At 40.8% G+C, this 115343-nt stretch carries 106 protein-coding genes, 2 tRNA genes and 1 riboswitch (2 of these 109 running past the window's edge); of the genes, 60 read left to right on the top strand and 48 right to left on the bottom strand.

Annotated elements, in window-relative coordinates; all coding sequences use genetic code 11:
* Positions 1–1069: the end of an amidohydrolase family protein gene (locus B0O44_RS01400; protein ID WP_110826911.1), read on the top strand. 2198 nt of this gene lie to the left of the window's left edge; the window shows 1069 of its 3267 coding nt (coding positions 2199–3267); the start codon falls outside the window, past its left edge; it ends in the stop codon at positions 1067–1069.
* 17 nt (positions 1070–1086) lie between these two features.
* On the opposite strand, the gene B0O44_RS01395 is transcribed toward B0O44_RS01400, so the two are convergent.
* Positions 1087–2277, bottom strand: a complete 1191-nt coding sequence (locus B0O44_RS01395) for a BaiN/RdsA family NAD(P)/FAD-dependent oxidoreductase (RefSeq protein ID WP_110827506.1) — start codon at positions 2275–2277, stop codon at positions 1087–1089.
* Between the two features lie 56 nt (positions 2278–2333).
* On the opposite strand from B0O44_RS01395, the gene B0O44_RS01390 reads away from it, so the two are divergent.
* Together B0O44_RS01390 and purE are read left to right on the top strand one after the other, a co-directional pair.
* Positions 2334–3473: a 5-(carboxyamino)imidazole ribonucleotide synthase gene (locus B0O44_RS01390; protein ID WP_110826910.1), complete on the top strand. Its 1140-nt coding sequence runs from the start codon at positions 2334–2336 to the stop codon at positions 3471–3473.
* Between the two features lies 1 nt (position 3474).
* The gene (purE, locus tag B0O44_RS01385; protein WP_110826909.1) at positions 3475–3966 is read left to right on the top strand and encodes a 5-(carboxyamino)imidazole ribonucleotide mutase; all 492 of its coding nucleotides are present in this window, start codon (positions 3475–3477) and stop codon (positions 3964–3966) included.
* A 59-nt stretch (positions 3967–4025) separates the two neighbouring features.
* Here purE and B0O44_RS01380 read toward each other — a convergent pair whose 3' ends face one another.
* A complete protein-coding gene (locus B0O44_RS01380; RefSeq protein WP_110826908.1) occupies positions 4026–4589 on the bottom strand; it encodes a YqgE/AlgH family protein in 564 nt (187 codons plus the stop codon).
* A 49-nt stretch (positions 4590–4638) separates the two neighbouring features.
* On the opposite strand from B0O44_RS01380, the gene pdxH reads away from it, so the two are divergent.
* From pdxH to B0O44_RS01360, 4 genes are read left to right on the top strand one after another with little or no spacing between them, the layout of a single operon-like run.
* Positions 4639–5289 carry a pyridoxamine 5'-phosphate oxidase gene (gene pdxH / locus B0O44_RS01375; protein ID WP_110826907.1) on the top strand — a complete coding sequence of 217 codons (651 nt, stop codon included), beginning with the start codon at positions 4639–4641 and terminating at the stop codon, positions 5287–5289.
* 19 nt (positions 5290–5308) lie between these two features.
* Positions 5309–6199, top strand: a complete 891-nt coding sequence (locus tag B0O44_RS01370) for a 3-hydroxybutyryl-CoA dehydrogenase (protein WP_110826906.1) — start codon at positions 5309–5311, stop codon at positions 6197–6199.
* Positions 6200–6225: 26 nt separating this feature from the next.
* A complete protein-coding gene (ruvB, locus tag B0O44_RS01365) occupies positions 6226–7248 on the top strand; it encodes a Holliday junction branch migration DNA helicase RuvB (RefSeq protein ID WP_110826905.1) in 1023 nt (340 codons plus the stop codon).
* 46 nt (positions 7249–7294) lie between these two features.
* Positions 7295–8803, top strand: a complete 1509-nt coding sequence (locus B0O44_RS01360; protein ID WP_110826904.1) for a carbon-nitrogen hydrolase family protein — start codon at positions 7295–7297, stop codon at positions 8801–8803.
* A gap of 3 nt (positions 8804–8806) precedes the next feature.
* Here B0O44_RS01360 and B0O44_RS01355 read toward each other — a convergent pair whose 3' ends face one another.
* Positions 8807–9010 carry a hypothetical protein gene (locus B0O44_RS01355; RefSeq protein WP_110826903.1) on the bottom strand — a complete coding sequence of 68 codons (204 nt, stop codon included), beginning with the start codon at positions 9008–9010 and terminating at the stop codon, positions 8807–8809.
* A 76-nt stretch (positions 9011–9086) separates the two neighbouring features.
* On the opposite strand from B0O44_RS01355, the gene queG reads away from it, so the two are divergent.
* Positions 9087–10025 carry a tRNA epoxyqueuosine(34) reductase QueG gene (gene queG / locus B0O44_RS01350; protein ID WP_110826902.1) on the top strand — a complete coding sequence of 313 codons (939 nt, stop codon included), beginning with the start codon at positions 9087–9089 and terminating at the stop codon, positions 10023–10025.
* A gap of 13 nt (positions 10026–10038) precedes the next feature.
* Here the strand turns inward: queG and B0O44_RS01345 are convergent, their stop codons facing one another.
* Positions 10039–11907, bottom strand: a complete 1869-nt coding sequence (locus tag B0O44_RS01345; RefSeq protein WP_110826901.1) for a M1 family metallopeptidase — start codon at positions 11905–11907, stop codon at positions 10039–10041.
* Positions 11908–11910: 3 nt separating this feature from the next.
* The gene (locus B0O44_RS01340) at positions 11911–12876 is read right to left on the bottom strand and encodes a 3'-5' exonuclease (RefSeq protein ID WP_110826900.1); all 966 of its coding nucleotides are present in this window, start codon (positions 12874–12876) and stop codon (positions 11911–11913) included.
* Positions 12877–13068: 192 nt separating this feature from the next.
* Here B0O44_RS01340 and B0O44_RS01335 point away from each other — a divergent pair, with 192 nt between their 5' ends.
* On the top strand, positions 13069–15045 hold the full coding sequence (locus B0O44_RS01335; protein ID WP_110826899.1) for a DUF3857 domain-containing protein: 1977 nt from the start codon (positions 13069–13071) through the stop codon (positions 15043–15045).
* The gene (locus tag B0O44_RS01330) at positions 15042–16949 is read left to right on the top strand and encodes a DUF3857 domain-containing protein (RefSeq protein ID WP_110826898.1); all 1908 of its coding nucleotides are present in this window, start codon (positions 15042–15044) and stop codon (positions 16947–16949) included. The genes B0O44_RS01335 and B0O44_RS01330 overlap by 4 nt, the downstream gene beginning before the upstream one ends.
* Positions 16950–17079: 130 nt before the next feature.
* Here B0O44_RS01330 and B0O44_RS01325 read toward each other — a convergent pair whose 3' ends face one another.
* The 6 genes from B0O44_RS01325 to B0O44_RS01300 all read right to left on the bottom strand — a co-directional run bounded on the left by B0O44_RS01325 (position 17080) and on the right by B0O44_RS01300 (position 23548).
* Entirely contained in the window at positions 17080–17607 is a 528-nt protein-coding gene (locus B0O44_RS01325) for a C40 family peptidase (protein ID WP_110826897.1), read from the bottom strand.
* A gap of 4 nt (positions 17608–17611) precedes the next feature.
* Positions 17612–20221: a DNA mismatch repair protein MutS gene (gene mutS, locus B0O44_RS01320; RefSeq protein ID WP_110826896.1), complete on the bottom strand. Its 2610-nt coding sequence runs from the start codon at positions 20219–20221 to the stop codon at positions 17612–17614.
* 92 nt (positions 20222–20313) lie between these two features.
* Entirely contained in the window at positions 20314–21042 is a 729-nt protein-coding gene (locus B0O44_RS01315; RefSeq protein ID WP_110826895.1) for a menaquinone biosynthetic enzyme MqnA/MqnD family protein, read from the bottom strand.
* Positions 21029–21664, bottom strand: a complete 636-nt coding sequence (locus B0O44_RS01310) for a histidine phosphatase family protein (protein WP_110826894.1) — start codon at positions 21662–21664, stop codon at positions 21029–21031. The genes B0O44_RS01315 and B0O44_RS01310 overlap by 14 nt, the downstream gene beginning before the upstream one ends.
* Entirely contained in the window at positions 21664–22857 is a 1194-nt protein-coding gene (gene mqnE, locus B0O44_RS01305) for an aminofutalosine synthase MqnE (protein ID WP_110826893.1), read from the bottom strand. Before mqnE ends, B0O44_RS01310 begins: the two co-directional genes overlap by 1 nt.
* Before the next feature lie 103 nt (positions 22858–22960).
* Positions 22961–23548 (bottom strand): hypothetical protein, encoded by a 588-nt coding sequence (locus tag B0O44_RS01300; protein ID WP_110826892.1) that lies wholly within the window; start codon positions 23546–23548, stop codon positions 22961–22963.
* 133 nt (positions 23549–23681) lie between these two features.
* On the opposite strand from B0O44_RS01300, the gene purL reads away from it, so the two are divergent.
* The gene (purL, locus tag B0O44_RS01295) at positions 23682–27344 is read left to right on the top strand and encodes a phosphoribosylformylglycinamidine synthase (protein ID WP_110826891.1); all 3663 of its coding nucleotides are present in this window, start codon (positions 23682–23684) and stop codon (positions 27342–27344) included.
* Positions 27345–27418: 74 nt separating this feature from the next.
* Here the strand turns inward: purL and B0O44_RS01290 are convergent, their stop codons facing one another.
* Positions 27419–27919, bottom strand: a complete 501-nt coding sequence (locus B0O44_RS01290) for a lipocalin family protein (protein ID WP_110826890.1) — start codon at positions 27917–27919, stop codon at positions 27419–27421.
* Between the two features lie 111 nt (positions 27920–28030).
* Between B0O44_RS01290 and B0O44_RS01285 the strand changes: the two genes are divergently transcribed.
* The 4 genes from B0O44_RS01285 to B0O44_RS01270 all read left to right on the top strand — a co-directional run bounded on the left by B0O44_RS01285 (position 28031) and on the right by B0O44_RS01270 (position 33348).
* The gene (locus tag B0O44_RS01285; protein WP_110826889.1) at positions 28031–29146 is read left to right on the top strand and encodes a trans-sulfuration enzyme family protein; all 1116 of its coding nucleotides are present in this window, start codon (positions 28031–28033) and stop codon (positions 29144–29146) included.
* A gap of 169 nt (positions 29147–29315) precedes the next feature.
* Positions 29316–29428, top strand: a riboswitch (SAM riboswitch).
* 280 nt (positions 29429–29708) lie between these two features.
* Positions 29709–31025 carry an O-acetylhomoserine aminocarboxypropyltransferase/cysteine synthase family protein gene (locus B0O44_RS01280; RefSeq protein ID WP_211321286.1) on the top strand — a complete coding sequence of 439 codons (1317 nt, stop codon included), beginning with the start codon at positions 29709–29711 and terminating at the stop codon, positions 31023–31025.
* 19 nt (positions 31026–31044) lie between these two features.
* Positions 31045–32103, top strand: a complete 1059-nt coding sequence (locus tag B0O44_RS01275; RefSeq protein ID WP_110827505.1) for a homoserine O-acetyltransferase family protein — start codon at positions 31045–31047, stop codon at positions 32101–32103.
* Positions 32104–33348, top strand: a complete 1245-nt coding sequence (locus B0O44_RS01270) for a homoserine dehydrogenase (protein WP_110826887.1) — start codon at positions 32104–32106, stop codon at positions 33346–33348.
* 50 nt (positions 33349–33398) lie between these two features.
* On the opposite strand, the gene B0O44_RS01265 is transcribed toward B0O44_RS01270, so the two are convergent.
* The 3 genes from B0O44_RS01265 to B0O44_RS01255 all read right to left on the bottom strand — a co-directional run bounded on the left by B0O44_RS01265 (position 33399) and on the right by B0O44_RS01255 (position 38774).
* Positions 33399–34730, bottom strand: coding sequence for a dihydrolipoamide acetyltransferase family protein (locus tag B0O44_RS01265; RefSeq protein WP_110826886.1), 1332 nt, complete (start codon positions 34728–34730; stop codon positions 33399–33401).
* 122 nt (positions 34731–34852) lie between these two features.
* Positions 34853–36103: a CinA family nicotinamide mononucleotide deamidase-related protein gene (locus B0O44_RS01260; protein WP_110826885.1), complete on the bottom strand. Its 1251-nt coding sequence runs from the start codon at positions 36101–36103 to the stop codon at positions 34853–34855.
* Between the two features lie 10 nt (positions 36104–36113).
* Entirely contained in the window at positions 36114–38774 is a 2661-nt protein-coding gene (locus B0O44_RS01255) for a putative LPS assembly protein LptD (RefSeq protein WP_110826884.1), read from the bottom strand.
* Between the two features lie 56 nt (positions 38775–38830).
* On the opposite strand from B0O44_RS01255, the gene B0O44_RS01250 reads away from it, so the two are divergent.
* Genes B0O44_RS01250 through B0O44_RS01240 form a run of 3 tightly spaced genes read left to right on the top strand, consistent with a single transcriptional unit; the run spans position 38831 to position 41593 of the window.
* Positions 38831–39712, top strand: a complete 882-nt coding sequence (locus B0O44_RS01250) for an N-acetylmuramoyl-L-alanine amidase family protein (protein WP_245943508.1) — start codon at positions 38831–38833, stop codon at positions 39710–39712.
* A 42-nt stretch (positions 39713–39754) separates the two neighbouring features.
* Complete coding sequence (locus B0O44_RS01245; RefSeq protein ID WP_110826882.1) at positions 39755–40600, top strand: N-acetylmuramoyl-L-alanine amidase family protein; 846 nt, start codon at positions 39755–39757, stop codon at positions 40598–40600.
* Between the two features lie 39 nt (positions 40601–40639).
* Complete coding sequence (locus tag B0O44_RS01240) at positions 40640–41593, top strand: MlaD family protein (protein WP_110826881.1); 954 nt, start codon at positions 40640–40642, stop codon at positions 41591–41593.
* A gap of 55 nt (positions 41594–41648) precedes the next feature.
* Here the strand turns inward: B0O44_RS01240 and B0O44_RS01235 are convergent, their stop codons facing one another.
* The 4 genes from B0O44_RS01235 to B0O44_RS01220 all read right to left on the bottom strand — a co-directional run bounded on the left by B0O44_RS01235 (position 41649) and on the right by B0O44_RS01220 (position 44973).
* Complete coding sequence (locus B0O44_RS01235) at positions 41649–42560, bottom strand: ribonuclease Z (protein ID WP_110826880.1); 912 nt, start codon at positions 42558–42560, stop codon at positions 41649–41651.
* The gene (locus B0O44_RS01230; RefSeq protein WP_110826879.1) at positions 42560–42949 is read right to left on the bottom strand and encodes an STAS domain-containing protein; all 390 of its coding nucleotides are present in this window, start codon (positions 42947–42949) and stop codon (positions 42560–42562) included. Before B0O44_RS01230 ends, B0O44_RS01235 begins: the two co-directional genes overlap by 1 nt.
* 79 nt (positions 42950–43028) lie before the next feature.
* Entirely contained in the window at positions 43029–43982 is a 954-nt protein-coding gene (locus tag B0O44_RS01225; RefSeq protein WP_110827504.1) for a phosphoribosylaminoimidazolesuccinocarboxamide synthase, read from the bottom strand.
* Between the two features lie 28 nt (positions 43983–44010).
* Entirely contained in the window at positions 44011–44973 is a 963-nt protein-coding gene (locus B0O44_RS01220; protein WP_110826878.1) for a PhoH family protein, read from the bottom strand.
* 102 nt (positions 44974–45075) lie between these two features.
* Here B0O44_RS01220 and B0O44_RS01215 point away from each other — a divergent pair, with 102 nt between their 5' ends.
* Together B0O44_RS01215 and B0O44_RS01210 are read left to right on the top strand one after the other, a co-directional pair.
* Positions 45076–45855 (top strand): SAM hydrolase/SAM-dependent halogenase family protein, encoded by a 780-nt coding sequence (locus tag B0O44_RS01215; protein ID WP_110826877.1) that lies wholly within the window; start codon positions 45076–45078, stop codon positions 45853–45855.
* Between the two features lie 59 nt (positions 45856–45914).
* Positions 45915–46436: a hypothetical protein gene (locus B0O44_RS01210; protein ID WP_110826876.1), complete on the top strand. Its 522-nt coding sequence runs from the start codon at positions 45915–45917 to the stop codon at positions 46434–46436.
* A gap of 151 nt (positions 46437–46587) precedes the next feature.
* Here B0O44_RS01210 and B0O44_RS01205 read toward each other — a convergent pair whose 3' ends face one another.
* The 6 genes from B0O44_RS01205 to rpsO all read right to left on the bottom strand — a co-directional run bounded on the left by B0O44_RS01205 (position 46588) and on the right by rpsO (position 53434).
* A complete protein-coding gene (locus tag B0O44_RS01205; protein WP_110826875.1) occupies positions 46588–47832 on the bottom strand; it encodes a DUF1015 domain-containing protein in 1245 nt (414 codons plus the stop codon).
* Positions 47833–47883: 51 nt separating this feature from the next.
* On the bottom strand, positions 47884–48834 hold the full coding sequence (locus B0O44_RS01200) for a D-2-hydroxyacid dehydrogenase (RefSeq protein ID WP_211321285.1): 951 nt from the start codon (positions 48832–48834) through the stop codon (positions 47884–47886).
* Positions 48835–48843: 9 nt separating this feature from the next.
* Positions 48844–49908, bottom strand: coding sequence for a 3-phosphoserine/phosphohydroxythreonine transaminase (gene serC / locus B0O44_RS01195; RefSeq protein WP_110826874.1), 1065 nt, complete (start codon positions 49906–49908; stop codon positions 48844–48846).
* A gap of 177 nt (positions 49909–50085) precedes the next feature.
* A complete protein-coding gene (gene rpe, locus B0O44_RS01190) occupies positions 50086–50757 on the bottom strand; it encodes a ribulose-phosphate 3-epimerase (protein WP_110826873.1) in 672 nt (223 codons plus the stop codon).
* A 134-nt stretch (positions 50758–50891) separates the two neighbouring features.
* A complete protein-coding gene (gene pnp / locus B0O44_RS01185; protein ID WP_110826872.1) occupies positions 50892–53039 on the bottom strand; it encodes a polyribonucleotide nucleotidyltransferase in 2148 nt (715 codons plus the stop codon).
* A gap of 116 nt (positions 53040–53155) precedes the next feature.
* Positions 53156–53434: a 30S ribosomal protein S15 gene (gene rpsO / locus B0O44_RS01180; protein WP_110826871.1), complete on the bottom strand. Its 279-nt coding sequence runs from the start codon at positions 53432–53434 to the stop codon at positions 53156–53158.
* Between the two features lie 119 nt (positions 53435–53553).
* On the opposite strand from rpsO, the gene B0O44_RS01175 reads away from it, so the two are divergent.
* A complete protein-coding gene (locus B0O44_RS01175) occupies positions 53554–53973 on the top strand; it encodes an acyl-CoA thioesterase (RefSeq protein ID WP_110826870.1) in 420 nt (139 codons plus the stop codon).
* A gap of 222 nt (positions 53974–54195) precedes the next feature.
* On the top strand, positions 54196–55623 hold the full coding sequence (locus tag B0O44_RS01170; protein ID WP_110826869.1) for an MATE family efflux transporter: 1428 nt from the start codon (positions 54196–54198) through the stop codon (positions 55621–55623).
* A gap of 48 nt (positions 55624–55671) precedes the next feature.
* Here B0O44_RS01170 and B0O44_RS01165 read toward each other — a convergent pair whose 3' ends face one another.
* Positions 55672–56658, bottom strand: coding sequence for a D-alanine--D-alanine ligase (locus B0O44_RS01165; RefSeq protein WP_110826868.1), 987 nt, complete (start codon positions 56656–56658; stop codon positions 55672–55674).
* Between the two features lie 182 nt (positions 56659–56840).
* Between B0O44_RS01165 and B0O44_RS01160 the strand changes: the two genes are divergently transcribed.
* From B0O44_RS01160 to B0O44_RS01140, 5 genes are all read left to right on the top strand, one after another.
* Complete coding sequence (locus B0O44_RS01160; RefSeq protein ID WP_110826867.1) at positions 56841–57623, top strand: PASTA domain-containing protein; 783 nt, start codon at positions 56841–56843, stop codon at positions 57621–57623.
* Positions 57624–57634: 11 nt separating this feature from the next.
* Positions 57635–58690: an endolytic transglycosylase MltG gene (mltG, locus tag B0O44_RS01155; protein ID WP_110826866.1), complete on the top strand. Its 1056-nt coding sequence runs from the start codon at positions 57635–57637 to the stop codon at positions 58688–58690.
* Positions 58691–58692: 2 nt separating this feature from the next.
* Positions 58693–59097 carry an acyl-CoA thioesterase gene (locus tag B0O44_RS01150; RefSeq protein WP_110826865.1) on the top strand — a complete coding sequence of 135 codons (405 nt, stop codon included), beginning with the start codon at positions 58693–58695 and terminating at the stop codon, positions 59095–59097.
* 56 nt (positions 59098–59153) lie between these two features.
* On the top strand, positions 59154–60110 hold the full coding sequence (locus B0O44_RS01145) for a YihY/virulence factor BrkB family protein (RefSeq protein WP_110826864.1): 957 nt from the start codon (positions 59154–59156) through the stop codon (positions 60108–60110).
* Between the two features lie 110 nt (positions 60111–60220).
* Positions 60221–60308: transfer RNA gene (locus tag B0O44_RS01140), tRNA-Ser, on the top strand.
* 407 nt (positions 60309–60715) lie between these two features.
* Here B0O44_RS01140 and B0O44_RS01135 read toward each other — a convergent pair.
* Entirely contained in the window at positions 60716–62062 is a 1347-nt protein-coding gene (locus B0O44_RS01135; protein WP_110826863.1) for an amidohydrolase, read from the bottom strand.
* 234 nt (positions 62063–62296) lie between these two features.
* On the opposite strand from B0O44_RS01135, the gene B0O44_RS01130 reads away from it, so the two are divergent.
* Together B0O44_RS01130 and B0O44_RS01125 are read left to right on the top strand one after the other, a co-directional pair.
* On the top strand, positions 62297–63499 hold the full coding sequence (locus B0O44_RS01130; protein ID WP_110826862.1) for a LamG domain-containing protein: 1203 nt from the start codon (positions 62297–62299) through the stop codon (positions 63497–63499).
* A gap of 162 nt (positions 63500–63661) precedes the next feature.
* Complete coding sequence (locus B0O44_RS01125) at positions 63662–64525, top strand: AraC family transcriptional regulator (protein ID WP_110826861.1); 864 nt, start codon at positions 63662–63664, stop codon at positions 64523–64525.
* A gap of 9 nt (positions 64526–64534) precedes the next feature.
* Here the strand turns inward: B0O44_RS01125 and B0O44_RS01120 are convergent, their stop codons facing one another.
* The gene (locus tag B0O44_RS01120; RefSeq protein WP_110826860.1) at positions 64535–64984 is read right to left on the bottom strand and encodes a DUF2141 domain-containing protein; all 450 of its coding nucleotides are present in this window, start codon (positions 64982–64984) and stop codon (positions 64535–64537) included.
* A 65-nt stretch (positions 64985–65049) separates the two neighbouring features.
* Here B0O44_RS01120 and B0O44_RS24905 point away from each other — a divergent pair, with 65 nt between their 5' ends.
* Genes B0O44_RS24905 through B0O44_RS01105 form a run of 4 tightly spaced genes read left to right on the top strand, consistent with a single transcriptional unit; the run spans position 65050 to position 67669 of the window.
* Positions 65050–65214, top strand: a complete 165-nt coding sequence (locus B0O44_RS24905) for a hypothetical protein (protein ID WP_170123247.1) — start codon at positions 65050–65052, stop codon at positions 65212–65214.
* Between the two features lie 16 nt (positions 65215–65230).
* Entirely contained in the window at positions 65231–65902 is a 672-nt protein-coding gene (locus tag B0O44_RS01115; protein WP_146229752.1) for a DUF2306 domain-containing protein, read from the top strand.
* A 2-nt stretch (positions 65903–65904) separates the two neighbouring features.
* Entirely contained in the window at positions 65905–66927 is a 1023-nt protein-coding gene (locus B0O44_RS01110) for a sensor histidine kinase (RefSeq protein ID WP_110826858.1), read from the top strand.
* Positions 66896–67669 (top strand): LytR/AlgR family response regulator transcription factor, encoded by a 774-nt coding sequence (locus B0O44_RS01105; RefSeq protein WP_110826857.1) that lies wholly within the window; start codon positions 66896–66898, stop codon positions 67667–67669. The genes B0O44_RS01110 and B0O44_RS01105 overlap by 32 nt, the downstream gene beginning before the upstream one ends.
* 57 nt (positions 67670–67726) lie before the next feature.
* On the opposite strand, the gene B0O44_RS01100 is transcribed toward B0O44_RS01105, so the two are convergent.
* Positions 67727–68344 (bottom strand): FMN-dependent NADH-azoreductase, encoded by a 618-nt coding sequence (locus B0O44_RS01100; protein ID WP_110826856.1) that lies wholly within the window; start codon positions 68342–68344, stop codon positions 67727–67729.
* Between the two features lie 386 nt (positions 68345–68730).
* Between B0O44_RS01100 and B0O44_RS01090 the strand changes: the two genes are divergently transcribed.
* Both B0O44_RS01090 and B0O44_RS01085 read left to right on the top strand, forming a co-directional pair.
* The gene (locus tag B0O44_RS01090) at positions 68731–69135 is read left to right on the top strand and encodes a hypothetical protein (RefSeq protein ID WP_146229751.1); all 405 of its coding nucleotides are present in this window, start codon (positions 68731–68733) and stop codon (positions 69133–69135) included.
* Positions 69136–69410: 275 nt separating this feature from the next.
* Positions 69411–70514, top strand: a complete 1104-nt coding sequence (locus tag B0O44_RS01085) for a fatty acid desaturase (RefSeq protein ID WP_110826853.1) — start codon at positions 69411–69413, stop codon at positions 70512–70514.
* Here the strand turns inward: B0O44_RS01085 and B0O44_RS01080 are convergent.
* Together B0O44_RS01080 and B0O44_RS01075 are read right to left on the bottom strand one after the other, a co-directional pair.
* Positions 70480–71100: a hypothetical protein gene (locus B0O44_RS01080; RefSeq protein WP_110826852.1), complete on the bottom strand. Its 621-nt coding sequence runs from the start codon at positions 71098–71100 to the stop codon at positions 70480–70482. The two genes, B0O44_RS01085 and B0O44_RS01080, sit on opposite strands and share 35 nt — an antisense overlap.
* Positions 71090–71593, bottom strand: coding sequence for an RNA polymerase sigma factor (locus B0O44_RS01075; protein ID WP_110826851.1), 504 nt, complete (start codon positions 71591–71593; stop codon positions 71090–71092). Before B0O44_RS01075 ends, B0O44_RS01080 begins: the two co-directional genes overlap by 11 nt.
* 353 nt (positions 71594–71946) lie before the next feature.
* Between B0O44_RS01075 and B0O44_RS01070 the strand changes: the two genes are divergently transcribed.
* A tRNA-Ser gene (locus tag B0O44_RS01070) sits at positions 71947–72034 on the top strand.
* A gap of 409 nt (positions 72035–72443) precedes the next feature.
* Here the strand turns inward: B0O44_RS01070 and B0O44_RS01065 are convergent.
* Genes B0O44_RS01065 through B0O44_RS01055 form a run of 3 tightly spaced genes read right to left on the bottom strand, consistent with a single transcriptional unit; the run spans position 72444 to position 75932 of the window.
* On the bottom strand, positions 72444–73196 hold the full coding sequence (locus B0O44_RS01065; protein ID WP_110826850.1) for a LytR/AlgR family response regulator transcription factor: 753 nt from the start codon (positions 73194–73196) through the stop codon (positions 72444–72446).
* A gap of 12 nt (positions 73197–73208) precedes the next feature.
* Positions 73209–74600, bottom strand: a complete 1392-nt coding sequence (locus tag B0O44_RS01060; RefSeq protein ID WP_110826849.1) for a sensor histidine kinase — start codon at positions 74598–74600, stop codon at positions 73209–73211.
* 51 nt (positions 74601–74651) lie between these two features.
* Positions 74652–75932, bottom strand: a complete 1281-nt coding sequence (locus B0O44_RS01055) for a TlpA family protein disulfide reductase (RefSeq protein WP_110826848.1) — start codon at positions 75930–75932, stop codon at positions 74652–74654.
* 356 nt (positions 75933–76288) lie between these two features.
* Between B0O44_RS01055 and B0O44_RS01050 the strand changes: the two genes are divergently transcribed.
* The 6 genes from B0O44_RS01050 to B0O44_RS01025 all read left to right on the top strand — a co-directional run bounded on the left by B0O44_RS01050 (position 76289) and on the right by B0O44_RS01025 (position 82099).
* Complete coding sequence (locus tag B0O44_RS01050) at positions 76289–77128, top strand: helix-turn-helix transcriptional regulator (protein ID WP_110826847.1); 840 nt, start codon at positions 76289–76291, stop codon at positions 77126–77128.
* A gap of 135 nt (positions 77129–77263) precedes the next feature.
* On the top strand, positions 77264–78070 hold the full coding sequence (locus B0O44_RS01045) for an MBL fold metallo-hydrolase (RefSeq protein WP_110826846.1): 807 nt from the start codon (positions 77264–77266) through the stop codon (positions 78068–78070).
* A gap of 8 nt (positions 78071–78078) precedes the next feature.
* Positions 78079–79290 (top strand): MFS transporter, encoded by a 1212-nt coding sequence (locus B0O44_RS01040; protein ID WP_110826845.1) that lies wholly within the window; start codon positions 78079–78081, stop codon positions 79288–79290.
* Positions 79287–79985, top strand: a complete 699-nt coding sequence (locus tag B0O44_RS01035; RefSeq protein WP_110826844.1) for an alpha/beta hydrolase — start codon at positions 79287–79289, stop codon at positions 79983–79985. The genes B0O44_RS01040 and B0O44_RS01035 overlap by 4 nt, the downstream gene beginning before the upstream one ends.
* 164 nt (positions 79986–80149) lie before the next feature.
* A complete protein-coding gene (locus B0O44_RS01030; protein WP_110826843.1) occupies positions 80150–81289 on the top strand; it encodes an epoxide hydrolase family protein in 1140 nt (379 codons plus the stop codon).
* A gap of 180 nt (positions 81290–81469) precedes the next feature.
* Complete coding sequence (locus B0O44_RS01025; protein WP_110826842.1) at positions 81470–82099, top strand: DUF1963 domain-containing protein; 630 nt, start codon at positions 81470–81472, stop codon at positions 82097–82099.
* Positions 82100–82173: 74 nt separating this feature from the next.
* Here B0O44_RS01025 and B0O44_RS01020 read toward each other — a convergent pair whose 3' ends face one another.
* From B0O44_RS01020 to B0O44_RS01005, 4 genes are all read right to left on the bottom strand, one after another.
* A complete protein-coding gene (locus B0O44_RS01020; RefSeq protein ID WP_110826841.1) occupies positions 82174–83046 on the bottom strand; it encodes an alpha/beta fold hydrolase in 873 nt (290 codons plus the stop codon).
* Positions 83047–83143: 97 nt separating this feature from the next.
* On the bottom strand, positions 83144–84130 hold the full coding sequence (locus tag B0O44_RS01015) for an amidohydrolase family protein (protein WP_110826840.1): 987 nt from the start codon (positions 84128–84130) through the stop codon (positions 83144–83146).
* A 67-nt stretch (positions 84131–84197) separates the two neighbouring features.
* The gene (locus B0O44_RS01010) at positions 84198–84926 is read right to left on the bottom strand and encodes a siderophore-interacting protein (protein WP_110826839.1); all 729 of its coding nucleotides are present in this window, start codon (positions 84924–84926) and stop codon (positions 84198–84200) included.
* Positions 84927–85066: 140 nt separating this feature from the next.
* Positions 85067–85921: a helix-turn-helix domain-containing protein gene (locus B0O44_RS01005; protein WP_110826838.1), complete on the bottom strand. Its 855-nt coding sequence runs from the start codon at positions 85919–85921 to the stop codon at positions 85067–85069.
* A gap of 319 nt (positions 85922–86240) precedes the next feature.
* Here B0O44_RS01005 and B0O44_RS01000 point away from each other — a divergent pair, with 319 nt between their 5' ends.
* Complete coding sequence (locus tag B0O44_RS01000) at positions 86241–87386, top strand: acyltransferase family protein (protein ID WP_110826837.1); 1146 nt, start codon at positions 86241–86243, stop codon at positions 87384–87386.
* Here the strand turns inward: B0O44_RS01000 and B0O44_RS00995 are convergent.
* The gene (locus B0O44_RS00995; protein ID WP_110826836.1) at positions 87383–88186 is read right to left on the bottom strand and encodes an AraC family transcriptional regulator; all 804 of its coding nucleotides are present in this window, start codon (positions 88184–88186) and stop codon (positions 87383–87385) included. The two genes, B0O44_RS01000 and B0O44_RS00995, sit on opposite strands and share 4 nt — an antisense overlap.
* Before the next feature lie 68 nt (positions 88187–88254).
* On the opposite strand from B0O44_RS00995, the gene B0O44_RS25265 reads away from it, so the two are divergent.
* Positions 88255–88380, top strand: coding sequence for a hypothetical protein (locus B0O44_RS25265; protein ID WP_262512040.1), 126 nt, complete (start codon positions 88255–88257; stop codon positions 88378–88380).
* Between the two features lie 27 nt (positions 88381–88407).
* On the opposite strand, the gene B0O44_RS00990 is transcribed toward B0O44_RS25265, so the two are convergent.
* From B0O44_RS00990 to B0O44_RS00980, 3 genes are all read right to left on the bottom strand, one after another.
* Positions 88408–90642: an ATP-binding protein gene (locus B0O44_RS00990; RefSeq protein WP_110826835.1), complete on the bottom strand. Its 2235-nt coding sequence runs from the start codon at positions 90640–90642 to the stop codon at positions 88408–88410.
* Positions 90626–91000, bottom strand: a complete 375-nt coding sequence (locus tag B0O44_RS00985; protein ID WP_110826834.1) for a response regulator — start codon at positions 90998–91000, stop codon at positions 90626–90628. The genes B0O44_RS00990 and B0O44_RS00985 overlap by 17 nt, the downstream gene beginning before the upstream one ends.
* Positions 91001–91101: 101 nt before the next feature.
* Positions 91102–91851, bottom strand: a complete 750-nt coding sequence (locus B0O44_RS00980) for a DeoR/GlpR family DNA-binding transcription regulator (protein ID WP_110826833.1) — start codon at positions 91849–91851, stop codon at positions 91102–91104.
* Between the two features lie 126 nt (positions 91852–91977).
* On the opposite strand from B0O44_RS00980, the gene B0O44_RS00975 reads away from it, so the two are divergent.
* A complete protein-coding gene (locus tag B0O44_RS00975; protein WP_110826832.1) occupies positions 91978–92529 on the top strand; it encodes a 5' nucleotidase, NT5C type in 552 nt (183 codons plus the stop codon).
* A 42-nt stretch (positions 92530–92571) separates the two neighbouring features.
* Here B0O44_RS00975 and B0O44_RS00970 read toward each other — a convergent pair whose 3' ends face one another.
* The 6 genes from B0O44_RS00970 to B0O44_RS00945 form a co-directional block, all read right to left on the bottom strand.
* Positions 92572–93315, bottom strand: coding sequence for a succinate dehydrogenase/fumarate reductase iron-sulfur subunit (locus B0O44_RS00970; protein WP_110826831.1), 744 nt, complete (start codon positions 93313–93315; stop codon positions 92572–92574).
* Between the two features lie 30 nt (positions 93316–93345).
* Complete coding sequence (locus tag B0O44_RS00965; protein WP_110826830.1) at positions 93346–95262, bottom strand: fumarate reductase/succinate dehydrogenase flavoprotein subunit; 1917 nt, start codon at positions 95260–95262, stop codon at positions 93346–93348.
* A gap of 2 nt (positions 95263–95264) precedes the next feature.
* A complete protein-coding gene (locus B0O44_RS00960; RefSeq protein ID WP_110826829.1) occupies positions 95265–95933 on the bottom strand; it encodes a succinate dehydrogenase cytochrome b subunit in 669 nt (222 codons plus the stop codon).
* Between the two features lie 13 nt (positions 95934–95946).
* A complete protein-coding gene (locus tag B0O44_RS00955; protein WP_110826828.1) occupies positions 95947–97377 on the bottom strand; it encodes an anion permease in 1431 nt (476 codons plus the stop codon).
* A 22-nt stretch (positions 97378–97399) separates the two neighbouring features.
* Complete coding sequence (locus B0O44_RS00950; protein WP_170123246.1) at positions 97400–98566, bottom strand: porin; 1167 nt, start codon at positions 98564–98566, stop codon at positions 97400–97402.
* Between the two features lie 205 nt (positions 98567–98771).
* Entirely contained in the window at positions 98772–99752 is a 981-nt protein-coding gene (locus B0O44_RS00945; RefSeq protein ID WP_110826826.1) for an alpha/beta hydrolase, read from the bottom strand.
* A gap of 148 nt (positions 99753–99900) precedes the next feature.
* Between B0O44_RS00945 and B0O44_RS00940 the strand changes: the two genes are divergently transcribed.
* From B0O44_RS00940 to B0O44_RS00870, 15 genes are all read left to right on the top strand, one after another.
* Positions 99901–100659, top strand: a complete 759-nt coding sequence (locus B0O44_RS00940) for an ROK family protein (RefSeq protein ID WP_110826825.1) — start codon at positions 99901–99903, stop codon at positions 100657–100659.
* A 43-nt stretch (positions 100660–100702) separates the two neighbouring features.
* On the top strand, positions 100703–102115 hold the full coding sequence (gene gndA, locus B0O44_RS00935; RefSeq protein WP_110826824.1) for an NADP-dependent phosphogluconate dehydrogenase: 1413 nt from the start codon (positions 100703–100705) through the stop codon (positions 102113–102115).
* 117 nt (positions 102116–102232) lie between these two features.
* On the top strand, positions 102233–103744 hold the full coding sequence (gene zwf, locus B0O44_RS00930; RefSeq protein WP_110826823.1) for a glucose-6-phosphate dehydrogenase: 1512 nt from the start codon (positions 102233–102235) through the stop codon (positions 103742–103744).
* A gap of 33 nt (positions 103745–103777) precedes the next feature.
* A complete protein-coding gene (gene pgl, locus B0O44_RS00925) occupies positions 103778–104503 on the top strand; it encodes a 6-phosphogluconolactonase (RefSeq protein WP_110827502.1) in 726 nt (241 codons plus the stop codon).
* 369 nt (positions 104504–104872) lie between these two features.
* Positions 104873–107575 (top strand): beta strand repeat-containing protein, encoded by a 2703-nt coding sequence (locus tag B0O44_RS00920; RefSeq protein WP_170123245.1) that lies wholly within the window; start codon positions 104873–104875, stop codon positions 107573–107575.
* A gap of 18 nt (positions 107576–107593) precedes the next feature.
* Positions 107594–108283, top strand: a complete 690-nt coding sequence (locus B0O44_RS00915) for a hypothetical protein (protein WP_110826821.1) — start codon at positions 107594–107596, stop codon at positions 108281–108283.
* Between the two features lie 33 nt (positions 108284–108316).
* The gene (locus tag B0O44_RS00910; RefSeq protein WP_110826820.1) at positions 108317–109270 is read left to right on the top strand and encodes a T9SS type B sorting domain-containing protein; all 954 of its coding nucleotides are present in this window, start codon (positions 108317–108319) and stop codon (positions 109268–109270) included.
* A 102-nt stretch (positions 109271–109372) separates the two neighbouring features.
* Positions 109373–110350: a PorP/SprF family type IX secretion system membrane protein gene (locus B0O44_RS00905; RefSeq protein WP_110826819.1), complete on the top strand. Its 978-nt coding sequence runs from the start codon at positions 109373–109375 to the stop codon at positions 110348–110350.
* 49 nt (positions 110351–110399) lie between these two features.
* Positions 110400–111536 (top strand): NAD(P)/FAD-dependent oxidoreductase, encoded by a 1137-nt coding sequence (locus B0O44_RS00900; RefSeq protein ID WP_110826818.1) that lies wholly within the window; start codon positions 110400–110402, stop codon positions 111534–111536.
* Complete coding sequence (locus B0O44_RS00895) at positions 111526–112248, top strand: methyltransferase domain-containing protein (protein ID WP_110826817.1); 723 nt, start codon at positions 111526–111528, stop codon at positions 112246–112248. Before B0O44_RS00900 ends, B0O44_RS00895 begins: the two co-directional genes overlap by 11 nt.
* Positions 112235–113290 carry a type III polyketide synthase gene (locus tag B0O44_RS00890; protein WP_110826816.1) on the top strand — a complete coding sequence of 352 codons (1056 nt, stop codon included), beginning with the start codon at positions 112235–112237 and terminating at the stop codon, positions 113288–113290. The genes B0O44_RS00895 and B0O44_RS00890 overlap by 14 nt, the downstream gene beginning before the upstream one ends.
* Before the next feature lie 12 nt (positions 113291–113302).
* Positions 113303–113749 carry a 3-hydroxyacyl-ACP dehydratase FabZ family protein gene (locus B0O44_RS00885; RefSeq protein ID WP_110826815.1) on the top strand — a complete coding sequence of 149 codons (447 nt, stop codon included), beginning with the start codon at positions 113303–113305 and terminating at the stop codon, positions 113747–113749.
* Positions 113742–115019, top strand: a complete 1278-nt coding sequence (locus B0O44_RS00880; RefSeq protein WP_110826814.1) for a beta-ketoacyl-[acyl-carrier-protein] synthase family protein — start codon at positions 113742–113744, stop codon at positions 115017–115019. Before B0O44_RS00885 ends, B0O44_RS00880 begins: the two co-directional genes overlap by 8 nt.
* A complete protein-coding gene (locus tag B0O44_RS00875; RefSeq protein ID WP_110826813.1) occupies positions 115012–115272 on the top strand; it encodes an acyl carrier protein in 261 nt (86 codons plus the stop codon). Before B0O44_RS00880 ends, B0O44_RS00875 begins: the two co-directional genes overlap by 8 nt.
* Positions 115262–115343, top strand: the start of a protein-coding gene (locus tag B0O44_RS00870) for a 4'-phosphopantetheinyl transferase family protein (protein ID WP_211321284.1). Its footprint extends 392 nt past the window's final position; only the first 82 of its 474 coding nucleotides appear in the window; its start codon is at positions 115262–115264; its stop codon lies off the right edge, out of view. Before B0O44_RS00875 ends, B0O44_RS00870 begins: the two co-directional genes overlap by 11 nt.

Raw genomic sequence — 115343 nt, 5'->3', positions numbered from 1 at the left:
CTGGGCTTATCTGACAAACCTTGCCTTTGGTGTCACTACTTCCCATGATCCCTCCAGTAATACAGTCATGGTATTTAGCCAAAGTGAAATGTTAAAAGCAGGAAGAATGGTTGGCCCCCGTTTGTATTCCACTGGCTCAATTTTGTATGGTGCCGAAGGAGATTTTAAAGTTGTGATCAATAATCTTGAAGATGCCCTGTCAAATCTGCGCAGACTAAAAGCAGTAGGTGCCTTTTCTGTAAAATCTTACAACCAGCCCAGAAGATCACAACGCCAGCAGATACTGGAGGCAGCAAGACAACTCAAAATGGAAGTTGTTCCTGAAGGAGGCTCAACCTTCTTTACCAATATGAATATGATTGCTGATGGTCATACGGGCATAGAACACAGCATACCCGTAGTTCCTGTTTACAAAGATGTCAAAGCTTTCTGGAACAATACCGGAGTAGCATATACCCCAACCCTGATTGTGGCCTATGGTGCTCAGTGGGGAGAAAATTACTGGTACGACCGGACAAACGTTTGGGAAAACGAAAGACTGCTTGCCTTTACACCTAGGTCAATTATTGACGCAAGGTCCAGAAGAAGAACAACCTCTGAATATGGAGATTACGGACATATTGAAGTCGCAAAAGCAGTTAAACAAATTGCCGATGGCGGAACAAAAGTAAACCTGGGCGCCCATGGTCAGATACAGGGTCTTGGAGCCCACTGGGAACTTTGGATGCTGGTACAAGGAGGAATGACGCCTATGCAGGCCATTAAATGTGCAACTGTAAATGGCGCGCTTTACCTTGGAATGGATAAAGAGATCGGCTCACTGGAAAAGGGTAAACTTGGTGACCTCATTGTGATGGATGCAAACCCATTGGAGGACATCAGAAATTCTGAAAAAATAAAATACGTAATGGTTAATGGAAGGATTTATGACAGCATGACCATGAATGAAATAGGCAGCAGGGATAAATTAAGAGGAAAACTTTGGTTTGAACTTAATAAAGGCACTGGATATGCTATGCCTACAGATGCCTCAGAAACATGGACTTATACAGTGCCTGAATGTGATTAAAATTATTTTTAAAAAGATTACAATGCCTGGGCGATCACAAAAGCACTTGCCCAGGCCCATTGAAAATTATAACCACCTAGCCAGCCGGTTATATCTATACATTCCCCTCCAAAATAAAGACCAGGTATTTTTTTGCATTCCAGGGTTTTAGAAGATAACTCCCTGGTATCTATGCCCCCACGCATCACTTCTGCCTTATCGTAGCCCTTGTCTCCCGCCGGTTTGACTTTAAACAAATGAATGGTTTGATGAATATATTCCATTTCTATTTTGGTCAGGGCCCCGACAGGCTTATCTACAGGCAGGTATTTTGAAAGGGCTTCTGTAAATTTCCTTGTATACAGTCTGTTAAACAGAGAAGACAGCAGTGTTTTGCCATTCCCAGCCCTTTCCTTCTCTATAAGTTCTGAAATGTTCTGATGGGGTAAAAGGTTAACATTAATGCTTTCACCTTTTCTCCAATAGGAAGAAATCTGAAGTACAGCCGGGCCGCTTAAACCCCAATGGGTAAACAGAAGGTTCTCTTCGAAGGAAATCCGGTCATTGCTCAGTTCGCAAAATACAGCGTTACCCGAAAGCCTGGCATACCATTCTTCTTCTTTACCCGTAATGGTAAGGGGTACTAAAGCCGGAGCTGTTTCAATAATATTAAGACCATGCATCCTTGCAAAACGCAGGGCAAAATCTGTTGCCCCCATTTTGGGGATTGGCAAACCACCAGTGGCAATGACCAGCTTGGGGGCATGGAGATGGAATATTTTGCTCCCCTTTTCATAGCTGACCGTAAAACCTTCTTCCAGAATGTGAATCTCTTTAACCTCTGCATTGCACCTGATCTGCTGGTCCATATCCTGGCAAAGCCCCCTGAACAGCTCGACAATAGCTTTTGCATTTTTATTTTCAGGAAAGAGCTGCCCCAAGGTTTTCTCCTGACCGGTAATGCCATATGTTTCAAAAAAGCCAATAGTATCTTCTACTGTCCATTGTGTAAAAGCAGATTTAAGAAAATGTTTATTTGCCGAAATAAACTGTTCCTCAGTTGCATACAAATTTGTATAATTACAACGGCCTCCTCCTGAAATCAGAATTTTAGCCCCTGGTTGATTCGCTTTTTCAAGTAAAATAACTTTTTTACCAAGAAAACCTGCCTGCACTGCGCACATTAAACCACAGGCCCCGGCTCCAATAATTATAGCATCAGCATCCATCAATCCGTTTATATTGTTATTTTTGTGCAAAATAAGCATAACTTTTTCATATTGACATGGCAAAACAGATTAGTGATTTAAAATTAGGAATACTTGGTGGTGGACAGCTTGGAAGAATGTTGATACAGGAAGCCATTAACTATAATGTAACCAGCCTGGTTTTAGATCCCGATACCGATGCCCCCTGCAAACATATTGCAAACTACTTTGAATGTGGTTCTATAACAGATTTTGATACCGTATATAATTTCGGAAAAAAAGCCGATGTGATTACTATTGAAATAGAAAAGGTAAACATAGAAGCCCTGGAACAACTGGAAAAAGAAGGTAAGCAGGTTTTTCCTCAATCCAGAGTGATCCGTCTGATCCAGGACAAAGGGATACAAAAACAGTTTTTTAAAGAAAACGATATCCCGACAGCACCCTTCCAACTGGTGAACAACAAAGATGAAATGTTCAACAGCAGTTTTAGTTATCCTTATATATTAAAACAACGCAGGGATGGCTATGATGGCAAAGGGGTAATGAGAATTGAAAATCAATACGACATTGACAAAGCTTTTGAAGGTCCCTGCCTGATTGAACAGCTGATTGACTTTGAAAAAGAAATTGCGGTAATCGTATCCAGAAATTCTAATGGTGATGTAAAAACATTTCCACTGGTTGAAATGGAATTTAATCCGGAAGCCAATCTGGTCGAGTTTCTGATCAGTCCCTCCACCTATCCTTTGGCTGTACAAGAAAGGGCAGAAACTATTGCCAAAAACATTGCCTCGGCTTTAAACATTACTGGTTTACTTGCCGTAGAGATGTTCATTACAAAAAATGGTGAAATATTGGTTAATGAACTTGCACCAAGACCGCATAACAGCGGGCACCAGACCATTGAAGGGAATTATGTTTCCCAGTTTGACCAGCACTTAAGGGCTATTTTTAATCTTCCCCTGGGAGACACCAGAACCATCAGTAATTCTGTAATGATCAATCTTTTGGGTGAAAAAGGCCACGACGGAGTTGCCAGGTATCATGGTCTGGAAAGAGTAATGGCAATCGATGGAGTTTACGTTCACCTTTATGGCAAAAAATATACAAAACCCTTTAGAAAAATGGGACACATTACCATCGTGGACCAGAACAGGGAAAATGCAGTTGAAAAAGCAAACTATATCAAACAAACATTAAAAGTAATTTCATAATATGAGTATACAGGTAGGTATCATAATGGGCAGCAAATCGGATTTACACATCATGCAGGATGCTGCCGATATCTTAAAAGAATTTGACATTGCATTTGAAATGACGGTGGTTTCTGCACATAGAACGCCGGAAAGAATGTTCAATTATGCAAAAGAAGCTGCCTCCAGAGGTTTGAAAGTAATCATAGCAGGTGCAGGCGGAGCAGCCCATCTTCCGGGAATGGTCGCTTCAATCACCGTTCTTCCTGTGATTGGCGTACCGGTAAAATCTTCTAATTCCATTGATGGATGGGATTCTATTTTATCTATTCTGCAAATGCCAAATGGAATTCCGGTAGCAACTGTTGCATTGAACGCAGCAAAAAACGCAGGTTTACTGGCCGCTCAGATTCTTGCAACTGCAAACCCGGAACTGAGTCTTAAAATGCAGCAATACAAAGATGATTTGAAGAAAAAGATAGAGGACACTGCAGCAGAGCTCGAAAATCTTTAATTTGCCTACCGGGACCTCTCTTGTTCTATACAGGAATGAAGCTGGTCCCGGATGGTTTTCTAATTTAAATTAGGATTCTGAGGGAAATTGCTTAAATGTGCATATTTCGGTCCCAGATTGATAATCACTTCTCTCCAGACCTCTTCTTCATTGTCTGAAAAGACTACATCTGCATGATACTGGTCAGAAACGATCCAGGTATTTTCCCGTATTTCATCCGCCAGCTGATCTTCCCCCCATCCCGAGTAGCCTACAAAAAATTTTACTTCTTCAGGACTAACGCTGTTGTTTTTAAGCAAAATACTCAGAGTCTCAAAATTTCCGCCCCAATATATGCCCGGTGCAATTTCTTCCCCGTCATTCATTTTATCATAACACCGGTGTATAAAATGAACCGTATCGGTAGCAACGGGTCCACCAAAATAAACGGGAAAATCAGCATGTTCAAGGTCTGGTAATAAATCACTCAGCAACAAATTGCTTTTATGATTCAAGACAAAACCTAAAGTTCCCAATTCTGAATATTCAGCAATCAGTACAACCGAGCGCCTGAAATTCGGATCGTTCAGGAATGGCTCCGAGATTAATAATTTACCGGAAGATGGCTCTAATGGACTTAACATTCGGAAAAATACTGATAATTTTGAATAAACTAAAACCTATTTTTGCAGTATGGACTTAAGCACTGAAACATTACAAAATCTTAGACAGGATTATCGTTCTGCTGAACTTTCAGAGCAGGATGCAGATCAGGACCCTATAAACCAATTTTCGAAATGGTTTGCCGATGCAATGAATGCCAAACTTTATGAGCCTAATGTGATGACCTTGGCTACCGCAGACCGCTCCGGAAAACCTTCTGCCAGAATCGTTCTTTTAAAAGGATTTGATCAGCATGGCTTCGTTTTCTTTACAAATTACGATAGTGTAAAAGGAAAAGAAATTGCGGAGAATCCTCAGGCATCACTGGTTTTTTTCTGGCCTGAACTGGAAAGACAAGTCAGGATTGATGGTTCGGTATCAAAAGTTTCGGCCCAGGTTTCAGATCAGTATTTCCATTCCCGTCCAATTGGAAGTCAGATCGGTGCTACAGCCTCGCCTCAAAGCACCAAAATGCAAAACAGGGAGTCCCTGGAAGAAAAGGTGAAGGAACTCACGGCAGCATATCAGGGAAAAGAAATACCAAGGCCCCAGCACTGGGGCGGCTATCTGGTAAAACCCTCACAGATAGAATTTTGGCAAGGCAGATCCAGCCGCCTTCATGACCGGATCAATTATGAACTAGTGGACGGCAACTGGATTATTAGTAGATTAGCACCCTAAAACCCAATATATTCATTTTATGAACAACATCTCAGTAATTGGCTCTGGCACCATGGGTAATGGTATTGCCCATACTTTCGCCCAGTTTGGCTATAAAGTTACGTTAATAGACATTAATGACGAGGCCCTTGACAGAGCAATGGCTACTATTGAAAAGAACCTGGACAGACAGGTTTCAAAAGGCACACTCACCACGGAAGACAAGCAACAAACCCTTAATCATATTATCAGATCAACCGACGTTAAAACTGGTGTTGAGACAGCGGATCTTATTGTCGAAGCTGCAACCGAAAATCTGGAACTGAAGTTAAAAATCTTCAAAGATTTAAATGCTTTTGCCAAACCAGAAGCTATTCTGGCGAGCAATACTTCCTCTATTTCCATTACACAAATTGCTTCTGTAACCACCAGGGGAGACAAAGTGATCGGAATGCATTTTATGAATCCGGTACCTGTAATGAAGCTTGTAGAGGTGATCAGGGGCTATGCGACCAGTGATGAAACGACCCAAACAGTCATGGAACTTTCAAAGAAACTGGCCAAAGTACCAGTTGAAGTTAATGATTATCCCGGCTTTGTAGCCAACCGTATTTTAATGCCAATGATTAACGAAGCTGTATTTACCTTATTTGAAGGTGTTGCGGGCGTAGAAGAAATAGATACCGTTATGAAATTGGGTATGGCCCATCCTATGGGCCCGTTACAACTTGCAGATTTTATTGGACTCGATGTTTGTTTAGCCATATTAAAAGTACTTCACGATGGTTTTGGAAACCCTAAATATGCCCCTTGCCCACTTCTGGTCAATATGGTCATGGCAGGTAAAAAAGGAGTAAAATCTGGCGAAGGCTTTTACAACTATGCAAATGGATTAAAAGAGGCAAAAGTTGCCGATAAGTTCAGCAATTAGTCTGCACAATATTTTATCTTTACAACATGAACGAAAATCTTGATCCTTCTTCTGAAAATCTAACGCCCATAGAACGTGATATTGAAAAAGTGTTGCGTCCGCAGGCTTTCGAAGATTTTACAGGTCAGGACAAGATCATGGAAAACCTGAAGATCTTTGTAAAGGCCGCTAAGTTGCGCGGGGAATCCCTGGACCATGTTCTTTTACACGGCCCTCCCGGCCTGGGTAAAACTACGCTTTCCCATATCATTGCAAATGAAATGAATACAGGGATCAAAGTAACATCTGGTCCTGTTTTGGACAAACCCGGCGATCTGGCCGGGTTGCTAACCAATCTGGACAGTGGCGACATCCTTTTTATTGATGAAATTCATCGTCTAAGTCCACTGGTGGAAGAGTATTTATATTCAGCTATGGAGGACTTTAAAATTGACATAATGCTGGAGAGCGGGCCAAATGCCCGCTCTGTACAGATTAACCTCAACCCCTTTACCCTTGTTGGTGCAACCACACGTTCAGGTTTGCTTACAGCTCCCTTAAGGGCCAGATTTGGGATCAATGCCCGTCTTGCCTATTATGATGCGAAACTACTCACAACCATAGTCCAGCGTTCTTCAGAAATTTTAAAAACCCCAATCACAGATGAAGGTGCATATGAAATTGCGCGCCGAAGCAGGGGCACTCCCAGAATTGCCAACGCTTTGTTGCGAAGAACAAGAGATTTTGCGCAAATTAAAGGGAACGGAGAAATTGACACCGAAATTGCACGCTTTGCCTTAACGGCATTAAATGTGGATGAACACGGCCTGGATGAAATGGATAACAAAATTTTGTTGACCATTATCGATAAGTTCAAAGGTGGCCCGGTTGGCCTTAAAACCATTGCAACCGCTGTTGGAGAAGATGAGGGTACCATTGAAGAAGTTTACGAACCCTTTCTGATCCAGGAAGGCTATTTAATGCGCACCTCAAGAGGAAGAGAAGTGACGGAGGCAGCTTATACACATTTAAAAAGACAGTACCAGGCTCAAACAGGAAGACTGTTTTAATTGTTATGATTTCAAACCGGCAATAAACGGTTGAAATCTGACATTTATGAATATTGAGCTGAGAAAATTAACCTTAAAGGATTACAGTGACCTGAAAGAATCTATGGCCCAGGCCTATGATACCCTGGGCGGGCAAATCTGGAGTAAACAATCCATTGCAAAATTACTTAAATTGTTTCCCGAAGGACAGTTATGTATAGCTGTCGATGATAAAGTTGTGGCCTGCTCCCTATCTATAATTGTGGATTATGATGAATACGGGGACAAGCACACTTATCAGATGATCACCGGAGACTATACTTTCTCTACTCACGATCCCCATGGAGATACCCTTTACGGAATAGAAATTTTTGTTTCCCCGGAATACCGTGGCCTGCGTCTTGGCCGTAGGTTATACGAGGCGAGAAAGGAACTTTGTGAAAGCCTCAATCTGAAAAGCATTATTGCCGGTGGACGGATACCTGGCTATCATGAACATGCATCAAAACTTAACCCCCGGCAATACATTGATAAGGTTAAGGCCAAAGAGTTATTTGATCCCACGCTTACCTTCCAGCTTTCCAACGATTTCCATGTTAGAAAAATACTAAAGAATTACCTACCAGGAGATCATGAATCCAAAGAATTTGCCACCTTAATAGAATGGAACAATATCTATTATCAGGGTATAGATGCCTCGGCACGCTCTGCAAAAACCATAAGGATTGGCCTGGTACAATGGCAAATGAGGCTATTTCCCGATATAGAAGCTTTTTATGAACAAGTGGAATTCTTTGTAGATGCAGTAAGCGGGTACAAATCTGATTTCATTATGTTTCCTGAGCTCTTTAACACACCCTTGCTCCAGCCCTACAATCATCTGCCCGAAATGGAAGCGATGCGTAAACTTGCAGAAAGAACAGAAGAAATTGTCGCTAAAATTCAGGAATATGCAGTCTCCTATAATGTAAATGTAATATCAGGTAGCATGCCTATTGTAGAAAACAACAAATTGTACAATGCCACCTATCTCTGCCATAGAAGTGGAAAAACAGAGGAATACAGAAAAATTCACATCACCCCAAATGAATTAAAATATTATGGTATGGTTGGCGGGGACAGGATCAGGGTCTTTGATACCGATTGTGGTAAAATCGGCATATTGATTTGCTACGATGTGGAATTTCCCGAATTGAGCAGGATATATGCAGATCAGGGAATGCAGATTCTATTTGTTCCTTTTCTTACCGATACGCAAAATGGTTACACCAGGGTAAGGAGATGCGCTCAGGCCAGGGCTATAGAGAATGAGTGTTATGTTGCTATTGCCGGTTGCGTTGGGAATTTACCGAAGGTAAACAATATGGACATACAATTTGCGCAGTCTGCTGTCTTTACGCCCTCAGATTTCGCTTTTCCCACCAATGCTGTTAAAGCAGAAACAACCCCCAATACAGAAATGATGCTTGTTGTGGATGTAGATCTGCACCTACTGGACGAACTGCATCATTTTGGTACAGTCAAAATACTAAAAGACCGCAGAACAGATCTATATGAGGTAAAACTATTAAAATAAAATTTAACGGTAAATTAGCCAGTATATCAAAAGAGCTATTACTAAAATGGGTATGATCCACTTGAGTATCGGACCAGCCCCATTTTTGTCGTACTCATTTACGGCCTGGGGAGAGGGCCCGGGATCTTCCTGATGTTTTGAATAATCGGTTTCTATTGGTTTATGAGGTCTTTCAGGATCTTCCTCATGTCTGTGCATGGGTTCCATATCTATAAGTTTTGTTTAAGATATAACAAATGATCTTTTAAATGGTTTCAGGTGAAACCTTATCTTTGTAGTTGAAATGCTAAACAATTCATCCAGGTACAGCAAAATAATTAAGGAAGAGGCCTTGCGCCTTGGCTTTATGCAATGCGGCATTTCCCAGGCAGTTTTTCTGGAAGAAGAGGCACCCAGACTAGAAAAATGGCTCCATCAGAACCACCATGGAAAAATGAGTTATATGGAAAACCATTTTGACAAAAGACTGGATCCAAGGTTATTGGTCGATGATGCAAAATCGGTAATTTCTCTAACCCTAAATTATTTCCCTCAGGACCGTCAGGTCGATGAAAATGCCCCAAAGATCTCCAAATATGCTTATGGAACAGACTATCACCTGGTCATTAAAGATAAATTGTTTCAATTACTGGAATTTATCCGAGAACACATCGGAGAAGTCAGTGGCAGGGCTTTTGTAGATTCAGCACCCGTACTTGACCGCGCCTGGGCTAAAAAATCAGGCATAGGTTGGGTAGGCAAAAACAGTAATATCATCAGTAAAAAAAGCGGTTCGTTCTTCTTTTTGGCGGAACTAATTGTAGACCTGGATCTGGAATATGACCATCCCTTCACAACGGACCATTGCGGAACCTGCACAAAATGTATGGATGCCTGTCCAACAGAAGCCATCTTATCCCCGTACATCATCGATGCAAAAAAATGTATTTCTTACCTGACTATAGAGTTAAAAGAAGAAATCCCCGCGACTTTCAGAGATAAAATGGACAACTGGATGTTTGGATGCGATATATGTCAGGATGTGTGTCCCTGGAACAGATTTTCAGTTCCTCATGCTGAACCTTTATTTAAACCTAAAGAGAATCTTTTGGAAATGAAAAAAGAAGATTGGCTTGATATTACCGATGAGGTATTTAAAACCATATTTAAAAACTCAGCCGTAAAAAGAACAAAATTCAAAGGATTGACCAGGAATATTGAATTCATAAAAAAGACCTCTTAAGAGGTCTTTTTTATTATTTTAAAACAAAAATATTATCATCACGGTCCTTATCAGGAACGTAAGTACTTCCTAGTTCGGCCTTCTTCATTTTTTTAGAAGTCTTCACTTCAACAGTCACTTCTTTATTGCCCTTTTCCCATACTCCTATGGACTGGTGTATTTTTTCCGTAGAGCCATCTTCATATAGCAATGTCAAATCGACAGGCATGGGCTTAACACTTTTATTGATCACCTGAATACGATATCCCTGGTCAATTGGCTCCACAGCTGCAATTCCCATATCAGTTACACCATCATCAAAAAACCATCTTTTCCAGAACCAGTTCAAATTTTTTCCGGATCCCTGATTCATACTATAAAAGAAATCATAAGGCATAGGATGTTTTCCGTTCCACGAAGCAATATAATGATGTAAAGCCTTGGTAAACAACTCATCTCCTAAATAATCTTTAACATACAAATATCCCAATCCAGGTTTTGGATAAGAATCTGTGAAACTGCCCGACCCTTTTAAATCAGGGGTTAAAGTCATTACAGGCGTATCGTCTTTTGATCCGGAAGTTGCCCCCGTTTGAGCAACACCATATTCATCCACCATCGAGGGTTCTATCATAGGCGAAATGAGCCACTCTCCGATCGTTGCCCAGCCTTCATCCATCCAGCCGTACTTGGTTTCGTTAACGCCCATGTAAAATGGAAACATGGTATGAAATATTTCATGAACGGTCAGTGTGATGGCATTTTCCCGGTTCTCCAGGGGATTATCATTCACCATCATTGGATATTCCATCTGGTCCAATCCGTCAAATATTGTTTCATGTGAATAAGGGAACGGCCATTTAGGAAAGTCGTAACTCATTGCTTTTACCGTTTTACGGGCAAAATCTATAACTTCATAATAGTCTTTATGAGAAGGGTTAAATGCAGCATCCACTCTTGTTCGTCTTGAATTTTTAAGATCAACAACAAGGCTGCTGGACTTCCACAAATAATGGTCACTGGTTGCAAAAACAAAATCTGTTACATTTTTCGCATCAAATTTCCAGGTATTAAAAGCTTTATCCCTGGTTACATTGCCCGCCTTAAGGTCTTCCTCGGTAATTACATTAACTACACTATCTGATTGTTCCGCTTTTTTAATACGCTCTGCAATTACAGGATTAAGAACAGAAGAAGCATTCGTTAAATCACCTGTGGCCCACACCACAAAGTTTTTAGGGACAACCACCTCTGCCTTAAAATTGCAAAAATCATTATAAAACTCTTCCTCTCCGGTATAAGGATACTTATTCCATCCGTCAATGTCATCATAAACCGCAATTCTCGGAAAAAAATATGCGATAAAGTGTGAACCTTCATCTACTTGTCCGGTTCGCATGTGCGAACCTTTATTTAAAACATAACTATAACTTACACTAACTTTGATGCTTTTCCCTGGGGCTATAGCCGCAACATTTACATGCATATTAGTCCCCTGTTCTATCATGTCAGTCTTTGAAAGAGCTATTCCCCCTATTCTCATGGAAGAAATCTGCACACCTTCTCCAAGGTCTGCCTCGGCGAGTTTAGCTTTCCTCTCTACCCCTTTTTTATACAGGTTAGGGTACAATTTAAACCAGATCTGTTTTAAAGAATCTGGGCTGTTGTTTACATAGACAATATCGGCTGTTCCTTTTACAAGTCTGGTCAGTGGATCAAAATTAACCTTAAGATCGTAGTCGGCGGTATTCTGCCAGTATTTCGACCCTGGCTTCCCACTTAAACTTCTGGTTGATTTATCGTAGGCATTTTGAATTGCTACCGGCACTGGCAAAGTTTCCTGCGCCCATAAAGCCCCTGACCATACCAGGAACAATAAAGATAGACTTAACTTATTGACCATAAATTACTTTCCGAATTTCATTTTTAATTGTTCCAACATGTCATTGGTCACCTCAGCGGCAGGCTTTTCTTTTTTAGGCTGCGGATTATTATTGACAAAATTAGGTCTGGGTACTGCTGCAGGTTTGTTCACCGCCGGAGCTTTTTGCCCTTTATTTTGTTCTTTCTTTTTATTCCACCTGGACCAGATTTCTTCCAGTTTTTTCTTGGTATATAACGGAAAATCGCCCTGTTTCATCCAGGCATAATAACTGGGTTCTATATCAAAAACCTGTTCAACCGTTTTACCTTTATGCTTGCCAAAATTAAAAGTCTCTTCTCCTTCTTCATTATAGACCATCCTGCCTGCAAAATCGACTGGTTTGTTCATATTCGTAAAAACATGAAGGGCTTCTACATCGTTCTGGACAGGTTTTGAGACCTTTCCTTCTTTATCCTCAAAATCGGTATCCTGATAACGTTCTATTTGCGCCAGCAAAACCTCATAAGTTGCTTTTATGTCTGCTTCTGCGGAATGTGCATTAATAATTTCTTTATTGCAATAGAATTTATAAGCCGCTTTTAGCGTGCGCTGTTCCATTTGATGAAAAATATTTTGCACATCAACAAACTTTCTGTCCGACATATCAAAGTCAATACCTGCTTTTAAAAACTCCTCTAAAAGGACGGGTATGTCAAAACGATTGGAATTATATCCAGCAAGGTCAGCCTCTCCAATAAAATCGGCCAGTTCTCGGGCAGCTTGCTTAAAGGTTTGCTCTTGTGCAACATCTTCATCATAAATTCCATGAATGAGAGATGAAGAAAGTGGTATCGGCATTTCAGGATTTATTCTTAGTGTTTTAATTTCTTCAGTCCCATCCGGCATTGCTTTTAATATAGCAATCTCAACAATACGATCTGATCCGACATTTACACCTGTTGTCTCCAGGTCAAAAAAAGCAATAGGGCGTTTTAATTTTAATTTCATCTGTTTATATTAATTATTTTCTGTCAGATGGAACCTTTATATGGTTAAAGGCTTACTGAATGATATCTGCTATGATCTTTATGATCGTTTTTAATCAAGCCTTTCAAAAGTCGTAAAAATCATTCATTAATTTCTACTTTATTTGCTCATAAGAGCATAGAAATCTAAATTGCATAAAAATCAAACGCTTCAATGAAAAAAATATTTTTCTTTATTATTCCCTTCCTTTTTTACACCAATTGTCTTCATGCCCAGGATTTTGAATTTGGAAAAATCAGTGTCGAGGATATACAAATAAAACATGCAAAAACCGATAGTAATGCCAATGCAATCGTCCTGAAAGAATTTGGAACAGCCTCTATACAAATCGAAGACAACTACGGTTACAGCTATGTAGATTATAAATACCATGTCCGTATAAAAATTCTGAATAAAAATGGATTTGAGCATGGAAATATTCAAATTCCTCTGTGGCGGTATACGGATAGAGATGATGAGATTACAGAGCTCACCGCTTGTACTTTTAGTCCCTCGGACGGAATTATGGTCAGAACAGACCTCGATAATAAACAAATATTTCTTGAAAACCGGAGCAAATATCTAAATGTTAAAAAATTTGCTATGCCTAACCTTAAGGAAGGCAGTATTATAGAATACAGCTATACCCTTAACAAAAAGAATATTTTCAACTTCGTGACCTGGGAATTTCAATCGCCTATCCCAAAAATCCAAAGTGAGTTTATCGCTATGATCCCCGCCATTTATAATTTCAATGCATCCATAAGGGGTTTTCTAAAACTGACCAGTCAGAATGCAGAAATCAGCAGGGAATGTTTAAGAATCCAGGGGTCTAAAATAGACTGCTCTAGACTGAGCTATATCATGAAGGATATCCCGGCTTTCATAGAAGAAAGCTATATGACCGCTGCCACTAACTTCAGATCTGCGATTTATTTTGAACTCTCGGATGTCCAGCATTTAAACGGGGGAAAAAACAACATTACCAAAACCTGGAAAGATGTTGATTACGAATTAAAAAATGAGAAGTCATTTGGGGGCCAAATGAAAAGAAAAGATGCTTTCAAGGAGATCTTACCGGAAATTCTCAAAGACCAACCCGATGAACTGAGTAAAGCCAAGGCCATATATGCTTACATTAAGAAAAATATACGCTGGAACAGATATTACGGAAAGTATGGTGAAAATGCCATCAAAAAATCTCTGGAAACGCATAGTGGAAATATTGGAGACATCAACCTGGCTTTAATTGCCGCATTAAGCTCCGCCGGGCTTGATGCGGAGGCCCTGGTCCTTTCAACCAGAGAAAACGGAATCATAAGCGATTTGTATCCGGTGATTAGTAATTTTAATTATGTAATTGCAAAAATAAACATTGCCGATAAAAGTTATCTACTGGATGCTTCCGAGCCTCTCCTTCCTTTTGGTTTACTGCCACTCCGTTGCATGAATGAAAGAGGCAGGGTAATTAGTTTAACCAAACCTTCTTATTGGTATGACATCAAAGCGAATCAAAAGGATATAAACAGGTATACCTTTACAGGCAGTCTCTCTTCCGAAGGTAAAATTACGGGCCACCTGATCACCTATTCCTCTGGTTATTCTGCATTTAACAAAAGAAAAAAAATAGAAGAAGCTGGCTCCGCGGAGTTGTATGCAGAAAAATTAAATGAACAGATGCCAGGCCTCCGCATTCTTCACCATCAGATTTCAAATATTGACAGCCTCGATAACCCCCTGGTGGAAGATTACGAGATAGAAATGAAATCGCAATATGACATGAAAGCCGGGCAGATATATTTTAATCCATTTTTCATCGACAAAACAAGTAAAAATCCTTTCAACCTGAATGAAAGAACTTACCCTGTAGATTTGGGCGCCGCCAAGGAAGACAGGGTAACCATTTTATTGAAAATCCCCGATAATTTCCAGCTAGCAGACCATCCAAAGAATCTTGCCATTGCCCTGGCTCAAAACGGAGGGAAATATCTGACGGATGTCAGCTTCAATGATGGTGTATTAAACTTTACTCAGCTTTTTCAATTGAACAAGGCATTATATGGTCCCGATGAATACCTATCCTTGAAAGAACTATTCAGCCGGATGATCCAGCAACAAAAGACAGACGTTATCCTTAAAAAAGCAATATGATGTTAAAAAAAGTACTCATTTTTGCTTTATTCTATCCTGTTTGTATAGTAAGTGCCCAGCAAATTATCTATAAGGCTGCAGACATTGCCCCCGAGTTAAAGAACCGCGCAAATGCTGTGATTAGAAATATGGAAACTGTTGTGGATATGAAAGCACCTGACGAAGTTATTTTAACTGTAAAAGAGGTATTAACTGTTCTGAATAAAAACGGAGAAGAAAAAGCAGGACAGGTTCTTTTTTATAATAAAAATTCAATCATCAGAGGCGTCAAAGGGGCAATTTACGATGAAGAAGGTAAACTCATTAAAAAGTTCAGTCAAAGTGATTTTACGGACGAAAGCGCCATCAGCAGCTTTTCTTTATACGAGGATGACAGGGTTAAACACTTTAACCCTAATATGGTCAATTATCCCTATACTATTGTTTATGAATATGAGATCAGAAATAAACAAAACCTCCTTATTCCCGAATGGTACGCCACCCCTTATTCAGATGTTTCAGTAGAAAAAAGCTCCTATCTTTTTCTCTGTAAGCCGGATGTAAAACTCAATATTAAAGCCTATAATTTTCAGGGGCAACCTAGCGAAACAAAAGACCAAAAGAGCCAGTCCTATTACTGGGAAGTAAAACAGATCCCTGCATTTAAACCCGAACCTTATGCCCCAAATCCAGATGAATACAGAATACATGTAAAAATCGCGCCCCAGGATTTTATTTATTACAGTTCAAAAGGCAGTTATAACAACTGGGAGGAACTTGGAAAATGGATTTATACCGATTTGGTTTCTAAAAAACAAAATACCAGTCCCGAAATGGCAGAAAAGGTCAAAGAACTGATTGATGGTCTATCTGATCCTAAAGAAAAAGCCAGAAGAATCTATTCCTATGTCCAGCAAAAAACAAGATACATCAGTGTACAAATTGGCTTAGGAGGATTTCAACCTATGCCTGCAATGGAGGTAGACCGCTTGGGCTACGGAGATTGTAAGGCCCTGGTGAGTTATACACAGTGCTTATTAAGGTTGGCTGATGTTCCTTCTTACTACTGTATTGTTTTTGCCGGAAGCAGGAAAAGAAGCCTTGATAAAAATTTTGCCAGTATGGATCAAGCCAATCATGTGATTTTGTGCCTTCCATTTAAAACCGATACAACCTGGCTGGAATGTACCAGCCAAACTTCACCTTTTGGTTTTCTGGGTGATTTTACGGATGACAGATTGGTCTTGGCGTGTACAGAAAATGGCGGAAAAATTTTACAAACACCAATACTTTCTGCGGAAAAAAATCTAACCCAGAGATCGGCAGAACTTTTTGTGGATGAAAATGGCAATGTAAAAGGAAAACTAAATACCAGTTTTAAAGGCGCTCAATACGACAACTATGAACAGCTTATTGCAGAATCACCTGAGGAGCAGCTTAAATCGCTCAAAAGACTTTATGACCTGGATAATATAAATTTCAGTAATGTCAAGTTCAATCAACTAAAAACAGAAGATCCGCAAACGACAGAATCCTTTGATCTGGTCATCAAAAATTATGTACCACAAACGCAAAGCCGCTCATATCTGGTCCTTAATGCTTTCAACAAAATGAATGCTGCCCCAGACGTCATGAATAGAAAAAGACCTCTTTATATTGGCCGTGGTTACTCAGAAGAAGATTATTTAACGTATAGTCTCCCTTCAAATTACAAAATAGAGGCTGGCCCGCAAGAAATAAATTTGGCATCAGAATTTGGCACTTATCATATGAAAATGACTCAAACCGGAAATAAAATATCTTATACGCGGAAATTCACTTTAAAAAGCGGTTCTTATCCTGCGGAGAAATACAGGGACTTTTCTGATTTTATTCTACAGGTTAACCGAAATGATTATACCAAGGTGGTGTTTAACCTCAACTAAGTATAAGGATCCCAAGGCCAATACCCAGAATCATAATCAAATACATAATAATTTCTGTGCTGGCAAATCTTTTATATTTTGTCCAAAAAGAATAATCTTCTTTAGATTTTTTTATCATTTCTTAAACAGATCAATTTTTCACAGGCCCTGCTTTCACCAGTGCTTTCTGATAGGCAGGAAGTTTTATATTATCCACAACGACGCCACGGGTTGTAGAAGCATGGACAAAAAAATCATCATTAAGATAAATGCCCACATGATCTACTTCTGCACCTCCAAAAGAAAAGAAAATCAGGTCACCTTCTCTGAGCTGGCCCCAATCCTTATCTCTGATCACCTGAGCCTGATCCTTAGAGCGCCGGGGTAAATCTATTCCATAAATATTTTTTTCCAACAATAAGGCAAAACCGGAACAGTCTATCCCGTTTTTATCCAAACCACCCAGCCTGTAGCGTACACCCGACCAATCGGTAATAAACCTGTAAAGCGATTTATTTTTTAATTTTCCCATTGCTTCAGCTGCTGCAGCGGCTGAAGCCGTGTTTTTAACCGTATACTTTCTTGATCCACAAGCAGATAAAAGCAGCATCAATACCGCTACTGTCCATAAACTACTGCGGGGAACGCTTTTTAATTTAGCAGACAGGTTCTTCTTCATAATTCTATTGTTTAATCAGTCTTTGTATCTCATCAAGTTTAAGCAATGCTTCCACTGGCGTAAGTACGTTTACATCAAGGTTATTTAACATATCGCGTATTTTGACAAGAATAGGGTCATCTACAGCAAACATGTGCAGTTGATAAGCCTGGTTCTGGACCTTCTTAATGCTATCTTTAATACTTTGGCCTTCAGTTCTGTCAATTTCAAGCTTTTTAAGAATTTCATTGGCCCTTGCTATTAATTTTGGAGGCATACCAGCCATCTTAGCAACATGAATACCAAAACTGTGTTCACTTCCACCAGGTACTAATTTCCTTAAAAAGATTACTTTATTACCTACTTCTTTGATCGATACATTGAAATTCTTAATCCGGGCCATGGTATTGGCCAGTTCATTCAGCTCATGATAATGGGTTGCAAACAGTGTTTTGGGTTTGGCTGTTGGATGTGTATGCAAAAACTCTGCTATGGCCCATGCAATAGAGATTCCATCATAAGTACTCGTTCCCCTTCCGATCTCATCTAAAAGAATTAAACTGTTATCAGAAATATTGTTTAAAATACTAGCCGTCTCATTCATTTCAACCATGAAGGTACTTTCTCCGGAAGAAAGATTATCGGAAGCACCAACCCGGGTAAAAATCTTATCGACCAGACCGATTGTTGCTGCCTTGGCCGGCACAAAACAGCCCATCTGGGCCATCAGTACAATCAAACCCGTTTGTCTTAGTATAGCAGACTTACCCGACATGTTGGGACCTGTAATGATAATAATCTGCTGACTTTCATTGTCCAGGAAAACATCATTGGTGATATATTCCTCCCCAACAGCGAGTCTTTTTTCTATAACAGGGTGCCGGCCGCCTTTAATGTCCAGAACTTTTTTTGTATTCAGTTCGGGTTTTACGTAATGATTGTGGATAGCAAGCTGCGAAAAACAAAGCATAACGTCCAGCTGTGCAACCTGATAAGCATTCAATTGTATAGGTTTGATATAAGTAGAAACCTGATACATTAACTCATTATATAAACGGACCTCAATTTGCTGGATCTTCTCCTCTGCACCTAATATTTGTTCTTCATATTCTTTCAGTTCCGGTGTAATGTACCGCTCTGCATTGACAAGGGTTTGTTTACGGAGCCAGTCAGCGGGCACTTTATCTTTGTGGGTATGTGTAACTTCCAGGTAATATCCAAATACATTATTAAAAGCGATTTTAAGAGAAGGGATACCTGTTGCTGCAGCTTCCCTCTTCTGTATTTCAATCAAATAATCTTTTCCGCCAAAGGATATCTTACGCAAGCGGTCAAGTTCTTCATCTATTCCATCGGCAATTACATTACCTTTGATCAATAAAGCCGGAGGGTCTGGAAACAATTCCCTTTCCAATTTCTCCCTGATGGACAGACATGGATTGAGTTGATCCGCAAGAGCGTTCAGGAAAGGGTTCTTAGAATTTTCAATTAACTTTTTTACTTCTTCTATATGATACAAGGCCTTTTTTAGCTGACAAAGTTCACGTGGCCCCACTTTAAGTAACCCAACTTTAGAAATCAACCTTTCCAGATCACCAATTTGTTTTATATGAGACAGCAGCTCCTCGGAAAGCTCCCTGTGTTCCACCAGATGCTCCACCATCCCAAGCCGTTCCTGTATTGGTTTTAATTCCTTTAGCGGCATAATGATCCACTTGTGAAGCAATCGCGCGCCCATAGGGGTACTGGTCTGATCCAGCACATCAAATAAGGTAACCGCATTATCATTAGAAGTACTGACCAGTTCCAGGTTTCTTACGGTAAAACGGTCCAGCCACATAAAACGGTCTTCTTCCAGTCTGGATATAGAAGTAATATGCTTTAAATTACGGTGTTCGGTTTCATTCAGATAATGAAGTACTACCCCTGCTGCGACCAAACCAGTCTGTAATTTATCCACTCCAAAACCTTTTAAAGAAGCAACTTCAAAATGTTTGGTTAAAGTTTCATTTGCATAATCTATTGTAAAAGCCCAGTCATCAAGGGTATATGTATAAAATTTGTCTCCAAAAAGCTCCATAAAATCCTGCTTTCTGTTTTTTTGGAAGACAACTTCCCTGGGTTTAAAACCCTGTAAAACTTTATCGATGTATTCTGCATTTCCCTGAGCTACAAAAAATTCGCCAGTAGAAATATCCAGTAAGGATACACCGATCAGGCTCTTATCAAAATAAACTGCTGCGAGATAATTATTGGATTTTTGGCTCAGGATATTGTCATTATAGGCAACTCCTGGTGTAACCAGTTCCGTCACCCCCCTTTTTACAATGGTTTTAGTACTCTTAGGATCTTCGAGCTGATCACAGATGGCAACACGTTGGCCTGCCCTCACCAATTTAGATAAGTAATTCTCAAGGGAGTGGTGTGGAAATCCTGCCAGCTCAATGTGTCCTCCGGGCCCATTGCCCCTTCTGGTTAATACAATTCCTAATATCTGCGCAGTTTTCACCGCGTCTTCTCCAAAAGTCTCGTAAAAATCTCCTACTCTAAACAATAATAATGCGCCCGGATACTTTGCTTTAATGGCATTGTATTGCTGCATTAATGGTGTTTCTTTAGTCTTATCTTTGGCCAAAATGATTCTATTTACAAAATCGTAAATATACTATCTAGAAATTTAGCCTTTACGATTTGTTGAAAATTTAAATAATGTGAATATAACCTGCTCTATCCCAACTGCTTTATATAAGAAAGAAACCGGGTCATTGCTTCTTTCTTTTGCTCGGTGAGCTCAAAATCCAGTTTGTGCATCAGATAATCTTCCAAATCGAAGTCAGGATGCTGGGGAAGTTCTTTTAACAATTCCATTCTATGGTCAAGGCCCAGTTTTAATGCCGCATTAAAATCTGCCACAAAAGTTTCGGGGATTTTTTTGTTGGCTATCCAGGCAGCATACATAAAAGGAAGCCCGGTAAAGTTCATCCATTCTTCTCCCATATCATAGGCGTAGGCATAGTTCCCTTTTTTTCCAAAAGTTCTGTCCCCGATTAAAACAATTGCATCTGCATGTACATCCGGATCAGTTGTAAATTCCACATCCAGTTTCCAGTAAAACTTCAACAACACTTTTGCCAGATTATTGGAGGTCCGGGAATGGCTATCCAGTTTAAGTGTTTTAATCTCTTTAACCGGAACGTCACTAAAAATAAATACAGAATTTACGGCCCCAACAGAGCCTATGCAATAACCAGCGATAATGTTTGCGTTTGGAACTTGTGGGAAAGCAGCCACAGGTATCAGACCTATATCTACTTGTCCATCAATTAATTTAGCTGCACAATCTGAAGGTATATCTAAACTGAGAACTATTTGATTTTTAACTTCGGAATGTTCAATTCCGTAAATAAAAGGTTTGGTATTGGTATAAGCTACTGCTGAAATTTTAATCTTGTCCAAGGTTATTTAACTCCTTTAAATGATCTGTATTGTTAAAGTCTGTAATGGTAAAGATATCGTCCTTAAGCGACACCCTGTAAAGCGTTGTATTCTGGTGAGGAAATTCACCCATGTCGGACATCGGTTTTCCACTCAGCAGGCAAAGAAGTAAACGCATGGCCCTTCCATGCATGCAAACCAACACCAATTGCTCTTTTTTATGGCTTTTGATGTGATTTACGGCCTCTGTTAATCTGACAGCAACCTCTGCAGGGCTTTCGCCTCCCTCAAATTTTGCATCATAATCCCCACTCTGCCATTGCTCTACCAATTCCCTGAACACCGCAAGCGCCTGTTCAGAACTAGGCTTTCCTTCCCATTCTCCCCAGGCAAGTTCATCCAGGCCGCTCAATTGCTCCCAGGGCAAGCCTGACTCAATAAATTTGTTTACAGTCTGGTGTGTTCTTTTCAAAGTGGAAGTGTACACCTTGTCAAAAGGCAGGTCTTTATACAATTGAAAAAAAGCTTCTGCTTGCGCCCTTCCGGTATCATTGAGGTCACTATTAATGCCTCTCCCTTGTACGATACCTTGTTTATTTAAATCAGTTTCTCCGTGTCTTATAATATATAACTCTTTACCCATCAGTTAATTACTGGCAATTTATAATATTGAGGTTTAGCTTCCTGTTCAAACACAACATCCGTATAATCGGTGACCACATTATATAAAGTATCTCTTTCAATAGGGGCCCTTCCAACTTGTTTAATCAACTGAACCAATTCCTGGGTGCTCATTGCCGGTGTTTGTTCCTCTGCACCAGCCATAGAATAAATTTTTGTTGTATCATCCAGCGTCCCGTCAATATCATCAACACCAAAGTTTAGGGACAATTGAGCGGTCTGTCGGCTAATCATAGCCCAGTAAGCTTTTATATGATCAAAATTGTCCATATAAATTCTTGCTATGGCATAATTTCTTAAATCTTCAATAACAGAAACTTCCGGCACATGGTCCATTTGGTTGTTTTGGTTTCTGAATTTTAAAGGAATAAAGGCCTGAAAACCTCCTGTTTTATCCTGAAGCTGACGCAGCCTTTCCATATGATCAACCCGGTGCCAAAATTCTTCTATATGACCATAAAGCATTGTGGCATTACTCCTCATTCCTAATTTATGTGCCTGTTCATGAATATCCAGCCATTGTTCTGCAGTGCATTTATCATGAGCAATTTTTTCCCTTACTTCCGGATGAAAAATTTCTGCCCCACCTCCTGGCATGGAATCCAAACCAGCTTCTTTCAAATACTTCATACCCTCATAATGACTTAATTTAGCCTTTTTGAAAATATAATAATACTCAACAGGCGTTAATGCCTTAATGTGTAAATCAGGCCGGTGTGCCTTGGTCCTGCGGAAAAATTCGGAATAAAATTCCAGATTCTGTTTGGGTACGACCCCTCCGGTCACATGCACCTCAGTTACGGGCTCCTGATCGTACTTTTTAAGAATGTCCATCATACCATCGACACTCATTTCCCAGCCTTCTTCCCTTTGTTTAATCAAGCGGGAATAAGAACAGAACTTACAATCGTATACACAAACATTTGTTGGTTCTATATGAAAATTGCGGTTAAAAAAAGTCTTGTAACCATGTTTTTCCTCCCGTATATAATTGGCAAGAACGCCTAAATAACCAAGTTCAGCGTGCTGATATAAATAAACGCCCTCCTCAAAGGTAATCCTTTCTTTGTTCAGAACTTTCTCTGCTATAGCCTTTAAGGCTTCCGGTAAATCCGGATCGTTCAAAAGTAATGTTAGTTTCGCAGTGGTATCCATATTTTGATCTCTGATCTGATAGAGACAAAAGTAACATAAAATTGATACAAGCGTATTTTTTTAGGCTTTTTAAGCTGTCAGGACAATGTAAAACAGGAAATACTTAAAAATCGTCCGTCCCTATAGTGGTCAGTACATCAAATTCCGCAGACAAACACCGGCTGATGTAATCCGCCAGATCCAAGTTTGACTTTGAAAGTTTAATTTTTGTATTTTTCTTATAAGTAATGTACTCCGTTAACGACAGGTCGTGTCCCGTATTTTTTTCATCGGCCCCAACATTTTTAAAAACCAGGTTAGACACAATTACCCTATATTTGAAATCCTTAACCTGTACAGTGACAGATGCATTTACAAAAAAGGACAGGATGGTACCTGTAAAAACACTTCCTTTAAATCTTCTCTCATTAAATTGGTAGCGGTAAAGCCTCCCTATGAATTCATTTTGGTTGCGATAAGCCCCACCATCTTCAATTCTAAAACCTTTAAAGACCGAGAGCATGCTATTTACCTTTTCACTCAGTTCATCACGGTTTAGTTTAGAGCTATAAACTTTTTGAAAAATGACTTCGTAATTCTTCAAGACAATAGAAGTACCTGCTACACTATCCTGAATACCATTTGCAGAAGAAAAATCCGCTTGTCCAAAGCAAAAAACAGGAAATAAAAGCAAAAAAAGTAGTGATTTCATAAGGTGGGATGTTTTGACCGGAAAGATAGAAAAAAATGCTTTTTGTTAGATGACGTTTAATAATATGAAAAACCGTTGCAAAAAATGGCTTATCCTATTTTTTTAACCTAAATTTGCAATTTCAAAAAAAAACATGATTTATTTCTTCTCCAGTCCATCCCAAACGGTTTTTGCCTTACAAACGGAAAAAAACCTATCCAAAACTGATATTACGAAATTAGAGTGGTTATTCGGCGGCGCTAAGCACTCAGAAGAGCCCCTGCTAAAGGGTCCTTTTATTGGGCCCCGTGCAGCAATGGTTACCCCATGGAGCACCAATGCTGTAGAAATTACTCAGAACATGGATATCCAGGGCATCATCAGGATTGAAGAATTTAGGCAGGCAGGAGCTGATTCTGAAGGATTTGACCCCATGCTGTCCCAAAAATTTGAAACACTGGATCAGGATTTATTTACCATAAACATTCAGCCAGAAGCCATTCTGGAGATTAAAGATATTGCCGCCTACAATATACAGGAAGGTTTATCTTTAAGTGATGAAGAAGTGGCTTATCTAGACCAGCTTTCTATCAGATTAGGCCGTGCTCTGACGGATTCAGAAGTATTCGGTTTTTCTCAGGTCAACTCAGAACACTGTCGTCATAAAATATTCAACGGAAAATTTGTCATAGACGGGGTTGAGCAACCTTTATCTTTATTTAAGCTCATCCGTAAAACATCAGAAGAACATCCCAATGAAATAGTTTCGGCCTATAAAGATAACGTTGCTTTCATTAAAGGGCCAAAAGTTCAGCAATTTGCGCCTGCCAGGGCAGATGTTCCGGATTACTATAAGACAAGTGATTTTGAATCGGTGATTTCTTTGAAAGCCGAAACCCATAACTTCCCGACTACTGTAGAGCCTTTTAATGGAGCTGCGACGGGGTCAGGTGGAGAAATCAGAGATAGACTGGCAGGTGGCCAGGGCTCTTTACCTCTTGCAGGTACAGCAGTTTACATGACTGCACTTTCCAGACTTGAAGACGACCGTCCATGGGAAAAAGGTGTAGAAGAAAGACAATGGTTGTACCAAACGCCAATGGATATTCTGATCAAAGCCTCTAATGGCGCTTCAGATTTTGGCAATAAATTTGGACAACCTCTCATTACAGGTTCGGTGCTTACCTTTGAACATGAAGAAGATTCCCGTAAGCTGGGTTATGACAAGGTCATCATGCTTGCTGGTGGAGTTGGTTATGGAAAAGCAAATCAATCTCAAAAACAAAAACCGGCAACCGGTGATCAGATCGTTATTCTTGGTGGTGAAAATTACAGGATCGGTATGGGTGGTGCTGCTGTATCTTCTGCAGATACCGGCGCATTGGGTTCGGGCATAGAATTGAATGCCATCCAACGTTCAAACCCTGAGATGCAGAAAAGAGCAGCCAATGCGGTACGGGGAATGGTGGAAAGTGAACACAACACAATCGTTTCCATACATGATCATGGTGCCGGAGGCCATTTAAACTGTCTTTCCGAGCTGGTCGAGGAAACCGGTGGTAAAATTGATCTGGATAAGTTACCTGTGGGCGACCCTACGCTTTCGGCAAGAGAAATTATTGGGAATGAATCGCAGGAACGTATGGGGCTGGTCATTGCCCAGGAACATTTAGATACTTTACAAAAAATTGCTGATCGGGAGCGTTCTCCTATGTACACTGTTGGTACGGTAACAGGAGACCATCGTTTTACTTTTGAGTCTGCAACCACAGGCGCAAAACCAATGGACCTCGAGCTTAAAGATATGTTTGGCAGTTCCCCTAAGATGATCATGGAGGATAAAACAGTCAACAGATCCTATCAAGCTATTACTTATAACAAAGAAGACCTTCATCTTTATCTGGAACAAGTTTTACAACTGGAGGCGGTAGCCTCCAAAGACTGGCTGACCAATAAAGTTGACCGTTGTGTGGGTGGCCGTGTGGCCAAACAACAATGCGCCGGTCCGTTACAGTTGCCACTTAACAATTGCGGGGTGATGGCATTGGATTTTCAAGGCAAAGAAGGTATTGCCACTTCAGTTGGACACGCCCCGGCCTCTGCTTTAATTGATCCTGCCGCAGGAAGCAGAAATGCCATTGCTGAATCTCTATCCAATTTAATTTGGGCCCCTTTAAAGGATGGACTAAAAAGTGTCTCCCTTTCAGCAAACTGGATGTGGGCTTGTAAAAATGAAGGTGAAGATGCCCGTCTTTATGAAGCTGTAAAGGCATGTTCTGATTTTGCAATCCAGCTGGGGATCAATATTCCGACAGGTAAGGATTCTTTATCCATGAAGCAAAAATACAAGCAGGACGAAGTTATTGCTCCGGGAACTGTAATTATTTCAGCTGCAGGAAATTGCAATGACATTACAAAGGTTATTGAACCGGTATTGCGCAAAGATGGTGGTTCAATCTATTACATTAATCTTTCCGCCGACAGTTATGAACTGGGAGGTTCCTCATTTGCACAAATTCTGAACAAGGTTGGTCAGCATACACCCGATGTAAAAGATGCCCTACAATTCAAAAACACCTTTGATGCGATTCAGGACCTGATCAAAGCCGGAAAAATACAAGCCGGACATGATATTGGAAGTGGTGGTTTAATCACTACCTTACTTGAACTTTGTTTTGCCGACAGAGATCTGGGTGCTGCTATTGATTTATCCGGACTTGAGGAAACAGACATCATTAAAATTCTTTTTTCAGAGAATATTGGAATTGTTTTCCAGGCTGAAAATGAAGTAGAGAATATCCTGGCTTCAAAAGGAATTGCATTTCATAAAATTGGCCAGGTAAGCCCTCAGCCAAAACTCCAGATCAAAACATCTAAAGATCAGCTTGATTTCGATGTTGACCATTTGCGTGATGTTTGGTTCAAAACATCTTACCTTCTGGATAAAAAACAGAGTGGCCCGGTTAAGGCGAAAGAACGTTTTGACAATTACAAAAAGCACCTTTTAAAATATAATTTCCCGACTCAGTTTACCGGAAAAAAACCAGAAATAGACGATACTAAGGCGAGACCAAAAGCTGCAGTAATCCGTGAAAAGGGAAGCAATTCTGAAAGGGAACTGGCCAATGCCATGTACCTTGCGGGCTTTGACGTCAAAGATGTTCATATGACAGACCTGATTTCCGGCAGGGAAACACTTGAAGACATACAATTTATAGGCGCCGTCGGAGGTTTTTCCAATTCTGACGTTCTGGGATCTGCCAAAGGATGGGCCGGAGCATTTCTATACAACGAAAAAGCCAGAACAGCCTTGGAAAATTTCTTTAAAAGACCAGACACTTTATCAGTCGGAATCTGCAATGGATGTCAGTTGTTTATTGAATTGGGTCTGATTAACCCTGACCATGAGCAAAAACCAGCGATGCTCCACAACGATAGCCGTAAACATGAAAGCATTTTCACTTCCTTAACCATTCAGGAAAACAATTCTGTTATGCTGTCTTCTCTGGCTGGGAGTACTTTAGGTGTATGGGTATCACATGGTGAGGGGAAATTTCATCTACCTTATGCTGAAGATCAATATCATTTGGTTGCAAAATATGCATATGAAAGCTATCCGGCAAATCCAAATGGTTCAGATTACAATACAGCGATGATGTGTGATCAAACAGGAAGACACCTGGTGATGATGCCCCACATTGAACGTTCCCTGTTTCAATGGCATTGGGCAAATTACCCACAAGACCGTAAAGATGAGGTTTCTCCATGGATGGAGGCCTTTGTTAATGCCAGAAAATGGCTTGACAATCAGAAGTAGCAAAAATTCAGGACAAAAAAAAGGAGGCTTAACCAGAGCCTCCTTTTTAACCTAAACCAAATTTACTAACCAAATTATTTTGCAGCTTTCGAAAAATTCATTACGATGTAAGCTGTTGTATTTCCATAAGTGATTGGCGATTTCAAAACCAGGTTATCCCCAGTAGTGGCAGAAAGAATTAACCTGTAACCAGAGGTTACATTTTTGGCCTTATCACCTTCGTATAATTTTTTAAACTGAAAAGTTCCATCACCGGTGCTTACAGACCAGAAAATAGTTTGTGTTTTAGCAATACAGCCATCTCCCCCACCTGGTAAAGCATAACTTCCGTTACCGCTGTTTGTTAAACGCCAGGTACTCCCAACAAAACATTTATAGGATGGCTCATCAAACAGGCCTCTGACTGCTATAGGCGGAATACCATCAAAAGTTATATCGTTCAGGATCCATGTTCCGGTTACTCTTCCCCTTTTCAAATCAGCAGTGGCAGAAGAAGCACCCTTCGGTGTTGAACAACTTTGTAAAACCATTAATGAACTACATAAAATGGCAGCTATAACTAATATTCTTTTCATATACTTGTCTTTTGTCGGATCAATACATAAATCCTGCCAAAATAGAACTGCTTTTAAATTTTATCACCTAAATTTGAGAACAACGACAATTATCTTTATAAAATTAATTATATGAAGCCTGAAACCCTTGCCATACATAGTGGAAACCTATATAAATCTGCCACTGGTGATGTTACCCCTCCAATTAGCCTTTCTACAACCTTTTTAAGGGATGAACAAGGTGGATACCCGGGAGGACATATGTACAGCAGGGTCAGTAACCCCAACCGGACAGCATTGGAAAAAGTGCTGTCAGAACTCGAACATGGAGAAGATGCCTGTACCTTCTCTTCAGGTAATGCAGCAGGAATGAGCATTTTTCAGGCACTAAAACCAGGCAGTCATATAATAGCACCAGATGACATGTATTGGGGCTTCAAAAAGCAATTACAGTCCATTTTTGAATACACTCTTGAATTTGACTTTATTGATCTGACCAAAACAGAAGAAATTGAAGCCTTTCTGAAACCCAATACCGTGATGATATGGGCAGAAAGCCCTTCGAATCCACTTTTAAAAATTACAGATATCCCTGCCATCGCCGCTATAACAAGAAAACACAACCTGATATTTGCCTGTGACAGTACTTTTGCATCCCCTTGTCTTCAAAATCCGATTCAACTGGGTGCAGATATCGTGATGCATTCTTCCACAAAATATATTGGAGGCCATAGTGATGTACTTGGCGGCGCACTGATCACTTCCAAGCGTAATGAGTACTGGGAAAAAATAAGAAATATCCAGCAAATCGGTGGCGCTGTTCCCTCCCCTTTTGATTGCTATCTTTTGTTAAGAAGCATAAAAACCTTATCCTATCGCATGCAGGGACATTGCCATAACGGTATGGCCCTTGCTCTTTTCCTGGAAAAACATCCTAAAATAGAAACGGTGTATTATCCTGGCTTAAACACCCATCCCCTACATAAAATTGCCGCGGCTCAAATGACTGGCTTTGGAGGTATGCTGTCGATTTTAGTTAAAGGAGGTGTAACTGAGGCCAAAAAAGTAGTCAATAGCGTAAAAATATTTGCGCAAGCCACCAGCCTTGGTGGGGTGGAAAGCCTTATAGAACACAGGGCCTCTGTGGAAGGGCCAGACACAAAAACGCCTCAAAACCTGATCCGGATATCGGCAGGACTTGAACATATTGATGATCTTATTTCAGATTTGGAACAGGCCTTGAATTAAAGTTCACCAACATATTAATTGCATAGAGGCTTTTAACCTAATTTTATTTGCAATACCAACCCTAAAATTCAAAAAAATCAGAATTATATTTTGTATGTAATTTTTATTCTCTATATTTGTACCATCATCAGCAATAGCTGATCAAGTCATTACCTCTTTGCAGGGGTTTGATTTATAAAGAAGTGGCGAGAGACAGGCTCATTGACCCACTGGCAACCCTACCAAACGGAAGAAGGTGCCAATTCCTGACCAGTCAACAGGTGTTGACTGGAAAGATAAATTTGAACTAAAATGAACATCAATTACAATCAAATCCGCTTTCGCGAAAATCCAGGCTTCAACAGCCCTTCTGTAGAACTTATTCTAAGTAATACATCTGCTTGTTGTACTCTGCAGCCATCAATTTGTATGTGCTGCTGCATACATCAGAATTAAAAATCTTCCTTTTTGTTCTTAACCATCAATCCGGAAGGCCTCTTAAACAGAGGTACGCAAGTTTTCTATGCTTTAGATTTAAAGCTCAAATTCACAACAAACAGAAATTTACTTAAAACAAATCAACATGTCTGCATCATATAAATTCGAAACTTTACAATTACACGCCGGCCAGGAAAGCGACCCAACAACCGGATCAAGAGCTGTCCCTATTTATCAAACCACCTCTTATGAATTTAAAAATTCTGAACATGGGGCAAATCTTTTTGCATTAAAAGAATTTGGAAATATCTATACCCGGATTATGAATCCAACAACTGATGTATTCGAAAAACGGGTGGCTGCTTTGGAAGGCGGCGTAACTGCAGTAGCCGTAGCCTCTGGTCAGGCCGCTCAGTTTATCGCACTGAACAATATTCTTCAATCGGGAGATAACTTTGTTTCTTCTTCTCATTTATACGGAGGAAGCTATAATCAGTTTAAAGTTGCCTTTAAAAGACTGGGTATTGAGGTACGCTTTGCAAACCCGGATGAGCCAGCCGATTTTATTTCTAAGATTGATGAAAAAACCAAGGCCATTTATCTGGAAAGTATTGGAAATCCTTCTTTCAGTATTCCAGATTTCGAAAAAATTGCAGGAATTGCAAACAAGTATGACCTTCCCCTTATCGTAGACAATACCTTTGGTGCGGCGGGCTACCTTTTCCGTCCACTGGAACATGGCGCACATGTTGTGGTCCAGTCTGCCACCAAATGGATTGGCGGCCACGGTACAAGTATTGGCGGCGTAATCGTTGATGGAGGAAATTACAACTGGGGCAATGGTAAATTTCCACAATTTACCGATCCGTCTGAAGGTTATCACGGTCTGGTTTTCAATGATGTATTTGGGATCAACGGACCTTTTGGAAATATTCAATTCGCCATTCGTGCCCGTGTGGAAGGCTTAAGAGATTTTGGACCAGCCTTATCTCCTTTTAATTCCTTCCTCCTGCTTCAGGGATTGGAAACGCTTTCCCTGCGTGTACAACGTCATATTGACAATGCACTTGCCCTGGCTGTCTGGCTTGAAAATCTTCCCCTGGTGCGAAAAGTAAATTACCCTGGTCTGGAAAGCAGTCCTTATCATATTCTGGCGAAAAAATATCTTAAACATGGTTTTGGTGCGGTCCTTTCCTTTGAACTTGATGGCACTAAGGAAGATGTTGCAGCGGTAGTAGACAATTTGAAGCTGGTGAGTCACCTGGCCAATGTAGGCGATGCAAAAACGCTGATCATACAGCCTTCGGCAACAACTCATCAACAATTAAGTGAAACAGAACAAGTTGCTGCCGGTGTCAGCCCGACATTGTTACGTGTATCAGTAGGAATTGAGCACATCGATGACATCAAAGCAGATTTCGAACAGGCTTTCGCTAAAATCACAGAACAACAACCTGCTTAAGATCAAATCAAACAAAACAATGGGTACAACAAACATATATCATCATAAAAAACTATTTAAACTGGAGAACGGAAAAAAACTCCGGGGTTTAGAAATTGCTTACCAGACCTATGGCAGGCTCAATGCAAAAAAAGACAATGTCATCTGGGCCTGCCATGCACTAACTGCCAATGCAGATGTACTTGATTGGTGGAAAGGGCTTTTTGGAACAAAAGCGCTCTTTAATCCCGAAGAGCATTTTATCATTTGTGCCAATGTAATCGGCTCACATTATGGCTCTACCAATCCTTTGAGTACGAACCCCATAACCGGACAACCCTATTACCTCTCTTTTCCGGAATTTACCATAAGAGACCTTGTAAAAGCCCATCAACTTTTAGCTGATCATCTTTTAGTCCAGCAAATCAAGGTATTAATTGGTGGCTCACTTGGCGGACAGCAGGCACTGGAATGGGCCATTGCAGATCCTTCAAAAATCGACAACCTGATCCTGGTTGCCACTAATGCTGTACATTCTCCATGGGGCATTGCTTTTAATGAAAGTCAGCGGTTGGCCATCAGTACAGACCGGACATTCTATGCCCAGCAACCCGAAGGAGGATCAAAAGGCCTTAAAGTAGCCAGAAGCATAGCTTTACTGTCTTATAGAACTTATGATGCCTATGCTTCTACCCAACTGGAAAGCGTTAATCATAAAGTCACTGATTTCAGGGCTTCTTCCTATCAGAATTACCAGGGCGAAAAACTTTGTAAACGTTTCAACGCCTATAGCTACTGGTACCTGAGCAAAGCTATGGACAGCCATAATGTAGGAAGAGGTAAAAAAAGCATCATCGATGCTTTAGCAGATGTAAAAGCCAATTCCTTAATTATTGGCGTCGAGAATGATGTACTGTTCCCTTTATCTGAGCAAAAATTTTTAAGTGAACATATTAAAGACGCAGAATTTCACGCCATTACTTCAGCCTATGGTCACGATGGATTTCTTATTGAAACAGACACACTAACCAATGTGATTGGCAATTTTTTAAAAGAAAGTATAAATAAAAAGATTATTAAACTACATAAAACAGCATAAATGAGTAATAGACTTAAAATCGGGTTATTTGGTTTTGGGGTGGTCGGACAAGGGCTCCATGACATCATCAAAGGACAGGACCTCAATCTGGAGATTATAAAAATTGCCATCAAAAATCCCGATAAAAAACGCAGCCTTGAAGCAGGCTTATTTACAACCAATCACGATGAGTTGCTGAACAATCCTGAAATTAACACCATCGTTGAGTTGATAGATGATGCAGATGCTGCATTTCAAATTGTCCGCAGGGCTTTGATCTCAGGAAAACATGTTGTTTCAGCAAATAAAAAAATGATTGCCAGCCACCTTTCGGAACTGGTCGAACTTCAGGAAAAATATGGCGCTTCTTTACTATATGAAGGAGCTGTATGCGGAAGTATTCCAATTATCAGAAACCTGGAGGAATACTACGACAATGAACTACTTCATGGGATAAGCGGTATATTTAATGGATCTTCCAATTATATCCTTTCCAAAATATTTAATGAAAACCTGGATTATCATATAGCCCTGAAGCAAGCACAGGACCTTGGCTTTGCAGAAACAAACCCTATTCTTGATGTTGGTGGCTATGATCCTAAATTTAAGCTCGCCATTGCCACTGCACACGCTTACGGCCTGTTCATCAATCCAGATAAAATTCTTAATGTAGGTATTCAAAATTTATCCGAAAATGACATCAATTATGCCAGGGAAAAGAATTTTAAAATAAAGCTTGTACCCACAGCCAGAAAGATAAGCACAAAGCAAATCATTACCTATGTGCTGCCAAAATTTGTAAAGTCAGACGACTTTTTATTCAATGTTGAAAATGAATATAATGGTGTAACCGTTCAGGCAGCCTTCGCAGACAAACAGTTCTTTTTTGGTAAAGGTGCCGGTGGTCATCCAACCGGGGCTGCCGTATTATCGGACATTGCTGCCTTGCGGTACGGTTATAAATATGAATACAAAAAATACCACCAGCAAAATGGTTTGAGCCATACAGACAATGTCAATATAGAGATTTATCTCCGTTACGAACATGAATACACCGTAGAGAAACTTAAAATTCAAAACATTGTAGAGCGTTTTACCCGTAACGACTATAAATACGTTATTGGTAGCGTCAGCCTAAAAGATTTACTGGCCAACAAAGAGTTGCTTCAGGAAAAAAATATATTTATTGCGCATACTGGCCGCTACAATTATACAGAACAACAAATTAAAGCTGTAGCAGAAGAAGAGGCTGCTTTACATTCTTAGATATCAGGTAATAAAATAAAAAGGCCGGATATTTATCCGGCCTTTTTATTTTATATTTCTCTGTTTACATCCCAGTTTTCAAGGTAATCTGCTACCCTCCGTACAAAAGATCCACCCAGTGCACCGTCTACTACCCTATGGTCATAAGACAGCGACAGGAACATCATATGACGAATTGCAATCACATCTCCAAATTCTGTTTCCAGGACCGCTGGTTTCTTTTTTATAGCACCAACAGCCAATATGGCTACCTGCGGTTGATTGATGATCGGTGTCCCCATCACGTTTCCAAAAGATCCCACATTGGTTAGCGTAAAAGTACCATTTTGAGTTTCATCTGGCTTAAGTTTGGAAATACGCGCCCTGTTTGCCAGGTCATTGACCGATTTGGTCAAACCAACCAGGTTTAACTGATCGGCATTTTTTATCACCGGAACAATCAAATTACCACTTGGTAAAGCAGCAGCCATTCCAATGTTTATATCCCGTTTTTTTATAATCTGACTACCATTAACACTTACATTGATCATTGGAAAGTCTTTGATCGCCTTGGTTACCGCTTCTATGAAAATGGGTGTAAAAGTGATTTTTTCATTCTCCCTTTTTTCAAAGTTCTTTTTCACTTTTTCTCTCCATAAAACCATATTGGTTACATCGGCTTCAACAAAAGAAGTCACATGAGGAGAGGTCTGTTTACTCATAACCATGTGCTCGGCAATAAGTTTTCTCATTCTGTCCATTTCAATGAGCTCATCACCGCCATTCAGACTAACGCTTTGAGGTGCCGGGGCTTTAACCGCAGTTGGCAATGCACTTGCCTGTGTTTCTGTCTGAGAGACCTGAACAGCCGCTACAGGCGTACTTTCCATTTTTCCTGCACCTGTTTTATGCTGAATATAATTCAGTAAATCGTCCTTGGTTAAACGTCCATCTGCCCCACTTCCTTTAATGGAATTCAGTTCCTGAACACTGATGTTCTCCTGCGCCGCAATACTTTTCACCAAAGGAGAATAAAAACGGTCAGTTTCAGAAAAAGATACTTGTGGTGTAGCGCTCAGTTGCTCAGTTCCTGGAATGTTCTGTACCACTTCTTCAATGTGTGGTTCAGCAACTTCTTCTTTGGTCACCGGACTATCGGCAGCATCCGTTTCTATAATGGCAATTACCGCACCGACCTGAACGACATCGTCTTCCTTGAACAACTGTTTCACCAGTTTCCCTGCAACTGGTGAGGGTACTTCAGAATCAACCTTATCGGTAGCTATTTCCAATATAGTGTCATCCAGCAGTATCATATCACCGGGTTGTTTTACCCACTTAATCAGGGTTGCTTCAGCAACACTCTCTCCCATTTTGGGTAACAGTAATTCGTATTGAGCCATTTTGGTTTACAGTAAATTTATAATTCGTTATCCGCTGCAAAAGTAAATCTTTTTACAGACTTAATGATAGCCAAGTTGAAACAGATTGTTATTTATTCTTCAAATCCATAAAATAACAAAATTTATATTGGTCTGTTTTCTCTGACCAGATTTAAGACCATGCCCAATGCAGCTACCGCAGAACGTTCTATATTCTGAAGTCTTTTCCCTGCAAAATGGAACAATTTAGCTTTTACTTTTCCCTCACCTGCAACAGCTATCCATACTGTTCCAACCGGCTTATCCTCTGTTCCGCCATCGGGTCCGGCAATGCCACTTACAGCAACTGCATAATCCGTTTTGAAATGCGCTAAAGCCCCCAGGGCCATTTCTTCAACCGTCTGCTCACTTACTGCTCCATAACGATCAAGAGTCTTCTTAGAAACGCCCAAAACCGACTCTTTCAGTTCATAAGAATAGGTTACTGCACCGCCCTGATATACAACAGAACATCCCGGATGCTGTGTAATCAGATGGGCGATGTATCCACCTGTACAGCTTTCTGCAGTTGAAAGGGTTATGTTTTTTGACTCCATCAGATCAAGCAAAGCTTTTTCAAGTGGCAGGTCCTGATCAATGACCACAAAAGGCTTTATCTTATTTATAATCAGTGCAGCATAATGATCAACTTCTTTTTTAAGCAATACTTCGTCTTCTCCTGAGGCGCTTAACCGTAAACGCAACTGCCCTAATTTTGGCAAATAAGCAAGTTTAATAAATGAGGGCAGACTGTTTTCAATTTCTTCTATTTCCTGGGCCAGAAAAGACTCACCAATATTTACAGTCAAAATGGTTTTATGATAAATCACCGGAAGCTGGAAAGCCTTTTTCAATCTTGGCAAAATTTCATCGTCCATCAGGTACATCATTTCAAAAGGTACGCCTGGCATAGACACAAAAATTGTCCCCTGATGCTCAAACCACATACAGGGGGCTGTCCCATTCTTATTTTGAATCACCAGACAGCCATCGGGAACATCTGCCTGTTTTTTATTGATGTCCAGCATGGGCTTTTTGAACCTTTCAAAAATAGATTCTACATGTTTTAAAGTTTGCTCATCCCGTCTGAAACCCATATTGAAATACTTGGCCAGCGTTATTTTGGTAATATCATCCTTTGTTGGACCAAGCCCACCGGTAATCAATACCACTTCGGCCCTTTTTCTTGCTTCAGAAAGTGCCTGCATAATATGCTCAGCATCATCGGAAACCGAAGTAATCTGTTTTACTTTCATTCCAATCAGGTTAAGCTGTTTGGCCATCCAGGCAGAATTGGTATCTACAATCTGTCCGATTAGAATTTCATCGCCTATAGTAATAATTTCAGCTAACATAAATGATCAATTAAAAGCGGGAATTGGAACTCGCCTGTTTACTCAGTTTAAGATCTTGTAAAATAGAAGCTTTAACCCTTAACGTCATAGAATACATCCTATAGGTACCAAAAGGGACCCATTGAAAACTCATATCCCAGCAATGCAAATCTCTGTAAATGGAAAAGGTGGTTAAGGCGAGGTTTTTTGTCTCAAAGTTATAGCCGGAATTGAACTGCACCTTCCATTTTGGAGTTGCATTAAAATCCCCGTTAAAGGTTAAGGTATTATAGGTTCTTCCGTTTAACCCAGTTCTGTCTGCACTATACTGAAAACTATAGGCAAATGCAAAGTTCCAGGGAATATTAAAATCCACAAAGGCATTTGGATCGCGGCTAATGGCTGCCAGCTCTGCGGCCTGTTCCGGGGACAGACCTTGTTTTGCAACCCCGTTTTGCATTTTATCGAGGTTATCCTGTCTTTTTTTGAAGGAAGCAGGGTTAAAGCTATAATCAAATGAAAAGCCAAAGGCAGTTAACCTTGGCAATTTGCCATTCTGCCAAACGTATCTGTCTATCAAAACTTTCGTATTACCAATATGGGTAATGGAATCCGGAACTGTTTTGGTATCATAAGGTGTCAAAGAGCCACTAAAGTTAATCCCAATCTTTTCCGTAAACTGGGATCTTCCACTGAAGCTAAAATCGGCCAGTTTATAAGCCGGTAACAAAAAATTATAACCACTGTTAATATTTAAACCCTGTATGATCGGAATTTTCTTGGTTCCCGTTCCTGTGGTATCCTTGGAAGACAGTACCTTCAACTCCACATCATTTGTCAAACCGAAATTAATTGCAGCGGTTTGTCCCTGTCCGGGTCCTGTGTAACGTGTATTTTGAAAAATAGAATATTTTTTGGGAGCATTAAAACTAGGGTCCCAGACTGGTGTGCCATCCTGGTATAATAAAGGTTTATAATATCCTTTGCTGAAAGTTGAAAAATCCGGTTTATAGCTAAAACCAATATTAGGGGTCATCACATGACGAATGGCCTGAATTTTTCCCCCTTTTTTAAATTGAAGTGTGTTGTAAATTTTGGTGGTCAAACCTAAATTCAAGTTATATTCACCAGATCTTTTGAATCCTGAAATGGTATCATACACAATAGAATCGGGCCTGTTTAAAATTCTAAGGGCAGTTTGGCGCAAGGTTTGAAAATGCCATTGTTCATTATAATTTGCACTTACCGTAAAATTAAAATACTTCGCAACGTTAAAAGGCAATGACCCGGTCAGGTTATGGTTAAATCCGTTTTGAAATCTTTTCAGTCCACCTTTTCCAAACAAAAGGTCTTCCCTGGTACTGACCGAGTTGGTCGCATCCATATTGTACCCCAGGTTGAATTTCTGATACCACTTTTGCTCGCCCACCCTATTTTTTGAGTCAAAAGGATTTATACTGGTCATACTCAGGTTAATTTGCGGCAAAGTCAAACTCACGGTTTTGCTTTGGGTTTCCTGACTGGCACCCACGTTAGTGCTCAAGTTAAAGATGCCCATCGTTTTACTGTAACTGATACTGGACCGTAAAACATTTGTAGAAATCGCATTGGGATTATAATTGGTTGTGGCAACACTGTTCTGATAAAATGAAGAAGTACCCGCATTCACCGAGGCGCTAAACGTCGAGCCCGGATGCGCATTAGGGTTCTGGCTATGGTTCCAGGTAATGTTAAAATCCTTTCTTGGCCTGTTTTCCAGCGTTCCTTCTACACCCGACTTTGTACTGGTATAGGTTAAAAGGATATTCCCTCCATACTTATAGCGCTTTAAGTAATTGGAAGCACCTGATAAGCTGTAAGATCCCTTGGTATAAATTGTTCCGAGCAGTTTGGCATCCCAGTTATCGCTAATGCCCAAATAATAGCCCCCATCCCTAAGAAAAAAGCCCTGATTCGCATCTTCACCAGGGCTGGGCAGGATTACTCCTGAAGATTTTTTATTAGGCTTGGGGAAAAAAGCAAATGGAAGTGCCAGCGGCAATGGAATATCCTCTATCTCCAGATAGACTGGTCCTGTAATCACCTGTCTTTCGGTCACGATCCCTTTAGTAATAAAAAAGCCAAAATGCGGATGGGGCAAATTACAGGTACTGTAAATCATGTTTTTTACATGCACTTCATTATCGGGTTGTTTTTTACTTTGTCCCCCCGAAAAGAAACTCCCCTGTTGTTCTGTAAAGGCATTAAAAACCGTTCCCTTTCCTGTTTTGGTATTATAAAACAAAGAATCAGCTACAGAAGAGCCATCCTTTTCCATTTTGAAAATCGGCTTTCCAATATAGTGCCCCTTAGCATCCTTACGTCCGCTTGCAAAAATAACATTGGTTTTTGAATCGTATCTGATGTAATCCGCATCAAGTTCAAAGGACTGATAAATAACCCTCGCTTTTCCATACAGATAAATAATACTTCTATCCTTACTATATTTTGTAGAGTCTTGTGCTTTATATTCTACTTTGGAATCCAGCTCGGCATCTTTTTTGGCTTTATTTTTTGTAGTGTCCCTTTTAAGTGTATCCTGCTTTTGAGGAACCTGAAAGGCCGAAAAACCAGAAAACGCAACAGCGTAATTGCCAATAGCGGACAGTAAAAGAAATGATTTTAATAAAATGATATTGCGTAAAAGTTTCAAATTCGTCTGTGAATGTTATTTTTGCATTAATGTTTAATCCAAAACGTTCAAAATTAATGAAAAATATAGCATTGGTTAGACCAAATGTAATATTGATCGCATTTATTTCTGTACTTATTATTATATCTTCTAACTATCAAGGATTTACGCAAGATTATAAAATAAAAACTATCGTTATTGATGCAGGTCATGGAGGCAAGGACGGGAGCACAAGAGGGCTCTATTCCACAGAGAAAGATGTCGCGTTAAAAACAGCATTAAGACTGGGTAAGGCCATTGAAGAAAACCTAAAAGATGTTAAAGTGGTTTACACCAGAACAGAAGATGTTTTTGTACCTCTTTATGATAGAATCGGTCTGGCCAATAAGGTAAAAGCCGATCTTTTCATTTCTATACATTGTAATGATATGCCTGTCTACAGGTCAACAATTGTTACCGGATACAGAAAAGGAAAAAAAGGCAGAAGAATTCCGATTACCGAAAGTGTCAGCAGAAAAAGTACCTCTACAAGAGGAACAGAAACCTTTGTTTCCGGTATAGGGCGGATGAACGAGCAGGATGATGTGATCAAAAGAGAAAACGAGGCCATTTTACTGGAAGAAAACTATAAAGAAAACTATGAAGGTTTTGACCCGAACAATCCGGAAAACTATATTATTCTTTCCCTGATGAAAAATGCCTATAGGACCCAGAGCCTAAAGTTGGCCAAATTTATTCAGGACCAGTACATTAATGCAGGCAGAATAGATCGTGGTGTTCAGGAAAAAAGTCTTGCTGTTCTGGCCAGGGCCGGTATGCCTGCTGTGCTTACCGAAATTGGTTTCATCAGTAATCCGACAGAAGAAGATTACATGAACTCCGAAGCGGGTCAAATTGAAATCACGAATGGAATTCTAAAAGCCATTCAAAACTATAAAGCCTCTGTAGAGCGAAACTAAAATTTATTTTAACCAACAAGGATTACCTAAACAAAAATATAGATGACGTTCCGGTTAAAAACATGCACAGTTTCGCTTTTATTATTGATTGTTTCCCTTGCTGCTTTCTCTCAAACCGGATACAGAGTTAAAACAATTGTTATCGATGCCGGACACGGCGGAAGAAAACCCGGTGCCCACGGTGCTTTTTCCTATGAAAAAGACATTGCTTTACAAGTGGCCTTAAAACTGGGGAAGAAATTTGAAGAGGATATGCCGGATGTAAAAATCCTGTATACCAGAAAAAAAGACGTGGATGTTGATTTTTACCGCCGGGCAGAAATCGCCAATGAAGCAAAGGCAGACCTTTTTATTTCCATTCACTGCAATTCTATGCCAGATGAGAGGGTTGTAACAGATTACACCTACAAAAAAGGCAAAAAAGTTCCTGTTTATGAATATGTTAAAAACAAAACGACCAAAGGTACAGAAACTTTTGTTGCGGGTATGCACAGGATCAATGAGCAGGATGTGGCCATACGAGAAAATGCAGATATTAAACTGGAAAAGAACTATAAACAAAACTATAATGGTTATGATCCCAATGATCCCGAAACATTTATTATCTTATCTTTGTTTAAGAATAAGTTCAGGGACAAAAGCATGGAATTGGCCCGGTTAATCCAACGCAATTATTCCAAAGATGACAACAGGATAAGCAGAGGGATTAAAGAACAGGGGATTTTGATTTTACAGCGCTGTGGCTTACCTGCTGTTTTAACCGAAATTGGTTTTATCAGCAACCCCGAGGAGGAGAGATACATGAACTCTGCAGAAGGACAGGCAGAAATTGTAAATTCTATTTTTAAGGCAGTTAAAGAATACAAAAAAGGAAACGAGACAAACTAAAATATCCAGACCACCAGGCTCTTGAGAGCAGTAAAAAATATGAAAATAGCAAACGAAACTAAAGTTGGCATACTAGCAGCCTTCTCCATAGCCTTATTAATTATTGGATATAACTTCCTTAAAGGAAATGCCATCTTTTCGAATGAAACTGTTCTCTATGCGAAATATTCACGTGTAGATGGTCTTAATGTTTCCAAACCGGTTTTAATTAATGGGTATCAGATTGGCCGTGTAGATAAACTCCAGTTACAACCAGATGGTACAATTCTGGCCACTTTAAAGATTAAAGGCAAATATGAAATTCCAACCAATAGTGTTGCCCGTCTGGAAAGTATAGACCTGCTGGGCAGCAAGGCAATTATCATGGCGCTGGGAAATGGAAAGATTTATGCAAAAGACGGTGATACATTAAATGCCAATGTGGCTAAAAATTTAATGGAGGCTGTACAACCTGTTCAGAAAAAAGCAGAACTGATTATTGATAAAATGGATTCGATCCTGACCAGTGTCAATGCCATTATGAATCCTGATTTCCAGAAAAATGTCAATAAAAGCTTCAATAGCATTGCCGCTACCTTAGGTTCTCTGGAAAGTACTTCCAAAAAGGTGGACCATCTGGTGGGTTCTGAGGGAACAAGAATTTCAGCCATCCTGGCTAATGTGGAATCTATTTCCAAAAACTTCAAAGACAATAATGTGCAAATCAATGCCATTATGAAAAACCTGAACACGGCTACGGATCAAATTGCAGCTGCAAACTTCAAGCAAACCATAGACAACGCCAATAAAGCGATGAATGAACTTCAAGGAGTTGTCAGTAAAATCAACAATGGTAATGGCACCCTTGGGCTGCTCATCAATGACACCAAAATGTACGACAACCTGAACAATGCATCTAAAAATCTGGATAACCTGTTAATTGATCTTAAAGAGAATCCAAAACGTTATGTTCACTTCTCTGTATTTGGTGGAGGGAACAAAAAAGATAAATAATCATCTGAGATCAGATCTAATAAAAAAGGCTTCGTAAATTACGAAGCCTTTTTTATTAGATCTGAAAAGTATTTCCTTCTATAGCCAGTTCTGTCGTTTCAAAAACAGACCTCGCTTCGTCCAGTAAAGGCTGTAAAACCTTATATCTGGATGAAAAATGTCCGATGAGCAAATGCTCCACTCCTGCCTCTTTTGCAATCTCTCCGGCTTGCAGGGCTGTGGTATGGTGCGTTTGATTTGCCCGGTCCAACATGTCATGAAGAAAAGTTGCCTCATGATATAAAGCTGTAGCACCCTTAATTTGCGCCATATAGCTCCCGTCAGCCAAAGTATCTGAACAATAACAATATGTTTTTGGTTCATCCGGGTCCATGGTATACTCTTTATTGAGAATCACCCTTCCATCGGGAAAGGTTAAATCGGCCCCTCTTTTTAAAAGAGGAAAATATTCTACAGTAATCTGCGCCTCTTCCAGTTTTTCAATAAGGAGTTTACGCAGTCTTTTCTTTTGAATGAATTTGTAGCCTGTACAGGGAATCCGGTGATTTAGAATAATACTTTCCACCGTCAGGTCTGCATTTTCAAAAATCATCCGGGAATGGTCAGCTTCTACCGGAACAAATTCCAGCGCGTACCTGATTACAGTTTCAGAATATTTAAACTGTAATTCCAGTATTTCCAGCAATGCCTTAGGCCCAAACAAACGAAGTGGTTTAATTCGTCCGTTTAAATGCATGCTGGACAACAAACCGACCAATCCAAAATAATGGTCGCCATGTAAATGGCTGATAAAAATATAATCTATTTTACTGGCTTTAATACCATACCTGATCAGCTGCTGCTGGGTACCCTCACCACAATCAATTAAATAAAATTTTTCATTACAATTTAAAAGTTGGGCAGTTGGATTTCTATTGTATACGGGTGTTGCAGAACTACTGCCTAAAATAGTAACTTCAAATTTCATTAATTCTTCTGATCAAAACTGCCCAATAACTCTTTCTCTATCTCTTCCATGAAGATCAGATCAGTCGCCTCATCCAGTTTTGAAACAATATTCAGGGATTGCCCCAGGTTTGATATTTCTATAATTTCTGCAATTTGCTGATGAATACCGGTCACAATAAAAAGACCATTTGCTTTTTTACAAAGGCGGTCGCCCACCAGTAAACTACTCAAATCCTGACAATCACTGCACTCCTGGACCATAGACAGGTCCAGCACAATGTTACAATATCCCTCTGCGTTCAATAAAATAAACTCAGACTTCAACTTTGGCGTAATCTCATTACTGAAACTGCTTTCATTTAATGTGATCACGACATACTTTTCATGTTTATCTACTGAAAACCTCATAGTATTGAATTTTATTTATTACGAAAATAAGATTTTATACTTATTAATCCGCTATCCTGCCCAACAATCTTTATACCTCCTATTTGGATTCCAGATCGCTGATGCAATTTGTCACATTCTGTTCAATTCGTTTAATGGCATTATCAGAGGCATTCTTCACAAACTGATCACCGGTTATTTTTTCAAACAACTCAATATAGCGTTCAGAAATGGATTCAATCACCGCCGTAGTCATCTCGGGCACAACCTGTCCGTCTTTCCCCTGAAAACCATTTTCAATTAACCATTTACGGACAAATTCTTTGGAGAGTTGCTTCTGAGGTTCATTTGCAGCCTGTCTTTGCTGATAGCCTTCTGCATAAAAATAACGGGAAGAATCCGGAGTATGAATTTCATCAATCAGATAAATGTCCTCTCCTACTTTGCCAAATTCATATTTGGTATCCACCAGAATTAATCCGCGTTCAGCCGCCATTTCTGTCCCTCTTTGAAATAAGGCCCTTGTATATTTTTCCAGCTGGTCGTAATCAACTATCGAAACAATGCCTTTTGCTAGAATATCTGCTCTTGAAATATCTTCATCATGTCCTACAGCAGCCTTTGTTGTTGGTGTAATGATGGGCTCTGGCAAAGGATCATTTTCTTTTAATCCTTCAGGCAAAGAAACTCCGCATACACTTCTTTTTCCTGCACTATATTCCCTCCAGGCATGACCAGCCAAATACCCCCTGATGACCATTTCTACTTTAAAAGGCTCACAGATACGGCCAACGGTAACCATTTCATCGGGCACTGCAATAACCCAGTTTGGTACAATATCGCTGGTCGCAGTTAAAAACTTGGCCGCAATCTGATTCAGTACCTGCCCTTTATATGGGATCGCTTCGGGCAATACCACATCAAATGCCGAAATACGGTCTGTAACCACCATGGCCATATACTGGTTATCGATGGTATATACATCCCTTACCTTGCCCTTATAAAAGTTCGTCTGTTTTGGAAAATTAAAATTTGTCTCTTTTATCGCTTTCATTGTTTCGCCAAATGGCATTTATTATTATTTACTGAATATCGCCGTAAGCCTTTAAAATTCTTTTTACAAGTTTATGCCGGACCACATCTTCACCGGTAAGATAGATGATGTCAATGCCTGGTATGTCGTCCAGGATCCTTAATGCATTGTACAAACCTGACATTTGTTTTTTGGGTAAGTCCACCTGTGTCACATCACCCGTAACAATAAATTTTGCAGTTGGCCCCATCCTGGTCAAAAACATCTTTAACTGTAAATCCGTTGCATTTTGGGCTTCATCCAGGATCACAAAACAATTGTCAAGCGTTCTTCCCCTCATAAAGGCCAGGGGCGCAATTTCGATCGTCCTGTTCTCCAGATAAAGCTTTAGTTTTTCTGCAGGAATCATATCATCAAGTGCATCGTACAAAGGGCGCAAATAGGGATCTACCTTCTCTTTCAGGTCTCCAGGCAAAAAGCCAAGGCTTTCTCCTGCTTCTACCGCAGGCCGGGTGAGAATGATCCGTTTGATTTCTTTATTTTTCAATGCCCTTACAGCCAAAGCGACAGCAGTATAGGTTTTACCGGTTCCGGCTGGTCCAATTGCAAACAAAACATCATTCTTTACAATACTGTCTACCATTTTCCGCTGATTGGCCGTACGTGCTTTTACCATCAGGCCATTGGTACCGAAAACAATCACCTCGCCGCCTCCAGAATTATTTTTTTCCGGGGCAGGCTCAGCTTCTGCCGCCTTCTTACGGATAGACAAAACAGACTCCACTTCATTCGGACTTAAAGAGCTATACTGCTCCAAATGCCGGATCAACTGGTTAAACTTAAGCTCAAAAATGCTAAGTTCCTGCTCCTCACCCAATACCTTTACTTCATTTCCTCTGGCAACAATTTTAAGTTTCGGAAAAGCATGTTTGATCAACTCATAATGCTCATTGTTGGTTCCCCAAAATTGTGCCGGATCTACCGATTCCAGTGTTAGTTTTAATTCGTTCAAAATATTGTTTTTTAGATATAGGTGTATATTTTGATATAAAAATTGAATATTTGTAGGCGATTTGCCGCTTACGCAAGGTTAAGAATAAATATTCAATTTTTAATGGCCATTATCACTTTAACGACAGATTTAGGTTCCAAAGATTTCTATCAGGCTGCTTTAAAAGGTAGTATCCTGAGTATCTTGCCTACAGTCAATATTGTTGATATCACCCATGAGGTCCCTTCCTTTAATATTTCCTACGCGGCATTCGTTCTAAAAAATGTTTATCCTTATTTTCCTAAGGGAACCGTACATCTGATTGGTATTGATTCTGTCTTTAGTGAAAACACCAAATACATTGCCTTAAAATATAACGATCATTTTTTTGTCGGTGCAGATAATGGCATTTTCTCTTTGTTGTTTGACCACAAACCCGAAGAACTGGTAGAATTGAATATTATGCAGGACCTTAAGTACCTCCATTTTCCATTGGTGGATATTTTTGTTAAAGCAGCGGTACACCTGGCCAAAGGCAACAAGCTAAAAGACATTGGTGTACCCACTGAAAACATTGAAGAACGCATGCTTTTGCATCCTGTAATAGAACGAGACATCATCCGGGGAAGCGTGATCTATATAGACACCTTTAGCAACGTCATTACCAATATTACCAAAGACCTTTTCACAAAGGTACAGCGCAACCGGGATTTTACCCTTTATTTTAGAAAAAGTGAAACCATCACCCAGCTCAGCTGGCACTATAATGAGGTCCCCGAAGGAGAAAAACTCTGTCTGTTTGGCATTAGCAATCACCTGGAAATTGCCATAAATAAAGGCAAAGCCAGTGGTTTACTTGGCCTCCATTTAGGAGACATTGTACGGGTAGAATTTCATCCTTAGGGCTGTAAAGAACTTTAACAGCAGGTTTAAGGCATAAAATTTGCTTCTATAATAAAAGAATGATTAAACAAATTAAACCCCTGCTGCTGCTCTTATTTGTTGTAGTTTCTTTGAACTCCATGGCACAGGACGACAGCACCGCCTATCAGTTGCAACGTGTAAAAATTAATACTTTGCTTGCGCAGCGGAGCGCAAAATTTGGTCAATACGAACAAAGCCTTAACGCAAGAACCGGAATTTTTGGTTTTCAAACCAAAAACGACATTAAAAATTCCAATGAGATTTTAAGACAAATCGCCTTAAATGACAACAATATTTTCAGGGAACTGAAAGTATTAATGGAATATAAAGATGTACAGGTGCAACAGGTACAAAATACAGCATTAATTAACAATGACCGGATACAGCGTTATATGCTGGCCATTAAAAAATTGCAGGATAAAAACCAGCAACTAAAGCAGGAAGCTGAAAAACAACAGGGACAAACCCGCATATGGCAGTATGTTACCGCCTTTTTAGTGCTTCTGCTGTTGAGTGCGGTCTATATCTTATGGATGAAAATCAAAAAAATAAGGAGGTAAATCATGACCGGTCTCCTGAAGATATTTTTCAAAATACTGGTCAGGTTAAATAACGCCCTGCTTCCAAGTTACTCCAAGAAGGATCCTTTTAAACTGAGCCCTTTTCAAAAACTTATACTGGGATACAGGTATTGGGCACTGACCCGCTTCCTTAGTTAAAATAATTGGTAATCAAGCCGACCAGAAATTTAGGTTCTACCCAGGTGGATTTAGGAGGCATTACCCCATTTGCATCTGCAACAGCAATCAGCTGCTCTACTGATGTCGGGAACAAAGTAAAAGCAATTTTAAACAAACCATTATCTACCTGTTCCTGTAATTTAGATACAGGAATCCGCCCACCGCTAAAGGTAATCCTGGCATCTGTTCTTGGATCATCAATGGACAGTAGGGGTTCCAGGATCAGGTTCTGCAAAATACTTACATCAAGTACTTCCACCGGATTTTTTTCATCGAAGCAGCCCTTTTTAGGTTTTAACTTGTACCATTGACCATTAAAATACATTCCGATTTCATGCAGTACAGCAGGTTTCACAAGTTCTGAAGCCGTTTCAATGTGAAAAGAAATTTTAATGCTTTCCATAAAATCCCCTTCACTTAAAGCACCAAGGTCACGTACAAGCCGGTTAAATTCCAGGACCTTTACCTCTGCAGTGCTCATGTACACTGTCGTAAAGAAATTATACAGTTCGGTGCCCTGATGTCTCTCTCCCTGCAGGTGTTTTTTATGCAAACCCATTTTTGCCATAGAGGCAATCCTGTGGTGTCCGTCTGCAATATAAACAGAGGGCATTGTTGCAAAGGCTTCAACCAGTCTTTCTATCTCAGTGGCCCCTGTAATGGCCCATAGTTGGTGCTGGGTCCCATCTTTAAAGCAAAAGTCAAGCAAAGGCGTTTCCAGCAGGTGTTTGCCTATGATTTCTTCTATAACCGGATCGGGGTGGTAGGTAATCAGCACCGGATTTGCATCCAGCCCTGTCTGCTGCAGGTAGTCTGCAAGCAGCCGTTCCCTTCTCTCTACCGTATGTTCATGTTTTTTAATGTTTCCCTCCAGGTAATCATTAATATGGGTAAGTGTCCAGATACCGGTTTGCAGCAGGCCATCATGGATAACCCGGTAAACGAATACGGCAGGCCGGTCCAGCTTTACCAATACTTTCCGTTCTAAAAAAGTATCCACGTTCTCTCCTATCCTTTTAAAAATCAGTTCCTGCCGTGTACCCCTTAAATAAGGATTTTCAAGCTCAGGGTTAATCAAATGCAAAAAACTGCAATCATTTTCAGAAGCAATTAATTTCGCTTCCCCGACACTGTAATCCTCCAGAGGACGTGTGACAATCTTTTCCTGAAGCTGCACCGCAGGAATTAAAGCATTAAAAGGTCTTATATTTGGCATGGAGATCAATAACCAATAAAGGGCCCTTACAGGGGCCCTTTATGATTTCTATTATTTGTTAAAATGTGCGATAATTAAATTCGCAAGTTCTGTTCCGATTCTTTCCTGGGCCTCGTTGGTAGAAGCACCAATATGAGGGGTCAGGGAAATTTTAGGGTGGTTGAGTAGGGCTTGCTCCGGAGTAGGTTCATGATCAAAAACATCCAATCCGGCAAAAGCAACCTTTCCACTATCCAAAGCCGAAATCAGTGCCTGCTCGTCTATTGTTCCACCTCTTGAGCAGTTGACAATACCAACACCCTGTTTCATCCGGCCAAATTCCGCTGCACCAAGAATCGGTTGATCCGCGAAAGGTGTATGCAAGCTAATGAAATCACTTTTTTCAATGACTTCTTCCAAAGAGACCGTCTGCACCGGAATATCAACAGATACCCCGCCCTGGAAAGATAAACTTATATTTCCACTAAATGGATAAAGGTCATAGGCCAGAACATTCATTCCCAGTCTAAGGCCAATCGCAACAGTTTCACGGCCAATTCTGCCAAAACCAATTACACCAAGGGTTTTACCTTTAAGTTCAATTCCTTTTGCATAAGCTTTTTTCAGGTTATTGAAATTGGTATTCCCTTCCAAAGGCATTTTTCTGTTCGCATCCTGTAAAAAACGGATACCAGTGAACAAATGAGCAAAAACCAGTTCCGCAACAGACAATGAAGATGCAGCAGGCGTATTTACAACAGCCAGTCCTTTACTTCTGGCATATTCCACATCAATATTGTCCATACCAACCCCGCCACGTCCAATCAGTTTAAGGTTTGGACATTGGTCGATCAGGTCCTGACGGACTTTTGTAGCACTTCTCACCGTTAAACCGTCGTAATTTTTAAGGGCCTGGGCAAGTTTATCCTGAGGAACTGTTTCTGTATCTACAACAAAACCAGCTTGTTCTAACAACGATTTACCAACGGGATCTATCCCGTCGTTTGCGAGTATCTTTATCATTAATCTAATTTATTGGTGTTTTTCTGCAAATTCCTGCATTAATTCAATTAAAGCATGTACACTGGTAATCGGCAATGCATTATACATGGAGGCCCTGAACCCTCCTACACTTCTGTGTCCTTTTATTCCTTCAATACCATTATCTTCAGCAAACTTCAGGAAAGGTTTTTCCAGATCCGGATTGTTCATTACAAAACAAACATTCATTCTGGATCGGTCCTCTACCGCACAAGTTCCTTTAAACAATGGATTTCTGTCGATTTCTGTATATAAAGCATTCGCTTTTGCAATATTTTCTTTTTCAATTTCAGCAACGCCACCTTTAGACTTTAACCACCTCAAATTTAACATGGCTACATAGATAGAAAATACAGGAGGGGTATTGTACATGGACCCACCTTCAATATGAACTTTATAATCGAGCATGGAAGGGATTTTTCTATCCGTCTTTCCAAGTATTTCATCTTTTACAATCACCACAGTCAGTCCTGCGGGGCCTATATTTTTTTGCGCACCAGCATAGATCAGATCATACTCAGAGACATCAACCACTCTGCTCATAATATCTGAAGACATGTCACAAACCACAGGCACATTTGTTTTAGGAACAGAGAACATTTCTGTTCCATAGATCGTATTGTTTGATGTGCAGTGAAAATAAGCGCTGTCCTCAGGGATTGTAAAATCCTTAGGAATAAAAGTGTAATTTGAGTCTTTCGATGAAGCGACAATATTTGCTTTTCCGAAAGTCGCGACCTCCTTAATTGCTTTATTTGCCCAAACCCCAGTCTCCAGATAACTTGCCGTTTTACCTTCAGGCAACAAATTCATAGGAACCATTGCAAACTGTAAACTGGCACCACCCTGTAGAAACAATACCGAATAACCTTCAGGCACATTCAGCAATTCTTTCACTAATTTTCCGGCTTCTTCCACTACACCCTCGAACTCTGGTGTACGGTGCGAAATCTCCAGTATAGATAAGCCGTCTTTGAAATCTAAAACCGCCCTGGATGCTTGTTTAAATACTTCCTGAGGTAAAATACAGGGGCCTGCGCCAAAATTATGTCTCATGTTTATACTATTTTATTGAGCGTAAATGTAATAGTTTTAAATTAGTAATCGGACACTAATCTTAAACTTTAACAGCATTTTTTTCAATAAAACCAGCCCTCAAAACAAGAGAGAAACGCAGCAGGATATCCCCGGAAAACAGGCGCTTTCCGATGGCATTAATCAGATTTTTTCAAGTCAGATCCGAATGTCCCCGACAGAAATATTTTTCAAATCAGAAATCATTTTTGAAGGCGATTCAGCAGCAAAAACAGCATTACCGGCAACAAAAGCATTTGCACCCGCCTGAATAAGGCTTTCTATATTTTGTATCCCAACGCCACCATCAACTTCTATAATCAAGTCGGGGTTTAACCTGGCAGCCATTGCCCTAAGTTCCTTTACCTTGGACAAGGTGTTGGGAATGAATTTCTGACCCCCAAAACCAGGGTTAACGGACATGACCAGTACCAGGTCCAGATCGGATAAAATATCTTTTAACAATTCAACTGGAGTATGGGGGTTAATCGCAACTCCGGCTTTACATCCGGACTGATGAATAGATTGAACGGTCCTGTGCAAATGCACACAAGCTTCATAATGAACGGTAATACCAGTGGCCCCTGCCTGGGCAAAGCGCTCTATATACTGATCGGGATTAACGATCATTAAGTGCACATCCAATGGCTTTACCGCATATTTTTTAATGGCTTCCATCACCGGAAAACCAAAGGAAATATTGGGTACAAAAACCCCGTCCATAACATCAACATGAAACCAGTCGGCCTCACTTGAATTCATCATTTCTATATCGCGCTGAAGGTTGGCAAAATCAGCAGAAAGCACGGATGGGGCAATTATAGGTTTCATCTTTTATTTTTCAATTGTGTGATTTGGTTCATTTGTCTTCAAGCAAACTGCACCATTGGTTTTGTGCAGTAAAGATAAAGAAAACTTTAAAGCAAAAAACCCCGCCAGGGCGGGGTTTTTATAATTGTCGTAGACTATGCAGGTTTGTTTTCAGCAGCAGCCTCCGGTTTAGGAGGACGCGGCATCAAAGCTTTCCTGGACAGTTTCATTTTACCTTGTTTATCTACATCCAGTAATTTAACGGTCACCTTATCACCTTCTTTAAATACACCGTCCATTGTTTCCAAACGGGTCCAGTCTATTTCTGAAATGTGCAATAAACCATCTTTTCCTGGCATAATTTCAACGAATGCACCAAATGGCATAATTGATTTTACCTTACCTTCATAAGTTGCACCAATTTCAGGTTTTGCAGCAATCGCATTGATGCGACCAACAGCAGCATCAATAGCTGCTTTATTATCCGCGAAAACTTCAACGATACCTTTGTTACCAACTTCTTCAATAGAAATGGTTGCACCGGTTTCACGTTGCATTTCCTGAATGATTTTTCCACCTGGTCCTATTACAGCACCAATAAATTCTTTATCAATTGTTAAAGAAACAATACGAGGCGCATGATCTTTGTAATCTGCACGTGGTACTTCAATTGTTTTCTTCATTTCATTAAGAATGTGCAAACGGGCTTCATTGGCTTGTTTCAATGCAGCAGTCAACACTTCCCATTTCAGACCATTGATCTTTAAGTCCATTTGACAGGCAACAATACCTTTTTCAGTACCGGTTACTTTAAAGTCCATATCTCCCAAATGATCCTCATCTCCAAGAATATCAGAAAGGATGGCATATTTACCTGTTTTCTCGTCGGTGATTAAGCCCATTGCAATACCAGACACTGGTGCTTTGATTTTAATACCAGCGTCCATCAGCGCTAAAGTACCCGCACAAACTGTTGCCATAGAAGACGAACCGTTTGATTCCAGGATATCAGAAACGATACGGATGGTATATGGGTTTTCTTCCAGCCCTGGCAATACTTTTTTCAAAGAACGCATGGCAAGGTTACCATGTCCAATTTCACGACGTCCGGCACCTCTGTTGGGACGAACCTCGCCAGTAGAAAAACCAGGGAAGTTATAATGCAACAGAAATTTGTTGTATCCGTTAATGAAAGCACCGTCGATCATTTGCTCATCATCTTTAGATCCTAAAGTCACCGTAGTTAAAGACTGGGTCTCACCACGGGTAAATACCGCAGAACCGTGAGCAGAAGGCAAATAACCTACCTCACTCCAGATTGGACGTACGGTCCGCACATCACGGCCATCCAAACGCATTCCTTCATCCAACACCAAATTCCTGATCGCATCGTACTGTACGTCATGGAAATATTTTTTAGTTAAAAAGCTGGTTACATCATCCACTTCTTCTCCTAAAGTCGCTGTAAATTCCTCTAAAATTGCTGCGAATTTTTCACCACGCTCGCCTTTGGAAGTCTGGCTTTTAGCAACAGCATAAACCTGGTCATAAGTCGCTTTATAAACCTGCTCTTTTAATTCCGGGTTGCTGTCTTCATGAGAATAAGTACGTTTTACCGTTTTACCAACCAGCTCTGCAAGTTCTTTTTGTGCCTGAACCTGAACAATGATCGCTTTGTGTGCAAACTCAATGGCTTCGACCATTTCTACTTCAGAAATTTCATCGGCCTCACCCTCTACCATTACGATGTCTTTTTCTGTACCTGCAACTAAAAAGTCGATGCTTGCACGCTCTAAATCACTAACGTATGGGTTGATCACCAGTTTGCCATCAATTTTTGCTACACGTACTTCAGAGATTGGTCCGTTAAACGGAATATCTGAAACCGCAATAGCAGCTGAAGCTGCCAGACCAGCCAAACAATCAGGCATTATATTTTTATCAGATGAAATCAAAGTAATCATCACCTGTGTATCAGAGTGATAATCTTCCGGGAACATCGGACGCAACGCACGGTCAACCAAACGCGAGATCAATACCTCATAATCTGATAACCTGGCTTCACGACGCAGGAAACCACCAGGAATACGTCCTGCAGCGGCATATTTTTCCTGATAATCTACCGATAAAGGTAAAAAATCAACACCTGCCTTAGCACCTACCGTAGAAACTACAGTGGCCAATAGCATGGTATCGCCCATTCTGACAACGACAGAACCATCTGCCTGTTTAGCTAACTTTCCTGTTTCGATTTCAATTGTTCTTCCGTCACCGAGGTCGAACGCTTTTTTTATTACATTCATTTAAAACTTGTTGTGGTGTGTTTTCCTCTTTCTACACACCGGATTTATGTGGTTATTTTATTTTTAAAGTAAAAAAGCCATCCCTTATAGAATGGCTTTTAACGATATAAGTACTTTTATTTGATGATATCCCTTAGCTGTAAAGCCTTGATGATAGCACGATAGCGCTCAATATCTTTTTTGAATAGATATGCCAAAATACCGCGGCGTTTACCTACCAGTTTTTGAAGAGCCAGCTGAGTAGAAAAGTCCTTACGGTTTTTCTTTAAATGCTCTGTTAAATGCGCAATACGATATGTAAATAACGCTACCTGACCTTCTGCAGAACCAGTATTGGTTTCTACTTCGCCGTGTTGTTTAAAGATTTCGGCTTTCTTTTCTTTACTTAAATACATTTCTTGAATGATACTAAAGTGTTTATAAATTAATTAATTGGATGCAAAGATAGTGTAAGTTTTGATGATTAGCAATAATTACCAATTCAATTTCCGTTAATTTGTAAAAAACATTTTTCATGGAAAAAACGGGCTACAGCATATTTGAAACAGAACTTAAGGTCAGACCAGATGATATTGATATGTTTAATCACGTACACAACAGCAAGTATTTTGACTATGTACTCGCCGCAAGGTACGAACAGATGGAAAAATTTTATAAAATGCCCATGGAAGATTTTCTAAAAAGCGGTTTTGGCTGGGTGGTCAAAACCGCACATGTTGATTTTAAAAGGCCTTTAACATTGGGCGATGTCCTGCTGATCCGTACCGGAATCCTGAGCATTAACGAAAAAGGCTGCAGGGTACAGTTTGAAATCGAAAACAAACGAACTGCAAAAATTTCTTCCGATGGCTGGTTCGACTATGTGATGATTGATATTGCAAGCGGAAGGGCAAGCCGGGTCAGTGAAGAAATGATTAAAACCTACAGCGTTTAAGCTGGAAACACCATAAATCATTGCTTCTGTTCTATTTAGTTATTTTTAAAAAAAAGAAAGCATATCCGAAAAAAGAATATATATTTGTTTCTGAACTTTAAAATATACAGCATATGATTTCATCAGCTGTCCTTTTAACTGCTTAAAGGACTCCCCTTTCCCGCATTTTTTTATCATTCAGCTTTCTGCTGAATCAAGGTTCAACATTCTTATTTTTTTATTATGCTACAACAGGAAACAGCTGCCCCCGGCAAGCTATCCAGAATATTTACACTTTTAAAACAAGCGCTTAAAGGCGAAGAACTAGATTATACCCAAGGCAGCATACGCAGGGCTGTATTGCTGCTGGCCATTCCAATGATGTTGGAAATGGCCATGGAGTCTATTTTTGCACTCGTTGACCTTTTCTTTGTCGGACATCTGCCCAACAGCAGTCATGCCATTCAAACCGTAGGTTTAACAGAATCCGTACTGACCATCATCTATTCCATTGCCATTGGAATGAGTATGGCTGCAACCGCAGTTGTGGCCAGGAGAATTGGAGAAAAAGATCCTGCTGCCGCGGCAAAAGCGGGTATGCAGGCCATCCTGATTGCCATTACATTTAACATCCTGATCAGTATTGCCGGATTTATCTTTGCAAAAGATATTTTAATGCTAATGGGTGCTTCTGCAGAAACAGCGGCCCATGGCACTCCTTTTACCAGACTAATGATGGGCGGCAGCCTGGTGATTATGCTCCTGTTCCTGATCAACGGAATTTTCAGGGGTGCAGGTAATGCCGCTATCGCCATGAAAAGCTTATGGCTGGCTAACCTGGCCAACATCATCTTATGCCCAATATTTATCAATGGTTTTGGCCCTGTTCCTGCTTTTGGTTTAACCGGAGCAGCAATTGCCACCACATTGGGACGAGGAATTGGGGTTGCCTATCAGGTGTATCACCTGACCAGCGGAAAAAGTGCCTTAAAAATAAAGCTGCACTATTTCAAACCGCAATGGGAGCAAATAAAAGCGCTTTTAAAAATAGCCACACCAGGAATTTTCCAGTTTATCATTGCATCCTGCAGCTGGATCTTTTTAGCCCAGCTGGTGGCCACTACCGGTGGTGACCATGGCTCTGCCGGGTACCAGACCGCTTTAAGGCTCATGATGTTTTTTATGCTGCCTGCCTGGGGAATGAGTAATGCGGCGGCAACCCTGGTCGGACAAAACCTGGGCGCAAAAGAACTCGGGAGGGCTGAAAAATCTGTCCTGAAAACGGTAAAATACAATGTCATTTACATGGGCTGCGTGATGGTGCTGACCTTTATCGGAGCGCCTTATTTTGTCGCTTTTTTCAGCAACGATAAAATGGTACAGGAAGTTGCGGTAAATGCACTTCACATTTTAAGCCTGGGCTATATTTTTTATGGTATCGGAATGGTACTCATCAGCACGTTTAATGGCGCGGGTGATACCTGGACACCAACCTGGGTAAATTTTTTCGGCTTCTGGCTTTTTCAGATCCCTCTGGCCTATGTTCTGGCAAAACATTTTAATATGGGCCCCACCGGGGTCTTTATGGCTGTTCCGATTTCCGAAACAGGCATAGCCATTACAGGTTTTATCCTGTTTAAAAAAGGCAAGTGGAAAACCATTAAAGTTTAAACAAAAAAGCCGCTCTGAAATTCAGAGCGGCTTTTTTGTTTAAAAGATTTAGCCTATTGTTTCTTTAATCAGTTTGGTATAAAAATCATTGAGTTTCATCCCCATGGCCGCAACCTGTTGGGGAATAAAACTGGTTGCCGTTTGCCCCGGTATGGTATTGATCTCTATAAAATAAAAATCACCTTCACCGCCCTGCAAAATAAAGTCTATGCGCACAATCCCCCGGCAGTTCAGTTTCTGATAGACCTGGGTAACTATTTTTTCTATCCGCTCCCGGCTCTCTTTTTTCAAAGCTGCAGGTGTAGTTTCTGTAGCTACCCCAGGTGTATATTTGGCTTCAAAATCAAAAAACTCTTTTGCCGTTTCCACTTCGGTAACTGGTAATACCGTAATTTTACCATCAAGTTTAACCACACCAACAGTAAACTCTCTTCCCTCTATAAATTCTTCTATCAGAATCTGGTTATCTTCATTAAAAGCCTTATCTAGTGCGGTTTGCAGATCATACTGATTGGTTACCTTGCTCATGCCAATACTACTGCCCCCATTATTTGGCTTTACAAAATAAGGTAGCTTTAGCTCTTTTTTAATCTCTTCGGTTTTATAAGCCCCGTTTTTAAAAATCTGTACAGACCTGGCGACAAACAACTCCTCAATCCCCTGAACAATCGCTTTGGTATAGCCCTTATTCATCGTGATGGCCGACGTTAAGGCATCACAAGTGGTATAAGGGACACCCAGCATGTCAAAATAACCCTGCAATTTTCCATCCTCACCCGGAGATCCGTGTATAGCAATAAACACACCGTCAAACTTTATTTTTCTTCCTTTAAGAGTCACTGAAAAATCATTTCTGTCCACCTCTATCTTTACAGAATCAGCCGGTTCATAAAACCAGCCCTGCTGGGTCAGCATAATCTTATATACATCAAACTTATCCGGATCCAGGTTTTGGGCTATAGTTGCTGCACTTTTAACTGAAACGACCCACTCGCCTGTTGTCCCTCCAGTGAGTAACGCTATTATTTTTTTCATTAGAATTGTCTATTTATTTTAAACATACAGCCTCCGTTCAGGTTATGATCAATACCTCCTTCGCTTCCTTCTGCTGTACCTGCATCAAAAATATAAATAGTAACACAGATGTTATTTAAATTCCGATAAAATATTTTTTTAGTCTATTTTTGGCTGAAATATTCAGGATATAAGAAAACGCAATGAGCAAATTCACCACCTATCTAAAAACTAAATCTTTCAGAAACAACCTCATAACAGCTGTTCTGACTGTAATCGCTATATTATTCATTGCTTTTTTTAGTTTAAGGTATTATACAAAACATGGTCAGGGGCTTAATGTACCTGCTCTAAAAGGACTAGCCTTTACACAGGCTGTAAGCAAACTGGAAGAACTTGGTTTGCGTTACGAGGTCGATTCGGTTTTTATTATGGATAAACCTCCGGGGATTGTGATTGACCAGGATCCGGATGCCAATACTTTTGTAAAAGACAACAGGACCATATATTTAACCATAAACACTGCTCAGGCACCAAATGTAAAATTTCCGGACATAGAACTTAAAACCCTCCGTGAAGTACAGCCGATGCTGGAAAGTTTTGGCCTGAAAGTTGGGGATACGACCTACAAACCGGATGTCAGTAAAGATGTGGTACTGGAAGCTTCTTTTGGCGGAAGACCGATCAAACCCGGAAGTATTTTACCAAAAGGCTCCAGGATAGACCTGGTACTGGGAGATGGACGCGGAAATGAAGAAGTCGACATCCCTAATTTAATAGGATTGACAAAAGATGAAGCAAGATTTTCACTAAAAGGCTCTATGTTGATGCTTGGAAATATTACTTATGAAGGTGCCATTACAGATAGTGCAAATGCAGTTATTGTTATGCAAACACCCGTACTCTCTGACTCGGTATCAAAAGTGAAGATCGGAACACCAATAAATATTGTATTGTCTAACAAAGCAACGAACAAACCAAACTAGGATTTCCTCATATGACGACTAACGAAAAGAAAAATGTTAAGGCAGGAACAAAAGCCGCTTTAATTATATTTTTAATCATCGCAGCAGTAGCTGCATTTTTTGGACTGAAATTCTATAAAGTTTATTTTGCCCCAAATATTACAGAGAAAGAAAAATATTTGTACATCAGAACAAATGACCAGCTTCCTCAGCTGCTGGAGGAAATGAAACGAAAAGACATCCTGATTGATCAGGCCGCCTTTACACAAGCTGCTGAAAAAATGGACCTGGCCGATAAATTAAAACCGGGCCGTTATAAATTGGCTAAAGGAATGAACAACCGTACTTTAATCAATAAAATTAAATCAGGTAATCAGGACCCCGTAAAATTAAAATTCCAAAACATCCGTCGTAAAGAAGAATTTGCCGGTTACCTGTCCAAAAACCTGGAAGCAGATTCCCTGTCCTTTATTCACCTGCTGGATTCAGCCGCTTTGGTTGAAAAACATGGTTTTACAACAGATAATATCTACACCATGTTTATTCCAAATACTTATGATATGTACTGGAACACCAGTCCATCAGAGTTTTTTGACAAAATGTTAAAGGAATACAATAAGTTCTGGACCCCTGAGCGGAAAAAGAAAGCAGAAGCTTTAAATATGACCCCGGTACAGGTAACCATTCTGGCCTCTATTGTTGACGGGGAAGCTATTTTTGATAAAGAGATGCCTGTTATTGCCGGACTGTACATCAACCGCTTAAACAAAGGCATCCTATTGCAGGCAGACCCAACGGTCATTTTTGCCAATGGGGACTTTACGGTTAAAAGGGTAACCAATGCCCTGCTTAGGGTAGAATCCAAATACAACACCTACAAATATGCTGGCCTGCCTCCGGGCCCGATTATGATGCCCAGCATCAATGCCATAGACGCTGTTCTGAACAAGGACAACAACAATTACCTGTATATGTGTGCCAAAGACGATTTTTCCGGCTATCATAACTTTGCAGCTACAAAAGAACAGCACGAAATCAACGCAAAAAAATACAGGGATGCCCTGAACAAGCGTAATATTTTCAGATAGATATGTATACCCACAGTACGAAAATAAGGGTCAGGTATAGTGAAACAGATCAGATGGGCTATGTATATAATGGAAATTACGCCCAGTACTATGAAGTCGGCCGTGTAGAAATGCTCCGGAGCCTGGGCATGACCTATGGTTCTATGGAAAGTTCCGGGGTTATGATGCCACTGCTGGAGCTCAAATGTAAATTCATCAGGCCCGCTTTCTATGACCAGGAGCTCACCATTAAAACAACGGTTAAGGAGCTTCCGGGCGTACGTATCCATTTTGACTACGAACTGTACAATGAAGAAAACGAGCTGATCAACATTGGCTCTACCATACTTGTATTTTTTGATATGCTCAAGAAAAAACCCTGCCAGCCCCCGGAGAATTTCATGGAGAAATTGGCCAAATATTTTTAAGCAAACCGCCCTGGGGGTGGGTTGCAAGTTGATGATCCTTTAAGTAGATTTGAGATATGGACTGGGTACACAAGCAATTACTTCGGATAAAACTTTATGCCCTGTTTATTGACTGGACCAAGGTATATGTACTGCCCGGTTTCAGTCCGCTTCCGCTCTATACGGTTGCTTCCTTTTTTTTTAAGGAAATTCAAAAAGATGCACTGGTAAATAAAGCCTCCTCACTGGCTTATAACTTTATGCTGGCAATATTTCCAGGGATTATCTTTTTGTTTACCCTGATCCCCTTTTTACCCAATGGTTTCCAGGACCAGCTGATGTCTTTAATTGCCCTTGTTCTTCCGCATAAAGCATTTGATGCCTTTGAAACAACCTTAACAGAAATTATTAAAAAACAGAATGGGAAACTGCTTTCTTTCGGTTTTATATTTTCCATCTATTTTGCCACCAATGGGGTCCATAACCTCATGATGGCCTTCAACAAATCTTCATTAATTATAGAAACCCGTTCCTGGTTAAAAAGAAGGTTTATCGCTTTAATTTTAACTTTAACCATATTCGTATCCGTTATCATTTGTATTGGTGCCATGACCCTTGGTGAAGTCGCCTTAAATTACATTAAAAACGGCCTGCACATTAAAGGAAATTTCACTTACTATTTAATACAGCTCACCAGGTGGACCCTACTTGCTGCACTGTATTTTATAACCATATCCATCCTATACCGTTATGGTCCGGCCCATGCCAAAAAATGGAGGTTGTTTAGCGCGGGGTCCTGGCTTGCAACCATTCTGGCTTTCATTTCCATTTGGGGTTTTTCTTTTTACATCAACCACTTTGGCTCCTATAATAAAGTTTATGGTTCCATCGGTACACTGATTGTCATTATGATCTGGCTTTATTTAAACTCTTTTATCCTGTTAATGGGTTTTGAACTGAATGCCAGTGTTGACCTGTCAAAAAGAAGTGTCAAAATCATTAAACCTAATTTTAACGTATTCAAAAAGGATTAACGAACTTTAAAACACATTTTTTCATGCTCTGTTTTAAGTTGTTATCAAGTTTACATTAAAAAATCTACATCATAATTTGCAAAACCAGTCTGTATTTGTACTTTTGCGCCGGAGAGTTGGCAGAGTGGTCGATTGCGGCAGTCTTGAAAACTGTTGAGTGTAATAGCTCCGGGGGTTCGAATCCCTCACTCTCCGCCAGCTTATTTTTTTACAAATGCTGCCCCGAAGGGCGGCATTTTTTATTTCAGGGCGACCCGAATTCATTCGGGGGAGCATCTGAAATAAAAAATGCCCGGGAGCGCAGCGACGCAGCATTTGTAAAAAAACAAGCTGAAGCCTCCCCCCTCAGGGATCACCGAGCACAGCGAGGTAATCCTTCACAAAATACCAACCCAAAATACTAACCCAAAACACTAACCAAAAAAAAGAAAGAAAAAACAAGCCCCCTAAGCAATTAACCAAGAAAATGAACACCAAAAAAGAAAAACAAGCCCCCTAAGCAACTAACCAAGAAAATGAACACCAAAAAAGAAAAACAAGCCCTGTAAGCAAGCAACCAAAACAAGAACCCAAAAGAAAGAAAATAACCACCCAAAAAAACTCCCCTAAAAAACAACCCGTCCTTTAGTAATCAGTGATTTTACCGGCGATATTCTTGAAACCGCCTCTGCTGAACAACTGGCCTCCACAAGCACCACATCGGCCACATCACCCGCTTTAGGCCATTGCTGCACCCCTTTATCATCTAAAGGCAGAACATTGGCTGTTGCCAGTTTCAAACTTCTTGACAACAAAAATTCAGTAGAATAACCATAAAGCTGCGCCATAAGATTGGCCTTCTGCAAAACACTTCCACTACCCCAGGTATTCCAATGATCAATAATACTGTCATTCCCGGTCAGCACGGTCACGTTGTGTTTATATAAAACAGGTATTGGCATGATCAACCCGCCAAATGGTATGGTAGAAACAATCCCCATATTTGCCGCACCGAGTTGTTCAGCGATTTCTTCCTGTTTTGTTTTTTCCAGTTTACCTAAAACAAAACAGTGGCTGATGTATGTCTTTCCCTTTAAAGCAGGGTTTTCGTTTACTTTTTTGATCAGATACTCTACCGTTTTCAGTCCGGATTCTCCTGATTCGTGCAAGTGTATGTCTATACCTTTACCATGATCCAATGCCAGCTGGACTGTAAAATCTATCGTTTTTTCAATTGAACCATCAATGCTATAAGGGTCCAGGCCACCGATAAAATCAATTCCCATCTGCACAGCATCCTTTAAATAAGGCACTGAATCGGTATAAAAAACACCATGTTGTGGAAATGCGACCAATTCTGCACCAAAGCTGTCTTTTTTATTTTCAAGCGCTTTCTGCAAATTTTTCAGGGATTCGAGTTTTGAGGTCGGTTCAATATTGACATGGCTCCTGGCAAAAGAGGAGCCCTTTGACTGCAGCAACTCGATCAGTTTCTCTGCATGGGCAGTAGAGCTTTGAAGCATCTGAGGTAAAATTTGCTGCTCCAGCGCAATCATTCCCTTTACGCCCCCCGTTCTTCGCCTGGTTGCCTGCCACTGTCCACCATAAAAAGTTTTATCCAAATGAATGTGCATGTCTTTAAAAGCCGGAAGCATCAGCAATCCCTTTGCGTCGTAAGCCATGGCGTCATTAGGCGAATTGGCCGAAATACTTTTTATTTTCCCCTCGCTGACCACAACAGAAAACAATGCTGTTTTGGTATGAATAACTTCATCGCCTTCATATTCAAAGCCTGTTTCCAGCCTTACATTTTTTAAAGTAAAGTCTTTGCTCCCAAGCTTGTGTTCTCTATCAACCGGCCCCTGGGCCGAGATGTCCATGGCATTTAATAGTCCGGGCGCAATAGCCATTCCGGCAAAACCCAATCCCGATTTTTTTAAAAAGTCTTTACGCGATATGTCTGATCTGTGCATGGTTTGAAAATATGTATTACAAAACTAGCCAATTACAGGTCCCGCCACCTGTAGGATTCATTCCAAGACTTGAAACATTTATTACTATCTAAAATTTACAAACTACAAAACAGGATCATTTACCAGATAAAACCGGTGTTCAACATTATTTAAATGTTAAATATAAAGGAGAGGGGAATAATTAAAATGCTTTATTAATATATTTAGCTTTAGGCCTGGTGCCAAGAAAATACCATGAAAAAAAGTAAATTTTCTGTAGCGTTAAAAACGAGTCTTATACCCTGCTGTACGGTCATGTTTGCCCTGTTCACACTGTTTATTCTTCCTGCTCATGGACAAGATAACGGAAAAAAAATAGTTGTAAATTTTGATGCCCGATACTTTGATACTACCCAGAGAAAAGCAGACTTTCTGACCTACAAAGGGTTTAAAGCAATGAAAATTTCGAAATCACCTGGCAGGCAAACCATCCCGGTTGGTCTAAAAGGCATCACGTTTCAGGATGGAACTATAGAGTTTGATGCGATTCCTCCTTCCGATAATTACAATGACGGGATTGCGATTAATTTTCATCAAAAGGATCCGTTTAATTTTGAAACCGTATATCTGCGCCTGGAGCCAGATGAAACCAGTCAAAGGGATGATGCCATTCAATATACCCCTTATATACATGGTGTTAACCTCTGGGACATGATGAAACCTTTTAGAGGATATGCCACCATTCATAACAAGGAATGGAACCATATAAAACTGGTCATTTCAGGTTTACAGATGATGGTGTATGTAAATGATTTTAAAAAGCCGGCTTTGAAAGTGTCAAGATTGGAGGGCAATGACCCTACGGGAGGCATCTCATTCGATGGAGAAGCCTATTTTGCAAACCTGGTGATCAAACCTGGCGCTACCGAGCAATTGTCTCCGCTTGAAGGCCCCGACTGGACGGACAATGACCCCTCCTATATGCGCAAATGGATGGTAACTGCACCTAAAACGCTCGAAAAAGGACGGGAACTAACAGCAGAAGACCTTCCCTCAGAAGCCACTCCATGGCAACCCATAGATGCAGAAAGACGCGGATTAATAAACCTCATTCGGAGATTCAAAGGGGAACTGACTAGTTATCCCAAAGAAAGGCGTTACGTATGGCTTAAAACAACCATCAGGTCATTAAAACAACAACATGTAGGCATGCAGTTGGGCTTCAACAAAGAAGTCTATGTTTTTCTGAATAAAAGATTAATCTATATCGATAAAAATTCAGCCGAAGAGCGGTTGCAAAAATACCCTGGCGGACTTTTAGATATTGGCAATACGGAGTTTGATTTACCCTTAAAGGAAGGAGATAACGAGGTGTTGATCGGAATAGCTGCCAAAAATTATGGATGGGGAATTATGGCAAGGATCAAAAGTCTGGATTACTTATTTATACAGCGCTAATTGCACGCCAAATTACAGGTAACATTCATTTCAAGTCTTGAACCCTAAAACTATTACACAAAAAACCGTCTTGTAAAAGCCATAGCCGGGGAAGGTTCTTTTCCTGTTCATTCGTGGTTTTTTATTAATTTCCCTGAAAAATAAAAACGGAAAACAGTTTTAATGACAAAGGCAGCAGCAGAAAGTAAATATGTACCGCTTATTGGCATACAGGAATTCAGAAAAGGCCAACTGACAGACCCGGATCAGTTGCTGTTTAACGACCTGCATGGAGAAAGGCATATAGAAAAACCGCACAAACATGATTTCTTTATCATCATTCTGTTTGATCAGGCCCAGGGCACCCATACCATTGATTTTCGGGATTACCAGATCGAAAACAGACAAATACATCTGCTGTTTCCGGGCCAGGTACATCAATGGGCCATTGGTGCCCAAACGATTGGACATCAGTTAATGATTGACCGCGTTTTTTTTCAACGTTTTGCCTCCTACTTACGTTTTTCGCACAGCAATTATATGAACCATCCGGTAATTCCTTTGTCTGGCGATGATTTCAGGTTGCTGAACTACGAATTTGATGCCATAAAAAAAGAACTGCACAGTACCCATCCGCTTAAAGATCTCATTAGTGCCAGGGCCGCAGTTATTGCGGCCCTGGTCAGCAAAGCATCTGAAGATCTTTTTGATGATTTTAGAATGCATCCCCTCAATCCAAAGCTGACCAGGTTTAATGCCTTAATAGAAGGGCATTTTAAAGAACAAAAACTGGTTGCTTTTTATGCATCAAAACTCCATATATCTGCCAATTACCTAAACATACTTTGCAAAAAAAACCTCCATACATCTGCCACGCAAGTCATTCAGAAACGGGTTTTACTGGAAGCCAAACGAATGCTGCGCTCAACAGATCTTTCCATAAAAGAGATCTCCTTTGATCTTGGATTTGTAGACCATGCTTATTTTTCCAATTTTTTTAAAAGCCAGACCGGAGCTACGCCTACCCAATTCAGGGAAAAACTATAAAAAAGCTTTTTACATGTATTTAACTTTAACCTCCACCGTGTTTTCAGCTGCTGTCAGGTTAACTTTAAAATCATCAAACGTAGGTCTTTTCCATCTTTCCATATAAAAGTTTGAAAATCCAAATCCCTCCTTAGGCATTCCGATAAAATTCTTGTCCATTTTTCCATTTCCATTCTCATCATCCAGTAAGGTAATGCCATAAACTCCAGGTTCAATTTTAAACGCCAGGGTTAAATGTCCCGAGGAAATTGTTTTTTTGTCAAAGACCATCTTTTTAAAGGCTTGCCTTTTTTCAAAACCTTCCTTGTTTTTAAAGAAGGTCAAAACGACATTCCCATTTCCAGACCTTATTCCAAATACCCTGACCTGTGTTTCTGCACCTTGACCATAGCAAAAAGAAACACTCCATAAAAATCCCAAAAACAGGCTCCATCTGAGCCCCTTAATTTTTTTCATCATTCTAAAAATTTTGTTAATTCTCTGGGGCTAAAGTATTTTTTCTATGGCGGCGGTCTATTAAAAAAATGATGAGCAACAGCAATTATCCGCCCAAAACAGTTTATAAGAGGACGAATGAGACCAATCCTTTCAGGAAAACAACCTTTATTTTTCTGAACTCATCGCCCCGATCAACGATCCTGTCGGAAAAACCTTTAACCAATCCGGATAAACCAGGTACTTCGCAGTAAAACCTAAAACAAACACATGCAACTCTTTCACCACACCAATATCATTATTCATGTCGCTGCAGGTACGCTTGCACTGGTCCTGGGCTTTATTACGGCAATCTTATACAAAAGGAAAAGATGGCACGTTCAACTGGGCCGATGGTTTCTTTGGATGATGGGCCTGGTGGTCGCTACCGGACTGATCGGAATTTTTGTTTTCCAGCGGAACAGTTTTTTACTTGTGATCACTTTGCTCAGTGGCTACAATTGCTTTAGCGGTATCCGGGCTATACGGTTAAATGGAGCTAAAGCCAAACCGATAGATGTCATTTTACCCCTCATTGTCATCACAACCGGCGGTCTGTACTGGTACAGCTTACAATCATCGGCACTATACTGGTCAGCGCTTGTCGTTTACTCGACCCTCGGGGCTTTATGGCTGATTACCTGTTACGATCTGCTTAAAAATTACCTCAGTTTTAATTTCCGACAAAAGGCATCAAAATATGAACATGCCTACAAAATGATCAGCGCCCTAAGCGGATTGTCTTCGGCCTTTGCCGGCACCGTATTCCCACAATACCATCCCTATAGTCAATTCCTACCTTCGGTGATCGGTTTTTGCTGGATTCTTATTATTTTCGTTAGATTGAACCAGGAAACAAAATCCCGGCAAAAACAACTTATCAAACCCATATCCGCTAACTGATCATGCATCTAATCCTTAAAACATTGCTGGCTAGCCTGTTTATTGGCCTCTCTTTTGGGATTTACCTGTATATCGTTTATGATCCACACTGGCAGCGCATTGCGACCTCTTTAATTTCTGCGGTCACCATAGGTGCTTTAATGATGGCCTGTATTTATCAACGCCGCCACATCTTGTGGATTAGCCCTCACCAAAGCCTAAAGGTTTTAATGATGATCGTATTGCTTTGTGCAGCCGCACTTATTGGTACGGAATTTACCCTTTTTTCCCAGGAGTTGCTAAAACCTGACGGCCGGTATGTGTTATTGAGCGGGGGTAATATTTATGTACTCAACCTATTGATTGTACTGGTTACCGGCATCCCGATGTATGTCAGTGAGGAAACAAAAGAAAGCTTAAATACCAGGCTCATGAGCCAACAATACCGTTTATTGCAACTGGAAAAGCAACAGGCCGAGGCCGAACTCGAACTTCTTAGGGCAAAGGTCAACCCCCACTTTTTATACAACGTCCACAATACCATAGCCGGTCTGATTCATTCTAATCCGATGAAGGCCGAAAAAATGATCTTGTTGCTTTCCAGTTTTTTCAGGTTTACCTTAAACAAAGCAAGTACAGGTTTTCATCCCATTAAAGACGAGCTCGATATTGTAGAAACCTATTTGCAATTACAACAAATCCGATACGAGAAGCGGCTAAACTATCACATCCAGGCCGCCCCTGAACTTCTGCCCTATCCCATTCCATCCTTTCTGTTACAGCCACTGGTTGAAAATGCCGTGAAACACGGGATTGAAAAATCTGCCGGAGAGGGCTCCATTACCCTTAAGCTTCATACGGAAGATCAACAACTTCAATTAATTATAGCAGATTCGGGCCCGGATTTTCCGGATGTTCCCGGAACAGGGCATGGACTTTCCATCATTATCAGCAAATTAAACCTGCTTTATCAAAACAACTATTCTTTGGAACTCATCAATAAACCCTATAAACATGTGCGCATTAGCCTCCCTCAAAGCAATTAATACCGTAATCGTAGATGATGAGCCCGTTGCTATAGAGCGTTTACAAAATGAGCTTCAGGCATTTCCGCAAATCAATATTACCGGGACCGCTTCAGACGGGCAGTCTGCAATAGCGCTTATTGATTCCACATGTCCGGATTTGGTATTCTTAGATATACAAATGCCCGAAATTGGCGGTTTTGATGTCGTCAATCAAATTACCCACCGCCCTCTGGTTGTTTTTGTAACCGCTTACGATGAATATGCGGTGGCCGCTTTTGAAAAAAATTCCCTTGACTATTTGCTTAAACCCGTCGCTTCTGAACGGCTTGCCTTAACGATCCAACGAACCATAGACAGAAAAAATGAGCAGACCGATGTTTTTTCGAAAATACAGGAGCTCATCAAAGGGGAAGAAAAAAAAGCCCACATCACCACCATTCCCGTTAAATCCGGTCATCGGATCGTTCTAATACAGGTAAGTGACATTTGCTTTTTTGAGGCGAAAGACAAATATGTATACCTGCACACCCATGATGACGAAAAACTGTTAGACAACTCTTTAAGTTACCTGGAAGACCGTCTGCCACCTGAGTTTATCCGGATCCACCGGAGCTACATCATCAACAAACACAAAATCCTGGAAATACAAAAGTATTTTAAGGGTGGCTTTATCTTTATCTTAAACAATAAAGATAAAACCCGAATTAAAAGTGCTGCCTCCTTTAGTGAAGCGATTAAAACCAGGCTATTGTTGTTGTAAAATGTTAACCTGCTACATTGCTTTTAATTTACTCCTTTTGATGACCTCCACAATGGATTAATACCATTTATTTGCCAATGCCCGGACTTCCTGTTTAGCCTGTTCAACGATCGCATTTGCTTTATCCCAGTTTTCGTTCAAACCAAAAGCCGAAATCTGTGTGGTTTCCATGCCCATAAACTTAAAGTTTTCTGTCAGTAAAGCAGATGCAAACTGCTTTGCACCACTTGACCCATTTTCATAATCAAAACCTCCTGTTAAAAGTACAAGCGCCTTTTTATCACCGCACAGCCCCTTAAAACCTTCCTGCGGATTAAAGCTAAAGGTCTTATTGCTCACAATAATGGCGTCTATCCAGGCCTTTACCATGGCAGGCAAACTGAAATTATACACCGGACTGGCCAGCACCAGGTAATCTGCCTTCAACAGCTGATTGGCCATGCCATGGTTGCGCTCCAGAATGACAGATTCTTGTGGTGTAAATTCCCTTTGCCCTGCGTTCCACTTCATCGTCAACGCTATATGTGCTGCAGACAACAGGTCGGGAGGTGAATCCAGTAAATCCAGCTCTGTAATTTCTGTTTTTTCTTTAACCTGCTCTATAAATTCACCCAGTACTTTTTTTGTATACGAACCATTCCTGGGTGTATAACTTACGATTAATGTCTTGTTCATTGCTTATGTATTTTTAAGTCCATGACGATTGCAAATTCACAAAGGGGACAAAAATTTAAAAAAGAAAATGGGCCGGAACAGCCCCCTGAACATCCCCCTGCAGAAGCATGGCTGCTGTTTAGCTTTTCTTTGCATCCCAACGAACCATACACGAAGGAGATCCAACCCAGACCCAGCCCAGATCCGGCTTATCTATCCGGCTAACCTCCGGCCTGATTTCGGTTTTTTCTGTAGATTTAACTTTGCCCGTACAGATTGAATTTCTTCATCAGTGCATTTTTGAAATTAAAATTTCAAACAATTTTTTTTACCTTAAAAAGGTTTATTATAACTTTCAATCCTGTAGCGTTTTAAGAAAACATTCCGTTTCTATCAAAAACTCCATTATGAAAAAGACTTCTAAATTACTCTTGCTTTCAACCATTCTTTTTACTATTTCCTGCAGTAAAAGTAAGGACAAACTCGTTCTTGATGAGAAACTGACTGGTGGCCGGTGGAAACTTTCAGAAAGCCTCAATGATCCGGGTAGTGGCACAGCAAAATGGGCGCCTGTTTCAGCCAATCCTGTTTATTATGTAAGTTTTAAGGACAATGGTCAAATGGATGGCAATATGTATCCGGACTATACCAATTACACCCTAAAAGACAGCGTGACACTCTCTTTCATTAAAAAAGATAAATCTATACAAAATTACAGGTATAAAATCGATAAAGGCGTATTGAGTATGAGCCCTGCTGGTCCAATTATGTGTATAGAGGCTTGCGGCACCCGGTATGTTAAAATAGAATAATTAAAGCTCCCTTTCATTATCTTCTTTGATTGATCTTCGATCAGCATCAGAAAATGTATTTTCATATTTCCTGACATCCTGTATATAGCTTGCCCTGCGAACGTTTTTCCGGCTAACTACAATATTACAAAGTCCGGTAAAAACCTTATCATGGCTATTTAAAAGCCATATAATCATTTTTATGCACAGGCAAATCAAAGCTTAACAATCAATTAACACCGAATAATCATGATAATGTCAAAATTTAGGTGTACTTTCAGCAAAATTATATTTTAATGGCCTATTTGGACAGAGTACTAGATCCGCCGGTGTATGGCTGGTCCGATAGTGAGGGGATGCTGAGTAAGCCAACTTCGAAACAACTGCTGACAGAGTTTTTTAAGAGACTCAATATTTTTCGCTGTAAAAAAAACTGGCTGGCTTTTTTTAGCTGGTCAAGGGTAATCCTGCTGGTACCTCTTGTTTTTTTATTCTTTTTTAAGTTTTTCACTATTCCGCTGCTGGTTGTATTTTTCATATACAGCATGATCGCAATGGGTACGCATGGTACCATCTGGCACCACAGGTACTGCACCCACCAGGCCTATACCTTCCGGAATAAATTCTGGCGCTTTTTGACCCAGAACTTAACCATTAGTATGATACCTGAAGAGATTTATGTGGTTTCACACCATGTGCATCACGCAAAATCTGATCAGCCCGGAGATCCTTACAATGCCTCAGGTGGTTTTTTATATTGTTTTCTTGCAGATGTCAACCACCAGCCCATTGCAAAAAGTCTTTCGGAAGAAGATTATAACCGCACTGTTGGCCTGATGAAGCATACCGGGGTAAATGCGAATAACTATACCCAATATCTTAAATGGGGTTCTGTGACCCATCCAGGCCTGGCTTTAATGTACTGCGTGATGAACTGGAGTTTCTGGTATGTGCTGTTCTTTTTAATTGGTGGTCATGCCCTGGGCTGCACTATATTTGCCTCTGCTGCTTTTTGGGCGGTTGGTGTCCGTACTTTTAATTACGAAGGACATGGAAAAGGCGAAGACAAACGCAGAACAGGAATAGACTTTAACCAGAAAGACATGTCCATCAACCAGTTGTGGCCCGGATTTGTTGCCGGTGAGTGGCACAACAACCACCATTTATATCCTAAAAGTGCCAGGACTGGTTTTTTACCGCATCAAATTGATTTTGCCTGGTATTACATATGGGTGTTGAACAAGCTTGGTCTGGTGACTTCCTATCACGATTCAAAAAAGGATTTTCATCACCGTTATGCCAAACCCTATAAACGGAAAAAACAGGAAAATGATGAAGTCCAGGAGCAGGTCGCTGAACCGGCTGTTAAGCTTCGTTCAGCTGATCAAGTAATGCTCTGATCTGGTCTGCATATTTTCCATATTGTTTCTTTACCCAAAACTCTGTGACCAGCATCACGCCCAGCAATGTGGCCATCAGACTGGTCACAATCGCAAACAGGAGTTCTTTTTGAACGGCCTGCTCTTTGAGCACCATAGTCATAAGCTTACCATTGTTTACGCTCGCTATGAACATCAATGCAAAAATAACAGCAAAGGGCAGTAAGGAGTAGGTATATGACTTATACATTTCCAGGTGAAGCCTGATGCCATAATACGTCTCATAAAGGCTGTCTTTGGTACGAAGAGACTGTACCGACAGTCCCTTATAGAAGGAATAGAATTTGAGTGAGTAATAAATGCAGATGGCCAGATATACGGTAAATAATGCATAAAAAGGCATCAGCAGCCCCGCAGCAAAACCTGCGATCTGAGGAAGCAATCCCGTAAACAGGATCGCCACACAATGCGCCCAAAACTCACATTTTATCTTTGAGCGCAATTGCTCTAAAGGCATCCTGGCTGTTTTAAGCTCCTCCAGGCCTATTGGCCCTTGTTCCTCATTAGTTTCTTCTTCCCAGGCAGATTTTAAATCATCAAAATTCATATCCTTGTTTTTTTATCAGTTCTTTAATTTTTGTTTTGGCCCGATTGAGCTTTACCCTTACATTCCCTTCCATAATCCCCAGGTTATCTCCTATTTCCCTATGGGAATAGTTTTCCAGATGATAAAATATAATTGCTTTTTCGATATTATCCAGTTGCTGCACTGCATGGTAAAAAAGTTTCAGCTGAATTTCTTTTTCTGTGGAATGGTCCTGTTCCCCCGCCATATTTTCAGGAAGCTCCGGGCTGGTGTCCAGTTTCCTTTTCTCTTTTTTAAGAAAAACAATTGCAGTATTTAATGCAACACGGTACATCCAGGTAGAGAACTTGCTGTTGCCCTTAAAGGAATCAAAAGAATTCCACAATTGACAAATGATTTCCTGAAAAAGATCCTGCTGATCTTCTCTGTAATCCATATACATTCTGGTCATCTTGTGAATGATCCCTTTATGGATTTCTATAAGTGTAAGAAATTCCCTTTCCCTGTGCTGCACTCTTTATGTATTTAGTCCATTATATAATTTTTTTTAAAAACTGGTTTACGACACATTTAAAATGATCATCCTCTTTTGATTTGCATTCATTTTTTGTTTTCAGGGCCCTTTAAAAAATTTTACACCCAATAAGTATACGTAACGGATAAATCGTTACAAGAAAAATGAAATATATTTAAAATTTAGCCTGGCGTATAATTAAGCTGAAAAAATTAGCGCGACAGAAGTGCTCAATCGGATAAAAAGCCAATTTCAGAAGTAAAAATGAATTTAAATTCACTGAGGATCAGCCCCAATAAAGAGAATAGCAAATCAGAATTTGCAAAATCAAGCAGGATTTGTACTTTTGCGCCGGAGAGTTGGCAGAGTGGTCGATTGCGGCAGTCTTGAAAACTGTTGAGTGTAATAGCTCCGGGGGTTCGAATCCCTCACTCTCCGCCAGCTTATTTTTTTTACAAATGCTGCCCCGAAGGGCGGCATTTTTTATTTCATGGCGACCCGAATTCATTCGGGAGAGCATCTGAAATAAAAAATGCCAGGGAGCGTAGCGACGCAGCATTTGTAAAAAAATAAGCTGAAGCCTCCCCCCTCAGGGATCACCGAGCACAGCGAGGTAATCCCTCACAAAATACTAACCCAAAAATCTCCCCAAAGAAAGAAAGAAAGAAAGAAAGAAAATCTGCACCGAGTACGTCAACGTAATCCCTGAGCACAGCGAGGTAATCCCTAACAAAATACTAACCCAAAAATTTCCCCAAAAGAAAGAAAGAAAATCTGAACCGAGAGCACAGCGAGGTAATCCCTCACGCACGTATCACTAACAATGAGATTGACGGCCAAACTTCAAAAGTTATAATTTTAACAACATTTTGATCGAACTTTTTTTCTGTTTTGAAATAGGGACCTTCTGATTCCCGTAATCCATAACCAGGTATCCGGAATCTTCATTAAGAATACTTATAACATGTGCCTTGTTTACCAAATGTGACTGATGACATCGTATAAATCCGTAAGGACTTAGCAATTCATCATATTCGTATAAGGGTTTTGAAATCAGATGTTCCGTCCCATTGGTCAAAAAAAACGTGGTATAGTTATTTGAAGAGCTACAGCGGATAATATCCCTTACCGGAACCAAATAGGTTTCTTTCAGGGTAGGCAAAGCAATTTTTTGCTGCTCATACGGCAAGGTGCTGTCTAACAGTTTGAGCAGATTATTTAGTCGCAGGTTGTATCTTTTGGCATGGACGGATTGGACTATTCTCGCGACTGTATCTTTAAGATCTGCAATATTTATTGGCTTCAACAAATAGTCAAGTGCTGAAAATTTAACCGCCATAATCCCATAAGCATCATAAGCAGTAACAAAAACAACATCAAAAGCGGGATCTTTTATCAATCTCAAAAGATCAAAACCATTCTTTCCGGGCATGTCTATATCAAGAAAAACCACGTCCGGTCCTAATTCCAGGATCAGTACTTTTGCCTCATCTGCATTTATCGCTGTAGCCACAACCTCAATATCTTCACAGTGGCGGGCAAGTAAAGCTTGCAGGTTATCTATATTGATGCGCTCATCATCGACTATTATTGCAGTTATCATTTAATTATTGATTCAATTGTGAAATGTCAAAATAGCTTCAGTGCCGGATTGTATATTGAAATCAAGCACAATTGCCTGTTCTTCTTTCAGCTTATTAATGGTCAGGATTCGTTCTGCAGTTAAAGAAAGGCCATAACCTGAATCTGGTTTTTTATCCAGCCAGGTCCCATTGTCCTTTATTATAATCACAAAAGTATCCTTTTTCTCCCCTTCCCTGCAAATGATCAGCAATCGTCCTTTGTCGCCAAGACCTGAAAGACCATGTTTAATCGCGTTCTCAATCAGGGGTTGTAAAAGCAAAGTAGGTATTACTATATCGGAGGTATGGAGCGTTTTGGAAAGCTCTATATCCCAGGAAAAATTAAATCGTAAAGCTTCCAGGTGTATATACATGCGCATCATTTCCAGCTCCTGATCAAGATTGTTAAAAACCTGCTGACTTTTAGCCAGTGTTTTTCTTAATAAAGAACCGAATTCCTGCAAATACTCATTGGCTTCCTCAATACGATCGGTATTCATCAGGCCCTGAATGGAACTGAGTGCATTAAATGTAAAATGCGGATTTAGCAATGACTGCAATCTGATCGCCGCCTCTTCCTTTTTTTGCTGTTCCTTTTCTGAGGATTTGATCTTGTGCCTTAAACCTCTTATGATCAAAAGAAAACCAAGAGCTACAATGATGGCCGGCAATATCATATGGATGATCTCGGATTGATACCAATAAGGTTCTACATGGATGTAGATCATGTGTTGACCTTCCTTTTGAACCACATAGTTAACCCTTAATTCATAATCTGTGTTTGCAATTAACTTTAAAGAAGCTAAATCGGTTTTGCCCAGTCCACGCAGAGATCTTCTTGTTTTTAAGTTTATCAAAGCATATTCCACTTCCATATTCTTAAAATCAGTTCTGTCAGAAATGCTTAATTTTATTTCTCCTGCTGATGTTCTGAGCTCATCAGTATCATTCTTCAAGGATGAAATATAGAAAGGATTTTCGCTATTTTTTGTCTGATGGTAAAACTTGATTTCAGGAATTAGCTTCGGTCTTTTGATGACATAGCTGCTCAGGATGGCATCGGTCTTTTTGTCCAATACATCAATAGAAAACGTCTGATTGGCAGCTAGATAAACAACAATCCCCTCCCGGACTTTAGTTTCTTTTGTGAGGCCCTTTACTGAAAGCTTGTGAGCTACTTCATCGAATGCAGCAGTGGTATGAACGCGAATAAAACCACCTGAGGTATAAACCTTAATCAGCTTTCCCTCTCCAATTTCCTTAACCTGACTGCCTGGCAGTTCTGTAGCTTCAAAACGCAGGTATGATTTTCCTGGCTGAACCTGCTGGCAATAAACATTTTGAACACAGGTAACAAAAAATAAAATAAACACACCTAAATTCATATCCCTTTCTTAAACTACTAATATAATGTTATATATAATTTTTTTGGCCGCCTATTGGCCCTTGGCTACAGCGATCATCGCTTCCAGTTCATTGATCAGCTCAGTATCTGATGGGTATCCGGTTGTCGAAAACCTAAGTTTGCCCTTTCTGTCGATGACTATTTTAGTGGGAATTCCATCAACTTTATAGGCCGATGCCACCTGGAATAGTTCCGGAGTTCCCTTTAGAGGGATATCCATCAACACATGAACGGGAAACTTTGTCTTTTTAACGTAGGATGCTACGCGTTGCACCGCACCTTTTCCATTCTCGCCTGTAGCTACAAACAAGAAAACGACTTCGGGATGTGCTTTACTTATTTTTTCCATCGCAGGCATTGAAGCAATGCAAGGCGTACACCATGTGGCCCAGAAGTCAAGTACAACAACTTTCCCTTTTAAACTAGCAAGTGTTATACGCTTTCCATTCAGGTCTGAAAGACTGAAATCCGGGGCTTTCAAATTAATCATCATTTTCTTAGCAATCTTAACCTTGTACGTATTATTGATGTTTCTTTGAATAGAATCCAAAAACACAGATGTCCTATCGCTACCCATTTTCTTTAGGCATAGTTTTCGGAGTCGAAGATTCATATCTAAGCTTGATTTACCAATACTGGCCCTTTTCAGCAAGATCTCATACACTTTATCCTCTTGCCCCTGTGACGCTAAAAGAGCGGTATAAAGTGATACTGATGACGTCCCCGCATCTTCCAGATCAATACCTTTTAATGCTTTCTCTTCGAAGAATAATGCGGTTTTGTCTTCACCCTTTTCATGAAGGATTTCTGCATAGGTCTCATAATATGGATATGCCGCCCTTCGCATAAACCAGGTCCAATCTTCCAAAGGAAAATTTACTGGCCTGGCTGAAGGGTCATTCTTATAAGAATCATACAGTTCAACAGTCCTTTGTGCCAGAACCTTCGCGTAATCGAGATTGATTTTCCTCTCAAACAAATCACATGCTGCAAAATTCAAATAAGAGGTTTGATTAAACTTGTTGCTTATCAAACCGAGGTAGACTTCAAATTTCTGAAAAGCACCGGCTTTAAGAAAGGAAATCGCCACCAGTCCTTTTAGATTGTCAATATCCTCAGAGTTGTTGACCATGTCAAGCTTGAAGTCCCTGATAATACTGTGCATCGAAACCACATTTTTTTCTGGATCCGTTTCTTCATTCATGGATTGAATCCGGCTTTGCATGGTTTGTTTAGTTTGCGCTTTTGCATTCCATGAGAGGCTAAAGAGCAAAATTATTGATAAAGTAATGATTGATTTATTTTTTTTCATAGTCCAAAATTAAATACGGACATATTGCCAAAAAAAGCACACTGTGAGAACAGACCCTCTGACTGTGAATTCAGTTATAGAAACCAAATTCATAGCATAAATAAGAATTTAACATATAGATCAGGGACATAGCGTTTGCAGCTATGAAAAGAAATTTAAGATCGGTTGAGTGAACAACCACAAACCATCCACACGTCCTATTAAAGCGGCGTTTAAAAAATAAACTGAAGCCTCCTCCCCTTAGGGACCACCGGGCACAGCGCGGTAATCCTATCTCCTCAAAACAAAATGGCACCAGGACCGACAAATGGTGTCAGGTACTTGACTATTTCAAAAACGGAGTTATATTTGTAATCATGGTTTTCGAAAACGATTCGAAAGAATTTCTCAGCCTTACTGAACTTGATAGTGAAAATCAGGATAGTGTTTTTCAGGCCCGGAAATTGGACAAGACTTTTATCTGGAATACAGCAGACAGTTTAGCAATAACCATTGATAAGGTTCCTTATCAACTTGCAAAAAATGAGATTATCTTTTTAACGGAATTTCACAAAATCGATGATGTAAGGCTCTGTAGTGCCCGTATGATTCGGTTCAATAAATCTTTTTTTTGCATGATTGATCAAGATAGCCAGGTGGGAAGCAAAGGATTGTTGTTTTATAGTGCCACACACGTCCCAAGGCTGCTTTTAAATGCAAATGAAGTTGAGGATTTTGAGACTTCATGGAAAATTTTCTCCAAGGAAATGCTTAAGGAAAGTCTCCTGAAGAAAGAAATGTTGGAAACTATGCTTAAGAGAATGCTAATTCTCTCTGTCAGGATTTTAACTAAATCCACCTATTTACAAGACCTGGAGAAAAAACAACTAGATATCATCAGGGAATTTAATTATCTGGTCGACTCCCACTTCCTCAAACACCATGATGTTGCTTTTTATGCGTCAAAATTAAACAAATCACCAAAAACACTGGCCAATTTATTTTCTGTTATCTTGAAACGTACTCCACGTGAAATTATCCATGACAGGATTATGATCCATGCCAGAAGGCAGATTAATTACAGCAACTCCTCCATCAAGGAAATTGCCCATCAATTGGGCTACAATGATCTTCAGACATTTAGTCGGTTTTTTCGCAATAGAGAAGGCATATCTCCCATTCAATACCGTGATAAATGCGCCTCGCAGCACAAGTAAACCCTTCTTTAATCCCTATAGTATTTCCGTTTACCCGGCACAGGAAGAATTGCTAACTTTTAAGGAATATCTGCCTATCAACAGCTCCTTTTTTACCTGCACATTTGCCTTGTCAATAAAAAATGAGAAAAAATTATGGGTACTGAGGAAAAAGTTAGGATGCGGAGACTGGGTTGGGCCGGAGTGGAAATAGAGTGTGCAGGTGAAACGCTTTTGATAGATTATGTTCAAGATATTTCGCAGTTGGCGATGATGCGTAATCCTGCCGAGCGGTTTCCGGCATCGTCTAAACCAGGCGCAGCCTCAGTCGCGCTATTAACGCATTTACACAATGACCACGCAGACCCTGGGGCATTAAATGTGGCCCTTAGTAAAGGTGCGCCGGTTTTTAGACCGATTGCCGCCATGGGCAATGATGCTGATCTGGCACTGACAAAGCATGCCGAGCTCGAATTTAATAAGTACAAACTCAGAACTGAAATTGTCCGGGAGTGGGAAGAAAGAAAAGTCGGGCCGTTTCGGATTTTTTCGGTGCCTGCTGTTGATGGATTCGGAGATCCCCAGCTCAGCTGGGTTGTAGAGTGCGGGGGATTTAGAATCATTCATGCCGGAGACACCTTGTATCATGGTTTGTGGTGGAGAATTTTTCACAGATTTGGCCCCTTCAATGTTGGATTCCTGCCAATAAATGCCCCCATTGTAGATTTTCCACCACTTAGGCCAATGAGTTCAATTGAAGCTGTAATGACTCCGGAGCAGGCAGCTGTAGCCGCAAACATCCTTAAGACCGACTTTGTAGTTCCAATACATTACCATACCATGCATAACCCTCCTATCTATATGGAGACTTCAAACCCGGTAGAGCGATTGAGTGCCAGCTTAACAAATTTAAAAACAGGTATTATGGTTAAAGAACCAGGTGATTGGTTTGAATTGTGGTAATAAAAAAAATGTCAAGAGAAAAATTTCCTTTCTTTTCGTTGTTAGCTTTCACAATGGTTGCTTTTTCAGCGATCTTAACAGAGCTTCTGCCTGCAGGCCTCCTGCTTGATATGGCGACTGATCTACAAGTTCATGCTTCAAGTATAGGAAGACTGGTTTCCTATTATGCGCTAGGTACAGTTTTAACAGCTTTTCCCGCTACCACATTAACAAGAAATCTCTCCCGTAAGCCTTTGCTGCTAGCTGTTATTTTCGGCTTTTTTTTGTCAAATGTCATTACCACTTTTTCACAAAACTACTGGGTTACCGTAATAATGCGAATATTGGCGGGAGGTTTTGGTGGTATCCTATGGCCGCTCATGGCTGGTTATGCAGCGAGATTGGTGAATGAAAACAATACAGGGAAGGCCATATCAATGGTCATGGCCGGCAGTACGATTGCGCTTTCCCTTGGACTGCCAATAGGCGCTTTTTTAGGTCAGATTATCGGGTGGCGGGGCACTTTTGCAGCCTTGTCTGCATTGATATTTATACTCCTTGTGTGGATAGCATGGAAAATTCCTGGCGTTAAAGCTGATGAAAAGAAGATGGACATACCCGTTAAGCTATTCAAAATGCCAGGTGTATTTCTGGTCATGGCCACAACATTTACAACCTCACTTGCTATTTATGTAACCTACACTTATCTGTCGCCAATCATGGTCACTAATGGAATTAAAGACAATGCAGGTCTTGCTTTAGGATTATTCGGTATCGGGGCGGTGCTGGGAATTCTCATTACTGCAAGATTTATTGATACTCATAGGAGATCCACTTTACTATTATTCATACTTCTGGGAGCGAGTGCATTATTTATCATTTCTTTGGCAGCTCATTTTTATTTTGTTTTCTATACATGTATTGTATTCTGGGGCATTTCCTTCGGGGGCCTGCCCTCGCTATTGCAAACCGCAACTATCAATGCGGCAAAGGGGCTTCCTGAAATAGGAAGTTCCATTACTGTAACTGTTTATAATATAGGCGTTTTTTCCGGGGCATTTATAGGTGGGTTGATTTTGGATTATACAGGTCCGGGCGCAATACCATGGACAAGTTTCCTGTTAATGGTTATCGTGATTTCGCTGGTGGCTATGGGGCGTAAGTTTGCATTCCCAAGCCGCCATAAACAAGCTATAGATGAAAGAATAAAATCAAAAAAATTAATAAAAATCAAAAAATGAAAACAAAAAATTTAACCATTATATTGGTACATGGAGCATGGTCGGACGGCTCTAATTGGAGATACATTATTCCGCTGTTGCACAAAGAAGGATATAAAGTCAGGAGTGTACAAAATCCCTTAACCTCTTTAGAGGACGATATCCAAAAAACAAACGATTTAATTGATGCGCAAGATGGCAAGGTTTTGTTGGTGGGTCATTCGTATGGGGGGGCAGTGATTTCTGGTGCCGGAAATAATGACAAGGTAGTAGGTATGGTTTATGTTGCCGCATTTGCACCTGACAAAGGAGAGAGTTTAAGAAGTATATCAGCAGAAAAGATAGAGCAGCCGGCTGGAAGAACGAGCATATACCCTGATAGCAAGGGATTTTTGTGGATTAAATATGATGAGCACCATAAAAGTTTTTGTCATGATTTAAATGAAGCTGATGCCCTAGTGGCGTCCTTGGCACAAAAACCAATCCATAGTAAATGTTTTGATGGAATAATGGGCAATCCTGCCTGGCAGAATAAACCAACCTGGTATCAGGTGTCTTCAAACGATCATATGATTTTGCCAGAAACACAGAGAGAAATGGCAGAAAGAATGAAATCTAAAAAAATAATTTATTTAGAAGCCAGCCATTTTTCATTAGCTTCCAGACCTCAAGAAGTAGCTCAGTTGATTCTTGAAGCTGCAAAATCATCCGAATAAATTGACCTTAGGACTATTTCAATATAGGATTGAATTTATGCCAATGAATCATCTAACCAGACGGAAATTAATTAGAAAGAGCAGCTTAACCTTAATCGGTTTTTCGCTACCTTTTATCACAAAAAACAAATCATTCATTTATAGAGCTTTCAACACCTGCCAAGATGATTAAACCATTTTCAGTCCATGTTTCACAACAAGTTTTGGATGATCTAAAATTAAGGTTAGATCTAACCCGATGGCCAGATCAGATAACAGGATCTGAATGGAATTATGGTACTGATCTTTCTTACTTGAAAGAATTGGTTGAGTACTGGCAGAAAACATTTGATTGGCGAAAAGTTGAAACTGAAATCAATTCTTATCCCAATTTCATGGCTGATATTGATGGGCATCAGATTCATTTTATGCACATCAAAGGAAAGGGTAAGCGATCAGTACCATTGATAATTACCCATGGATGGCCTGGATCATTTCTGGAAATGGTGAAACTTATACCCCTGTTGACTGAAGACCCTTACTTTTCTTTTGACTTGGTTATCCCTTCTGTTCCAGGATTTGGCTTTTCTGGTAAAATTATTCATCCCGGTTGCGACAGCGAATTTGTTGCCGACATTTGGCATCAGTTAATGATGGAACTTGGGTATCAACGTTATGGAGCACAAGGTGGTGATATAGGTTCGGGGATCAGCACATGGTTGTCTTTAAAATATCCATCTCCTATTATTGGTTTGCACCTTAACTACATCTCTGGTTCTTATAAACCTTATATAGCAGATGGAGAGCGGCTTTCTGAGGAGATTTTAGCTTTTCAGAAAGCTGGAGCGGAGTGGTCTGCAAGGGAAGGCGCCTATGCTTCTATACAAGCTACCAAACCACTGACAGCTGCTTATGGGCTAAATGATTCTCCTGTTGGACTATGCGCATGGATCGTTGAAAAATTCAAAGGTTGGAGTGATCATAACGGAAATATTGAAAATAGTTTTACCAAAGATGAGCTGCTTGCCAATATTACCTTATACTGGATCACCCAAACCATACATTCTTCTATGCGTATTTATAACGAAAACAGTAAGAATCCATTGGTATTTAAAAAAAATGAGCAGGTAACAGTACCCCTTGGCTTTGCTAAATTTCCAAAAGAATTGCCCACTCCGCCCCGGTCATATATAGAGAGAGGTTTTAATAATATCCAACATTGGACAACAATGCCTGCTGGCGGGCACTTTGCTGCAATGGAACAGCCAGAATTACTTTCAAAAGATATTATAAATTTTTTTTCAGGATTGGTCTATGAGCATTAACGTGTTATTTTAAAATCAGAAGAAAAAACAAGAGCCGAAGCCTCCCTCTTCAGGGATCAGCAAACACAGCGAGGTAATCCTACCCAAAACCTTCCCAAAAAATCTGCATCAAAAAGATGAACTTACCTATTTAAATGCGAGAGAATTATTTCTCTTTAATTTATTGTTTACATTCGCTTTATGGATAATGCTATCCATAAAGCGAATGTAAGCTTCAATCAAATGGCAAGTTATACCACATACGAAAAAAGCACTGATGATCGTGATCACGATAGAATTGGGGGTAGTTCTTTACTGCCCCCAGCCATAAACTGGCCAACTGATCGTCACGGAAGAAAAATGCTATTTTTGGCTTCTTTATCCTCTGATTTGCTAAAATCACAATGTAATATCATTGTCCCGGAAGGACAAATTTTATCTATTTTTTGTCCTTACAAAGAAGACGATATAGAGTGCGCTATCGATATGGCAAGAGGTAGGGAAAATGGATATGTTGTTGCTCATTTCCCAACAGAACCAAGACAGGAATTCGAATCCCCCATTTCCAGTATTAAAAAGTTAGAATTAAATCTGAATGTTGAAACAGATGAAGATGAATTTTCTGAAGATATAGATGATAAAATCGGTGGCCGGCCCAATTGGCTTCAAGACAGATTTAATTATACAGGTTATGAATTCGTTCTGCAAATTTCTGGACTGTATTTTGGGAAAGTGATTCCTCATCATAAGAATATATTTATGGGGGGCGTGCTGTATGTTTTCTACAATCCATCAAACAATACTGGATTGCTTACCTTACAATATTCATAGCTCTAACAGTTGCTTAAATCCAGCAAATGTTTGCAGCGTTTAAAAATGATTTATTTTAGCCCTTCCAGCTGCCCTTATTGTAAAAAACGATCCATATAACCGAATATTTCTTTTGTTTGCCGCATTAAGCTAACATGGCTTTGATTGGGAATAATGGCCAGATGTGATTTTGGCATAGCTTGCAAATCAGCAGAAACACCCCCTCCCAACAATTTATATGTTTTTGCCAGTTCAATTTTATCCATGCCATCATTGTCGCCTGATATGATCAATACAGGTGCAGTGATTTTTGCAACATTGTCGTCCCCCAAATCAAATGGCTCTCGGGCTAAAGTCATCATCTGTTCCAGGAACTTGTTCCATTTTGTTTTATCCGGAGCGACAGCATCATAGGCAACTTGCAGCGGTGAATTAGCTAAAAATTCAGGCTTCATCATTTTAAACACATCGTTTACTCCGCTCACCCAACCATCACTTTTATAAACTGAAGAAATAATGACCAGTTTTTTCAACCGCTTAGGGCTTTGTATTGCAAACTGGTAGGCCACCTGGCCGCCAAAACTATATCCTGCTACATCTGCGCTGTCAATTTTCAGATAATCCATTACTTTCTCTACATCGCTGGCTAAAGTTGCCCTTGATAATTTTCTATCCGAAAAGGGTGTATGTCCATGTCCTTGCAATTCAACAGCAATTACTTTTCTGGTTTTTGCCAGTTCAGGTATCAATTGGCCCCAATTCATCTCAATCGTATAGTAAGCACCATGTAGTAAAACAATGGGCTGACCTTCACCATATACTTCGTAATAAACTTTGGTGCCATTGGCTGCTGCGTAACCACTGCTGCCAGGTTTTATTTTTTGTGCATTGGATATAGACGATGTAGCCATAATAATTGCGATTAGGAGTAATTTAATAAGATTTCCTGGTATTAATAGATTTTTCATAAAACTGCCCGGTTTAGTTTGATTGTTAATGACATAAAGATCAGAAGCATTTTAGGATTCTGTGCAGTGATTCTATAAAATCTATATTCAAAGTATCCTACACTGCCAACTTCAGCAGCCGGTCTGCATTGCCATGTGCAATTTTAGCCAGCTGCTCCTGTGGAAGCTCAATCCCATTTAGAAATTCAATACCCATTTCATTTGTACTGAAAGGATAGTCTACTGAAAACATGATGTTGTCAATACCAAATGTATCTAAAGCGATTCTTAATGGTGGCTGGGTAAAAAAGCCACTGGTGGTGATGTACACCTGCTCATGGAAGGTTTCGGTCAATGTCCGCTGGTTGGCCCCGCCATTTCCTGGCTTGAATGCCCGTTCGGACCTTACCATCATCATGGGCAACATTTCGCCCATGTGCCCGATAATAAGCTTTAATTTTGGATACTGATCAAAAATACCTGCAAAAAGGAGTCTTAAAACATGTAATGCTGTTTCCGAGTGCCAGCCCCAGCCGTAACAACCCAATGCCTCTGCCATACCTGAATAATTGGGCAGCCCGCTGTAATAAATATCAGCAACTCCTTTGGGTGGCAAGCCTGGATGAAGGTAAATCGGGACATCCAATTTTTCTGCGCGTTCAAATATTGGTGCAAACCTGGCCTGATCCAAAAACTGATCCTGCGTCAAGCCACGGATCATCGCGCCCCGGAAATTGTATGTTTTTACTGCTCGTTCCAATTCGTCAGCAGCGGCCAGTGGCGCGGTCATTGGCAAATGGGCGAAAGCAGTAAACCTGTTTTCCAGACCCGAAATCCGCTCGGCAATCAGATCGTTGTATTGCCTGGCAAAGGCCGGGCCCTGCTCGGCAGTCAACAAATTAGCACCTGAACTGTCTACAGAAAGTACCTGCATCGAAATGCCATTGGCATCCATTGATTTTAAACGTTCCTGTTTAACATCGGCAAGCTTTGGAGCCATCCGCTTCATGGCCTCAGATTGTCCAAAACCGCCAAGCGCTTCTATGGGTATTTGATTAGCCATTTCCGGGAAAGAAATATGTTCTTCAAGTGTAACGATCCGCATATTGAATTTAAGGTTAAAAGGTCCCTGCCCTGACGATAAATATAGCTATAAATACATCACCATAAAACTACAAACCTATACTCCCTTCTGCCCAATACCCCTGTAATTTTATATTTTTAGAGCTGACACCATGCTTTTTGAGTACGGTCCTGAATTTTTGTACCGAAGCAACATTCCCCGTCAGATAAAATACAGCATGTTTAAACAGCTCAGGCTTGGCAGCGATCCAGGCTTCCAGTAAAACGATGGCGGCCCTTGCAGGGTCATTGGGTGTTTTAATCACGGTTTTTATATCGTAGTCCATATCTCCTACGGTATCCATATTCATCCCGTTCAGTTCAAAAATTCCCTCCGCCCACTGGTTGTTGTTCTTGATTTCCCTGAGCAGTGCCACATAAAAACTAAGACTGGTTTCATCGCCAAAAAAGAAATGAAAAGTTTTGTCTTTCTGATACAGATTTTTGCCAGCGGGAACAGATACTTTTAAGCGGTCCCCAGCCTCCAAACGATCTGCGAGTTTACTCCCAGGACCATGACCATGAATATGAAACAGTATTTCAAACATTCCCTGCCCGGGGTCAAAGTCTGAGGGTGTATAATGGCGCAGTTCGCGCTCACTGGCCCTAAAGACCATCGAAGAACCTGGATAATACGCTATAAGGTCCAAATCTGCATGGAATTTTATTTTTTTGATTTCCGGATTGTATTTGATCGTCTCCATCACCTCAATTTCAAAATATTTGGAGGATAATAAATTCTCCATCTGATCGGCAATCCACTTAGGTACGTTTGGCATAATTTATTGATTAATATTCCACTTCTTGCAACTCGGTTTGGCCAAAACCAGTTCATAAGCATTTCTGTCTTGTTTTGAATAAAACAAAGAACGACAGCCTGATGCAGCGGATCAATACCGGATTGCTGGAAATGTATGGACTATTTGCGGGAGTTATTTCGAAAGCGCAGCGGGGAAATACCTGTGGTTTTAGTAAAAAGCCGGATAAAGTAGGGCGTTTCCAAATAGCCAAGCCGATACGCAATTTCTTTCACGGTATGGTCCGTATAAAAGAGCATACGTTTAGCTTCAAGAACGATTTCCTGTTGTATCCAGTAGCTCACCGGATAACCTGTTGTATCTTTAACCACCTCATTAAGATAGGATGCCGAGATGTGAAGTGCGGCGGCATATTCCCTGGGGCTTTTCATTTCCCGAAAACTCAGCAGCAGCAAGCCCCTGAATTGCCTGGTGATCAGTTGCGGTCGCAGCACAACAGAGACAGTGGCATCAAGATCACCTCTGCAGGCTGCTACAAATAGGCAGATGCAAACCTCAAGCATCGCATTCAGCGTCTGATCATTTGGATTTTTGGAAATTTGCTGGTCCATATGGCTGAGTAGCGTAAAACTTTCCCTAAGCAATTTACATCGGGAAGAATTCAAAGAAACCGGTTTATTTTTAATCGCAAATTCTGTAAACACGGTGCGGTATTTTTCCTTAATCCAGGCAGCATCCGCAGCCAGCACCCAGGCTGAAGCCTGATGTGAAAAAATTCCATAATGTACCTGCCCCGGAAGAATGCAATAAACCACGCATCCGGACAATACGATTTCCTGAAAATCGACCATCATTTTAGTTGATCCGCCGTACTGAAAGATAAACAGGTAATTGTCATCGCGGTGTGCCTGGTTCCAGTGCGCAAGCCTTTTAAACCCTTCCAGGGTAGTTATCTCGTAATTTTTCACTGCACGCTCCTGCAGGTGATGTATTGGAATCTCTGGTTTTTGCTTCATATAAATATCAGGACCTTAAAGGCATACAATTTACTTGCTTAACCGCAGGAAAAGATAGACTAATCGTGGGTAAATATGAACAATTGGGGGAACCTGATGTAAAAAACAGGCCCCACAATCAATATAGCATGGTCATCCATTAAAATAAACTTCACAAATCACCAGCAACAATTACAATAAAAGAAACTTAAAACACAATTAAAAAATATATTTCCCTTTAAGAATACAAAAAACATAAAAAAAATCGTTTAAGAAAAAATATACAAATAAATAAATAATTAAAATCACTCTAATAAAAAAATCATATAATTTTTAGTAAATGCCAGCTTTAACATTCTTTATTTTAATTATCTTCACTATTGTCTTTATATCTTTGCCAATTTTCAACAAACTAGACGAATCATTAACTTCCGAAAAAAAAAAAGTAAAAACCTTAGATGGATTAAGAGGACTATTAGCTTTTAGTGTAGTCGTTAATCATTTTGATGCAAACTTTCATTTAATTAAAACTAAATTCTGGGCTACAGAATATGTTTTCAATGGTTTATTAGGCTCTATTGGGGTTGCCTTATTCTTTATGTTAACCGCTTTCCTATTCTGGGGAAAACTTCTTGAGTCTAACGGAACTATGAACTGGAAAATTTTATATGTAAACCGAATTTTCAGAATTGCACCGGTTTATTATACTGTCTTTCTTATTGCTTTGATTATTATCGCTTTTGAAAGTCATTTTAAGATACTTGGTCCACCATCCGAACTTAAAAATTCCCTCCTCAAATGGCTTGCTATTGGTTATTTTGAATGTTGCCTGGATATTAACCAATTTCCCACAATGAAAATCCTAGGTGTCGCCTGGACACTTAGGTTTGAATGGCTATTTTATTTTTCATTGCCATTGACATCTTTCTTTATCAGAAAGAAAACAGCATTACTATTTTGCATAACAGGCTTGGTTTCCGGTCTTTTATTTATACAAATCACTCCCCCTATCCATGCTGCACTGCCTTTGTTTTTTAGCGGAATGTTATGCGTCACATTAATAAAAAAACAATTCTACAATTATAATAATCAGGTTATTAATTCTTCTATTGCCTTAGTCTGCTTATTTTCAGTTTTCATTTTTTTTAACGATGCTATAGGCATTCTACAAATAATGTTATTATCGATTTTCTTTTTTCTAGTGGCAAATGGTGCAACATTATTTGGATTATTATCTCTTAAAGGGATCCTTAGATTAGGTAACATTAGTTATAGTTTATACTTATTACATTTGGTTATAATTTATCTTTTCTTTAAAATTTCAGTGTTATATGAACTCGTAAAACAAAATGAACTTACATTTTGGCTCTTAATGGTGCCATGTACAGCATTAATAATAGGCGTATCGTCAATATGTTATTCTAAAATTGAAAATGGTGGGGTGTCTTTTGGAAAGAAATTTATTTACAGATATCTGAAAAATTAAAGTAGCGGCCCCCTGTAGCTACTTGGATTAACTCCAAAATACTTCTTAAAGCTATTGGTAAAATGGCTTGGATCAAAAAAGCCATTCAGATAAGCGATATCATTCAAAGGAATATTTTCCAAAAGCATTTTTTTTGCTTTGCCCAGACGGTAAAGCATCACATAAGTCTGGGGGGTTACGCCTTTTGCTTTTTTAAATTCACGGATAAAATGAAATTTACTCATACAAAACTTTTTGCTGAGCCACTCGGTATCAACCTGTTTATTGGGGTAATTTTCAATAATCTCATCAATAAGTGAAAAAGATTTTGTCCATAAATTTTTCTGGTCAGGTCTGACACTATATTTGACTAATGCCTTAAAACCATCTTCCCATAAGGTCGTATTTTGATTTTCCACATCGAACAAACGGGAAAGGTTCTGAAAAAGCTCAGGATCATATATAACCCTTTCCAGGGCCTGCACAGGCTTGTCTTTGTTGAAATACCGAAGAAGCTCCGGATTCAGGTATAATGTTTTATAGCTGTATCCACTGTCTATTAACGAAAAATTCCGGTGTACTTCGTTCAGTTGGGTAATGCTAATGGTACCGGATGGAGCTATAAACTCCTGTTCTGTATTTTTTAAGATCTCTGTTCCGCTGGTGATCAATGAAACACAATAAAAGTCATGAAAATGGAATGGGAAATAATCATTTTCATTTTCTGACGAAAAAAGCTCCAGGTTATCAAAATGAGGGGCTCTTGCAAAATCAAAAGAAGGCATACAAAACAAAATAAGAGATGACGATCTAAAGTACATATTTTAACCCGGTACTAAACCTTTTAAAGCAGAAAAGGTCTTACCTGTACACACAAAAAAACTTTATCATGAAAACAGTTAAATATGTTTTGCTTTTGCTTGCAGTAGCTGTAAGCTTTAGTTCCTGTATTGTAGAAGGCCGGGGCGGTTACAGGCATTACCATCGTTACTACCATGGTTATTACTATCATTAGATAAAAAGGAGCCTGTTTATAAAAATCTTAAACAGGCTCTTTTGCTGGCAGACTGAAATAAAAGGTAGAGCCTTTTCCTTCTTCACTTTCCACCCAGATCTGACCATTATGCCTTTTAATAATTTCAGAACTCAGGTATAAACCAATTCCAAAACCGGAAATCGTTTTGAGTTTGCGGCTTTCGACCCTATAAAAACGATCAAACAACATGGCCAGGTCTTCTTTCGGGATCCCCAGCCCCTCATCCCTTACGCTTACCTGCACCCTCTGATCAATCAACAGGCACCTGATTTCTACAATTTTACCTTGTGGGGAATATTTAATGGCATTACCGATTAAATTATTAATAACCTGCCCTATTTTTTCCCGGTCGGCATCCACCTCAATTGAGGCGCATTCAGAAATTGAAATGTTATGGCTTTTATCGGTAAGGGTAACTTCTTCGATAATTTCCTCAATCAGTTCATCCAAAGGAAATACTTGTTTTTCCAGATTGATTTTTCCTGCCTCTAACCTGGACAGATCCAAAAAACTCCGGATCATATTGTTCATTTTATTGACCTGTCCTTCGGCCTTGCTCAGGGAATTGACCGCAGCTTCATCTTTATTTTGTCTGGCCTTTGAGCCCAGTAATTGTACATAGGCTTTTAAGGAGGTCAATGGCGTTTTTAACTCATGACTGACCATGGCAATGAAATCGTTCTTCCGGATCTCATCTTGTTTATGCTCTGTGATGTCAATGAGGATACCGGAAAACCGGACCGGAATGTTCTCCTTATCTCTGTAGATCCGGCCTGTAGCCCTCATCCACCTCAATTTCTGATCATAATAGCCCTTAATCGAAAACTCCAGGTTAAAGCTTTCGCCCTTAAGCACCGAAGACTGAATGGCGCGCTGCACAATACTTCTGTATTCATCCGTCACCTGGGCAATCACCGTATCGTAGGTCATTTCTTCACCTAATTTATAACCAAACAGTTCTTTCAACCTTGGAGAAACGGTTAGCCTTTTGCTCTGCGGATCGTAATGCCAGGTACCCAAGTTGGCCGATTCAATCGCAATCCGAAGCATTTCTTCTGCACGCTCGGTTTTTTGTCTGTTTTCGACCCTAGCCGTAATGTCTTCCGCCCCGACTATGACCCCATAGACATTACCTTCGGTATCCAGCATAGGGTCGTAAAAAAAACTCACGTACTTTTTCCCAATACCTGATGACGTATTGTAAAAAAAAATTTCCTCATCAGGCCCATACGATAAGCCGGTCTGGTATACTTTGCTTAAATGCTCCTGAAAAGACTGTCCCTGAAGTTCGGGCATAATTTTCATTAAGGGCAGTCCCAACACTTCTTCTTTTTGCCTGCCCCATAAATCAAATAAAGACTGATTGGCTATTTCCACAATCCAGTCTTTACTTTTAAGGACCAACAGGGCATAATGCGTGGTCATGACCAGGTTTCTGAAATTGGCCACACTTTCTTCCAGCCTTTGTTTAATGGCAACCAAGGGCGTAACATCGGTAGCAATAATCATAATCCCGGTTGTCTCCCCTTTGTTGTTACTCAAGGGTTGGTAGGCAAAGTTAAAATAGGCCGGTTCCAGTCTTCCCTGGCGCATCAGGTAAGCCTTGGATTCATTGCCGACCATAGCCTCTCCCCAGGTATAAACATCTTCCAGCAACCTTAAAAAAGACTGCCCTTCCAGTTCGGGCAAAGCAACTTTCATGGGCAGGTTCAAAATACTTTTTGTTTTTCCCCAAAGTTCCAGCAAAATCTGATTGGCTGATTCTACAATCATTTCCTTACCCCTGAGCACACCTATGCCTACCGGAGCCTGATCAATCATCTGTATAAAGTAGTCCCGGTTTGACTGATCCCCTTCGGTACAAATGGTCTGGTCAACGTGTTTTATAGAATAAATCAGAAAAACAACTTCGGCAGCTTCATTTAAAACAGGAGAAATCCTGGCTGAAATACAGATGTTTTCGCTCTGATGCTGTGCCCTGAATACAAAAGGCTGAACATCGGTTTCTGTTTTACTTGCCGTAACTTTATGAAGAAGTTCTCTGATAAAAAAAGGAAAAATCCCCTCGGGTAAATCTAAGATGTCTTTCCCAATCAGATTTTCTTCTGCTGTTCCGGTAATGTACAGGTATTCATTACTGACCGCATAAATGCTAAAGGAAGGCCCCTGCCTTTTCAGCACCAGCCCATACAGGCTTTTTTCCAGAAAATATTTGAATAAAAAATCATTTTGAGCGTCCATTAACTATTTTATGTTTTACAATATTCTGCAATTCCTCCACGTCAAATGGTTTTTCCAGAAAAGCGTCATAGCCAACATTTTCCTTATTATAAATGAACTTCGGAAAGGCAGATAAAAGTAAGACCGGTATATCTTTAAATTTGGAATGTGCTTTCACCAATTTGCAAAGCTCGCCGCCATTCAGGCCATTCAGATTGTAATCCAGAATCACAATACCAGGCTCATGTTTTTCAAGCAGCTCTATAATATCTTCCGTCTCTTCGTAAAAGAAAACTGTATAATCATCACCCTGAAAAATCTCTTTAAAGACATCTTCCATTTCCAGGTCATTTTCCACTATTAATATCCGCTTTTCCATCTTCTACAAACATAAACACCACAGGGAAGGAGTTCCTTTCCCAGGATCACTTACAGAATAACAACTGCTGTTTAAAAAAGTTTTGGACCTTAAGCTAAAGCTTAGCGGATTTCAATACCGGCCTGGGAATAAGCGGTCAAATCGACTTCTGCCGGATCGGCCTCTGTAATGATCACATCCAGCCGGTTGGCCGCACAAATGTAAAAAGACTCAGAAGTCCCTAATTTATCGGAGGTGGAGAGTGCAATAATATATTTGGAAGTCTCTACCATTACTTTTTTGATCAAACTGTCTTCATAATCCGCGCCGGTAACCCCCCAGTTCAAATCAATACTGCATATCCCCAGCAGACAGATGTCTGCTCTAATGTTCCTGATGGCCTCTATGGTTTCAAAGCCACTGGTAGAAAAGGCAGTTTTGTTCAATCTTCCGCCCATAAACAACACCTCTATTTTTGGATGGTCCTCCAGAACCGAAGCCACCGGAAAACTATTGGTCACCACGGTCAGGGCAATGTCTTTTGGTAAATTTGCAACTGCTGCGAGCGCAGAGGTTCCTGAATCGATAAGAACGACCATATCTGGTTTAATGTAGTCCAAAACTTTTCCGGCAATGATCTGCTTATGTTCCACATCGATGTACTGGCGTTCCTTAAAATGCAATGGTATCGGCGAACGGTGTACAGCCCCGCCCCTGACAGCTCTTAAAAGGCCTTTATCAGACAATTCTTTGATGTCCCTGCGAACAGTATCTTCAGACACCTTCAGTATTTTACTGATCTGGTCCAGTAATACTTTTTTGTCTTTTGTCAGGTACTCAAGAATTAAATTTTGTCTTTCGGCCTTTATCATGCTGCAAATATAAATAATAATATTTGCAATATATTGCAAATAAACAGTACATTCGTTGCATAATATTGCAATATAAGTTTAAAAAAATCACAGATTTTTGCATTATTATTTAAAACAACGATAAGAATGAAAATAAAAAAACCAAGCATTGCCATCGATATGGATGGCGTTATTGCAGATACAGAATCGCATTTTATCACCTGGTACTACAAGGACTATGGTGTTCTGGTCAACCGGGCAGAGCTGTTTGGCAAACCCGAATCCGAGGCTTTCCCGAACAAAGAGGCCGTATTGAAATTTGTCCACAGCCCTGGTTTTTTCCGAACCTTACCAGTCATGGCAGGTGCGGTGGAAGTCATACAGGAATTGATGAAAGATTTTGAAATTTACATTGTTTCTGCAGCAATGGAATTTCCGCAATCACTCTCCGAGAAAAAGGAATGGCTCCAGGAACATTTCCCATTCATTTCCTGGAAAAACATTGTTTTCTGCGGCGACAAAAGCATTATAGATACCGATTATATGATCGATGATCATTTTAAGAATCTCGACTTTTGCAAAGGAAAAGCCATTCTTTTTCATGCAGCACACAATGCAACCACCGATCGTCACCAGCGTGTACACAGCTGGGAAGAAGTAAAATCCCTGCTTCAGAAAGAACTGGCCGCCCTAAATTGATTTTTACAGGTTCCGCTGATCTGTTTTACGGAACCTGTAAAACTATTTTAACACCTTCGCTTTGGCGAACTCCCAGTTCATTCTGGCGATATTGAGTACCGAAATATGCTGTGGACATTCGACCTCACAGGCTTCTGTATTGGAACAATGTCCAAAGTTTTCCCGGTCCATTTGTGCCACCATCGTTAATGCCCGTTTACGTGCCTCTAATTTTCCCTGGGGAAGTTTCACCAGATGTGAGATTTTAGCCGAGGTAAATAAGGCTGCACTGGAATTTTTGCAGGTAGCCACACAAGCCCCGCAACCAATACAGGCAGCGGAATCAAAAGCCGATTCGGCCATTTCATGAGTAACAGGAATGCTGTTCGCCTCAGGAGCCTGCCCCGTATTTACAGAAACAAAACCTCCTGCTCCGATAATGCGGTCAAAGGCAGAACGGTCTACTTTTAAATCTCTTTTAACCGGAAAGGCCTCTGCCCGGAAAGGCTCTATATAAATGGTATCCCCATCTTTAAAAGATCTCATATGCAGCTGGCAGGTGGTTGTATTTTTAAGTGGTCCATGCGCACGGCCATTGATCATCACACCACACTGGCCACATATACCTTCACGGCAGTCATGATCAAATTCCACGGGATGCTCCCCCTGTACAATCAATTTTTCATTGAGCGTGTCCATCATTTCCAGAAAAGACATATGCGGAATTACATCGTCCATCTCGTAGTCGACCAGTTTTCCTTCCGCTTTTGCATCTTTTTGGCGCCATATTTTCAGAAATACTTTCATCGTTTTAATGCTTTTTAAGGGTAAAATTTTTTACTTATAACTCCTTACGGTCAGGTTTACATTTTCAAAGGTGAGCGGTTCAGGGACCAGTAAAGGTTCTTCATCCGGACCATTCCAGCCCCAGGCCGATACAAAACAAAACTTTTCATCATTTCTTAAGGCTTCTCCTTCGGGGGTCTGGTGTTCTTCCCTGAAATGAGCCCCACAGGATTCTTCCCTTGTTAAGGCATCATAGCACATCAGCTGGGCAACCTCCAGATAATCGGCCACTCTTCCGGCTTTTTCCAATTCCCCGTTCATTTCTTGTGCGGAACCGGGAACGGCCAGGTTCGCGTAAAAATCTTCCTGCAGTTTTTTAATCTCTGCAATCGCATAATTTAAACCTTCCCTGTTTCTGGATAAGCCACAATGGTCGTATAAAAGCTTGCCGAGTTTTTTATGATAATAATCTGCTGTTTTATTTCCTTTTATCGAGGCCAGTCTGTTCAGTAATTCTTTTGCATTGTTTTCTGCAGCGATAAATTCCGGTCTGTTTGCATCTATTGCACCGGTTTTTATTTCTTCTGCCAGATAATTCGAAACGGTATAGGGAGCCACAAAATAACCATCTACACATGCCTGCAACAAAGAATTGGCGCCCAACCTGTTGGCCCCATGATCCGCAAAATTGGCTTCGCCTAGGGCAAACAAGCCAGGTACGGTTGTCATCAGTTCATAATCGACCCATAAGCCCCCCATAGAAAAATGCGCTGCCGGAGAAATCATCATGGGCTCTGCATAAGCATCTATATCTGTGATTTTCTGGTACATGCTAAACAGGTTCCCATATTTTTCCTTAATCTTTTCTTTTCCCTGTTCCCGGATGGCTTTTGAAAAGTCCAGATAAACTGCATTTTTTTGCGCACCGATCCCAAAACCGGCATCTATTCTTTCCTTGGCTGCCCTGGAAGAAATATCACGGGGGGCCAGGTTACCAAAAGCAGGATACCTGCGTTCCAGATAATAATCCCGCTCCTGTTCGGGAATATCGTTCGGTTTTCTGGGATCTTCCTTTTTTAAGGGTACCCAGATCCGCCCGTCGTTTCTTAATGATTCCGACATCAGCGTCAATTTACTTTGATAGCCGCCCGATTGGGGAAGAGAGGTCGGATGAATCTGTGTCCAGCTTGGACTGGCCATTAAAGCACCCTTTTTGTGGGCACGCCAGATGGCTGAAGCATTACAACCCATTGCCAGGGTAGATAAATAATAAATTTTCCCGAATCCGCCTGTTGCCAGGATCACTGCATGGGCACTATGCCGTTCTATTTCTCCGGTATCCAGATTTCGGACAATAATGCCCCTCGCCTTACCTTCTACCACCACCAGTTCCAGCATTTCATGCCGGGTATGCAGATGGACTGTTTTTGCTGCAACCTGACGGATCAGGGCCTGATAAGCCCCCAGTAAAAGCTGTTGTCCGGTCTGGCCCCTGGAATAAAAGGTCCTGCTCACCTGCACGCCTCCAAAAGAGCGGTTATTCAGATAACCTCCATACTCCCGGCCAAAAGGCACCCCCTGGGCAACGGCCTGGTCTATCAGTGCCAGTGAGCACTCTGCAAGGCGGTAAACATTGGCTTCCCTGGACCGGAAATCACCACCTTTAATGGTGTCATAAAACATCCGGTACACACTGTCCCCATCGTTTTTATAATTTTTTGCCGCATTTACCCCACCCTGGGCCGCAACCGAGTGGGCCCTGCGTGCAGAATCCTGAAAACAAAAAGATTTAACTTTATAGCCCATTTCTGCTAATGAAGCAGCGGCCGAGCTTCCCGCCAGCCCTGTACCAACCACAATGACCTCCAGTTTTTTCCGGTTGGCCGGATTGACCAGTTTTGCATGGTCTTTATAATAACTCCATTTATCCTTTAACGGGCCAGGAGGGATTTTTGCATTTAATTCCATAGCTAGTAATGAGTAAAATAAATGTATAAGGGTATCGCAGCAAAGCCAAAAGTGATGATATAGCTGTACCAGGTTCCAAATACCCTGACCAGGTTTACATATTTAGGGTGATAAAGGCCTACAGTCCGTGCAGCACTATAAAATCCATGTAACAAGTGATAACCCAGTGCAAACATAGCCAGCACATAAAAAAGGACATACCACAGATCTGCATAAGCACGGATCACAATTTCATAGAGGTCTTTATTACCAGCAGCATCTACCGGCAGCGCCCCAAATTTATACTGGTACCAGAAGTCTTTAAAATGAAAGATAAGGAACACCAGAATAATGGTTCCAAGAATTCCCATATTCCTGGAATACCATTTACTCGCCGCCCCTCGTTTATCATATTCATATTTACCTGCTTTTTTACGGTTAAATAGGGTGATCAGCAAAGCATCCAGGCTGTGGATAATAATGGAAGCATACAGGATATAAGAAATTGCTTTGATAAAAATATTCCCGGATAAAAGTTTAGAATAACCGTTAAAGCTTTCCCTGGCCTGATCAGGAGGCAGAAAAAGTTGGAAATTGCCCAGCAAATGGATGACCAGGAAAAAGCACAGAAACAATCCGGTCAGTGCCATCAGGTATTTCCTGGACAAGGTAGATATCAGTTCTTTTTTCATTGGATCTCCTTTTTTAATAAATGCCTATTGCTTTCCACCATAGCCCTCCGATGCCCATCCAGATCACCAGAAAAACAATACTTAAAATAAATCCCCTGGACCACCAGCTTTTCACATCTACAAAGCCGCTTCCAAAATAAACTGGTGCAGGCCCATGGCCATAATGGGTCAATGTACCATAAATACCGCCACAAAAACCAAGGGAAAGCGCAAGAAGCATGGGCGGGACACCTACTGAAATACCCACACCAAGAAGGGCCGCATACATAGAGGCCACATGGGCTGTTGCACTGGCAAACATATAATGACTGTAAAAATAAACCAGAATCAGAATCGGGAAAGCCATTGTCCAGCTCATGCCCCCTATTTTTGCCTTTACCAAACCACTAAACCAGGGAATTAAGCCCAGCTGGTTCAATGCACTGCCCATCATGACCAATGCAGAAAACCACACGATAGTATCCCAGGCCCCTTTTTCGCTTTTTACATCGTCCCAGGTCAATACTTGTGAAAGCAATAAAAATACAAGTCCCAAAAAAGCCGTGGTGGTCGCATCTATTTTAAAAATGTCGCCCGTTACCCACAAAATAAGCAACAATACAAAAGCGGTCAGCATCAGCCATTCATTACGGCTCACCGCCCCCATTTCCTTTAACTTTTCAGAAGCCATTTGGGTTGCGCCATTTGTTTTTTTCAGTTCGGGCGGATAAATCTTATATAAAATAAAAGGAATTGCAATTAAAGAAATGATCCCCGGGATAATTGCCGCCCACATCCAGGACATCCAGGTAATGTCTATGCCCAGGTCTTTTGCAAACTTCTGGCACATTGGATTACTCGCAGTACCTGTCAGGAACATCGAAGAGGTAATCAGGTTGATGTTGTAACAGTTGAGTGTCAGATAAGAACCCAGTTTACGATGTGTTTCCGGTTTATCCGGCATGGAGCCAAAATTGATGGCCATGGATTTCATAATCGGATAAATGATCCCCCCTCCTCTGGCGGTATTGCTTGGAATGGCCGGTGCCAGAACCAGATCGGCGAGCCCAAGACCATAACCCAGGCCCAAAGAACTTCTGCCAAATACCCTTATAAAAAGATAAGCAATCCTGCTGCCCAGTCCTGTTTTAATAAAACCCCTGGCTATAAAAAAGGAAATCCCGATCAGCCAAATGACCTTATCGCCAAAACTGCTTAAGGCCATGGAAATGGATTTGCCGGGATTGCCGGGAGCCAAAACACCGGTAAGGGCAACCAGTGCAATAGCAATCATAGACATGGTGCCCATTGAGGCTGCCTTTAAAATGATCCCAAGAATGGTTCCTAAAAAAATAGCCAATAAATGCCATGCTTCAGGTTTAACACCATCGGGAACAGGGATAAACCAAATAATCAACCCAAAGATCAGGGTCAGCAGCATCATTTTGTAATTGATTTCTTTCATAAAAGATGATTTAAATAAGAGGTTAAAAACGTGCCTGTACCTGGCAGATCAGTCTGTTTCCATTGTACTGAGCGGTTCCAGGGATATTGTTCTGATAACGGTCTATTAAATAACCAGCCTGTACCCTGATTGCATAAGATTCTGCAAAGGAAGCACTGACCATTGGAACATAACTGTTTCTGCTATTTCCGGCCCGCTTAAAGTCAGAATCCAGGTATTCATAGCGAAAAGCAAATTCAAGAGATTTTAAACGGGTATTCCTGATTTTCCGGACCAGGTTTGGCAGGACATAAATCCCCCTCATCTGATAGTCTCCGATAGAAGTCGGGGTAGTAGCTGCAAAAAACATCTGGCTGTTGATTCCCTGTTTATATTCCGAGACCAGCTCAAAACTCCAGTCTTCATTTAGCGGTTTCTTATAGTCAATATCTACACCATATGCCCATATTTCCTTACGGGTATTGCTTCCATAACCCCCGTTGAGTCCCAGCTGTAAGCTTTTATTAAACTCCATCACCACCCTTGCCGGCACAATTTTTCCGTTGTCATTGTCTACCTGGTTCCTGTTGTTTCCATTAAATACACCAATGGCATAGGTGATCGGGACCGGCCCATTTTTTATTGCGCCGGAAAAAGAAGCACCCAACTGGAAACTCTGCCAGCTGTTGGCCCCAAAAAGATAGTATTGATTGGAGTAATCTATGGAACGGACAAAATCGACCGGATAATTGTCTTCTTGTCCGAACTGGGGCCTGAATTGTCCCACCTGGAAGTTTACATAGTCGTTTACACTGTATTTGATAAAGGCATTTTCCAAAACCTTATTTTGTGGGTTGCCGCTAAAATCTCCAAAGTTAACCAGGATCACGGCATTGATCCGGTCGTTAACAGCTGCATTAAGCTGCATTCTGGCCCGCTTCACCAGAAAAGAATTACCTGAAAACTGGTCCCCTGCAGGATGGTTCACACCATTGATGTCATTGTTTTTTGTGAATGAATAAATGTATTGCGTTTGCAGCATTCCGGAAAAAGTAATTTTTGTAACCGGAAGATTGATGCTAATCGTTTTTTTTGTGCTGTCGGCGGGGTTGTTCTGGGCCATTAGTAAGGTTGGAAATAACAAAGAGGATGCTAGATTCAACAGGATGTTTTTTGATTTTTTGTTAAAGGAGGGATAGATGTTCTTCATATAGGACTGAGAGTTAGGTAACACCATAGGAATCATTTTAGCCGAAACAAAAACTAAGCCAAGGGAAAGAAAAAAACTCAATTCAGGCACCTTATTTTCGATTGAATTAATCTTATCTCTAGATGCCTGTTGATTTTCAGTTTCAAAATAAAGAAATCTCCTCAATAAAAAAAGTGATTTCGGTCATTCTTGTTCAAAAAAGCCTTTAACTAATGGTAAATTTGGCCATAACCTTATTTAACCAAAGAAAAAGTTCCTGATAAACGACCGCTCTGACGGGCTTTGGGGACAAAACCACATCATGGATTGCACCCTGGGCAACAAAGACTTTAACCTCGCCTTTTAACCTTTTGACCAGCCGCTCCATGTCTTTTACATTCAGAACCGCATCACCGCTAAACATTTGCGCAGACCATTTTTTCAGGTAAACAGATTGTGCAGCATGGATAACCAACACAGGTCTGGAAATGCGAAGCCCCTCTTTTACCTTTCGCTGCCCCAAATGTATAGCCCTGATCCATCCGCAATTTACTTTAGGAGCAACATCTGGCTTCCAGTCCAATCTGTAATCCCATTCTCCATAATGGCTTTTGTGAAGGCTTAATCCATAAAGTGCAGAAAAACCTCCGTCTACTTCCTGATTGGGGTAGTGCTTGCCCCAGCAGGCCAAAAGTGGAATGGCCAGTTTTTTTAACAATACATTCAGGTTCATGTCCCAAAAGGGGCTATTCAAAAAAACAGCATCAAAAAGTTCATTTCCTTTACGTTTATCGGCATACAAAGAAACAATCAACCCTCCTGTAGAATGTCCACTGAGCAAGACATGAAAATGTCCCTCCTTTCTGATGGTGCTCAGGGCCCAATCCAGATCGGCATCATACTCTGCAAGGTCCCTGACATTATTTAATTTTTGATGGACCAGCAGGGAACGTCCGTACTTACGAAGGTCCACTGCGTAAAAATCATAACCATGAAGGTTATACTCCCTTGCCATTTCTTCCTGAAAGAAATAATCATTAAAACCATGTACATATAAAACAGCAGTCTGTTTTGGGGTATCGCATTGTTTTCTGATCAGTGTACTTACAACCGCACCTTCATAATCATCTTCCCATCGGATGATCTTCTTTTCGAAACCTGGCCCTAAAATATCTGGTTCATAAGCGGTGGTAACCTCAGCATTCATAGTGGTTATAAATATAAACTATAGATATAGAACAGTAATTATTTTTTTTGGGTAAAAATTGCAATATGTATAACTAAGGCAAGGTTTAATGGTTCAAAATTTGTTATTTTGAATATATAAACAAAATAGCTCACTTAATTATACTCATATGCCAAATAACGAGGATAAAGAGACGAAGGACATCTTGTCTGTAGATATAGGTGGTTCAAATATTAAAGCCTGTCTGTTAAGCCCTCAAGGCGATATGCTGTCCGAATATACCAAACTGCCCACACCCGCAAAAGCAAGCCCCGAGGCCGTACTGGTTGTAATTAAGCAGCTGGCAGCCACCATGGGGCCATTCGGAAAGATTTCGGTTGGTTTTCCTGGCTATACCCGATCGGGAGTTGTATATACTGCACCTAATCTTGCAAAAGACAAATGGGATAAAATAGATTTTGCCCAGCAGATTAGTAATGCGCTGAATAAACCCGTACGCCTGATCAACGATGCAGACCAGCAGGGACTTGGCCTGGTGGCCGGTAAGGGTTTTGAAATTGTCCTTACTTTCGGAACAGGTCTTGGTACTGCCTTACTTTTTGACGGTGAGCTGTTGCCCCATCTGGAACTCTCCCATCTTCCGGTATCAAAAACAAAAGACTACGATGACTATGTTGGTGACCGGGCCATCAAAAAACACGGTGTTAAAGAATGGAACGAACGCGTATTACGTGTAATTGACATCTATAAGACCGTATTTAATTATGATACCCTTTATCTTGGAGGCGGAAATGCAAAAGAACTCGATATAGAATTGGAACAGAACATTAAAATTGTATCGAATAAAGAAGGCATAAAAGGTGGGGCCAAGCTCTGGAAAGCAGCTGAAAAATACCACATCAAAACCCTGTATCCTGCTAAAAAATAACTCTTTAAAATAGTATAATCCCTATATAGAAATAGATAAACTAATGAAAACATACACTTTAGGAATGATCGGTCTGGGAACAATGGGCCGCAATTTACTTTTAAATATGGCCGACCATGGCTATCAAGTTACCGGCTATGACAAGGACCCAAAGATGTTAAAAACATTAGAAGAAGTTGGAAAGGCACATGATTTAAAGGGTTTTGCTTCCCTGGAAGATTTTGTACAAAGCCTTGAACTGCCACGGAGGATCGTACTGCTTGTCCCTGCTGGCCCTATTGTAGATAGTGTAATCCAGGAACTGGAACCTTTACTATCCAAAGGTGATCTGATCATTGACAGCGGAAATTCTCATTTTACAGACACCAGCAGAAGAGCTGCTGAACTGGCCGAAAAGGGTTTCCATTTTTTTGGAATGGGAATTTCGGGAGGTGAAGAAGGTGCCCGTTTTGGACCGAGTATGATGCCGGGTGGTGATAAGGCGGCTTATAGCGCCATGAAAGAAATTCTGGAGGCCATTTCCGCTAAAGTAAACGGAGAGCCCTGCGTGACCTATATTGGTCCGGGCGCTTCCGGCCATTTTGTTAAAATGGTACATAATGGTATTGAATACGCCATGATGCAGCTACTTGCAGAAACCTATGATATACTTAAAAATGGATTAGGTTATACTAACGAGCAGATTCACCGTGTATTTGACCAATGGAATAAAGGTCGCCTGCAGTCTTTCCTGATGGAAGTAACTGCAGAAGTCTTTGCTTTTACAGATGAAAAAACCGGCAAGTTGCTGGTGGATATGATTAAAGATGAAGCAAAATCAAAAGGCACAGGAAAATGGACTTCCCAAGTTTCCATGGACCTTCAACTGCCCATCCCAACCATCAATGAAGCCGTAAGTTCCAGAGACCTTTCCAAATTCAAAAGCCTTCGCGTTGAACTGTCGGAAGCCTTTCCCCATGCAACAAAAATTGCCGAAAATCAGCAAAAAGTAGAGGCGGAACTCGAACAGGCATTATATGCTGCAATGATTGTTTCTTATGCCCAGGGCCTGCATTTACTATGGCAGGCTTCCATTACTTATGAATACAAATTAAATCTGCATGAAATTGCAAAAATCTGGAGAGGCGGTTGTATCATCCGGGCGGAATTGCTCGAAGACATTTACCAGGCCTATAGCAAAAATCCAGAACTGGAGCATTTATTCTCTGATTCTGCAATCCAGGATAAATTAAAAGCAACAGTTCCGGACCTGAGAAAAATTGTGGGTCTTTCCATTGAAAATGGCATCCCGGTATCCGCCTACGCTTCTGCCCTGACTTATTTCGATTCTTTAAGAACAAAAAGATTACCCTCTAATTTAACACAGGCACAAAGAGACTTCTTTGGTGCCCATACTTTTGAAAGAACAGATGAAGAAGGTATTTTTCATGCCTTATGGAATCAACCTACCCTGTAAAGAAAATATAGACAAATGAATCCGGCATGATCAAAAGAATTGTTAAACCTCCAAAAGGAAATGGTTCTTTTGATCATCAAAGGCTCCATCTGACCAACACAAAATAAACAACAACAGATGAAAACATCAATCAGTCTTAAACCCACTATTTTCGTCATATTTGGCGGTACTGGCGACTTGAATATGCGTAAACTTGCGCCCGCTTTATACAATTTGTATTCTGATGGGTATATGCCCCAGAAATATGCAATCATTGGAACGGCCAGAAAAAAGCTTACCGACCAAAAGTTCAGGGACGTACTTATGGAGGGTGTAAACAGCTTTTCGAGAACAGGAAAAGTTAAAAAAGAAAAATGGTCCAAGTTTGCAGAAAGTGTACATTACACCTCTGTAGATGTTTCTGCTCCTGAAACCTTTAAAAGCCTTAAAGACGACATCGAAAAATATCAACAGGAATTTGGACCAGGCACACAGGTGGTGTATTACCTGGCTGTTGCCCCAAGTCTTTTTCCTTTAATTGCCAAATGCCTTTCAGATTATAAACTGGCAGGAGATGAAGAAAGCTGCCGTATTGTAATTGAAAAACCTTTTGGAAGAGATCTGGAAACGGCCAAAGAACTGAATCAGCTCCTCACCAGCATCTTTACCGAAAAACAAATTTACCGGATTGACCATTACCTGGGCAAAGAAACCGTCCAGAACATTATGGCCTTCCGTTTTGCAAATTCTTTACTGGAACCGCTCTGGAACAGGACTTATATTGACCACGTTCAGATATCGGTGACCGAACAGCTGGGCGTTGGGGACCGTGGCGGCTATTACGAAAGCGCGGGTGCTTTAAGGGACATGATCCAGAACCACATTTTGCAATTGCTATGTCTGATTGGAATGGAAACCCCTATCAATTTTGATGCTGACGAAATCCGGAATAAAAAAGTAGACGTTTTAAAAGCGATGAGGCCTTTCAGCCCAGACGACATCCGCTTCAGTACAGTACGGGGCCAATATACAAAAGGATGGGTCGAGGGAAAAGAAGTACCGGGTTACAGACATGAAAATGGCGTAAACCCCGACTCCAATACAGAGACATTTGCAGCCATTAAATTTTTTGTGGACAACTGGCGCTGGCAAGGCATTCCTTTTTATGTAAGAACAGGTAAACGTTTATTTCAAACCTCTTCGCTGATTACTATACAGTTTAAAGATGTGCCTCATCAGATCTTTCCTGCCGCAGTTACAGAACACTGGCAGCAAAACAGACTGATCATCAGCATCCAGCCAGAAATGAGTATCCGTTTACAGGTCCAGGCAAAAAGACCAGGACTGGACATGGTACTGAACCCGGTTGATATGGTTTTTGATTATAAAGGTACCTATACCACCGAAACCCCGGAAGCTTACGAAACTCTTTTACTGGATGTCATGACGGGCGACCAAACCCAGTTTATGCGTGCAGACCAGGTCGAAAGTGCCTGGGAACTGCTTATGCCGGTGGTCAATGCCTGGGAAAGTAAAAAATCACTGAGCTTCCCTAATTATACAGCAGACTCCTGGGGGCCGGAAGATGCCGAAGCTCTTATTGCAAGAGATGGCTTCCATTGGTTTACTTTACCTTTAAATAAAGATTAACAAATGGGCGTTTTTTTGCCTGCACATAAAAAGATGAATTTATTAATTTATAAAACCCAGGATGAGCTGCTTAATGATATTGCAAAGTATATCATTAAAATTGCTCATAATTCCATAGCCGAACAAGGTTGCTTTAATTTTGTACTTACAGGTGGCAATTCCCCAAAAGAGCTTTACCATTTGCTGGCTACAAAATTTAAAGCAGAAATTGACTGGAGCAAAGTGTATTTCTTTTTTGGAGACGAACGGAATGTATTACCGGATCATGACAGCTACAATGGTTTAATGGCTAAAGAAAGTATCTTAGCTCCGTTAAATATTCCGGCTGAACAAATTTTTTATGTAGACACTACACTTGCTCCGGAAAAAGCAGCCATAGAATACAAAAAGGCAATTACTAAACATTTTAAAGGCGCTGACCTTTCTTTTGACCTGATCTTGCTGGGTATGGGCGATGATGCACATACCGCCTCCCTTTTCCCGGAAACGGATATTCTTAAAAATAAAGACGTAACCGTTGATGCGGTATATGTGGAGAAACTCTCTACTTACCGGATTAGCTTTACCGCTCCATTAATCAATAAAGCAAAAAATGTAGCTTTTCTGGTTTTTGGTAAAAACAAGGCAGAGGCCGTTAAGCATGTGATAGAAAAACAGGAAAAGAATACCCGGCTTTATCCGGCCCAGTTGATCCGCCCGGTTGATGGAAATCTGACCTGGTTTTTAGATGATGAATCAGCATCTCTTTTGGATGCTTAACCATAGATTAAGAGATTTAAATTTAAAGATGATTTAAGGTCTTTAACGCGTATTTAAGAAGAAAATTTGCTTTAAGCTTTGATCAACAAAATTAAAGGTTGTGCCGTTGAAATGAATTACTCATGGTAGTTCTTATTTAAAATAAAAATATAAAACACTGAAAAACAAAAGCTTACGATTATTTTTCGTAAGCTTTTTTGTTTTAAATCTTTCTCAAACTGCTCATTTTAAGCGGTAAAACTGAACAGAATGAATAAAAATCCTTGAAAAATCTGTGATAAGTTAGTGTAACACTATTTTATCGCTCATTTGTTCAGTCTCAGCTTACCATATCGCCCAATTTTTGGAGTGCTTTTAACGATGTTGTTAATGGTGGCTGGAAGAGAAGTAGCAAAAGGCCAGTTAAAAACTTATGCAAATACACTTGGTGTAGTTACCTCTGGTGTAACCAATGCTGGCAATGCCGTACTTCAAAATGAAACTTTCGCAACAATTACAGGGGGAGCCTTGGGTGGAACAGCTTCCGTACAAGTTTTATTTGCCAGCCCTGTACCGGCCAATACCCTGGTGTATGTTAAAGTAAGTACAGCCTCTTCTGTAGGGGTTACGGCATATTCAGGTGGTACCACAACCAATCTTGGTACACCAGTAACCATTACGACTTCCAGTGCAATCCTGAATGCGCCTGACAATAGCAATTACTATATAGCCATAAGTTCGGCATCTGCCTTTAATTCTGTAAAAGTAGAAGTTACCGGTGCGCTTCTGGGTTCCAACACAGCTAATCTTTTTTATGTTTTTTACAACCAGACCAATCCGGCCGATTGTGGAACCGGGATGTCGACTTCTACCACCACTAGTGGTGTTTTAGTCGGAGGTGGTATCACTTCCCCAAACAATGCCATTGACGCCGACCCCAATTCATTTGCTTATTTGACCCTTGGTACCCTTGCCGTGGCAGGAACGGTTACAGAAAGCATTTACTTTTCCGGGCCTTCCAATGCCGGCGATGCAGTACGCACTACCTTTTCAATTCCACAGTCTGTACTTAGTCTGGGGTTATTAAGCAATGTTTCTGTACAAGCCTATAAGGGTCTCACACCGATTGGTACACCGCAAAGCCTGGGCGCTTTATTAACCCTGGACTTATTGGGTCTTCTCAACAATGGTGCAAAATATACGTTTTACTTTGTGCCTGGCCAGGCCTTTGACCGGGTAGAATTTACAGTGGGCGGGGTTGTGTCTTTATTAGGCGGCCTCAATCTGTATGACGTACAAAGAGTGCCTAGCCCCCTGCTTACTAATGAAAGTGCTTTGGGGGTAATTAGTGTCTGCGGCACTTCTGTGACTCTGTCAATCCTTACTCCCCAATCAGGAGTCACCTATAACTGGTACAATGTGGCTACCGGAGGAAGTATTTTAGCGACAGGAACATCTTATAATGTAACCGGACTGACTACCGGTACAACAAGCAATTATTATGTAGAAGCCATCAAACCTGGCTGTTCAAACTCCGTAAGGGTGCCTTTCCAGATCAAGTCCATCGCTCCACCTGTGGTAAATCCAAATACAGGCCCTGCAGCAGTGTGCACCACACAAAGCATCACCTTAAGCAATACGACACCTTCCGGGGTATGGAGCAGCAGTGACAACACCATCGCTACTGTAAACAGCAGCGGTCTGGTTGCAGGTGTGGCTGCAGGAACAGCAACAATTAGTTATACGGTAACAGACGCAACAACAGGCTGTACCAATGCAGCTACTACCCTGGTGACTGTAAGCACCTTTCCGTCGGCAGGTACTATAACCGGAACGAATTTAATCTGCGCTCAAAAAACAGCGACATTGACCAGCTCGGTAAATGGCGGGACCTGGAGCAGCAGTGATGTAACAAAAGCGACCATAAACAGTACAAGCGGATTACTTACCGGCGTGGCAGCAGGAACAGTTACCATAACCTATACGGTTAACAATGGAACATGTTCAAACAATACAACAATGAATGTTCAGGTTAATGCCTTACCCACCGTTAATCCTATAACTGGTACAACTTCAGTTTGTGTGGGCAAAACCACCACCTTAGCCAACACAACTGTTAACGGGACCTGGAGCAGTGACAATACAAATGTGGCGACAGTAAACAGCAGTGGTCTGGTTACGGGGGTTACAGCTGGAACAGCAAACATCAGCTATACCGTTAGTGATGGTTTGAGTAGTAATTGTACCAATGCTGCAAGTGCTACAGTTACTGTCAATCCGCTCCCTATCATTAATCCCATTACCGGCACCACAGCTGTCTGCGTAAACGCCACCACACAACTCGCTTCCACAACTAATGGTGGCGTTTGGAGCAGCAGTGACGCCACCAAAGCTACGGTCAATAGCAGCGGACTGGTTACCGGGGTCGCTGCAGGTACGGCAACCATTACTTATACCGTTACTAATGGAAGTGGGTGTACAACTGCGGTCACCACATCGGTCACCATTAACGCTTTACCTGTAGTGGCACCCATTACAGGAACCCCTTCCGTCTGCGTAAACGCCACCACACAACTCGCTTCCACAACTAATGGTGGCGTTTGGAGCAGCAGTGACGCGACCAAAGCCACCGTCAATAGCAGCGGACTGGTTAGCGGGGTCGCTGCAGGTACAGCAACCATTACTTATACCGTTACTAATGGAAGTGGGTGTACAACTGTCGTCACCTCATCGGTCACCATTAACGCTTTGCCCAGCATTACCCTGGGCCCTGTCCCAAACACTTGTCAGGAAAATTCTTCCTTTACACTGACTTACACCTTTACCTCAGGTGCGCCAACATCTTACAGCATTATCTGGGACAGTACCGCACAGTCAAAAGGTTTTGTCAATAACAGCAACACCCCCTTTAGTGGCGGCAGTATAACCATTACCAAACCAACAGGTCCATTAGTGCTTTCCGGAACATACAATGGAACACTAACGGTCAACAATGGCACTTGTACAAGCGCAATGGTCCCTATATCGGTAACAGTAACGCCTAAACCTCCCTCCCCATCAGTAAGCTTACATACTAACTCTCAATATAATTAAAACTTAAAACTCAAAAACATGAAAACAATTACAACAAAAATCTTTATCGTAGCCATGGTGCTGCTATTCGGAAATGCATTTAGAAGTACAGCCCAGGTTCTCCCTACAACCTCAGGTGTCAATTTTTTATGTAACGGAAGTGATCTTGATTTCGGCGCTCCTGCTGCCAATACCACCTGGATTGTCCGGTACAGTGCAACCTCTACAACAACGCCTTCTGCCGGGGTGGCCTTAACTGGAAATAAAGTTCCTGCCGCGAGTGTTCAAACCGGTTATTATTACCTGATCAGTAAAGGAACAGCTGCAGGGTCTTGCGAATCGAGTCCTCAAGAAATTCCTGTTTACAAATTCGCTCCGATCAGCGTTGCTTTCACCGCTGCCGATTACTGTTCTGAAAATGCTGCTACTACGACCTTTACAGGAACAACAACTGCATCAGATCCTAACGTGAGTACCTATGCCTATCAATGGTATACTGTAGATGCAGGAGGATTGGCAACGGCAATTTCCGGCGCAACAAGCTCAACCTATACCCCAACTTTAACAAATAACACCAATGCCGATATTTCCACTACCTACAGGCTTCAAAGCGGATACCTGGTCGCTGGTAATAAATATTGCGGAACCACAGTGGACCATGTTGTAAAAGTTTTAGCTAAACCAACAACACCAACCATAACCATTCCTTCAACTGCTCAAACCTGGTAAAAGATAATAATGCAAATGTTATAATCGGGATTCATGTCTTACAGAAAAACAAGTTTTGTGTCAAGTATGCTGTTGCTTAGTGCAACGGCATGCTTTGCGCAATCTTCTGGTTCGCAAAGGGTAATTATCCCACAGGGATCTTCCCTGAAAATACGGGCCAATTCTGTAAATGCGTCATCTTACCAATGGCTCAAAGACGAAAAGATTATACCAAATGCCAATCAGGTTGAATACACCATAACCCTCGAAGGAAAATATACTGTTGTTTCCTACAATGCCCAGGGCTGTGCTTCTGAACCCTCTGCTCCGGTAGAGGTTAAAATAGGACCTGCACTCCCCAAAATTGCCGATGTTGCTGTCAGATTGAGTTCAGAATCCAGGTCCATAACCATGAACGATCCTTTCGAGTACACCATCGAGGTGAAAAATAAAGGGGCTGGGCCAGCAACCGATGTAAAAGTAAAAGATGTACTTCCTGTGGAATTGACCTTTGTGCAATTAAGCAGTCCTACCCTGGGTCAGGCAAACTATAATTACACCACAAACACAGTACTTTGGGAAATCCCCAAACTGGATAAAGGAGAAAGTTCCGACCTGAAGATCCGTGTTAAAGCAACAAAGCCTGGTGTGATCCGCAATACAGTTACTGTATCGGCCAGTGAAAAAGATCCAGACCTGACCAACAATACCTCTGAAGACGAAAAAACCATTTTGGGCATTATCATTCCAAATGTGTTTACGCCTAATGGTGATGGTGTCAATGATACATTTGAAATACCCGGCCTGGAACTCTATGCTGAAAACGAACTGACCATCGTTAACCGCTGGGGTGGCACCGTCTACTTCAAAAAAGGATATAAAAATGAATGGGCAGGTGAAGGGCTAAATGAAGGTACCTACTTCTATCTGCTGAAGGTCAAATCAGGAGACAATAAATGGGAAACGTATAAAGGATACGTTACCCTGATCCGGAGTTTCAAACGCTAATCTGTAAACAAAAACAACTGTTAATACTCATGAACAAAAAATAAAACCAATAAGCATAACCCGATAAAGCAATTGTTAACCCCCAGTAGACAATATACTTTTATGAAGAAACCTACGCTCTTAATTCTTGCAATTTTGCTTGCATTGTCTGTCTGTGCGCAACAGGACAGTCAATTTTCTCAATACATATTTAACGGCATTCACATTAACCCTGCCTACGCGGGTTATAAAGAAGACCTTTATGTTCAATCCTTTTACCGTTCCCAATGGGCTGGTGTCAAGGGGGCGCCTAAAAGTTTTTCTATTGCAGCTGATGGTGCCATCAGAGAAGGGGATGTTGGTTTAGGCCTTATTGTTTCCAATGACCAGATTGGTGCCCAAAACTATCTTACAGCCTATGCAAACTACGCTTACAGAATCCGAACAGGCAGTGATGAAATGTCAAGGTTATCTTTTGGAATTGCCGTAGGTGTGATGCAGCTCGGCCTGGATGCCAATAAATTAGAAGCCATTAATCCTGGAGACAATGCCGTTCCGCTTGCTTCACAAAGCACGATTCTACCTGATGCCCGTTTTGGGATCTACTATTCAGAAGAAAAATATTTTGCCGGCTTTTCGGTTACCAATCTTTTCGCCAAATATGCTGCAAAAATCAGAAACAGTAATCTGCTTGTGCCACAGCCACATTTTTATCTTACTGGCGGTGCTATTTTCCCGTTAAATGAGGATCTTCAGATTAAACCGGTTGTTTTACTGCAGGATGATACCAAAGGCCCTACATCTGTGGACCTAAACGCTTTTTTGCTCATCAAAGAACGCATCTGGCTGGGTACCTTTTACAGAACATCGGTAAAACTGTACCAGAAAAACAATTTACCATCTGATCTCCCTGCAGAAAATGCAGCAGGGATAATTGTTGAACTCTTTGCCACACCCAATTTAAGAATTGGCTATTCCTATGATTATTCCCTGGGTAATTTACGAAGTTATAATTATGGGAGCCATGAAATATCAGCAGGCTTTTACCTTGGCAACAAGAATTCAAAAAGAAACAGGGCCCCAAGATGTTACCAGTTTTAAATAAACAATAACGTGCTTTAAGTGTTATGTAAAGCGGAACAAAATCTATATGAAATCAGCAGATGTCCTTATAGTGGGTGCCGGACTGGCAGGTTTAACCTGCGCCATCCACTTGTTAAAATCCGGATATCCTGTACTCCTTCTGGAAAAGAACCCTTTTCCGCAGCATAAAGTCTGCGGGGAATACGTTTCTAATGAGGTCCTGCCCTATTTGAACTGGCTTGGTATAGATCCCTTTGCGCAAAAGGCCACAAAACTTTCAAAACTTCAGGTTTCTGTCGAAAACGGAAAAACCATCAACTGCAAACTTCCATTAGGCGGTTTTGGGCTCAGCAGGGCTTTATTTGATCAACTCCTTTACCAAAAGTTCCTGGAGCTTGGGGGTAGTTTCCTTCAGGAGACAGTCTGTGACATTTGCTTTGATCAGGACCATTTTAATGTGAAAAGCAATCAGAATGTGTACAAAACCAGGATCGTAGTGGGAGCCTATGGAAAAAGAACTGGCCTAGATCATAAACTTAACCGGGTATTTATTCATAAAACTTCTCCATGGCTGGCTGTAAAGGCCCATTATACCGGGGCCTTTGATGAAGAACTTGTGGCTCTGCATAACTTCAAAGGTGGTTATTGCGGCATCTCGACCATAGAAAACAATCTGATTAATGTTTGCTACCTGACCAGCTACGAAATTTTTAAAAAGTACCGAAATACTGAGGAGCACCAACGGCAGGTTTTGTTTGGCAACAAACACCTGAAGCATTTTTTTAATCACCATGCTATGCAGTTCAGTGTGCCTTTAACCATCAGTCAAATTCATTTTGGGGCAAAAGAAACCGTCAAAGATCATGTTCTTATGATTGGAGATACAGCAGGCATGATTCATCCCCTTTGTGGTAACGGGATGGCAATGGCCATACACAGTGCAAAAATAAGCGCCGAACTTCTTCTCCGCCATTTCAAGGAAAAAAACTTTAACAGGATCCAAATGGAAGATGAATACAATAGGTTATGGCATCAGCACTTTGCAAAGCGACTTGGGTTTGGAAAATTTTTATCTGCCCTTCTGCTCCGGCCCGGGCTCAGTAGTTTTGCCAGTAGTTTAATCAGCTCCGTTCCGGGCCTGTTGCCTCCGCTTCTTAAAAGAACACATGGAAAACTTTTAATTAACCGATACCATGTTAGTTGACACCAGTAGCAGAAGTAACGCTGCAGAGCTCATGGACAATTTTGACTTGAAAGGAGAAATCCTGATCGATGCACTAAATAAGATTGCCAAAATCAATCAGTTGCTTGGCGGAAACCAAATCACCATAAAAGGCATTAAAGAACTGATCAAAAACCACAAATTCAATGGGCCTTTAAAAATTGCAGATTTAGGTTGTGGCAATGGCGATATGCTTAGAAAAGTTAAAGCTTTTGCTTTAAAACAAGGTTTATCCGTTGAACTGACTGGCATCGACGCCAATCCATTTACCATCGAACAGGCAAAAAAACAATCCGCCGGTGACCCCGACATCCGGTATAAAACGATAGATATTTTTGAGCAAACCGAGCAGGCGGATGAATATGATGTGATCCTTTGCACCCTGACCCTACACCATTTCAAAGACCATGAAATCCTGTTACTGCTTCATCGTCTGCACCAACAAAGCCATCTTGGAATTGTGATTAATGACCTGCACAGGAGTAAAATCGCGTATTACCTCTTTAAAGTAATCTGCTTCCTTTTTCAGCTAAATGAGATGTCCAGGCAAGATGGGCTGACCTCTATACTAAGGGGTTTTAAAAGAAAAGACCTGGAATTGTTTTCTGTTAAACTCGGAATAAAAACGTATCTTATCAAGTGGAAATGGGCTTTCAGATATCAATGGATCATCAGGACATATGAGCAGCGTTAAAATCACCACCGTAAGTAAAGCCATTCCTGAATATTCCAGGTCCACAAGCGAAATCATTCCCTTTCTGGACCAGTGGCTGCACGGAAAAGAACAACGCTTTATCAGAAAAGTAAAAAAGATCTTTGAGCAGGCTGCAGTAGACAGGAGGTATTCAATAATGTCACCTGAGGAGGTTTTCAGCAATACTTCTTTTGAGCAGCGCAATGACATTTACATCCGGGAAGGCATTAAAATAGCGACGAAATGTTTAACGGGGGCCCTGCATAAAATAAACTGGCAGGCCAGCGATATCGACTTTCTCATTACAGTAAGCTGCACAGGAATTATGATTCCTTCCCTTGATGCGTACCTGATCAATAAGCTTTCAATGCGTCAGGATATTCTTCGTTTGCCTGTTACTGAAATGGGCTGTGCCGCAGGGATTTCCGGCATTATATACGCCAAAAATTTATTGAAAGCCAATCCTGGAAAACGGGCTGCTGTTGTTGCCGTTGAATCTCCCACTGCAACCTTCCAGCTCGGCGATTTTTCTATGGCGAATATTGTCAGTGCCGCCATTTTCGGTGATGGGGCTGCCTGTGTGCTGCTTTCCTCAAAAGAAGAAGACCAGGGGCCAGAAATCATAGATGAAAATATGTACCACTTTTTCAATGCCGAAGCTTTAATGGGTTTCCGTTTAACCGATTCCGGTTTAAAAATGGTCCTGGACATTGATGTACCAAAAGTAATTGAGGCTCACTTTCCTGCTATCCTCCACCCTTTTTTAAGGAAAAACAAATTGGACATTAAAGATATAGATCATATGATTTTCCACCCGGGTGGAAAAAAGATTGTTCAGATAGTAGAAAGCCTGTTTCTAAAACTGGATAAAAATATAGAGGATACAAAAGAAGTGTTACGTTTGTATGGAAATATGTCAAGCGCCACTGTATTGTACGTACTGGAAAGAATTATGGAAAAGCAGCCTAAAAAAGGTGAAAAAGGCTTAATGTTAAGCTTTGGACCAGGTTTTTCAGCCCAGAAAATACTTTTACAATGGTAAAATCAGTATACAATGAAAACAACAGAAATTTTAGAGAAACTCCCTTACAGCCATCCTTTCCATTTTGTAGATGAACTTTTAAGTATTGACGAAAATGGTGTTACCGGCACTTACACTTTTAGCAAAGACCTGGATTTTTATAAGGGTCATTTTAAAGATCACCCTGTTACCCCTGGTGTAATTTTAACAGAAACCATGGCCCAGATCGGAATGGTTTGCCTGGGGATTTATCTGCTCGGTGAACTGGACGCAAATACTTCAGGACATGTTATGCTCACTTCAACTGCCATAGATTTTACCAAACCGGTATTTCCCGGTGAAAAGGTAACTGTCATTTCCGAAAAGGTTTATTTCCGTTTCAAAAAACTGCATTGCAAAGTAGAGATGCAAAATCAGGCCGGAGAAATTGTTTGCAAAGGCACTTTATCGGGCATGGTCACAACCAGACTCCATGGCTAACCGTGTGGTGGTCACCGGAATGGGTGTTGCCGCTCCTAACGGAGTAGGTATTGCGGCTTTTAGGGCCGCAATACGATCCGGCACATCCGGTATCCGCTACGATGAGCAACTTGCGGCCCTGCAATTTTCCTGTCAGATTGCCGGATGCCCCGAACTGCCACCGGAATTGGTTTCCCAATATTTCACTGACCTTGAGCTCAGAAATCTCAACAGTACCGGCATTGTTTATGGGGTCATTGCAGCGATGGATGCCTGGAGGGACGCCGGACTTTCCGTGGAACATCTTGAACAACCGGATTGGAACAGCGGAACCATTTTTGGTTCAGGTACCTCCGGCATCAGCAAATTCCGGGAAGCCATTTATAAAATAGACGACTTTCAGGTCAGAAAACTAGGAAGTACGGTCGTTATACAAACCATGGCCAGTGGCGTTAGTGCTTTTTTGGGTGGTAAACTTGGCCTGGGTAATCAGGTCAGTACCAATTCTTCTGCCTGCACTACAGGAACAGAAAGTATTTTAATGGCATATGACAGAATAAAAGCGGGACAGGCAAGTCGAATGCTGGCCGGCAGTACCAGCGACAGTGGCCCCTATATATGGGGCGGTTTTGATGCCATGAAAGTCTGTACCTTCAAACACAATCACGAACCCGAAAAAGGTTCCAGGCCAATGAGTGCTTCTGCCAGCGGTTTTGTTCCCGGAAGCGGCGCAGGTGCCTTACTTTTGGAATCTTTAGAGAGCGCAATACAAAGGGGCGCCCGGATTTATGCAGAAGTATTGGGTGGTCATATCAATTCAGGCGGTCAAAGAGGAACCGGGACCATGACTGCCCCCAATAGTACGGCCGTTCAAAGGTGCATTCAACAAGCATTAATCAATGCACAACTCGATGCCCAGCAAATTGATGTCATTAACGGACACCTCACTGCAACGATGATGGACAGCACCGAAATCCGGAACTGGTCTGAAGCCTTAGGCCGTAGCGGTGATGACTTTCCATACATCAGCAGTTTAAAAGGTATGACCGGACACTGTTTAAGCGCCTCAGGGAGTATAGAATGTGTGGCCGCTGTTTTGCAGCTTACCGGGGGCTTTCTTTTTCCAAACTTAAACTGTGAGGACCTGCATCCGCAAATCTCAGAACTGATCTCTTCAAAAAAAATCCCCCTGAATGACCAGGAATGTGAAATAAAATACCTGGCCAAAGCGAGTTTTGGATTTGGTGATGTCAATGCCTGTATCCTGTTTAAAAAATACGACCATGAATAAAGAAGAACTTATTTTACGCCTGAAACCCATTGTTGACACTTACGCCCAGGACAAAGCCGCAATGGAAAATCTAAACGACCATACGGATTTTATAAAGGACCTACACATTAATTCTGCAAACCTTGTTGACCTGGTACTTGACATTGAAGAACAGTTTGATATAGAAATTGACAATACCAGTATGGAAAAGATGCTTACTATCGGAGCGGCCATTGAAATTATCCAGGAAAAAATTAATACAAATGATCGGTAACGATGTCATTGACCTCGATCTGGCTGCAACAGAAAGCAACTGGAAGCGAAAGGGATACCTGCAGAAAATCT

Origin of the sequence: Pedobacter nutrimenti (assembly GCF_003208655.1) — a bacterium.
GTDB lineage: Bacteria > Bacteroidota > Bacteroidia > Sphingobacteriales > Sphingobacteriaceae > Pedobacter > Pedobacter nutrimenti.
This window is presented reverse-complemented; position numbering and strand designations above follow the sequence as displayed.

Coding starts and splice junctions, on each gene's coding strand:
- B0O44_RS01150 (WP_110826865.1), top strand. CDS start 58,693: ATGTATACCCACAGTACGAAAATAAGGGTCAGGTATAGTGAAACAGAT.
- B0O44_RS01100 (WP_110826856.1), bottom strand. CDS start 68,344: ATGAACAAGACATTAATCGTAAGTTATACACCCAGGAATGGTTCGTAT.
- B0O44_RS01290 (WP_110826890.1), bottom strand. CDS start 27,919: ATGAAAAGAATATTAGTTATAGCTGCCATTTTATGTAGTTCATTAATG.
- B0O44_RS01015 (WP_110826840.1), bottom strand. CDS start 84,130: ATGCGGATCGTTACACTTGAAGAACATATTTCTTTCCCGGAAATGGCT.
- B0O44_RS01120 (WP_110826860.1), bottom strand. CDS start 64,984: ATGATGAAAAAAATTAAGGGGCTCAGATGGAGCCTGTTTTTGGGATTT.
- B0O44_RS00985 (WP_110826834.1), bottom strand. CDS start 91,000: ATGGAAAAGCGGATATTAATAGTGGAAAATGACCTGGAAATGGAAGAT.
- B0O44_RS01235 (WP_110826880.1), bottom strand. CDS start 42,560: ATGAAATTTGAAGTTACTATTTTAGGCAGTAGTTCTGCAACACCCGTA.
- B0O44_RS01285 (WP_110826889.1), top strand. CDS start 28,031: ATGAAGCCTGAAACCCTTGCCATACATAGTGGAAACCTATATAAATCT.
- B0O44_RS01345 (WP_110826901.1), bottom strand. CDS start 11,907: ATGGTCAATAAGTTAAGTCTATCTTTATTGTTCCTGGTATGGTCAGGG.
- B0O44_RS01270 (WP_110826887.1), top strand. CDS start 32,104: ATGAGTAATAGACTTAAAATCGGGTTATTTGGTTTTGGGGTGGTCGGA.
- B0O44_RS01265 (WP_110826886.1), bottom strand. CDS start 34,730: ATGGCTCAATACGAATTACTGTTACCCAAAATGGGAGAGAGTGTTGCT.
- B0O44_RS00880 (WP_110826814.1), top strand. CDS start 113,742: ATGGCTAACCGTGTGGTGGTCACCGGAATGGGTGTTGCCGCTCCTAAC.
- mltG (WP_110826866.1), top strand. CDS start 57,635: ATGACGACTAACGAAAAGAAAAATGTTAAGGCAGGAACAAAAGCCGCT.
- queG (WP_110826902.1), top strand. CDS start 9,087: ATGCTAAACAATTCATCCAGGTACAGCAAAATAATTAAGGAAGAGGCC.
- B0O44_RS00895 (WP_110826817.1), top strand. CDS start 111,526: ATGTTAGTTGACACCAGTAGCAGAAGTAACGCTGCAGAGCTCATGGAC.
- B0O44_RS01205 (WP_110826875.1), bottom strand. CDS start 47,832: ATGCCAAATATAAGACCTTTTAATGCTTTAATTCCTGCGGTGCAGCTT.
- B0O44_RS01060 (WP_110826849.1), bottom strand. CDS start 74,600: ATGAATTTAGGTGTGTTTATTTTATTTTTTGTTACCTGTGTTCAAAAT.
- B0O44_RS01045 (WP_110826846.1), top strand. CDS start 77,264: ATGGGTACTGAGGAAAAAGTTAGGATGCGGAGACTGGGTTGGGCCGGA.
- B0O44_RS01380 (WP_110826908.1), bottom strand. CDS start 4,589: ATGTTAAGTCCATTAGAGCCATCTTCCGGTAAATTATTAATCTCGGAG.
- B0O44_RS01175 (WP_110826870.1), top strand. CDS start 53,554: ATGGAAAAAACGGGCTACAGCATATTTGAAACAGAACTTAAGGTCAGA.
- B0O44_RS01360 (WP_110826904.1), top strand. CDS start 7,295: ATGAATATTGAGCTGAGAAAATTAACCTTAAAGGATTACAGTGACCTG.
- B0O44_RS01030 (WP_110826843.1), top strand. CDS start 80,150: ATGATTAAACCATTTTCAGTCCATGTTTCACAACAAGTTTTGGATGAT.
- B0O44_RS01390 (WP_110826910.1), top strand. CDS start 2,334: ATGGCAAAACAGATTAGTGATTTAAAATTAGGAATACTTGGTGGTGGA.
- B0O44_RS01105 (WP_110826857.1), top strand. CDS start 66,896: ATGTGCGCATTAGCCTCCCTCAAAGCAATTAATACCGTAATCGTAGAT.
- B0O44_RS01250 (WP_245943508.1), top strand. CDS start 38,831: ATGAAAAATATAGCATTGGTTAGACCAAATGTAATATTGATCGCATTT.
- B0O44_RS01395 (WP_110827506.1), bottom strand. CDS start 2,277: ATGGATGCTGATGCTATAATTATTGGAGCCGGGGCCTGTGGTTTAATG.
- B0O44_RS01160 (WP_110826867.1), top strand. CDS start 56,841: ATGAGCAAATTCACCACCTATCTAAAAACTAAATCTTTCAGAAACAAC.
- B0O44_RS01215 (WP_110826877.1), top strand. CDS start 45,076: ATGGCCATTATCACTTTAACGACAGATTTAGGTTCCAAAGATTTCTAT.
- B0O44_RS24905 (WP_170123247.1), top strand. CDS start 65,050: ATGATGAGCAACAGCAATTATCCGCCCAAAACAGTTTATAAGAGGACG.
- B0O44_RS00980 (WP_110826833.1), bottom strand. CDS start 91,851: ATGATAAAGGCCGAAAGACAAAATTTAATTCTTGAGTACCTGACAAAA.
- B0O44_RS00975 (WP_110826832.1), top strand. CDS start 91,978: ATGAAAATAAAAAAACCAAGCATTGCCATCGATATGGATGGCGTTATT.
- B0O44_RS00955 (WP_110826828.1), bottom strand. CDS start 97,377: ATGAAAGAAATCAATTACAAAATGATGCTGCTGACCCTGATCTTTGGG.
- B0O44_RS01225 (WP_110827504.1), bottom strand. CDS start 43,982: ATGAAAGCGATAAAAGAGACAAATTTTAATTTTCCAAAACAGACGAAC.
- B0O44_RS00950 (WP_170123246.1), bottom strand. CDS start 98,566: ATGAAGAACATCTATCCCTCCTTTAACAAAAAATCAAAAAACATCCTG.
- B0O44_RS00905 (WP_110826819.1), top strand. CDS start 109,373: ATGAAGAAACCTACGCTCTTAATTCTTGCAATTTTGCTTGCATTGTCT.
- rpe (WP_110826873.1), bottom strand. CDS start 50,757: ATGAAACCTATAATTGCCCCATCCGTGCTTTCTGCTGATTTTGCCAAC.
- B0O44_RS01115 (WP_146229752.1), top strand. CDS start 65,231: ATGCAACTCTTTCACCACACCAATATCATTATTCATGTCGCTGCAGGT.
- B0O44_RS01145 (WP_110826864.1), top strand. CDS start 59,154: ATGGACTGGGTACACAAGCAATTACTTCGGATAAAACTTTATGCCCTG.
- B0O44_RS01000 (WP_110826837.1), top strand. CDS start 86,241: ATGCCAGCTTTAACATTCTTTATTTTAATTATCTTCACTATTGTCTTT.
- B0O44_RS00965 (WP_110826830.1), bottom strand. CDS start 95,262: ATGGAATTAAATGCAAAAATCCCTCCTGGCCCGTTAAAGGATAAATGG.
- B0O44_RS01300 (WP_110826892.1), bottom strand. CDS start 23,548: ATGAAATCACTACTTTTTTTGCTTTTATTTCCTGTTTTTTGCTTTGGA.
- B0O44_RS00945 (WP_110826826.1), bottom strand. CDS start 99,752: ATGAATGCTGAGGTTACCACCGCTTATGAACCAGATATTTTAGGGCCA.
- B0O44_RS00885 (WP_110826815.1), top strand. CDS start 113,303: ATGAAAACAACAGAAATTTTAGAGAAACTCCCTTACAGCCATCCTTTC.
- B0O44_RS01035 (WP_110826844.1), top strand. CDS start 79,287: ATGAAAACAAAAAATTTAACCATTATATTGGTACATGGAGCATGGTCG.
- B0O44_RS01210 (WP_110826876.1), top strand. CDS start 45,915: ATGATTAAACAAATTAAACCCCTGCTGCTGCTCTTATTTGTTGTAGTT.
- purE (WP_110826909.1), top strand. CDS start 3,475: ATGAGTATACAGGTAGGTATCATAATGGGCAGCAAATCGGATTTACAC.
- B0O44_RS01125 (WP_110826861.1), top strand. CDS start 63,662: ATGACAAAGGCAGCAGCAGAAAGTAAATATGTACCGCTTATTGGCATA.
- B0O44_RS00890 (WP_110826816.1), top strand. CDS start 112,235: ATGAGCAGCGTTAAAATCACCACCGTAAGTAAAGCCATTCCTGAATAT.
- B0O44_RS01275 (WP_110827505.1), top strand. CDS start 31,045: ATGGGTACAACAAACATATATCATCATAAAAAACTATTTAAACTGGAG.
- B0O44_RS01080 (WP_110826852.1), bottom strand. CDS start 71,100: ATGAATTTTGATGATTTAAAATCTGCCTGGGAAGAAGAAACTAATGAG.
- B0O44_RS00990 (WP_110826835.1), bottom strand. CDS start 90,642: ATGGACGCTCAAAATGATTTTTTATTCAAATATTTTCTGGAAAAAAGC.
- B0O44_RS00910 (WP_110826820.1), top strand. CDS start 108,317: ATGTCTTACAGAAAAACAAGTTTTGTGTCAAGTATGCTGTTGCTTAGT.
- ruvB (WP_110826905.1), top strand. CDS start 6,226: ATGAACGAAAATCTTGATCCTTCTTCTGAAAATCTAACGCCCATAGAA.
- B0O44_RS01025 (WP_110826842.1), top strand. CDS start 81,470: ATGGATAATGCTATCCATAAAGCGAATGTAAGCTTCAATCAAATGGCA.
- pnp (WP_110826872.1), bottom strand. CDS start 53,039: ATGAATGTAATAAAAAAAGCGTTCGACCTCGGTGACGGAAGAACAATT.
- B0O44_RS01170 (WP_110826869.1), top strand. CDS start 54,196: ATGCTACAACAGGAAACAGCTGCCCCCGGCAAGCTATCCAGAATATTT.
- B0O44_RS01335 (WP_110826899.1), top strand. CDS start 13,069: ATGAAAAAAATATTTTTCTTTATTATTCCCTTCCTTTTTTACACCAAT.
- B0O44_RS00995 (WP_110826836.1), bottom strand. CDS start 88,186: ATGTACTTTAGATCGTCATCTCTTATTTTGTTTTGTATGCCTTCTTTT.
- mqnE (WP_110826893.1), bottom strand. CDS start 22,857: ATGGATACCACTGCGAAACTAACATTACTTTTGAACGATCCGGATTTA.
- pdxH (WP_110826907.1), top strand. CDS start 4,639: ATGGACTTAAGCACTGAAACATTACAAAATCTTAGACAGGATTATCGT.
- B0O44_RS01230 (WP_110826879.1), bottom strand. CDS start 42,949: ATGAGGTTTTCAGTAGATAAACATGAAAAGTATGTCGTGATCACATTA.
- B0O44_RS00970 (WP_110826831.1), bottom strand. CDS start 93,315: ATGAAAGTATTTCTGAAAATATGGCGCCAAAAAGATGCAAAAGCGGAA.
- B0O44_RS00875 (WP_110826813.1), top strand. CDS start 115,012: ATGAATAAAGAAGAACTTATTTTACGCCTGAAACCCATTGTTGACACT.
- B0O44_RS01010 (WP_110826839.1), bottom strand. CDS start 84,926: ATGCCAAACGTACCTAAGTGGATTGCCGATCAGATGGAGAATTTATTA.
- gndA (WP_110826824.1), top strand. CDS start 100,703: ATGAAAACATACACTTTAGGAATGATCGGTCTGGGAACAATGGGCCGC.
- B0O44_RS01280 (WP_211321286.1), top strand. CDS start 29,709: ATGTCTGCATCATATAAATTCGAAACTTTACAATTACACGCCGGCCAG.
- rpsO (WP_110826871.1), bottom strand. CDS start 53,434: ATGTATTTAAGTAAAGAAAAGAAAGCCGAAATCTTTAAACAACACGGC.
- B0O44_RS01340 (WP_110826900.1), bottom strand. CDS start 12,876: ATGAAATTAAAATTAAAACGCCCTATTGCTTTTTTTGACCTGGAGACA.
- B0O44_RS00920 (WP_170123245.1), top strand. CDS start 104,873: ATGGTGGCTGGAAGAGAAGTAGCAAAAGGCCAGTTAAAAACTTATGCA.
- B0O44_RS01200 (WP_211321285.1), bottom strand. CDS start 48,834: ATGATAAAGATACTCGCAAACGACGGGATAGATCCCGTTGGTAAATCG.
- B0O44_RS01240 (WP_110826881.1), top strand. CDS start 40,640: ATGAAAATAGCAAACGAAACTAAAGTTGGCATACTAGCAGCCTTCTCC.
- B0O44_RS00960 (WP_110826829.1), bottom strand. CDS start 95,933: ATGAAAAAAGAACTGATATCTACCTTGTCCAGGAAATACCTGATGGCA.
- B0O44_RS00915 (WP_110826821.1), top strand. CDS start 107,594: ATGAAAACAATTACAACAAAAATCTTTATCGTAGCCATGGTGCTGCTA.
- B0O44_RS25265 (WP_262512040.1), top strand. CDS start 88,255: ATGAAAACAGTTAAATATGTTTTGCTTTTGCTTGCAGTAGCTGTAAGC.
- B0O44_RS01330 (WP_110826898.1), top strand. CDS start 15,042: ATGATGTTAAAAAAAGTACTCATTTTTGCTTTATTCTATCCTGTTTGT.
- B0O44_RS01110 (WP_110826858.1), top strand. CDS start 65,905: ATGCATCTAATCCTTAAAACATTGCTGGCTAGCCTGTTTATTGGCCTC.
- B0O44_RS00940 (WP_110826825.1), top strand. CDS start 99,901: ATGCCAAATAACGAGGATAAAGAGACGAAGGACATCTTGTCTGTAGAT.
- B0O44_RS01370 (WP_110826906.1), top strand. CDS start 5,309: ATGAACAACATCTCAGTAATTGGCTCTGGCACCATGGGTAATGGTATT.
- B0O44_RS01245 (WP_110826882.1), top strand. CDS start 39,755: ATGACGTTCCGGTTAAAAACATGCACAGTTTCGCTTTTATTATTGATT.
- B0O44_RS01130 (WP_110826862.1), top strand. CDS start 62,297: ATGAAAAAAAGTAAATTTTCTGTAGCGTTAAAAACGAGTCTTATACCC.
- B0O44_RS01055 (WP_110826848.1), bottom strand. CDS start 75,932: ATGAAAAAAAATAAATCAATCATTACTTTATCAATAATTTTGCTCTTT.
- B0O44_RS01040 (WP_110826845.1), top strand. CDS start 78,079: ATGTCAAGAGAAAAATTTCCTTTCTTTTCGTTGTTAGCTTTCACAATG.
- B0O44_RS01135 (WP_110826863.1), bottom strand. CDS start 62,062: ATGCACAGATCAGACATATCGCGTAAAGACTTTTTAAAAAAATCGGGA.
- purL (WP_110826891.1), top strand. CDS start 23,682: ATGATTTATTTCTTCTCCAGTCCATCCCAAACGGTTTTTGCCTTACAA.
- B0O44_RS01310 (WP_110826894.1), bottom strand. CDS start 21,664: ATGGGTAAAGAGTTATATATTATAAGACACGGAGAAACTGATTTAAAT.
- B0O44_RS01020 (WP_110826841.1), bottom strand. CDS start 83,046: ATGAAAAATCTATTAATACCAGGAAATCTTATTAAATTACTCCTAATC.
- serC (WP_110826874.1), bottom strand. CDS start 49,908: ATGAGACATAATTTTGGCGCAGGCCCCTGTATTTTACCTCAGGAAGTA.
- B0O44_RS01355 (WP_110826903.1), bottom strand. CDS start 9,010: ATGGAACCCATGCACAGACATGAGGAAGATCCTGAAAGACCTCATAAA.
- B0O44_RS01085 (WP_110826853.1), top strand. CDS start 69,411: ATGGCCTATTTGGACAGAGTACTAGATCCGCCGGTGTATGGCTGGTCC.
- B0O44_RS01065 (WP_110826850.1), bottom strand. CDS start 73,196: ATGATAACTGCAATAATAGTCGATGATGAGCGCATCAATATAGATAAC.
- pgl (WP_110827502.1), top strand. CDS start 103,778: ATGAATTTATTAATTTATAAAACCCAGGATGAGCTGCTTAATGATATT.
- B0O44_RS01050 (WP_110826847.1), top strand. CDS start 76,289: ATGGTTTTCGAAAACGATTCGAAAGAATTTCTCAGCCTTACTGAACTT.
- B0O44_RS01090 (WP_146229751.1), top strand. CDS start 68,731: ATGAAAAAGACTTCTAAATTACTCTTGCTTTCAACCATTCTTTTTACT.
- B0O44_RS01165 (WP_110826868.1), bottom strand. CDS start 56,658: ATGAAAAAAATAATAGCGTTACTCACTGGAGGGACAACAGGCGAGTGG.
- B0O44_RS01005 (WP_110826838.1), bottom strand. CDS start 85,921: ATGAAGCAAAAACCAGAGATTCCAATACATCACCTGCAGGAGCGTGCA.
- B0O44_RS01325 (WP_110826897.1), bottom strand. CDS start 17,607: ATGAAGAAGAACCTGTCTGCTAAATTAAAAAGCGTTCCCCGCAGTAGT.
- B0O44_RS01260 (WP_110826885.1), bottom strand. CDS start 36,103: ATGTTAGCTGAAATTATTACTATAGGCGATGAAATTCTAATCGGACAG.
- zwf (WP_110826823.1), top strand. CDS start 102,233: ATGAAAACATCAATCAGTCTTAAACCCACTATTTTCGTCATATTTGGC.
- B0O44_RS00900 (WP_110826818.1), top strand. CDS start 110,400: ATGAAATCAGCAGATGTCCTTATAGTGGGTGCCGGACTGGCAGGTTTA.